Raw genomic sequence first — 104,486 nt, 5'->3', positions numbered from 1 at the left:
CGACGCTCCGCGTCGCCTCCCTCCTCCGCCTTGCGATCGCACGCACCAGGCCCCGCTCCCTGATCCGGCCTGATCCAAACGACAAGCCCTAAGCGGCTAAGAGTTGCGGCGGCGGATTTTGTTGCCGAGCCAGACCACCGGGTCGTATTTGCGGTCCGCTGCTCGTTCCTTCAGGGGGATCAGTGCGTTGTCCGTGATGTGGATGCCCTCGGGGCAGACCTCGGTGCAGCACTTGGTGATGTTGCAGTAGCCGAGGCCGTGGTCGTCCTGGGCGGTGCGTTTGCGGTCCAGGCCCTCGTCGGCGGCCGCGTCCAAGGGGTGCATGTCGAGTTCCGCCACGCGCATCAGGAAGCGGGGGCCCGCGAAGGCCGCCTTGTTGTCCTCGTGGTCGCGGACGACGTGGCAGGTGTCCTGGCACAGGAAGCACTCGATGCACTTGCGGAACTCCTGCGAGCGGTCGACGTCCTCCTGCATCATCCGGTACTCGCCGGGGCCGACCCCCTGGGGCGGGACGAAGGCCGGGACCTCGCGGGCCTTGCGGTAGTTGAAGCCGACGTCGGTGACGAGGTCGCGGACCACCGGGAAGGCGCGCAGCGGTGTCACCGTGATCGTGTCGGTGCGTTCGAAGACCGACATGCGGGTCATGCACATCAGGCGCGGGCGGCCGTTGATCTCCGCCGAGCACGAACCGCACTTGCCCGCCTTGCAGTTCCAGCGGACCGCGAGGTCGGGGGCCTGGGTGGCCTGAAGCCGGTGGATGATGTCGAGGACGACCTCGCCGTCGTTCACCTCGACCTTGAAGTCCTCCAGGCCGCCCCCGCCGACGTCGCCCCGCCACACCCGGAAGGCCGCCTCGTAGCTGCTCACTCGAAAAGCTCCTCTTCGGCCAGGTACTTCACCAGCTCCTCCTTCTCGAACAGGGCGAGCAGGTCGGGGCGGATGGGTTCGGTGGTCTCGCGGGTGAGGGTGATCTGGCCGCGCACCGGGTCGGTGGCCGCCAAGCCGCCCGAGGGATCGCGGAGTTGGCACAGGAGGTTCGCGCGGCGCCACTCCCGGTTCATCGCCGGATGGTCCTCGCGGGTGTGCCCGCCGCGCGACTCCGTGCGCTCCAGGGCGGCCCGCGCCACGCACTCGCTGACCAGCAGCATGTTCCGCAGGTCGAGCGCGAGGTGCCACCCCGGGTTGAACTGCCGGTGCCCCTCGACCCCGGCCCGCCGCGCCCGCACCCGCAGATCCGCGAGCTTGCGCAGCGCCTGCTCCATCTCGCCCTCCCGCCGGATGATTCCGACGAGATCGTTCATCGCCTGCTGGAGCTCCTGGTGCAGGGTGTACGGGTTCTCGGGCGTGACCCCCTCCTCCTGGCCCTCCGCCGAGAAGGGACGCAGCGCCTCCGCCGCCGCCGTGTCGATCTGCTCGTCCGCGACCCCCGCACGGACCGTGCGCGAATCCGCGTACGTCGCCGCGTGCAGGCCCGCCCGGCGACCGAACACCAGCAGGTCGGAGAGCGAATTGCCGCCGAGCCGGTTGGACCCGTGCATGCCGCCGGCCACCTCACCGGCCGCATAGAGCCCCGGCACACCGCGCGCCGCCGCCGTGTCCGAGTCGACCGCGATGCCGCCCATCACATAGTGGCAGGTCGGCCCGACCTCCATCGCCTCGGCCGTGATGTCGACATCCGCCAGCTCCTTGAACTGGTGGTACATGGACGGCAGTCGGCGCCGGATCGTATCGGCGGGCATACGGGTGGAGACGTCCAGGAAGACCCCGCCGTGCGGCGAGCCGCGGCCCGCCTTCACCTCGGCGTTGATGGCCCGCGCCACCTCGTCGCGCGGCAGCAGCTCGGGCGGCCTGCGGTTGTGGTCCGGGTCCTCGTACCAGCGGTCGCCCTCGTCCTCCGACTGCGCGTACTTCTCCTTGAACACGTCGGGGACGTAGTCGAACATGAACCGCTTGCCCTCGGAGTTGCGCAGCACACCGCCGTCGCCGCGCACCGACTCCGTGACCAGGATGCCCTTCACGGAGGGCGGCCAGACCATGCCCGTCGGGTGGAACTGCACGAACTCCATGTTGAGGAGGGGCGCTCCCGCGAGCAGCGCGAGTGCGTGCCCGTCGCCCGTGTACTCCCACGAGTTCGACGTCACCTTGAAGGACTTGCCGATGCCACCGGTCGCGAGGACCACGCTCGGCGCCTCGATGACGAAGAAGCGGCCGCTCTCGCGCTCGTAGCAGAAGGTGCCGGAGACCGATCCCGCCTCGTCCTTCAGCACCCGCGTGACCGTGCACTCCTGGAAGACCTTCAGCCGGGACTCGTAGTCCCCGGTCTCCTTGAAGTCCTCCTGCTGGAGCTGCACGATCTTCTGCTGGAGCGTGCGGATCAGCTCAAGACCCGTGCGGTCGCCGACGTGCGCGAGCCGCGGGTACTCGTGCCCGCCGAAGTTGCGCTGCGAGATCCGCCCGTCGCCGGTGCGGTCGAACAGGGCGCCCCAGGTCTCCAACTCCCATACACGGTCCGGGGCTTCCTGCGCGTGCAGCTCCGCCATCCGCCACTGGTTGAGGAACTTGCCGCCGCGCATCGTGTCGCGGAAGTGCACCTGCCAGCTGTCCCCGGAGTTCACATTGCCCATGGAGGCGGCGATGCCGCCCTCCGCCATCACCGTGTGCGCCTTGCCGAACAGCGACTTGCAGATCACCGCCGTACGGGCGCCCCGCTCACGCGCCTCGATCGCGGCCCGCAGCCCCGCGCCACCGGCGCCCACCACGACAACATCCCACTGCTGCCGCTGAACCACGCTCATCAGAAGAACCTCGGATCGTCGAAGGCGCCGGACGCGACCAGGTACACGTAGAAGTCGGCGAGCGCCACGCTCACCAAGGAGGCCCAGGCGAGCAGCATGTGACGGGCATTCAGTTTCCCGACCCAGCCCCAGAGCCGATACCGCACCGGGTGCTTCGAGAAGTGCTTGAGGCGGCCGCCGACGATGTGCCGGCAGGAGTGGCAGGAGATCGTGTACGCCCAGATCAGCCCGATGTTGGCGAGGAACACGAGCGTCCCGAGGCCCATGTGGCCCCACTCGTAGTTCTCGTCGCGGAACGACAGCACGGTGTCGTAGGTGAGGATGCAGGCGACGAGGACGGCCGCGTAGAAGAAGTAGCGGTGGATGTTCTGGAGGATCAGCGGGAACCGCGTCTCGCCGCTGTACTTCTTGTGCGGCTCCGCCACCGCGCAGGCCGGCGGCGACGCCCAGAACCCGCGGTAGTAGGCCTTGCGGTAGTAGTAGCAGGTCAGCCGGAAGCCGAGCGGGAAGATCAGGATGAGCAGGGCGGGAGACAGGCCCCACCAGCCGCCGAAGATCTCCCAGTTGGGGCCGTGCCGCATCGGTTCGCAGTTGTCCGCGAGGCAGGGCGAGTAGAACGGCGAGACGTACGGGGTCGCGTAGTAGTCGGCGTTCGCGAAGGCCCGCCACGTCGAGTAGACGATGAAGGCGAGCAGCCCGCCCGCGGTCGCGGCCGGGGCCAGCCACCAGCGGTCCGTACGCAGATGGGGCGCGGCGATCGCGGCCCGCGTCCGGCCGCGGACGCCGGTGGCGGCCGGGCCGCGGGCGGGATGGGGTTCTTCGGTACTGGTGGGTTCCGTGCCGGTGGCCAACGAAGCCTCCGCTCGCAGGGACGGGGGGGATGGGGGAGTGCGGACAGAGCGGCGTGGGCGGATCAGGGCGCGTGCCGGTCCCGCGCGCCGAGCCCCTCGTCGTCCGAGTCGGTCCACAGGGAGCTGTCGTACGGGGCGTCGGGGATCGTCACGAGGTCGGGGCGGTGCGGCGCGTCCGGGCTCGCGGCCGTCTCGCGCAGCAGGGCGACGCTCTCGCGCAGATGCGCGGTGTCGGCCCGCACCCGGCGCAGATCCGGGCCTCCCGCGACGCCCTCGAGCTGGGGCCCCAGGCGCCCGACGGCGCGCGCGAGGTCGTCGACGCAGCGCTGAACCGCCGTCAAGTCGTCGTGCAGGGACATGACTTGGCCTCACTTCCGCTGGTGCGGCGGAGTTGCTCATGCGCCTGCGAGTGTCGCGCGTCACATTGCCGTTTGTGAAGGGATCCGTGCGGATTGCCGGTGTACGCCGTGGTGCGCGCCCGCGAATTCACGCCGCGGGGGCGAGGGCGGAACGGGCCCCCTTTGGGCCGCACGGGTGGCTTCCGGGCGGCCTACGGGCGTGTCGGACGGCGCCCCTCCCCGGATCCACTTCAGTTGGCCGATAGATGTGATCAGCTCCATATACCGCCAAACGAGACAAAATCGGCCATCCCCGGAGGTACCAGTGATGCCCCACGTCCCAAGGCGCCCAGGAGCCGCCGCACGCTCGGCCGCGTTCCTCGTGAGCGGTGCGCTCGCCATGACCGCGCTCGCCGGCTGCGGCTCCGACGACGAGTCGGGGCGGCCCGCCGCCGGCCCCGACGTCGCCTCGGCCGCCCGCACGCAGGTCAAGGACGGCGGCACGCTGCGGTGGGCGATCGACGACGTGCCGCGGACCCTCAACTCCTTCCAGGCCGACGCGGACGCGGCCACGAGCCGGGTCACCGGGGCCGTGCTGCCCTCGATGTTCCGGCTCGACGCCGAGGGGCGCCCGCAGGTCGACTCCGACTACCTGGAGAAGGCCGAGGTCATCGAGACCGAGCCCAAGCAGATCGTGCTGTACAAGCTGAACCAGCAGGCGGTGTGGAGCGACGGCCGGGAGATCGGCGCCGCAGACTTCGCCGCGCAGTGGCGTGCCCTGTCGGGGAAGAACAGCGCGTACTGGACCGCCCACAACGCGGGCTACAACCGCATCGAGAACGTCGAGCGCGGCAAGAACGACCTGGAGGTCCGGGTCACGTTCGCCAAGCCGTACGCGGACTGGCGCTCGCTGTTCTCTCCGCTGTACCCCAAGGACGTCATGGGGACCCCGGACGGCTTCAACGAGGGCGCGCGCGACAAGCTCAAGGTGACCGCGGGCCCCTTCGCGCTCGGCAAGGTCGACCGGAGCGGCGAGCAGGTCACGCTGGAGCGCAACCCCCGCTGGTGGGGCCGCCCCGCCAAGCTGGAGAAGCTCGAACTCACCGCCGTGCCGCGCGACAAGCGGCCCGCCGCCCTCGCCGCGGGCAAGCTCGACCTCGCCGACGTCGACCCGGAGGCCGCCGAGCGCATCGCGTACGCGGCCCGCGACAAGGGCGCGTCGGGCCCGCTCGCGCACGGACCCGGCGCCGGCGTCACCTCGGGCGAGGCGCTGCGCTCCTGGGCGCGGGCGCACAACGAGGACTGGGAGGTCGCGGAGGCGGAGCTGGAGGCCCGCGCGAAGAGCCGCAAGGCCGTCAAGAAGTACGCGAAGGAACAGCAGGGCCTGAACGGCTTCGTCGTCCGCAAGTCCCTCGAACCGGCCTACACGCAGCTCGCCCTGAACGGTTCGACCGGCCCGCTCGCCGACGAGCGGGTGCGCCAGGCCGTGGCCCGCGCCCTCGACCGGGGCAAGCTCGCCCAGAGCGTGCTCAAGCCGCTCGGCCTGCCGGCCGCGACCGTCGGCAGCCACCTCGCCCTGTCCGGGCAGGCCGCGTACGCCGACAACAGCGACGCGCTCGGCAAGCAGGACGCCGACAAGGCGCAGGCGCTGCTCGCGGAGGCGGGCTGGGTGCGCGGCGGCGCGATCGAGGAGAAGCAGCAGAAGCCGAAGACGGCGGGCGGCAAGGCGCAGGACGCCGCGGCCGGGTCCGACGACGGCACGTACATCATGGGCGAGGACGACCAGAAGGCGGGCGACGACGCGAAGCCCGGCGACGCCGCGCCCCCGCTGCTCGGTCCGGGCGCCCTGGCGGCGGCGCAGCACTCCGCGCTGCTGCACCAGGCCGACGCCGCGAAGGTGCGCTCCGCCGAGCGGGAGGGCAAGCACGCGGGCGACGCCAAGCAGGGCGCGGCCCCCGGCGCGTACGCCCCGAAGGGGACCCCCGCCCCGCAGCAGGCCGCCGCGAAGGACGCGGGCGAGGCCGGTGGCAAGGACGGCGCCAAGGCCGGCGCCGCCACGGGGCAGCTCGCCAAGGACGGTAAGCCGCTGACCCTGAACTTCGTGCTGCCCGCCGGGCCCGACGCCGAGCAGCTGCAGTCCGTCGCCGACCGGATCTCGGCCATGCTGCAGAAGATCGGCGTGCGCACGGACATCACGAAGGTCGACGACGAGACGTACTTCAAGGACCACATCGCGGCGGGCGACTACGACCTGGCGCTGTACTCGTGGCCCGGCTCCGCCTACCCGGCCACCGACGCCCGCCCGATCTACGCCAAGCCGGTCCCGGCCGCCGACGGCGAGCTCACGGTCGAGCAGAACTACACGCGGGTCGGCACCGACCACATCGACCAGCTCTTCGACCAGGCCGTCGGGGAGCTCGACCAGGAGAAGGAGCGCTCGCTCGTCCGGCAGGCCGACGAGCGCATCTGGGCCGCCGCAGGATCGATTCCGCTCTATCAGCGGCCCGAACTGGTGGCGGCGAAGGCGAACCTGGTGAACGCCGGGGCGTTCGGCTTCCAGGAGCCCTCCTACGAGGACATCGGCTTCCTGAAGCCGGGCGGGAAGCTGGGCGGCGCTCCCGCGCAGGACGAGGGCTGACCTGCGCTTTCTTCGGACGGGCCGCTGCTTGGGGAGCGGCCCGTCCGGCCCGGCTGAGCCGTAGGGCGCCGAGGCACGTAGCATGGGGTGAGGCCGTGGCATGTCCAGCCCGGCAGGGCCCGCGCAAAGCAACGTATGCGCAGCCGACCACTCACTCCAGGAGTACGCCTCACTATGGCCACGCGCCACGACATCCGTAACGTCGCCATCGTCGCCCACGTCGACCACGGCAAGACCACCATCGTCGACGGCATGCTGAAGCAGGCCGGTGCCTTCGCCGCCCACCAGCTGGAGTCGGTCGACGACCGCGTGATGGACTCGAACGACCTGGAGCGTGAGAAGGGCATCACGATCCTCGCCAAGAACACGGCGGTGAAGTACCACCCGAAGGATGGCGGCGACGTCATCACGATCAACATCATCGACACCCCCGGCCACGCCGACTTCGGTGGTGAGGTCGAGCGCGGCCTGTCGATGGTCGACGCGGTGGTCCTGCTCGTGGACGCCTCCGAGGGCCCGCTCCCGCAGACCCGCTTCGTGCTCGGCAAGGCGCTCAAGCAGCGGCTGCCCGTCATCCTGTGCATCAACAAGACGGACCGGCCCGACTCGCGCATCGACGAGGTCGTCAACGAGACGTACGACCTCTTCCTCGACCTGGACGCCGACGAGGACCAGATCGAGTTCCCGATCGTCTACTCCTGCGGCCGCGACGGCATCGCCTCGCTGACCAAGCCGGAGGACGGCACCGTCCCGGCCGACTCCACCAACCTGGAGCCGTTCTTCTCCACGATCCTGGAGCACGTGCCGGCCCCGACGTACGAGGAGGACGCGCCGCTCCAGGCCCACGTCACCAACCTCGACGCCGACAACTTCCTCGGCCGTATCGCGCTGCTCCGCGTCGAGCAGGGCGAGCTGCGCAAGGGCCAGACGGTCGCGTGGATGAAGCGCGACGGCACGGTCCAGAACGTCCGCATCAGCGAGCTGATGATGACCGAGGCGCTCACCCGCAAGCCCGCCGAGGTCGCGGGCCCCGGTGACATCTGCGCCGTCGCCGGTATCCCCGACATCATGATCGGCGAGACCCTGGCCGATCCGGAGAACCCGGTCGCCCTGCCGCTGATCACGGTGGACCAGCCCGCGATCTCCATGACCATCGGTACGAACACCTCGCCGCTGGTCGGCCGTGGTGGCACGGGCAAGGGCGCGGACGCCAAGGCCGCCGTCAAGGACCGCAAGGTCACCGCCCGCCAGGTCAAGGACCGCCTGGAGCGCGAGCTGATCGGTAACGTCTCGCTGCGCGTCCTCGACACCGAGCGCCCCGACGCCTGGGAGGTGCAGGGCCGCGGTGAGCTGGCGCTGGCGATCCTGGTCGAGCAGATGCGCCGCGAGGGCTTCGAGCTGACCATCGGCAAGCCGCAGGTGGTCACCAAGGAGGTCGACGGCAAGACGCACGAGCCGGTCGAGCGCATGACCGTCGACGTCCCCGAGGAGCACATGGGCGCCGTCACGCAGCTCATGGGTGTCCGCAAGGGCCGGATGGACAACATGTCGAACCACGGCTCCGGCTGGGTCCGCATGGAGTTCGTCGTGCCGTCCCGTGGCCTCATCGGCTTCCGTACGGAGTTCCTGACGAACACCCGTGGCACGGGCATCGCCCACTCCATCCACGAGGGCCACGAGCCGTGGTTCGGCACGCTGACGACCCGTAACAACGGCTCGCTGGTCGCCGACCGCGCCGGTGCGGTCACCCCCTTCGCGATGATCAACCTCCAGGAGCGCGGTGTGCTGTTCACCGAGCCCGGCACCGAGGTGTACGAGGGCATGATCGTCGGCGAGAACTCGCGCGCCGACGACATGGACGTGAACATCACCAAGGAGAAGAAGCTCACCAACATGCGTGCGGCTTCCGCGGACTCGACGGAGAACGTCGTCCCCGCCCGCAAGCTCTCCCTGGAGCAGTCCCTGGAGTTCTGCCGCGACGACGAGTGCGTCGAGGTGACCCCGGAGGCCGTTCGCATCCGCAAGGTCGTCCTCGACCAGAAGGAGCGCGGCCGCAGCGCCTCGCGCGCCAAGCACAGCTGAGTCACCGCTGCCCGCGGGCAGTTGGCAGTCGGGCCCGGTACCCCGTTGGGGGTGCCGGGCCCCTTGCGTTGCCGCTAGTCTTCACGCGGTCTACGCGCAGTGACGCCCGCGGCCGTGCCGTCTCCCAACAGAGGGTCAAGAATCGGGCGAGCGCAAGTGATTAAGTCCATCGCGGAGTCCGGAATCCGGACGTGGATGGTCGATAGATATGTAACACGTCCGTTTCGTAACCCTCTATCTCGGATCCGTTTGTCCGGATTTTGGGAGAAGTACGCATCAGGTGTGATCGAACCGAGACCAAAAGGGTGTGGTCGCGACAGCGGCTGTGGCTAATAGTGGTCCGCGTAGAGCTCGGGTCAAAGGGTCACGCGCTAAGGGGGGCGGCGACTCGCGAGCGCACTGAGGCAGCGTCAACTTCGCCGTCAGGGGTGTCGGCTGGGTGACGATCTTCTGCCTCCACTTGCAGTGAACGAAGTGGACTCATGAGGAGGCGGTCGAGGTGGCGATCCGACGCTGCGAAGGTGTTTGACAGTTCCTCAGGGGTGGGCCTCACCCCAGTCGTTGGTCCCTCTCGCGCGCTTCGAGTGACGTACGCCGTGCGACGGCCGCCGGACCGCTTCCACTTCCGACGGCCTCCAATACCTGTGAAATGGACGAATCATGACAAGTCCAATCGAGATTGAGGGCGCCGAGACCTCTTCCGCCTTGGACAAGGAGAGCGCGCCGCAGGGCGACGCGAAGGAGCCCAAGAAGCTCGAGGGGCGCAGCCCCGGTCAGTTGATGTGGCGGCGCTTCAAGCGGGACAGGACGGGCGTCGTCTCCGCCTGGATCGTGCTGGCCTTCTTCGCGATAGCCGCGCTCGCCCCGGTCATCTGCAAGCTGTACGGCCAGGACCCGTACACCTTCTACGGCCAGGACGACCCCACGCTCCTCAACGAGTTCAACCTGCCGGCAGGACCCAACGGCGGCATGTCGCCCGAGCACTGGTTCGGCATCGACCCGAACTACGGACGCGACGTCTTCGCGTATCTGCTCTACGGCATGCGTACGTCGCTCTACACCGCCCTGTGCGCGACGATCGGCATGGTGCTCCTCGGTGTCGTGATCGGCCTGGTGTCCGGCTACTTCGGCGGCAAGATCGACTACTGGCTGGGCCGGCTCACCGACTTCATGATGGCGCTGCCCAACCAGCTGTTCATGGTCGCGGCCATGCCCGTCATCGTCACGGTGTTCGTGGCTCCGGACGAGGAGACGCCGGTCTACGTCCGGTTCCTCGCCATCACGGGCATCATGTGGCTGCTCACCTGGATGAGCCTGTCCCGCCTGGTGCGCGCGGTGACCATGTCGCTGCGCGAGCGGGAGTTCGTGGAGGCGGCGAAGGTCGCGGGTGCCTCGCCCTGGCGGATCATCCGCAAGGAGCTGCTGCCCAACCTGGTGACGCCGATCATCGTGCAGGGCACCTACCTGCTCCCCAGCACCATCCTCTCGGTCGCCTTCCTCTCCTTCGTCGGCGTCGGCTACCAAGACCCCACGCCCGACTGGGGATTGATGTTCGCCACCGCGGCGAAGATCTACGAGGTCGACCCGACCTACTTGTACTTCCCGGGTGTCGCCATGGTCGTCTTCTTCGTGGCGTTCAACCTCTTCGGTGACTCGGTCCGGGACGCCTTCGATCCCAAGACCGGACGCTGACCGGGCATCACCGAGGGTCGCTGCCACCCGGGCGCCGGACCGACACAGCCGGATGCGTCAGGCAGCACACAAGGATCACTACTCACAGGCAGGTGGATTCAACTCCATGAGCATCCTTCGTTCGCGCACGGCGCAGGCGACGATCGTCGCCGCCGCTGTCGGCGCCCTCACGCTGACCGGCTGCAGCAGCGGCAGCAACGACAACGACAAGACCGTGGGCAAGTCCAAGGACGACGCGAAGGCCCAGGCCAAGCCCGTCGTCATGGGCACCGCGCAGCAGTCGGTCGGCCCGGCCAAGGCGGTCCCGGGTGCCAGGAAGGGCGGCATCGCCCAGGTCTACCAGGAGACGGACTTCTCGCACCTGGACCCGGGGCAGATATACGTCTCCGACGCCGGTCTGCTCTCCAAGCTCCTCTACCGCGGCCTGACCACGTACACCGAGGACGACAAGGGCACCCAGACGGTCGTCGGTGACCTCGCCAAGGACGCGGGCAAGTCCTCGGACGGCGGCAAGACCTGGACCTTCGAGCTGAAGGACGGGATCAAGGACGAGAACGGCCACGTCATCACCTCGGCCGACATCCGGCACTCCATCGAGCGCCTGTACTCCTCGTTCCTGACGGACGGCCCGACGTACATCCAGCAGTGGCTGTCCGGCTCCGGTACCTCGTACCGCAAGGCGTACAAGGGCCCGTACGAGGGCAAGCACCTGCCGAAGTCGGTCCTGGACACGCCGGACGACAACACCATCGTCTTCCACTTCAAGGAAGCCCACACCGACGTCCCGCAGGCCCTGGCCATGGCGGCGTACTCGGTCGTGCCCGAGAAGACGGACACCAAGCAGAAGTACGACCAGAAGCCGGTCGCCACCGGCCCGTACAAGATCTCCGCCTACAAGCCGGGCAAGAGCCTCAAGCTCGTCCGCAACGACAAGTGGGACGAGAAGACGGACCCGATGCGCCACAACTACGTGGACGGGTTCAACATCGACTACAACGTCTCCAAGGCCGACCAGACCAAGACGATCCTGGCCGACCGCGGCGAGGCCAAGAACGCCGTCATGTTCTCGGGCCAGATCGACGCCACCCAGCTGCAGAAGATCACGACCGACAAGAAGGTCATGAAGCGCACGGTGCAGGGCTACGGCCCCTACGTGTGGCAGCTGAACATGAACATGGACCGCATCAAGGACAAGAAGATCCGCGATGCCATCGCCCTGGCGATCCCGGCCACCGCGGCCGGCCACGCCGACGGCGGCGCCTACGGCGGTGACGCCGCCAACTCGCTGACGTCGCCCTCCACCCCGGGCTACGACGAGAAGCTCGACCCGTTCAACCGGGCGAAGAAGCCGAACGGCGACATCGAGAAGGCCAAGAAGCTCATCGACGAGGCCGGCGCCAAGGGCAAGAAGCTCGTCTACGCCTACGCCAACGTCGACGTCCGCGTCACCCAGGCGAACCTGATCATCAACAACCTGGAGAAGATCGGGCTCGACATCCAGAAGAAGGAAGTTGACCAAGCCACCTGGTACGAGCAGATGGGCAAGGTCAAGAACGGCATGGACCTCTACATGACCGGCTGGGGCCAGGACTGGGCCGACGGCAACACCGTCTTCCCGCCGTCGTACGACGGTGCCAACATCCAGGACGGCGCCTCCAACTACTCCCACGTCAACGACAAGCACGTGAACGCCGAGAGCGCCCGCATCCAGAAGATCGCGGACGCGGCCGAGCGCGCCAAGGAGTACGGAAAGCTCTCCAAGTACATCTCGGAGAAGATCAACCCGGCCGCCCCGATCTACTACACCAAGGTGTTCCAGATCGCCGGCTCCAACGTGGGCGGCCTGCGTTACTCGTCGGTGACCAACTACACCGACCCGACGCGGATCTTCCTCAAGAAGTAGTTCGTACAAGGCAGTTCCCGGGGGTGAGAGCGCGGCGGAGCTCTCGCCCCCGGGCCGCCGCACAACGCCTCCTGGTCTCCCACCGCCGCCGTCCTGAGAGCAGCTTTCTGCCATGCTTCGATTTCTCATACGCCGGACGTCTGGCGCAGCACTCATCCTCCTGCTGATCAGCGCCTTCACGTTCTTCATGTACTTCGCCATCCCACAGGACCCGGCGACGCTCGCGTGCGGCAAGAACTGCACCCCGGACGCGCTGGCGATCATTCACAAGAACCTGGGCCTCGATCAGCCGGTTCCGGTGCAGTACTGGGAGTTCCTCAAGGGGATCTTCGTCGGCCGTGACTTCGCGGTGGGTCACTGCGACGCCCCGTGCTTCGGCGTCTCGTTCCGGAACAACCAGATGGTCTGGGACACGATGATGGACCGGCTCCCGCTGACCATCTCGCTGATGATCGGTGGCCTGGTCGTCTTCCTGATCGCGGGTCTGGGCGCCGGTCTGCTGGCCGCCCGCTTCCGCGGCACCTGGATCGACAAGCTCTTCTCGGGCGCCTCGCTGGTGACCAGCTCGTTCCAGATCTACCTGCTCGGCCCGATCGTGATGGGCATCTTCGTCTACAGCACCGGCTGGCTGAAGGCACCCAAGTACGTGTCGTTCTGGGAGAGCCCGTCGTCCTGGTTCATGGGTCTGCTGATCCCCTGGATCGTGATGGCGACGATCTTCACCGCCAACTACACCCGTATGTCGCGCTCCTCGATGATCGAGCAGCTCCAGGAGGAGCACGTCAGGGCCGCCAAGGCCAAGGGCATGAGCAGTCGCTTCGTGTTCTTCCGGTACGCCTGGCGCGGCTCGCTCATCCCGATCATCACCATCCTCGGCATGGACCTCGCCTCGCTGCTCAGTGGCGGCATGGTCACCGAACTGACCTTCAACCTCTCGGGGATGGGCCGACTGGCGATCTCGTCGGTCAACGGAAAGGACCTGCCGGTCCTCATGGGCGTGATGATCATCAGCGCCGCCTTCATCATCATCTGCAATGTCGTCGTGGACGCCCTGTACGCCGTGATCGACCCGCGCGTGCGGCTGTCCTAGGAGAACCCCCGTGACCACTCTCACCAAGCCCGAGGACGCCCCGGCCCCGACCGGATCCGACGCGTTCTTGTCGGTACGCGACCTGCGGGTGCAGTTCTCCACGGAGGACGGCGCCGTCAAGGCGGTGGACGGCCTCTCCTTCGACCTGGAGCGCGGCAAGACGCTCGGCATCGTCGGCGAGTCCGGCTCCGGCAAGTCGGTCACCAACCTGACCGTGCTCGGCCTGCACCCCAAGAAGAACACCACCATCGACGGCGAGATCCTCCTCGACGGCAAGGAGCTCCTCACCGCCACGGAGCCCGAGCTGGAGAAGCTCCGCGGCAACAAGATGGCGATGGTCTTCCAGGACTCGCTGACCGCGCTCTCGCCGTACTACACGGTGGGCCGGCAGATCGCCGAGCCGTTCCGCAAGCACACCGGAGCCTCCAAGAAGGAGGGCCGGGACCGGGCCATCGAGATGCTGGAGAAGGTCGGCATCCCGCAGCCCAAGCAGCGCGTCGACGACTACCCGCACCAGTTCTCCGGCGGTATGCGCCAGCGCGCCATGATCGCCATGTCGCTCGCCTGCAACCCCGAACTGCTGATCGCCGACGAGCCGACCACGGCCCTCGACGTGACGGTCCAGGCGCAGATCCTCGACCTGCTCAAGGACCTCCAGCAGGAGTTCGGCTCCGCGATCATCATGATCACGCACGACCTGGGCGTCGTCGCGAACATGGCCGACGACCTGCTCGTCATGTACGCGGGCCGGGCCGTCGAGCGGGGCAGCGTGCGCGAGGTGCTCAAGCAGCCCCAGCACCCCTACACCTGGGGCCTGTTGGGTTCGATGCCGAGACTGACCTCGGACATCGACGAGCCGCTGCTGCCGATCCCCGGCTCGCCGCCCTCGCTGCTCAACCCGCCCTCGGGCTGCCCGTTCCACCCGCGCTGCGCCTTCACCGACAAGGTGTCGGGCGACCGCTGCTCGGGCGAGCGTCCGGCCCTTCCGGCGGGGCGCGGATCCGCCTGCCACCTGACGGCGGACCAGAAGCAGCAGGTGTTCATCGAGACGATTCAGCCCCGGCTGGGCTGAGCTGAAACCGGCGACTGGGGTCAGGTCCTGTCTGGAGTTCCCCGTCTGCGCCCCGACGCCCGGCACGCACGCTCGGCGCACGGGGCCGCAGGACAGGTGGCTCCGCCACATGACCTACAGCCCCGCCCGCCGATCGCACGCACCGACCGCCGCGACGCCCGCGCTGCGCGCGGACGACGGGGAACTCCAGACAGGACCTGACCATGAGCGACAACAAGAGCAACACCACCACGGCGGTCGCCGACGCGATCCCGGGCCAGCGCGACCGCGACACCGAGCCGCTGCTCCAGGTCCAGGGGTTGCAGAAGCACTTCCCGATCAAGGGCGGCTTCCCGATCCGCCGCACCATCGGCGCGGTCAAGGCGGTCGACGGCGTGGACTTCGAGGTCCGCGCGGGCGAGAGCCTGGGCCTCGTCGGCGAGTCCGGCTGCGGCAAGTCGACCACGGGCCGCCTCCTGACCCGCCTGTACGAGCCCACGCAGGGCACGGTCACGTACAAGGGCCAGGACATCAGCCACGCGAGCCGCAAGCAGCTGGCGCCGATCAGGTCCGAGATCCAGATGATCTTCCAGGACCCGTACGCGTCCCTGAACCCGCGGCAGACGGTCGGCTCGATCATCTCGGGCCCGATGGAGATCAACGGGATCAACCCGCCCGGCGGCCGGGAGAACCGGGTGCGCGAGCTCCTGGAGATCGTGGGCCTGAACCCGGAGCACTACAACCGCTTCCCGCACGAGTTCTCAGGCGGTCAGCGTCAGCGCATCGGCGTCGCCCGCGCGGTGGCGCTCGAGCCGAAGCTGATCGTGGCGGACGAGCCGGTCTCGGCGCTCGACGTGTCGATCCAGGCGCAGGTGGTGAACCTTCTCCAGGAGGTTCAGCGGGAGATGGGCATCGCGTTCGTCTTCATCGCGCACGACCTGGCCATCGTGCGGCACTTCTCGCAGCGCGTCGCCGTGATGTACCTCGGCAAGATCATGGAGATCGCGGACCGCGACTCGCTCTACAACCGGCCGCGGCACCCGTACACGCACGCGCTGATGTCGGCCGTGCCGGACGCGGACCTCGACGCCGACAAGCGGGAGCGGATCCGGCTGGAGGGCGACGTGCCCTCCCCGATCATGCCGCCGTCCGGCTGCCGGTTCCGCACCCGGTGCTGGAAGGCGCAGGACAAGTGCGCCACGGAGGAGCCCCCGCTGGTCCAGCTCTCGGGCAACGAGGCGGGCCACCTCACGGCCTGCCACTTCCCGGAGGACCCGAGCGTCGAGGCGCGTGTGGAGGACATCGTGCTCGACCCGGCCCTCGCGGCCCTGGAGGACGACGACAAGTCCTGACGGCCGTTCTGCCGCGCTGCCCGGCCCCGGTGTTCGCACCGGCGCCGGGCAGCGGCATGTCCGGGGACCCCGGCCCCGGGGACGTCGTCCCCCTCGCCCTCAGATGGGTGACATAACAGGCGTATCCAGTCCTTCACGGGTCCAATAGGCGCAAGGCTCGTACCCGTACCGCCCCTGGAGGACCCTGATGCGCCTCGGCCTGCGTACCGGCGCCCTGGCCGCCGCCCTGGTACTGGGCGTGCCCTGGCTCGCGTCCTGCGGTGCCACGGCCACCGAGTCGGGCATCGTGCGCGCGAAGTGGGGCGACCCGCAGAACCCGCTGGAGCCGGCGAACACCAACGAGGTCAACGGCGGCAAGGTCCTCGACATGATCTTCCGGGGGCTCAAGATCTACGACCCCGAGACGGCCGAGCCCACGTACGCCGTCGCCAAGTCGATCAGCAGTGACGACGCGCAGAACTTCAAGGTCACCCTGAAGGACGGCTGGAAGTTCGCGGACGGCACGAAGGTCACCTCGCGGTCCTTCGTCGACGCCTGGAACTACGCCGCCTATCTGCCCAACGCGCAGATCGGCGCCGACTTCTTCGGCTACATCGACGGCTACGACAAGGTCCACCCCGTCAAGGGGAAGCCCACCGCGAAGAAGCTGTCGGGGCTCAAGATCGTCGACGACACGCACTTCACGGTCAGGCTCAACCAGAAGTTCTCGCTCTTCCCCGACATGCTCGGCTACGCCGCCTTCTCCCCACTGCCGAAGAAGTTCTTCACCGACCACGACGCGTGGCTGGAGAAGCCCTTCGGGAACGGCCCGTACGAGGTGACGAACTACGAGCGCGGCGGCCGCATGCAGCTGCGCCTCAACGACCAGTACAACGGCACCAAGCCCCGCAACAAGGGCGTCGACCTGCTCGTCTACACCGACGACAACACCGCGTACACCGACGTCGTGGCGGGCCAGCTCGACGTGACCGACGCCGTCCCCGCCGAGCAGCTCAGCAACCTCCACAAGGACATCGACAACCGGTACATCAACACCCCGGCCGGCATCATCCAGACGCTGATGTTCCCGATGTACGACAAGGAGTGGGCCACCGCCGACGCCCTCAAGGTCCGCCGGGGCATCTCGCTCGCCATCAACCGCGAGCAGATCACCGACAAGATCTTCCAGAAGACCCGGATCCCGGCGAAGGACTGGACGTCCCCGGTGCTGCGCGACGAGGGCGGCTACAACCCCGAGATCTGCGGCGACCGCTGCGAGTACAACCCGAAGGAAGCCAAGCGGCTGATCGACGAGGGCGGCGGCTTCCCCGGCGGCAAGCTCGTCCTCAGCTACAACGCCGACACCGGCAACCACAAACAGTGGGTCGACGCCATCTGCAACAGCATCAACCGGGTCATGGGCAACTCGAAGTCCTGCGTCGGCAACCCGGTGGGCACCTTCGCCGACTTCCGCACGCAGATCCAGAGCGGCAAGTTCCACGGCCCGTTCCGCAGCGGCTGGCAGATGGACTACCCGCTGATCCAGAACTTCCTGCAGCCCGTCTACACCACGGGCGCCCCCAGCAACGACGGCAAGTGGAGCGACAAGCGGTTCGACGCGCTGATCAACAAGGCCAACGCGGACCCGGACCCGAAGAGCGCGATCAAGGACTTCCAGGACTCCGAGCGGATCCTCGCCGAGCAGCTGCCGGCGATCCCGCTCTGGTACCAGAACGGCACCGCCGTCTACGGCACCCGCGTGCACGACGTGAAGCTCAACCCCTTCAGCGTGCCGGTCTTCGAGGAGATGACCGTCGATGACTGAGATCCGCGACCGCTCGGGTGACGTGAGGGAGGTGCCGTGGGGCGTTATGTGATCCGACGGCTGCTGCAGATGATCCCGGTGTTCATCGGCACCACGCTGCTGATCTTCCTCATGGTCAACGTCATGGGCGACCCGACCGCGGCGCTCTGCGGCGACAAGGCATGCGACCCGGCCACCCAGGCGGCGCTGCGCGAGCAGTTCCACCTCGACAAGCCGCTGGCGCAGCAGTACCTGATCTACCTCGGCAACATCTTCCAGGGCGACTTCGGCACCGCCTTCAACGGGGACTCCGTCGCCGACCTGATGCTGCGCGCCTACCCCGTCACCATCAAGCTGACGTTCGTGGCGATCGTCTTCGAGATCGTCATCGGCATCGGCCTCGGCGTCATCACCGGCCTGCGCCGCGGCAAGCCCATCGACACGGGCGTCCTCGTGCTGACGCTGGTCGTGATCTCCGTGCCGACGTTCGTGACCGGCCTCGTCGCCCAGCTCCTGTTCGGCATGCAGTGGGGGATCGTCAAGCCCTCGGTGGCGTACGAGGCGCCGCTGAGCGAGCTGATCCTGCCGGGCCTCGTCCTCGCCTCGGTCTCGCTGGCGTACGTGACCCGCCTGACCCGCACCTCCGTCGCCGAGAACGCCCGCTCCGACTACGTGCGCACCGCCGTCGCCAAGGGCCTGCCGCGGCGCCGCATCATCTGGCGGCACCTGCTGCGCAACTCGCTGATCCCGGTCGTCACGTTCATCGGCACCGACATCGGCGCCCTGATGGGCGGGGCCATCGTGACCGAGCGGATCTTCAACATCCGCGGCGTCGGCTACCAGCTCTACCAGGGCATCCTGCACCAGTCCTCGCCGACCGTGGTCGGCTTCGTGACCGTCCTGGTGATCGTCTTCCTGCTCGCCAACCTCATCGTCGACCTGCTCTACGCCGTCCTTGACCCGAGGATCCGCTATGCCTGAGCCCGTCACCCCGGTCACCGTCGAGGCCCAGCTCACGCCCGGCACGCCCGAGGGCGGCGGCGCGGAGGGCCCCGCGCGCTCGCTGTGGTCGGACGCCTGGCGCTCGCTGCGCCGCAACCCGGTCTTCATCGTCTCGGCGCTGATCATCCTGTTCCTGGTGATCGTCGCGATCTGGCCGCAGCTGCTCGCGAGCGGCGACCCCAACGACTGCGACCTCGCCCACGGCCAGGACACCTCCACCTCGGGACACCCCTTCGGCTACGACGCCCAGGGCTGCGACGTCTACACCCGCACCGTGTACGGGGCCCGGGCCTCGATCACCGTCGGCGTGTGCGCGACGGCCGGGGTGGCGCTCCTGGGCGGCATCCTGGGCGCGCTCGCCGGGTTCTTCGGGCGGTGGGCGGACGCCCTGCTGTCCCGCGTCGCCGACATCTTCTTCGGCATCCCGGTCATCCTCGGGGGCCTGGTCCTGCTGTCGGTGGTCACGTCGACTACGGTGTGGCCGGTGGTCGGGTTCATCGTGCTGCTCGGCTGGCCGCAGATCTCCCGGATCGCCCGCGGCTCCGTCATCACGGTCAAGGAGAACGACTACGTGCACGCGGCGCGCACCCTCGGCGCCTCCAACTCGCGCATCCTGCTGCGGCACATCCTGCCGAACGCCGTCGCGCCCGTGATCGTCGTCGCGACCATCGCGCTCGGTACGTACATCGCCCTGGAGGCGACGCTCTCGTTCCTCGGCGTCGGCCTCAAGCCGCCCGCGGTCTCCTGGGGCATCGACATCTCGAACGCCGCCCCGTACATCCGCAACGCCCCGCACATGCTGCTGTACCCGGCGGGCGCGCTGGCCCTCACGGTCCTGGCGTTCATCATGCTCGGCGACGCGGTGCGCGACGCCCTCGACCCCAAGCTGAGGTAGTCGCACATGGCACTGCTGGAAGTACGCGACCTGCACGTCGAGTTCCGCACCCGCGACGGCGTCGCCAAGGCGGTCAACGGCGTCAACTACACCGTCGACGAGGGCGAGACGCTCGCCGTGCTGGGCGAGTCCGGCTCCGGCAAGTCCGTCACCGCGCAGGCCGTGATGGGCATCCTCGACATGCCGCCGGGCCGGATCGCCGGCGGCGAGATCCTCTTCAAGGGCCAGGACCTGCTGAAGCTCAAGGAGGAGGAGCGGCGGAAGATCCGCGGCGCCGAGATGGCGATGATCTTCCAGGACGCGCTGTCCTCGCTGAACCCCGTGCTCACGGTGGGGGAGCAGCTCGGCGAGATGTTCGTCGTCCACAAGGGGATGTCGAAGAAGGACGCCAGGGCGAAGGCCGTCGAGCTGATGGACCGGGTCAGGATCCCCGCCGCGAAGGAGCGGGTGAGCCAGTACCCGCACCAGTTCTCCGGCGGCATGCGCCAGCGCATCATGATCGCCATGGCGCTCGCCCTCGAACCCTCGCTGATCATTGCGGACGAGCCGACGACCGCCCTCGACGTCACCGTGCAGGCCCAGGTGATGGACCTCCTCGCCGAGCTGCGGCGCGAGCTCGACATGGGGCTCATCCTCATCACCCACGACCTGGGCGTGGTCGCCGACGTCGCCGACAAGATCGCCGTGATGTACGCGGGCCGGATCGTCGAACAGGCGCCGGTGCACGAGATCTACAAGGCGCCCGCCCACCCGTACACCAAGGGCCTGCTCGAATCGATCCCGCGCCTCGACCAGAAGGGGCAGGAGCTGTTCGCCATCAAGGGGCTCCCGCCGAACCTCATGAACATCCCGCCCGGCTGCGCCTTCAACCCGCGCTGCCCGATGGCCCAGGACGTGTGCCGCACCGACGTCCCGCCGCTCGCCGAGGTCTCCGAAGGCCGCCGCAGCGCCTGCCACTTCTGGAAGGAGACCCTCGATGCCGCAACACGGTAAGCACGTGAGCAAGGACGACCTGAAGCGCGAGGGCAGGATCGCCGAGCACCTCCTCCACAAGGCACAGGCGGAGAACGACTACGCGCAGAACGGCTCGGCCTCGGGCCACGAACCGCTCCTCCAGGTCCGCGGACTGACCAAGCACTACCCGCTCACCCAGGGCGTCCTCGTCAAGAAGCAGATCGGCTCGGTGAAGGCCGTCGACGGGGTCGACTTCGACCTCGGGCAGGGCGAGACGCTCGGCATCGTGGGGGAGTCCGGCTGCGGCAAGTCGACGGTCGCGAAGATGCTCGTGAACCTGGAGCGCCCGACGGCAGGCGTCATCAAGTACAAGGGCGAGGACATCACCACGCTCTCGGGGCGCGCCCTGAAGGCCGTCCGCCGCAACATCCAGATGGTGTTCCAGGACCCGTACACGTCACTGAACCCCCGGATGACCGTCGGCGACATCATCGGGGAGCCGTACGAGATCCACCCCGAGGTGGCGCCGAAGGGGGACCGCAGGAAGAAGGTCCAGGACCTCCTCGACGTCGTCGGGCTCAACCCGGAGTACATCAACCGGTATCCGCACCAGTTCTCCGGCGGCCAGCGCCAGCGCATCGGCATCGCGCGCGGGCTCGCGCTGCGCCCCGAGATCATCGTCGCGGACGAGCCGGTGTCCGCGCTCGACGTGTCGGTGCAGGCGCAGGTGGTCAACCTCCTGGACCGGCTCCAGAAGGAGTTCGACCTCAGTTACGTCTTCATCGCCCACGACCTGTCGATCGTGCGGCACATCTCCGACCGGGTCGGCGTGATGTACCTGGGCCGGATCGCCGAGATCGGCTCGGACGCCGAGATCTACGACCACCCCACGCACCCCTACACGCAGGCGCTGCTGTCCGCGGTGCCGGTGCCCGACCCGGAGGCGCGCGAGGGCCGCGAGCGCATCCTGCTCGCAGGCGACGTGCCCTCGCCCGCCAATCCGCCCTCGGGCTGCCGCTTCCGTACGCGCTGCTGGAAGGCGCAGCAGAAGTGCGCGGACGAGGTGCCGCTGCTGGCCGTGCCGGAGGTCTTCAAGGGCGGCGACACCCCGGCGAGCCACCCGTCGGCCTGCCACTTCGCGGAGGAGAAGCAGGTCGTGCCGACCGACTGAGCGCTTTTACGTGGCGGCAACCCGGCCGACCCGACGCGGATATCTGGATCGGTCAGGGTGTTCCTCGTGCGGCCGTGCGGGTGCCGTGGAACCGGGCCGGGGCGCGCCATGTCGCTCCGGCCCGGACCCGTCTCAGGACAGGCCCAACGACCGCTTCAGGAAGTCCACCTGGAGCAGCAGCAGATTCTCGGCGACCTGCTCCTGCGGCGTCATGTGGGTCACGCCGGACAGCGGCAGCACCTCGTGCGGGCGGCCGTCCGCGAGCAGCGCGGAGGACAGCCTCAGGGCGTGCGCCACGACGACGTTGTCGTCCGCGAGGCCGTGCACGATGAGCATCGGCCGGTGCTGCTCGGCGGCCTCCGTGAGCCCGTCGTCGGTCACCACGGAACTCTTGGCGTACGTGTCGGGGGACGTGGCCGGGTCGCCCAGGTAGCGCTCCGTGTAGTGCGTGTCGTACAACCGCCAGTCCGTGACCGGGGCGCCCGCGATGCCCGCGTGGAAGACGTCGGGGCGGCGCAGCACGGCGAGCGCCGACAGGTAACCGCCGTAACTCCAGCCGCGCATCGCGACCTTGGACAGGTCGAGCGGGAACCGGTCGGCGAGCGCGTGCAACGCCGTGACCTGGTCGTCGAGGGTGAGCGTGAAGTCGCCGTGGATCGACTTCTCACGTCCTGGCGAGATGCCGGGCGTGCCGCGCCCGTCCGCGACGATTACCGCGAAGCCCTGGTCGGCGAACCACTGCGAGGTCAGATGCGGGTTGTGGGCCGCCACGACGCGCTGCCCGTGCGGGCCGCCGTACGGATCCATGAGGACCGGCAGCGGGCCGTCCCCCTCCTGGTAGGAGGAGGGCAGGAGAACGGCGCACGGGATGCCCGCCGCTTCCGTGAGCGTCACGCGCGGGGAGAGCAGGGGGCGGGCGGCGTGCGAGGCGATGTCGATCGACTTTTCGGGGGTCTTCCCCTCGCGCTCCACGCGCGCCCGTGCGCCGGGTGAGTCCGGTGTGGCCGACACGAGGACCGTCACGTCCCCGGAGCGGACCGCGGAGTGCACGCCGGGCTCCGTCGACACGCGCTGCAGGCCGAGCTCGTTGACCCGGTAGACGTGCACCTCGCCGGTCTCGGGGAACTCGGCGTCGGCCCCCGCCGAGGCGGCGACCAGCACGTCGCTCTCGCCCACGTCGAGCACCGCGCGCACGTGCAACTGGGGTCCGGTCAGCGGCCGTTCGCCCACCGCGAGGACCCGCGCGCCGCCCTCGTCGGCGATCCGTACGAGCTGCCCGCTCGGCGACCAGCACGGCACGCCCGGCAGCAGCTCCAGCCACTCGTCGTCCTCGTCGGCGTGCACCATGCGCGTCGAACCGTCGTCCGTGTTCACCGCGAGGTAGAGCGCGCTGCGCTGGTCGCGGGCCTGGACCAGGAGCAGCGGGGCGCCGTCCGCGGACCAGTGCACGCGGGCCAGGTACGGGTACGCCTTGCGGTCCCAGGTCACCTCGGTGCGGGAGCCGTCGAGGTCGTAGGCGAACAGGCGCACCTCGGCGTTGGGCGTGCCGGCGCGGGGGTAGGCGACGCGGGCCGGCTCCCGGTCCGGGTGCGCGGGGTCGGCGATCCACCAGCGCGCCACGTCCGCGTCGTCGGCGCGGGCCACGAGCAGTCGGTCCGAACCGGGTGACCACCAGTGGCCGCGGTACCGGGACATCTCCTCGGCCGCGGCGAACTCCGCGAGCCCGTACGTCACGGTCTCCGACTCCGGCTCGGCGAGCGCCCGGTCGTCCGCGCCCTCCGCGCCGACGACGCGCAGCGCGCCCCTGGCGACGTACGCGACGTGCCGCCCGTCGGGGGAGGGGCGCGGGTCCAACACGGGCCCCGGCACCCGCAGTTCCCGCGCGGTGCCCACCCGCAGCTCGGCCGTGAACAGGCGCCCCGACAGGGCGAACGCGGCCAACTCGACGGCGGCGTCCGTCGCATATCCCACGATGCCGGCGCCGCCCTCGCGGCTGCGCTCGCGCCGGGCCCGCTCCTCGGCCGACAGGTTCTCCGCGGCCCCGCCGAGCAGGGCCACCGGATCGGCGGCCACCCGTTCCTGACCACCCGCCACGTCAAGCACCCACAGCGCGTTCGCCCGATCGGTGCCCGAGGAGGAACGCAGAAAAACGACACGCTCGCCGTCCGGCGCCACCGTGAAGGCACGCGGCGCCCCCAACGTGAAGCGCTGGGTGCGCGCGTGCTGACGGGGGAAGGTCTCGATGGTCATTCAGGCAGCCTAGGAGAGATGAGGGCCGCGCGCCCCCGTGCGCTCCCGGTCGCATCGGGTGCTCCCTGATCGCGACTCGTGCGCGGGCACGGATAGTTATGATCGTTAGCAGTGCGTGGGTACGAGTCCGTCGGCGACCGGATCACTTTGGAGGAGGACCGCTGTGGCACTCTCGATCTCGGCCGTGGTGCTGTTCGCGATCATCGTCTTCATCCTGATCAAGAAGTCGGGACTGAAAGCGGGGCACGCGGTCGTGTGCGTGCTCCTTGGCTTCTACCTGGCGAGTTCGTCCATCGCTCCCACCATCAAGGAGCTGACGACGAACGTGGCGGACATGGTCGGCGGCATCAAGTTCTAGCCGCGCCCGGTGTCGGTGGGGCGTTCTAGGCTGGGGGCATGACGGAAAAGCCAGGTCGGCGCCTGCTCCTCGTGCACGCCCACCCCGACGACGAGTCGATCAACAATGGCGCCACCATGGCCAAGTACGCCGCAGAGGGCGCCCGGGTCACGCTGGTGACCTGCACGCTCGGCGAAGAGGGCGAGGTCATTCCGGACGAACTGGCCCATCTCGCCCCGGGCCGGGAGAACATCCTCGGCCCGCACCGGATCGGCGAGTTGGCCGCCGCCATGAAGGAGCTCGGCGTCACCGACCACCGCTTCCTGGGCGGCCCGGGACGCTTCCGCGACTCCGGGATGATGGGTGCCCCGCAGAACGAGCGGGAGGGCGCCTTCTGGGCCACGGACCTCGACGAGGCCGCGGCCCACCTCGTCGCCGTGATCCGCGAGACCCGCCCCCAGGTCCTGATCACGTACGACCCCGACGGGGGCTACGGACACCCCGACCACATCCAGGCCCACCGCGTCGCGATGCGCGCCGCCGAGCTCGCCGCCGAGACCGCCTTCCGGCGCGACCTCGGGGAGCCGCACACCATCGCCAAGGTCTACTGGAACCGCGTGCCGCGCTCGGTCGTCGAGGAGCGGTTCCGGTGGCTCGCGGGCGTGCTCGACACCACACCCTTCGACGTCGCCGCCGCGGTGGCCGACGTGCCGGGCGTCGTCGACGACGAGCGGATCACCGCCGAGATCGACGGACGGCCGTACGTGGAGCGGAAGGCGGCCGCGATGCGCGCGCACGCCACCCAGGTCGCCGTGCCGGACGACCGCGGCGTCTTCGCGCTGTCCAACAAGCTCGCGCAGCCGCTGTTCGACACCGAGTGCTACGAGTTGGTGCGGGGCGAGCCCGGATCGCCGTACGAGAAGGACCTGTTCGAGGGTCTTGAAGGAGTGACCGAGCGATGAGCGGCGACAAGAACCGGCGGGCCGCGGCGTCCAGCGGAAAGGCCTCCGGCGGAAGTGCCTCCGGCGGAAAGGCGGCACCCGGTGGGGCGGCGGCGCAGAACGTCGACCTGCCCTTCAGTTTCAGTGGATTCGGCGCCGGGCGGACGGCCGTCCTGCTTGTCCTTTTCGTCCTTGGCGCGGTCGTCGCGGTCGGCGGGGCGCTGGTCCAAGGGGGCTGGTTCCCGGGCGGGTTGCTGCTCGCGCTCGTCGGGGCGGCCGGCCTGTTCCACGCGGGTGCGCGGCTGGCAAGTGGTCGCGCGGGCGCGGTCGCGCCGGCGGCGGGCTGGGTGCTGGCGGTGATCCTGCTCACCGCGAGCCGCCCGGAGGGCGACTTCTTGTTCGGCGCAGGAGCCGGCTCGTACCTCTTCCTCCTCGGAGGGATGGCAGTCGCTGTGATGTGTGCCACCTTCTGGCTGCCGGGGCAACCACCCGCTTCCGCCGCCCGACTTGGGAAGTGACGGAGCACCTTGGGGCGTCGTGCGGCGCCCGCCGTTCCGGATTCGTCATCCGTCGCACCGTGACTTCCGGCGGCGGACAGTATGGTGGTGCGCGCCGCCGAGCAGCCCGCGCGAGGTCGAGACGGGCGGCGGAGCCAACCGGGAGAACCTGCCTTGAGTCGTGAAACTGACAGTTCGTCCTCCGGGCCCCAGGGGCGCGGCGCTGCCGCCTACCCGTCGGGGACGCCTCCGTACGGATCGCCTGCGCAGGGCGCGGCGTCCGACGACGCCGGTCCGACGCCGCCGGGCGACCAGGGCGCGGAGTCACCCAAGACCGAGACGACGCTGACGACCCGGATCCGGATCAACATCCCCGGTTCCCGGCCGATCCCGCCGGTCGTCATGCGGACGCCGATGAGCGATGTCGACGCCAACCCGGACAGCGGCGCCGGCCGCAGAGCCGACGCGGCCCCCGCGCCGGACGCGACGCAGGGCGGCCGTCCCGCGTCGCCTCCCGCGTACGGCGGACAGGCGGACCCGGGCCCGGCGCCCGCCGCCCCAGAGCCGCCCGCGCCCGCCGCTCCCGCGCCGCAGCGCGAGGAGAAGACGAGCGACTGGTTCGCGCCGCGCAAGCCGCGCGGCGGAGCGGGCGGCCCGGCGACCGGCGCGGTGCCGTCGGTCGGCACGGGTGGCCCGGCCACCGGTGCGGGCGCGCCCACGCCGTCCGCCCTGGGCCCCAACGGCGGCAACCCGTCCGGCACTTCGGGCGACCCGCTGGGCGGCCCCACCGGCGGCTCCGCCAACGGACCCATGGGCGGCCCCTCGGGCGGCCCGTCCGGCGGCTCCTCCGGCGGGTTCGACGTGTCCGGCGCCGTGGCGGCAGGCCCCCTCGGTACGGGCGGCGCCCCCGGCCCCCGCGACGATCTGCCGTTCTTCTCCGCCAACCAGGACCCGGGCGCGCCCGACCGCGGCGAAGGCCCCACCGGACCCGCGGGCCCCACCGCGGGCCCGGCTGCCGGCGACGGCCCGATGGTCCCGCCGAACGCCCCCAACCCGCCGGTCCCCGGCGCCGGTCAGTCGCCGCCGCGGATGAGCGACGACACCGCGATCCTCACGCCGCAGAAGCCCGCCCCGGAGCCGCCCGCGGGCGGCAACAGTGGCAACGTCTCGGGTGACACGCTCACCAGCGGCATGCGCGTCGTCCCCTCGGCCGGTGGCGGCCCCAAGAAGCCCGGCGCCGCCGACCCGTTCCAGCAGGGACCGGACGGCCCTGCCGTGCACACCCCGCCGAAGCTGCCCGACCCGGTGCCGTCCACCCCCGCGCCGAAGAAGAAGCAGGGCCGCAACAAGCTGGTGCTGCTCGGCGCCGGCGTCGTCGTACTGGCCGGAGTCGCGTACGGCGCGGGCCTGTTGATGAACCACGCCGACGTGCCCAAGGGCACCACCGTCGCGGGCGTCGACATCGGTGGCGGCACCCGTGACGAGGCGACCACCAAGCTGGAGAACGCCCTCGGCAAGCGCACGGAGCAGGCGCTGAAGCTACAGGTCGGCGGCAAGACAGTCGCGATGCGGCCGGCCCAGGCGGGCCTCTCGTTCGACACCGCGTCGACCGTGGCGGCCGCAGCGGGCAGCGACTACAACCCGGTCTCCGTGATCGGCTCGCTGTTCGGCAACGAGCGGGTCGTGGCCCCCGTCATGCCCGTCGACGAGGAGAAGCTGGCCGCGTCCCTGCAGCGGGCCGCGGGCGGCGCCGCGGCGTCCGGCGAAGGCACGATCAAGTTCGCGCCGGGCAAGGCCGTTCCCGTCTACGGCAAGACCGGCAAGGGGCTCGACCTCGCCCAGTCGGTGTCCGCCGTCAAGGACGCGTACCACGCGCAGATCGAGACCGGCGCGTCCGGAGCGGTCCCGCTGGCGACGTCGACGCAGAAGCCGACGATCTCGGACGCCGAGGTCGACCGGAAGATGCAGCAGTTCGCCGAGCCCGCGATGTCCGGACTGATCACGGTCAAGGCGGGTGGCGCCTCGATCCAGTTCGGCCCGGACAAGTCGCTGCCGAAGATCCTCAGCGTGCAGCCGGTCAACGGGAAGCTGGTCGAGAAGTACAACCTCCCGGAGCTCAAGAAGCTGTACGGCACGACCTTCGACGGCGTCCTCGTCACCCGCGGCACCGGCAAGAAGACGCCGGTCCAGCCCACGGACGTTGCCGCCGCCATCGGCAAGGCGCTGCTCGGCAAGACCACGGCCGAGCGCACCGCGGAGATCCAGACGAACGTCGGGTAGCCCCCCGCTCGCGCATCGGCGCACCCGCGTCACGAGTCCCGCATGACATCCGTCATGCGGGACTCACGCTTGTCGACACTGCCGCGCACCCCCGCCCACCGGCGACGCTGAATGCCATGACGACACACGCAGCGGTCACCTTCAGCGGGGTGACGAAGACGTACGGCACCGTGCGGGCGGTCGACGGCCTGAGCCTCGAACTGCACGCGGGGGAGACGGTCGCCCTGCTCGGCCCGAACGGCGCGGGCAAGTCCACCACCCTCGATCTGCTCCTCGGCCTGCGCCCCGCCGACACCGGCGAGGTCCGCGTCTTCGGCACGAGCCCGCGCGAGGCGATCACCGCGGGCCGGGTCGGCGCCATGCTGCAGAGCGGCGGCCTGATGGACGAGGTGACCGTGCGCGAGCTCGTCCGGCTCGGCTGCGCCCTGCACCCGAAGCCGTACCCGGCCGACGAGGTGCTGGCCCGCGCGGGACTCACCCAGATCGCCGACCGCAAGGTCAACAAGCTCTCCGGCGGCCAGGAACAGCGCGTCCGCTTCGCCCTCGCCACGGCCGGCGACAGCGACCTCATCGTCCTCGACGAGCCGACGACCGGCATGGACGTGAGCGCCCGCCAGGCGTTCTGGGCCACCATGCGCGAGCAGGCCGAGCAGGGCCGCACGGTGCTGTTCGCCACGCACTACCTGGAGGAGGCCGACGCGATCGCCGACCGCGTCCTCGTACTGCACCGAGGCCGCCTCCTCGCCGACGGCACGGCCGCCGAGATCAAGGCGAAGGCCGGCGCCCGCCGCGTCGCCTTCGATCTGGAGGGCGAGATCGAGGAGACCGCGATCAAGGCGCTGCCGTTCCTGACGGGCGTCTCCATCAGCGGCCAGACCGTGCGCATCCAGTCCACCGACGCCGACGCGACCGTGCACGCGCTCTACGGTCTCGGCGTCTACCCCCGCAACCTCGAAGTCGCCGGGCTCGGCCTTGAGCAGGCGTTCGTGGCCATCACCGAGGCCGAGGAGGCCAAGTCGCGATGAACAGCCTGATCAAGCTGGAACTCACCCGCGCGCTGCGCAACAAGAAGTTCCTGTTCTTCTCCGTGATCTACCCGTCGGTCCTGTTCCTGCTGATCGCGGGACAGTCCACGACCTCCGACGTCGTCACGGGCACCGGCGGCCTGAACCTGGCCGCGTTCATGATGGTCTCCATGGCCTCCTTCGGCGCGCTCACCGCCGTCCTCATGGGCAACAGCGAGCGCATCGCGAAGGAGCGGGAGAACGGCTGGGTACGGCAGTTGAGGCTGACGACGCTGCCCGGCCGCGGCTACGTCCTCGCGAAGACCGCGAGCGCCGCCGTCGTCTCGCTCCCGTCCATCGTGGTCGTCTTCGTCGTGGCCGCGGTCTTCAAGGACGTACGGCTCGACGCCTGGCAGTGGCTCGCGCTCACCGGCGCCATCTGGGCGGGCAGCCTCTGCTTCGCCGCGCTCGGGGTCGCCATCGGCTACGTCGCCTCCGGTGACGCCGTCCGGCCGATCACGATGATCACGTACTTCGGGCTCTCGATCCTGGGCGGCCTGTGGATGCCGACGACGAGTTTCCCGCAGTGGCTCCAGGACATCGCCGAATGGCTGCCCACCCACGCGTACGCTGCCCTCGGCCAGGCCATCGAGGTGGGTGGCGCCCCCGAGGCCAAGGACGTCGGGCTGCTCGTCGTGTACTTCCTGCTCTTCGCGGGCGGCGCGGCCTGGCTGTACCGGAAGGACACCTTGAAGGCGTGAGTACGGAACCGGACGGGCAGCGGGACGTCCCGAAGATCGGGCAGCCGCCGGAGAACCGCCGCGAGACGCTCCTGAAGCTGCTGTGGATCGGCATGTGGCTGGCCTTCCTCGGCAGCCCGGTCGTCGACCTGGCGCAGGGCGACTACGGCACGACGGGCACGATCCTCGGCTCGCTCGGTCTCGTCGCCTTCGTCGGCTGCTACGTCGTCCTGGTCATGCGCCGGATGGGCCGCCCGCTCGGGCGGCTCGCGGTGCACGCGTCGCTGGCCCTGTTGCCGGTGCTGGCCGTCGTCCTCTCCCTGACCCTCGGGGCCGACTGGCTCGTCCTGTTCGTGTACATCTCCGTGGCCTGCGGGGCGGTCCTGCCGCTGCGCTGGACCCGGCTCGCGATCCTCGCCACGACGGCCGTCATGGTCGGTGTGGGGCTGCTGCTCGACACGGAGCCGCAGTACTGGCTCCTCGTGCCCGCCCTGCTCGCCGGGTTCTCGATGATCGGCGTACGCGAACTGGTCCGTACGACCAGGGAACTGCAGGAGGCCCGGGCCCAGGTCGCCCTGCTCGCCGCCAACGAGGAGCGGCTGCGCCTCGCCCGCGACCTGCACGACCTGCTCGGCCACTCCCTCTCGCTCATCACGCTCAAGAGCGAACTGGCCGGCCGGATGCTGCCCGACCACCCCGGCAAGGCGGCCGACCAGGTCGCCGACATCGAGAAGGTCAGCCGACAGGCCCTCGTCGACGTGCGCGAGGCCGTCAGCGGCTACCGGCGCGCCCGCCTCGGCACCGAACTCGCGGGCGCCCAGGCCGCACTGACCGCGGCCGGCATCACCGCGGACGTGCCCGCCGAGGCCCCGGAGCTGCCCGAGACGCAGGAGTCGGCGCTCGCCTGGACGCTGCGCGAGGCCGTCACCAACGTCGTACGGCACAGTGGCGCGCGGCGCTGCGTCGTCGACGTCACCCGGCGCGAGACCCTCGAAGGGCCGCGCGTCGAACTGACCGTGGAGGACGACGGCTCGGGCCCCTCGGGAACACCCCCGGGCAACGGGCTCACCGGCCTCGCCGAACGCCTCACCGCGGCCGGCGGCACCCTGGAGACGGGCGCGGCAGGCAGCGGCGGCTTCCGCCTGGTGGCCCGGGTACCGGCCGCCTCCGTAGGATCCGCCGCATGAGCACGATCAAGGTGTTGCTGGCCGAGGACCAGTCGATGGTGCGCGAGGCGCTGGCCGCGCTGCTCGGCCTGGAGCCGGACATCGAGGTCGTCGCGCAGGTGGCGCGCGGCGACGAGGTGGTGGCGGCGGCCCGCGCGCACGCGGTGGACGTGGCGCTCCTCGACATCGAGATGCCGGGCTGCACGGGCATCGAGGCGGCGGCTCTGCTGCGCGAGGCGCTCCCGGAGCTGAAGGTCGTCGTGCTCACCACCTTCGGCAGGCCCGGCTATCTGCGCAGCGCCATGGAGGCGGGCGCGGCCGCGTTCCTCGTCAAGGACGCCCCGGCGGCGCAGCTTGCCGACGCCGTGCGCAAGGTGCTCGCGGGTGAGCGCGTCATCGACCCCTCGCTGGCGGCGGCGGCCCTCGCGGAGGGCGCGAACCCGCTCACCGACCGCGAGCGCGAGGTGCTGCGCGCGGCGGCGGACGGCCGCACCAACGCGGAACTGGCGGCCGCCCTGCACCTGTCGCAGGGCACGGTCCGCAACTACCTGTCGGTGGCGATCCAGAAGCTGGCGGTGCGCAACCGGGCGGAGGCGGTGGCCGCCGCGCGGGAGAAGGGCTGGCTGTAGTCGGCTTCCCCAGGCGTCAGTTCAGCATCGCGCGGGCCGCCCGTGCCTGCTCCCGCACCGACTCCGCCGCCGACTCGTCGACGGCCCCGACCACCTCCGCGTACGCCTCCAGCTCCACCGCGCCGGTCACGAAGTCCCCGCGGCGTACGAGGAGCTGGGCCCGCTCGTAGCGCAGCCGCGCCGGGTGCGCGGGCAGCAGCAGCGACAGCTCCACGGCCCACAGCGCCACGTCGGAGCGCTCGGGGCGCGTCGCCGCCCACGCCCGGATGTTGTTGAGGATCCGCAGCACCACGTCCAGCGGATCGGCGGGCACCAGCATCGAGGGGTCCAGCGGGCCGCCCGTCGCCCCCGCCACCAGCGTCCGCGCGTCGGCTCCCGTCAGCACCCGCCCGCCGTCGAACGGATCGGCCAGCACCTGCTCGTCGGCGGGGCCGAAGCCGACCACGAAGTGCCCCGGCAGGGCCACCCCGCACACCGGCGCCCCGGCCCGTCTGGCCACCTCGATCCACACCACCGACAACAGGATCGGCAGCCCTCTGCGGCGCCGCACGACCTCGTGCAGGAGGGAGGACTCAAGGCGCTGATAGTCGTTCGGCGTGCCGTGGAAACCGGTGCGCGCGCCGAGCAGCTCCGCGCACGCGGTGGCCCAGGCGTGCGGCGAACCGGGCCGGTACGGCAGCCGTCCCGCGAGCTCGTCCAGCGCGATCTGCACGGCGTCCATGCCGGCCTCGTCGAGCGAGGGGTCGCCCTGCGCGGCGAGCAGCAGACACAGCTGCGCCAGATCGGGCCGCTCGGCCCGCGCCTCCTCGGCGAACCGCCGCCGCAGCTCTGTGGAACGGGGGGAAAGGTGGGGGGACATACGTGCCTCGTGCCCTTTCGGGCCGATCGATTAGCGGGTCACCGCGGACTGTGTTCCGGAGCACGGTAGTGGTGATAGGCGTGATGCGTGGCGAAACCCAGGCGGTCGTACAGGGCGCGCGCCCCCTCATTCTCCGCCTCGACCTGGAGCCAGGCCGCCGACGCGCCCTCGTCGAGCGCCTGCCGGGCGAGCGCCGTCATCACGTCCGTGGCGAGTCCCCGGCGCCGCTGCGCGGGGTCGACCTCGACGGCGGCGAACCCGGCCCACCGCCCGTCGACCACGCACCGCCCGATCGCGGCGGGCACGGTGCCGTCGCCCGGCACGGTCGCGAACCACACCGAGGGCCCGGCGCGCAGCACCTTCAGGGCGACCTCGCTCGCTCCCTTGCGCTGGTACCGAGCGAGCCACGCCTCGTCCGGCTCCCGGCTCAGCAGCACGTGCGGCGCGTCCGGCGCGTCGCCGATCGGCGCGAGCGCGGCGATCCGCAGCTCGGCGCTCACCTCGCGCACCCAGCCGCGCTCCTCGAGGCCCGCGCACAGGACCTCCTGCGCCCCCTCGGCGCCGGTCGCCGTCTGCGCGTACGCCGGAAGGCCACGGGCCGCGTACCACTCCTGTACGTGGCGCAGCGCGTCATCGAGGGGACGTCCCGGGTCCCCCAGCGGGAGCACCGAGTTGGCCCGCCGGGTGAAGCCCTCGGAGGCGCGCAGCTCCCACTCGCCCAGCCGCTCGCTCTCGATCGGCCGCCACGCGCGCGAGGCGACGCGGGCGAGCTCCGGATACGTGGCGGACGGGCCGCGGCGACGGGCGGGGGCGGCGGGCACGACCTTCCCCGCGACCAGCGCGGACTCCTCGATCCGCACACCTTCACCGTTTCTCCGTGTGATGAGGAGCACACCATCGTTCCACGATGTGAGAACTCCGACGGTGTCGGTGAACTTTCGACCCGCGGAACCGTCCTCGCTCACCCGTCGCACAGAGACGCGTTTCCCCACGTCATCGCCTGAAATATGAACTTCCAGGCGTCCGCCCGCAGTGAATTCCACAGCTCGCCCCACCCCTCCTGTTCGGATCATGCCCGGGAACGGAGATACTAGAGGCGGGCATCGACGACGCCGCGCTCCCGCGCGCCAGGCGGCGGAGCCTGCGGAGGCCCGCCAGCGCCCTATCGAGGAGGAACGACAGCGTGACCTACGTCATCGCGCAGCCTTGTGTCGACGTCAAGGACAAGGCGTGCATCGAGGAGTGCCCGGTCGACTGCATCTACGAGGGCAAGCGGTCCTTGTACATCCACCCGGATGAATGCGTCGACTGTGGTGCCTGTGAGCCGGTCTGCCCGGTCGAGGCGATCTTCTACGAGGACGACACTCCTGAGGAGTGGAAGGACTACTACAAGGCGAACGTCGAGTTCTTCGACGATCTCGGCTCGCCCGGTGGTGCCTCGAAGATGGGCCTGATCGACAAGGACTACCCCTTCATCGCCGAGCTGCCGCCGCAGAACCAGTAGCCGAACCAGTGACTTCTGAGTTCAGTACCTTCTGAGTTCAGCGGCACGCACAGGCGCTGCCCCGGTCCCGTACGGCTCTGACTGCCGTACGGGACCGAGGCATTTGTTCCACCATCCCGTAAGAGAGCGAGCTGACCAGGTGTCCACCGTCCCGGCCCCCATCGACCGCATCCCCGCCTTCCCCTGGGACAAGCTGGAGCCGTACAAGAAGACGGCCGCGGCGCACCCGGACGGCATCGTCGACCTCTCCGTCGGTACGCCCGTCGACCCGGTGCCCGAGCTGATCCAGAAGGCGCTGGTCGACGCCGCGGACTCGCCGGGCTACCCGACGGTCTGGGGCACCCCGGAGCTGCGTGACGCGCTCGTCGGCTGGTGCGAACGCCGGCTCGGCGCCCGCGGCTTCGACCACACCAACGTCCTGCCGGTCGTCGGCTCCAAGGAGCTCGTCGCCTGGCTCCCCACCCAGCTGGGCCTCGGCCCGGGCGACAAGGTCGCCTACCCGCGCCTCGCGTACCCCACGTACGAGGTGGGTGCCCGGCTGGCCCGCGCGGACTACGTCGTCTACGACGATCCGACCGAGCTGGACCCCACCGGGATCAAGCTCCTGTGGCTCAACTCCCCGTCGAACCCCACGGGTCGGGTCCTTGCCAAGGACGAGCTGAAGCGCATCGTGGACTGGGCGCGCTCGCACGGCATCCTGGTCTTCTCCGACGAGTGCTACCTGGAGCTGGGCTGGGAGGCCGACCCGGTCTCGGTCCTGCACCCGGACGTCAACGGCGGCTCGCACGAGGGCCTGGTCGCGGTCCACTCGCTCTCCAAGCGCTCGAACCTGGCGGGCTACCGCGCGGCGTTCATCGCGGGCGACGCCTCCGTGCTCGGCCCGCTCCTCCAGATCCGCAAGCACGGCGGCATGATGACCTCCGCGCCGACGCAGGCGGCGGTCGTCGCGGCGCTCGGCGACGACGAGCACGTGCGGGTGCAGCGGGAGCGTTACGCGGCCCGCCGCGAGGCGCTGCGCTCGGCTCTGCTGGCCCACGGGTTCCGCATCGAACACAGCGAGGCGAGCCTGTACCTGTGGGCCACCCGCGACGAGTCCTGCTGGGACACGGTCGCCGCCCTGGCCGACCTCGGCATCCTGGTGGCCCCCGGCGACTTCTACGGCGAGGCGGGCGCCACCTTCGTCCGCGTGGCCCTGACGGCCTCCGACGAACGCGTGGCAGCAGCGGTGGCCCGTCTGACCTGAGGCACGGTACGGGGGCGCCGACGGGCCGGCTCCACCACCTGGCACCCCCGTTTCCCTCGCCCATCTCCCACCCGTCTCCCACCCACCCGCCCCCTCCGGGGGCGTCGGCCCGACGGGGTGCGATCGGCCGCACCGCGCCTTGGGGTCACAGCCGCGGGGTCGGCACCCCGCGGACTACCACGGTCGACGGGGACCGCGACGGTTGACAGGTGCCGCGACGGTCGACGTGAACCCCGACGGTCGACGTGAACCCCGACGGTCGACGTGAACCCCGACGGTCGACGTGAACCCCGACGGTCGACGGGGACCGCCACGGTCGACGGGGACCGCCACGGTCGATCCACCGCCATTCCCGTCTCCCCGCCCATCTCCCACCCACCCGCCCCCTCCAGGGGCGTCGGCCCGACGGGGTGCCGCACCCTGCCGCTGCCACGGGCCGCGGTCGAACGCCCCCCCCGCGAGGAAGGTTCCCCACCCTTTGCGGTCGGCCGTCGCCCGCCGTGGGCAATCTGGCGCGGGGGACGGTTCCCCACCCTTTGCGGTCGGCCGCCGCCCGCCGTGGGCAACCCGCCGCAGGGACGGTTCCCCACCCCTCGCGGTCGGCCGCCGCCCCGCCTAGGGCAACCCGCCGCGGGGACGGCTCCCCACCCGGGACGGCGGGCCGCCACTCGCCTTGGGCAATCTGCCGCCTTGGGCGGCAGGGTGGGCAAGGCGGCGCCCCGGTGCCGCGCACCGTCACGGTGGCTCCAGCCACGACGTGGGCAGGGTGCCGCGCACCGTCACGGTGGCCCCGCCACGACGTGGACACGGTGCCGCGTACTGACCACGACAGCCGCCCCCCCCGGTACAGCAGCAAAACGGGGTGCCAGGAGCAGAACGCTCCCGGCACCCCGTTCCGGTCAACCCGGCGGTCAGCCGATCGGCAGGCCACCCAGCGCATCGGTCGGCAGACCGCCACCACCCACCGGCAGCCCACCATCGGTCGCCGCCCCGGCCGTCTCGCCGAGCACGTCACCCGCACTGCCGGCCGCGCCACCCGCGGCCTCCTGCGCGGCCGGCGCCGCGGTCTTCGCACCCGAGCCCACGACCTTGCCCGCCGCCGGAACGGCCTTCTCGACGGCCTTGCCGCCGGTGGCACCGGCCATGCCGGTGGCGTTCTGCGCCGCGCCGTCCACGGTGCTGCCCACGTTCGCGCCGTCCAGCGCGGTCACGCCGCCCAGGTTCGACGTGGCCGGAAGGTCGACGGCGCTGGCGGAGCCGGCCGCACCGACCACGGGTGCCGCTCCTGCCGCTACGAGCAGCGCGGCACGGGCGATCCGGCGGGTCAGGGGGAGGGACATGATGCTCCTTCAACGGGAGAGAACGTTTGGTGCCCGGCTGCCGTGCGGCGACCGGACGCCGTGACAACCGCCCCAGGCCCCAGGAAGGTTGCGGGTCGGAAACGTAAAGGGTTCGCAATGCGTCGCATTATCGGTTGTGGGCAGAAACGGGCAAAGTGCACGCATCGCCGACCACTGCAGAACCCTTACAGCGCCCCGCTCGCAAGGGTCTTGGGGGCAGCGCCCCACCTCACTCGAAGGGGCCTCTCCGGCGTCCACCCCGCATGATCCGCATTACCCGTTCGGGTGAGCGCGGGCTACTGCCCGGTGACGATGCGGACCTCGCCGACGGACATCGAGGCCGCAGGACCGGACCGCCCGCCCCGCTGAGCGGACGACGCCTTGCGCCAGGAGTCGCCGGACTCGCCGGCGGTCCACTCGCGTCCCGCGTAGGAGACCCGCTCGATGCGCAGCGCCGAGGAGTTGGCCACGGCCCACTGCGCCAGCTCCCAGCCGCGCTGCCGCTCCCCGCCCTCGGCCGAGTCGACGGTGGCGGGCACGGGGACGCGGACGGAGTTCCCGCCGGGCCCCTTCGCGGGGGCCACGTCCCGCCCGAAGTCACGGGCGAGTGCGGCCCGCACGCGCGCGGGGTCGCCCGAGCGCGCGGCGTCGGTGCCGGCCACCCGGCCTTCGCAGGTGAGCGACGCGGCGGCGCGGCCGGTCAGCGAGGCGGCCAGCAGCGTCGCGTCCGGCTCGTGCTTCGCGTACGCCTGCGGGTAGCCGCTGCGCTGCACGCGCTGCGCGGCCGCGGTCAGCGGGAGCCGCGAGTAGCCGGGGATCTCCGCCAGGTGCGCGTAGAAGCGCTCGGAGGCGTACGCCGGGTCCATGATCTGCTCCGCCGTGCCCCAGCCCTTCGTGGGGCGCTGCTGGAACAGGCCCAGCGAGTCCCGGTCGCCGTGCTCGATGTTGCGCAGCCCCGACTCCTGGAGCGCCGTCGCGAGGGCGATCGTGATGGCGCGCTCCGGCATGCCGCGCGAGGTGCCGACCGCGGCGATCGTCGCCGCGTTCACCGCCTGCTCGGAGGTGAACTCGTACGACGCCCCGGCGCCCTTGCCGGTGTGCGCCGAGACGACCGTGCATCTCGGCTTGGGGCGGCCCCCGGTGGCGTACTGCACGGCCACATATGTGGCCACGGCGAGCAGCACTACGACGGCCGCGCCGATACGGAGGAGGCGGCCGCGCCGGACGAGAGTGGGGGGCTCAGGCACGCGTCCAAGGTACTGGAGTCCACTGACAGGACCCCCGTCCCATGGGTATTAGGCTCGGTGCCATGGACCGTACCTCCCTTGACCTCACGCAGGACGCCGCGCGCCTCACGGCGCAGTTGGTCGACTTCGCCTCGCCCAGTGGCAGCGAGAAGGAGCTGGCCGACGCGATCGAGGAGGTCCTGCGGGAGCTGCCGCACCTCACGGTCGACCGGCACGGCAACAACATCGTGGCGCGCACGAACCTGGGGCACGAGGAGCGGATCATCCTCGCGGGGCACATCGACACGGTCCCGATCGCCGACAACGTGCCCTCGCGGCTCGACGAGAACGGCGTGCTGTGGGGCTGCGGCACCAGCGACATGAAGGCGGGCGTCGCGGTCCAGCTACGCATCGCGCAGACGGTCCGCGAGCCCAACCGCGACCTCACGTTCGTCTTCTACGACAACGAAGAGGTCGCCGCACACCTGAACGGGCTCGGACATGTGGCCGACGCCCACCCCGACTGGCTGGAGGGCGACTTCGCGATCCTCCTGGAGGGGACGAACGGCGACGTCGAGGGCGGCTGCCAGGGCACCCTGCGCGTCATCCTGAAGACCAAGGGCGAGCGCGCCCACTCCGCGCGCGCGTGGATGGGCAGCAACGCGATCCACGCCGCCTCCCCGATCCTGGAGCGCCTCGCCGCATACGAGCCGCGCAAGCCGGTCGTCGACGGCCTGGAGTTCCACGAGGGCCTCAACGCGGTCCGCATCGAGGGCGGCGTCGCCACCAACGTCATCCCCGACGAGTGCGCCGTCACCGTCAACTTCCGCTACGCGCCCGACCGCTCGATGGCCGAGGCCGAGCAGTTCGTCCGCGACTTCTTCGCGGGCTGCCCCATCGAGGAGATCGTCGTCGACGACCACACCGGCGGCGCGCGCCCCGGCCTCAACCACCCGGCGGCGGCCGCCTTCGTGACCGCCGTGGGCGGCGAGGTGCGCCCCAAGTTCGGCTGGACCGACGTCTCCCGGTTCAGCGCGCTCGGCGTCCCGGCGGTGAACTACGGCCCCGGCAACCCGATCTTCGCGCACAAGATCGACGAGCGGGTCGACACCTCGCTCATCCTGGAGGGCGAGAAGCGCCTGGCCGCCTGGCTCACCGCTTCCTGATCCTCGGCTTCTCGATACGCCGAGGTCCCGCGCCTGTAACCCGCGTAGATCTACCCTTGCTCTACGCAAGTGCGTGATTCATGCGCGGGAAGGGAGCAGACGATGAGCAACCCGGAGGGCAAGCGACGTCCCAAGGAGCAGCGGACGGGGCCGGTGGTCCGGCGCCGTGACCAGATGCAGCCAGGGACGAGCGACCAGCGTCTGCTCGACACCGAAGGCCCTTCGGGGTGGGTGCACACCGACCCGTGGCGGGTCCTGCGCATCCAGTCGGAGTTCATCGAGGGCTTCGGCACGCTCGCCGAACTGCCGCCCGCGATCAGCGTGTTCGGCTCGGCCCGCACCCCGGAGGACTCACCGGAGTACGCGGCCGGTGTGGCCATCGGCAAGGCCCTGGTGGAGGCCGGCTTCGCGGTGGTCACCGGCGGCGGCCCCGGCGCCATGCAGGCGGCCAACCAGGGCGCCGTGGAGGCCAAGGGCACCTCGGTCGGCCTCGGCATCGAGCTCCCCTTCGAGCAGGGCCTCAACCCGTACGTCGACCTGGGCCTGAACTTCCGCTACTTCTTCGTACGGAAGACGATGTTCGTGAAGTACGCCCAGGGCTTCGTGGTGCTGCCCGGCGGCCTCGGCACCCTGGACGAGCTCTTCGAGGCGCTCACCCTCGTGCAGACCACGAAGGTGACGCGCTTCCCGATCGTCCTCTTCGGCTCGCAGTACTGGGGCGGCCTGGTCGACTGGCTGAAGAACACGGTGATCGCCCAGGGCAAGGCCTCGGAGGCCGACCTGCTGCTGTTCCATGTCACGGACGACGTGGAGGAGGCGATCACGCTGGTCACCAAGGAGACCGGCAAGTAGGCCCCCGGAAGAGGTCCGCTACGCGAGTCCCCGGCGGGCGACCGCCGGGGGCCTGTGGCCCGCGATGGACGCCACCATGTCCAGCACCTGCCGCGTCTCGGCGACTTCGTGCACCCGGTAGACCTGTGCCCCGAGCCACGCCGACACCGCCGTGGTCGCGAGCGTCCCGATGACCCGCTCCTTGACCGGCTTGTCGAGGGTCTCGCCGACGAAGTCCTTGTTGGACAGGGAGACGAGCACCGGCCAGCCCCTGTCGACCATCTCCGGAAGGCGCCGCGTCGCCTCCAGGGAGTGCCGCGTGTTCTTCCCGAAATCGTGTCCGGGATCGATCAGCACGGACTCGCGCGGCACCCCGAGGGCGACGGCCCGCTCCGCGTAGGACACCGTCACGTCCAGGATGTCCGCCATCACGTCCTCGTACGTCACCCGGTGCGGGCGCGTGCGGGGCTCGGCGCCGCCCGCGTGCGTGCAGACGATGCCCACCCGGTGGCGGGCGGCGACCTCCGCGAGCTTCGGGTCGGCGCCGCCCCACGCGTCGTTGAGGAGATCCGCGCCCGCCTCGCACACGGCGTCGCCGACCTCGTGCCGCCAGGTGTCGACGCTGATGATCACGTCGGGGAAGCGGCGCCGCACCTCGGCGACGAAGCCGACGGTCCGCCGCGCCTCCTCCTCGGCGGTGACCTCCTCGCCGGGACCGGCCTTCACCCCGCCGATGTCCACGATCATGGCGCCCTCGGAGACCGCCTGCTCGACACGGGCGAGCGCGGGCTCGTCCCGGAAGGTGGCGCCCTGGTCGTAGAAGGAGTCCGGGGTCCGGTTCACGATCGCCATGATCACCGGCTCGTGCGCACCGAATTCGTGCTGGCCCAGCCTGAGCATCCCCTGTGACTCTCCTTCTGGTTCTGTCTTGTTCCCGGTCGAACGTCGTCTGCGACCTTAACTGTCGGTGCGGCATGGCACGATCGAAGCCTGACGGTTGAGGGCCGCACGGCCCGTTCGAACCCAGGGGACGGCAGACATGGTCATGTTCTTGTTTCTGGTCGCCGCGCTGGTCGTGGTGATCGCGGCGGTGACGTTCGCGGTCATCGGCGGCGGCGACAGCGGCACGCTGCGCGACGAGCCGTCCCAGTTCTACGCGGACCCGCTGCCGCCCGACCGCCCCTTGGCCCCCGCCGACCTGGAGGCGCTCCGGTTGCCCACGGCGGTGCGGGGCTACCGCATGGCGGAGGTGGACGACGCGCTGAACCGCCTCGGGGCCGAACTGGCCGAGCGGGACGCGCGCATCACGGAACTGGAGGCCGCCCTCACGTCGGCCCACAGCCAGGCGGGCCCGCAGCCGGCCGAGCGCCGCCCGGACACGGGTTACGCGCCGCCCGACGAGTACGGATTCGGATTCGGAGCGGGGGAGGGATTCCGGTGAGCGAGCCGACAGGGGGCGCCGTCCCCGGTCCCGACGGAAAGCCGCGCTGCCCCTGGGGTCTGTCGACCGAGGACTACGTCGTGTACCACGACGAGGAGTGGGGCCGCCCGGTCCACGGCGACGATGCGCTGTTCGAGCGCCTCTGCCTGGAGGCGTTCCAGTCGGGCCTGTCCTGGATCACGATCCTCAGACGCCGCGAGGGCTTCCGCGCCGCGTTCTCCGGCTTCAAGATCGCGGACGTGGCGGCCTTCACGGACGTCGACCGCGAGCGCCTGCTCGCCGACGCGGGCATCATCCGCAACCGGGCCAAGATCGACGCGACGCTCGCGAACGCGCGCGTGCTCGTGGACTGGGCGCCCGGCGAGCTGGACAAGCTGATCTGGTCGTTCGCGCCGGACGCCGCCACCCGCCCGGCCCCGAAGGTGCTGGGCGACGTGGCGGCGATCACCGACGAGTCGACGGCCCTGTCCAAGGAGCTGAAGAAGCGCGGCCTGCGCTTCGTGGGACCGACGACGGCCTACGCGCTGATGCAGGCCTGCGGCCTGGTCAACGACCACCTGGTCGACTGCGTGTCCCGTGCGCGTACGAAGGTGTGAGTCCGGTGTGAACCGGGTCAGCGCCCGAGGTACTTCGGGCGCTCCTTCGCGATGAAGGCCTGCACCGCGATGGTGTGGTCCTCGGAGGCGCCGGCCCGCGTCTGCAACTCGTCCTCCTTGTCGAGCGCCTCGTCGAGGGAGTGGTCCCCGGCGAAGGCGAGGGACTCCTTCAGCGCGGCGTAGGCGACGGTCGGACCCTCGGCGAGCGTGCGCGCCAACTTCCGTGCCTCCTCGGCGAGTTCGGCGGCCGGCACCAGGCGGTTCGCGATCCCCAGCTCGTACGCCTCCTGGGCCTTCAGGGAGCGCGGGAAGAGCAGCAGGTCGGCCGCGCGGCCGGGGCCGATCAGGCGGGGCAGCGTCCAGGACACCCCGGAGTCGGCGGTCAGCGCCACGCCCGCGAACGAGGTGTTGAAGGACGCGCTGTCCGCCACGATCCGGTAGTCCGCGCAGAGCGCGAAACCGAACCCGGCGCCGGCCGCCACGCCGTTCACCGCGGCCACCACGGGCTTCGGCATCTGGGTCAGGGCCCGCACGATCGGGTTGTAGTGCTCACGCACCGTGTTCATGGTGCGGCCCTCGCCGGACTCCTTGTCCGCGAGCAGCGAGCCGACGTGTTCCTTGAGGTCCTGGCCCACGCAAAACGCCCGGTCGCCGGACGCGGTGAGGAGCACCGCCCGCACCGCCTCATCGGCGGCGGCCGCCTGTACCGCGTCGCGAAGGGCGACCTTGGACTCGGTGTTCATCGCGTTCATCGCCTCGGGGCGGTTCAGCGTGATCGTCGCGAGCCCGTCGCTCACCTCGTAGAGCACGGTGTCGGCCATGGGACTCCTCCTATGCGGTCGCTCAGTCGTCCGTGCTCAGCATGACGTAGATCACGACGCATGGAACGCTCTCGGCATGTGACCTGCGTCTAACAAATTCGCGTCGGCTGGGGTCCGAAGATGGCGCAGTATCGCAGTCGGATCCCCGAATTGAGTGGTTTTGGTCAAGTGCGTTGCGCAAGCGATGCAGACCGATGTTGGTCATCGGGTCCCGCGATGCGGGATAATGGCCTGGAAGCAATGTGTTCGATGCCGGTGACGTGTGCCCATCCATAGGGCCGTCGGCTGACGATGAGCTGGTTTCAGGAAGGGGAACGAGCATGGCGGCCATGAAGCCGCGGACGGGTGACGGCCCGCTCGAGGTGACCAAGGAGGGGCGGGGCATCGTCATGCGCGTTCCGCTCGAAGGCGGCGGTCGGCTCGTGGTCGAGCTGACGCCGGACGAGGCAAGCGCCCTCGGTGACGAACTGAAGAAGGTAGTGGGCTGACACCTTCTGCACCCGCGTCCCTTCCCCGCAGCGGTGGGGTGGGGCCGGTCGTCGGCTGACGCGCGAGCGACCATACCTTTTCGACTGCCCCGGCACACATTGGGTGCCGGGGCAGTCGTATGTGTGGGGGGGGCGGCCTCCGTGCAGGGACCGGTCTCCGTGCAGGGGCCGGCCTCAGCGCTTGACGGCGCAGAGCAGCCCGTCGCCGACCGGCAGCACCGACGCCACCAGCTCGGCGCTCTCCCGCACGGCCCGCAGCAGCTCGCGCTGGCGCACCACTTCCACCGGCTGCGGCCCCGAGTCGACGGTCCGCCCCTCGGCGAGGACCCCCTGGAAGACGACCAGGCCACCGGGCCGCAGCAGGCGCAACGATTCAGCGAGGTAGTCGAGGCACTCCATCGGGTCGCCGTCGCAGAAGACCAGGTCGTACCCGCTGTCGGCGAGACGCGGCAGCACCTCCAGGGCGCGCCCGGGGATGAACCGGGCCCGGTTGCTGGCGAAGCCGGCCGCGCGGAACGCCTGGCGCGCGAACTGCTGCCGCTCCGGTTCGGGGTCGACCGTCGTCAGCACCCCGTCGGGCCGCATCCCGTGCAGCAAATGGACCCCGGACACGCCCGTGCCCGTACCGATCTCGGCGACGGCCTTCGCCCCTACCGTGGCAGCGAGCATCCCGAGCGTCGCGCCCGCGCCGGGGGACACCGGGTACAGCCCTGCCTCGCGGGCCCGGTCCCGGGCCCAGCGAATCGCGTCGTCCTCGGCGACAAAGGCGTCGGCGAACGCCCAACTCGTCTGCCGGTTGCCGGTAATGGCCCTCTCCCGTCCCCGTGGATGCCTGCGCGTGACTTTATCCGTTGGTGGCGGGAACTCGCAGATGGGACCGCGCGTTTGAACAGGCAGGGGAAAAGAGCAGGCTGGACACGGGGAACTGCGGGGGAGAGCGCGATGGCGACAGTCGTGCGAGCGGCGGTCGGAAGCCGACCGGCAAATCTGAGTAAAAACGCTTATCCGGAGCTAACGGACGGAGTGGTTATGGTAGGTGCTCCACTGGACACCACCAGAGCCGACAGGGGAGGTGCGGCTGCGCCTGTGGATCGGGGAGGAGTGCTTCGGCGTCTTCTCAGGTCGGCGGGTGAGCCGAAATCCGTGACCAACACCGCTGACCGAATCCGCACCACTGACTCCGCGCAGACCGCGACCTTTGCCGCCGATGCGGAATCACAGGCGTGGACTCCCCCTTCCTGGGAGGAGATCGTCAGCACGCACAGTGGCCGCGTCTATCGCCTCGCGTACCGCCTGACCGGAAACCAGCACGACGCCGAGGACCTCACGCAGGAGGTCTTCGTCCGTGTCTTCCGTTCGCTCTCGACGTACACGCCCGGCACCTTCGAGGGCTGGCTGCACCGCATCACCACGAACCTGTTCCTCGACATGGTCCGTCGCAAGCAGCGCATCCGCTTCGACGCGCTGGGTGACGACGCCGCCGAGCGGCTGCCCAGCAGAGAACCGTCGCCGCAACAGGTCTTCAACGACGCGCACTTCGACGCCGACGTCCAGCAGGCCCTCGACACCCTCGCGCCCGAGTTCCGCGCCGCCGTCGTGCTGTGCGACATCGAGGGGCTCTCGTACGAGGAGATCGCCGCGACCCTCGGCGTAAAGCTGGGCACGGTCCGCAGCCGTATCCACCGGGGTCGCTCGCAGCTGCGCAAGGCGCTGCAGCACCGCTCGCCCGAGGCCCGCAAGGAGCGCCGCACGCTCGCGTCGACGGGGGCGTTCCCCATCCTCGGAGGAGGGGGCGCGACCGCGTGAGTGGATCACGTCTCAATCCTGCCGAACGCCAACAGACCGCGGCCGACGAACACCTGGGGGACAGGCTGGCCGCCCTGGTCGACGGCGAGTTGGACCACGACGCCCGTGAGCGCGTCCTCGCGCACCTGGCGACCTGTGCCAAATGCAAGGCCGAGGCCGACGCCCAGCGCCGCCTCAAGAGCGTCTTCGCGCAGACGGCCCCGCCGCCGCCCTCCGAGAGCTTTCTCGCCCGCCTCCAAGGGCTGCCCGCGGGAGGTGACTCCGACGGTGGCGCACCACCGTTCGGGGGAGGCGGCTTCGGCAGCGGCCGACCCCTCGGCGGCATCCGGGGCTTCGGCCAGGGAGTCTTCGACGTAGACCCGGAGCCCTTCGGTTACGCGCCGTCGGCGGCGCACGCCGCCGTCCTCCCCAGCGGCCAGCGCGGCTTCCGCATTCACGAAGTGGCCCGTCCCGACCGGCACGAGAGCGACCGGGGCTCGCGGTCCCGCCGCTTCGCGTTCGCCGCCGCCGGCGCGGTGTCGCTCGCCGCGATCGCGCTCGGCGGGGTCACGACCGCGGCCCCGGCCGACAGCAGCGACGCGCGCGGTGGCGGCTCCGGCAGCAATGTCACGCCGCTGCGCAGCCAGCAGGCCGGTGCCGCCGCGGCCTCGGACACCCAGCGCCGCAGGTCGAACGCCTCGCCGCTCGGCCGGCGCGGGGGCGCCCTCGCGGCACCCGTCTCGCCGACCGAGGCGGGCGCGCCGCTGCTGCCCGGTGGTGGCCACGCGGAGAGTGCGGGCTATCCGTTCTCGACGCCGTTGCTGGCGGGGGCGGCCCGTATGTCGCCTCTCATACGTCCCGCCGCGCCTGCCCCGGCTGTCGCGGTCTCGCTCGCGGCGCGGCCATCCGCCCCGCCCCCGCCCCCGGCCTCGGCCGACGACGCCTCCTTCGGGGCGACCGGGCCCGGCCTCTCCGCCGCCTCGGCCTCGTCACCGACCGCGTCGTCCCGTCCTTCGTCACTGCGCTGACACTCTCTGCGCCCGCGCCGCCGAACCTGGTTGAATCCAGGTGAGGCGGTGCGTCCGGTGCTGATCCGGTGTGTCCGTGCGGGAGCCGGCGGTGCGGTGCCGTGGGCCAGGCCTGGGGAGAGCGGCGGGACATGGACGAGGGGATTCCCACGGAGGGCTCCGCCAGGGATGTGGCGTCGGAGCGGTCGGCCGTTCCCACGCCTCGGGGCTCCGCCCCGGACCCCGCTGCTCAATCGCCGCAGGGGCTTGATTTCGCCCACCCGCCGCAGGGGCTCGATATTCGTCCGAAGCGGCGCAGGCTCGTGCTCGGGGTCGTCGTTCTCGCCCTCGTCGCCGGGGGGATCGGCGGGGCGATCGGGTCGTACATGGAGCGGACCGGGGTCGGGGCGCGCATTCGACTGCCGCAGGCCGCCGCCGAGTCCAAGCACCGGGACCCCGACAGCGTGGCCGGGATCGCGGCGCGCACCCTGCCCGGCGTCGTCACCATCCACACCGCGGGTGCGGCGGAGGAGGGCACCGGCACCGGCTTCGTGCTCGACGGCCAGGGGCACATCCTCACGAACAATCACGTCGTGTCGTCGGCCGGTTCCGACGGTGAGATATCGGTCACGTTCTCCAGCGGGGAGAGCGCCCGGGCCGATCCGGTCGGGCACGACAGCGGCTACGACCTCGCGGTGATCAAGGTGTCCGGGGTGCGCGGACTGAAGCCGCTGCCCCTCGGAAACTCCGAGAACGTACAGGTGGGCGACCCCGTCGTCGCCGTCGGTGCCCCCTTCGACCTGGCGAACACGGTCACCTCCGGCATCATCAGCGCCAAGGGGCGGCCCGTCACGGCGGGCGGCGAGAAGGGCGACGGGAGCGACGTCAGCTACGTGGACGCGCTGCAGACCGACGCGCCCATCAACCCCGGCAACTCCGGCGGGCCGCTGGTCGACGCGAAGGCCCGCGTCATCGGCATCAACAGCGCGATCCGCTCGGCCGACACCGGTGGTTCGGGGCTCCCCGAGGGGCAGTCGGGCTCCATCGGCCTCGGCTTCGCGATCCCCGTCAACCAGGCGAAACGCGTGGCGGAGGAGCTGATCAACGCCGGGCGGGCGACGCATCCGGTGATCGGGGTCACCCTCGACATGGACTTCTCGGGCGACGGCGCCCGCGTCGGCACGAAGGGCAACAGCGGCGGCTCGGCCGTCAGTCCGGGCGGCCCGGGCGCCAGGGCGGGGATCGCGCCGGGCGATGTGATCACCGCCGTCGACGGTGTCCCGGTGCACTCCGGCGAGGAGCTGATCGTCAAGATCCGTACCCACCGACCCAAGGACAAACTGGTCCTCACGGTCGAACGGGACGGAAAGGAACGGAAGGTGTCACTCGTCCTCGGTTCCGCCGACGACGGCTGACCGCGTTCCGGTCGATCCCTGACCGACCCCTGACCGGCGGCTGACCGGCTCTTGACCGGCCGTGGCGCGGGATGCGCGATCCTGGAGGTTCCCCGGTGGCTACCGAATGGACAGGTGGGCCGGGTACCGTGGACCGGGTCCGCTGCCGGACCCTGCCGAAGACCTGCTGCTGATGACCGATCGCGGGCCGAGGACACGCTAGGAGTGCAAGGTGTTCAACGATATTGGCCCGCTGGAGGTCGTGACGATCGTCGTGCTGGCCGTTCTCGTGTTCGGCCCCGACAAGCTCCCCAAGGTCATTCAGGACGTTTCGCGCACCATTCGTAAGATCCGGGAGTTCTCGGACAGCGCGAAGCAGGACATCAGGGACGAACTCGGCCCGGAGTTCAAGGACTTCGAATTCGAGGACCTGAACCCCAAGACGTTCATCCGCAAGCAGCTGGACAGCGACGAGTTGGGGCTCAAGGAGATTCGCAACGGCTTCGACCTGAAGAAGGAGATGGCCGACGTCTCCGACGCGGTGCACACCGTGGGTGAGCTGGAGGACTCCGGATCGTCGAGCCCGTCCGGCGGGGGGCGCGTGGACATGCAGAAGCGGCCCGAGGCGGTCGACATGCGCAAGCGCCCCGAGACGTCCGGGAAGCCTGCCGCCGTCGAGCCGCCGCCCTTCGACGCGGACGCGACCTGAACCACCCCGAACCCCCTCGAACACGGCTGAACCACGCCTGACGAAACCGGGCCCCGCGGGCCCGGTGTGGCATCCTGCCTTGTTGTTGCGCGGAGCGGACGTGAGGACGCCCGAGGGGGGCGGGCCGCGCCGGTCCGTAACTGAGCGAGGAGGCGGCCGGGTTCATGGAGACGACGAGTCGGGTAGGCGCGCAGGCGCCGGCCACCGAGGGGGCCGACGAGGCTCTCACGGCCCGGCGTACGGTCGACGGCTACCTGCTGGCGCCCTTCCCGTGGTACGGCCTCGACGAGGCCTTCACGGGACCGCGCTGGCTGATGCAGGTCGGCACCACGGCGGACGGTTCCGTCGAGCACGGTTCGATCGGGCACGGTGACGAGCCCTCCGTACGCAGTGAGCTCACGGAGGACAGCGAGCGGTTCGCGGTCGTGGTGACCATCGCCGCCAATCCGGTACGGCGCACCGCCGACGGCACCGGCGTCCTGGAGGCCACGTCCGTCTCCTCGGCGGCCTGGCTCGCCGGCGTCGGGCTGCTCTCGTACACCTGGCCCGTGCAGATGGACCACACGCTGCGCGACGACTGGCTGGAGCAGCAGACCGAGACGGCGTGGGTGCTCGCCGACGACCTCGCGTCGGACGACTGGGCGACGTTGACGCTGCCGGTGGACGGGGTGCCCACCCCGTTTCACTACCGGGAGTCCGAGTACGGCTGGGTCCTCGCCGGCTCCACGCAGGCCGGGGTGCACCTGGGCGCGTACGGGCGCGGTATGAGCGCGTACGGGCTCGGGTTCTCCGTCGTGAAGGACATCGCGGCGCTGGAGCCGGAACCGGACGCGTGACGAAGAACGGCGGGCCGCCCCGAAAAGGGCGGCCCGCCGTTCTTTCGAACGTCGCTGGGCGTCAGAACTTGTTGCGCGGCGTGATCCCCAGCGACATCCCCGAAAGGCCGCGCTGGCGCCCGCCGAGCTTGCCCGCGATGTCGCGCAGCGCGGAGCCCGCGGGGGAGTCCGGGTCGGTCAGCACGATCGGCTTGCCCTCGTCGCCGCCCTCGCGCAGGCGTACGTCGATGGGGATGGACCCGAGTACGGGGACGTCCGCTCCCGTGGTCCTGGTCAGGCCCTCGGCGACCAGCTTGCCGCCGCCCGTGCCGAACACGTCGACCATCTCGCCGCAGTGCGGGCAGGGCAGCCCGGACATGTTCTCGACGACGCCGACGATCTTCTGGTGGGTCTGCACGGCGATCGACCCGGCCCGCTCGGCGACCTCGGCGGCGGCCTGCTGAGGCGTCGTCACGACGAGGATCTCGGCGTTCGGGACGAGTTGGGCGATCGAGATGGCGATGTCGCCGGTGCCGGGCGGCAGGTCGAGCAGGAGCACGTCCAGGTCGCCCCAGAACACGTCCGCGAGGAACTGCTGGAGCGCTCGGTGCAGCATCGGGCCGCGCCACACGACCGGCGCGTTGCCCGGCGTGAACATGCCGATCGAGATGACCTTCACGCCGTTCGCCGACGGCGGCATGATCATGTCCTCGACCTGGGTGGGCTTGCCCTCGGCGCCCAGCATGCGCGGGACGCTGTGCCCGTAGATGTCCGCGTCGACGACGCCGACCTTCAGGCCGTCCGCGGCGAGCGCCGCCGCCAGGTTCACGGTCACCGAGGACTTGCCGACGCCGCCCTTGCCGGACGCCACCGCGTACACACGGGTCAGCGAGCCCGGCTTGGCGAACGGGACCTCGCGCTCGGCGGTGCCGCCGCGCAGCGCCGTCGCCAGCTCCTTGCGCTGCTCGTCGCTCATCACGTCGAGCGTGACCTGCACATCGGTCACGCCGTCGACGGCCGCGACGGCATCGCGCACGTTGTTCTCGATGGTCGAGCGCATCGGGCAGCCCGAAACGGTCAGATACACGGTGACCGCGACGACTCCGTCCGCACCGATGTCGACCGATTTGACCATCCCCAACTCGGTGATGGGCCGGTTGATCTCGGGGTCGTTCACTGTCGCGAGTGCCTCGCGCACCGCGTCTTCCGTAGCCATGCACCCGAGTCTACGGCGGGGTAACCCGGACCCGGAAAGCCCTGTCACCGGTCGTCTACGTCACGTCCCCGCTCGCGCTCCGCGGGGAATACGCCGGGCCCCGGAGCGGCCTGCCGCTGTTCCTCCAGCTCCTTGACGAGGTCCTGCAGCTCGGAGCGGATCCAGTCGCGCGTCGCGACCTCGCCGAGCCCGATCCGCAGGGCCGCCATCTCCCGGCTCAGATACTCGGTGTCGGCGATGGAGCGCTCGTTCTGCTTGCGGTCCTGTTCGAGATTGACCCGGTCGCGGTCGTCCTGCCGGTTCTGCGCGAGCAGGATCAGCGGGGCGGCGTATGAGGCCTGCAGCGACAGCATCAGCGTCAGGAAGATGAACGGGTACTCGTCGAAGCGCAGATCGGGGGGCGCGACGATGTTCCACACCACCCACACAATGATGAGCACCGTCATCCAGACGATGAACCGGCCCGTCCCCAGGAAGCGTGCGATCCGCTCCGAAAGCCTGCCGAAGGCCTCGGGGTCGTAATCGGGGATCAGCTTCCGCTTCGGCGCGCGCGGCTGGTCGAGCCGGATGCGCGGCCTGCGCGGCGTCTCCCGCTCGCGCTCGCGTTCCTCAGTCGGCATGCGTCACCTCCTCGATGAGGTGGAACTCCTGCTCGCGCCAGTCCTCCGGCAGCATGTGGTCCAGTACGTCGTCCACGGTCACCGCGCCGAGCAGCGAGCCGCTGTCGTCGACGACGGGCGCGGCCACCATGTCGTACGTCGCGAAGAACCCGGCGATCTCCGGCAGTCGGGCCTCCGGGGTCAGGGCCTGCAGATCCTCGTCGAGGATCGAGCTGACCATCGTGTACGGGGGATCGCGCAGCAGTCGCTGGAAGTGGATCGTGCCCAGGTACTTGCCGGTCGGCGTCTCGTCCGGTGGCCGGCAGACGTACACCTGCGCGGCGAGCGCGGGGGACAGGTCGGGGTTGCGGATACGGGCGAGGGCCTCCGCGACCGTCGAGTCGGGGCGCAGCACGATCGGCTCGGTCGTCATCAGGCCGCCCGCGGTGCGGTCCTCGTACGCCATCAGGCGCCGCACGTCCGCCGCCTCGCTGGGCTTCATCAGGTCGAGCAGGCGTTCCTTGTCGTCCTCGGGCAGCTCGCCGAGGAGGTCGGCGGCGTCGTCCGGGTCCATCTCCTCCAGGACGTCGGCGGCGCGCTCCTCCTTCAGCTTGCCGAGCACCTCGATCTGGTCGTCCTCGGGCAGCTCCTCCAGGACGTCGGCCAGACGTTCGTTGGTGAGCGCGGCGGCGACCTCCGCGCGGCGCTTGGGGGAGAGGTGGTGCAGCACGTTGGCGAGGTCGGCGGGGCGCAGCTGCTCGAACGTGGCGAGCAGGCTCTCCGCGCCCTGCCCGTGCTCCTCCAGGTTGAAGCCGTCGACGCCCGACCAGTCGACGGTGATCGCCTCGCCCTTGGCGCGCCGGAACGCGCCGCGCTTCGGGGTGTCCTTCCGTACGAAGACCCGGTCGATCTCCCAGTCGCGGCGCGCGGGCAGCTGCTGGATGGCGACGTCGAGGACGGTCACCTCCTCGCCGGTCTCCACGAGCCGTACGCGCCGGTCGAGCATCTCGCCGAGGACGAGCCGCTCGGTGGGCCGCTGCTCGAACCTGCGGACGTTCAGCACGCCCGTCGTGATCACCTGGCCCGACTCGATGCCGGTGACGCGGGTCATGGGCAGGAAGATGCGCCGCCGGGTCGACAGCTCGACGACGAGCCCGAGCAGCCGGGGCGGCCTGCGGCTCACGCGCAACATCGCCACCAGGTCGCGCACCCGGCCCACCTGATCACCGTTCGGGTCGAAGACGGCGATGCCGGAGAGGTGCGACACGAAGATCCGGGGAGCGCCTCCAGCCATACTTTCGCGCGCCTCCTTCCGGATTTCATCCGTATTCGTCCATATATCGAGCCAATTTCCCGCCCAGGCTAGCCGCTCCCCGTTCCCCGCGCCTTTGCGCGCCGGCCGCCTGCCCTGGGCGGGTAACCGCAGATCGCGGGGGTACGCTGCCGTACCTGCCCCCACCAAGCTGCCGTACGAGAGGTAGTCCGCCCGTGACCCTGCGCCCCCTCAACCGCCGTACCCGCAGGACACTCATGGTGGGCGTGATGTGCACGGGGCTCGCGGTGGGCCTCGCGGCGTGCAGCGAGGAGGACCCGGACGCGGGGACGAACGGGGTCGGGAAGCTGACCCCGGCCAAGATCCAGTCCCGTACGGTCCAGGCGGCGCGTGGCGCGGACGCGGTGCACGTCGCCGGCGCGGTGGTCGTCAACGAGAAGACGTACAAGCTCGACATGCGGCTGAAGGCCGACGGGGGCACGGGCTCGGTGAGCACGGGCGGCGGCACGTTCCGGCTGCTGCGGGTCGGCGACCACCTGTACCTCAAGGCGGGCGCCGGGTTCTGGACGCACTCCGAGGACGGCGAGGGCGGGCACGGGGCGGGCAATGCCGCGCAGAAGCTCGACGGCAAGTACGTGAAGGTACCGAAGGGCGACCCGGCCTACCAGCGGCTGAGCACGTTCACCGACAAGCAGGTGCTGCTCGACGGGCTGCTCGGGCTGCACGGCACGCTCGCGAAGGGCGACCGCGGCTCGTCGGGCGGCGTCCGCACGATCGAGCTGACCGGCGCCAAGGGGGCGGGCGGCACGCTCGACGTGTCCCTGGAGGGCGGCGCGTACCCGATGCGCCTGGAGCGGGCCGGGGGCGCGGGCACCATCCAACTCGGCGACTGGGGCAAGGACTTCACCCTCCGCGAACCGGGTTCCACGGAGACGGTCGACTACGGCCAGGCCCTGCCGGGCTCCTGATCGGCACCGTGGTCACGCCCTCGGGGCTTGATTTTTGCCGACCCTTGAATTCGCTCAGCCATCGGCGGGGATTGAGTAATTCAAGTCCCTGCGGCGATTGAGCAGCGGGGTCCGGGGCCGAGCCCCGAGGCGTCAACACCGGCGCCGCAGAAGTTTCGGCAGCCCCGCCGGCATCGGGTTCCGCGTCGTGGCCGGCGACCCCACGGGGGCGGCGGCCAACGACCCGTCCGACACCGGCTCCGGCGCGCCGCCCACGGGCTCAAGACGCACCACCCGGCACTCCCGCGCCCACCGCTCCGGCATCGCCTCGGAATCGGGCGCGTTGAGGCGCTTGCCCTTCAGCTCGCCCACGACGGAGTCGTACGCCTCCGTACCCGGCTTCAGCTCGACCACCTTCGCCCGCCAGCCGACGAGCCGCCCGCCCTTGTCCTTGCTGCGCACGGTGACGAGCGCCGCGCCGCCGTCGACGAGGTCGGGCAGCGGCTGCTCGCCGGGCCCGTCACCGACGAGGCACGCCGCGCCCTCGTGCCACACGTGCCACAGGGCGCGCTCCACGCCCCGCTCGCCGCGGACCCAGATCAGCCCGGACTTCTTCGTGGCCTCCTCGACGAGGGCGGCATCGAGCAGTTCAGCAGTCGTCATACGGAAAGCGTAGCCACCGCCACCGAAAGACCTACAGCCATCCGTTGCGCTTCAGCGTCCGGTGGATCGCGAAACACACGCCGCCGATGAGCACGAGCACCATCGGGTACCCGTACCGCCAGTGCAGCTCCGGCATGTGCTTGAAGTTCATCCCGTACACACCACAGACCATGGTCGGTACGGCGATGATCGCGGCCCACGAGGTGATCTTGCGCATGTCCTCGTTCTGGGCGACGGAGGCCTGCGCCAGATTGGCCTGGAGGATCGAGTTCAGCAGCTCGTCGAAGCCGATGACCTGCTCCTGCACGCGCTCCAGGTGGTCGGCGACGTCCCGGAAGTACTTCTGGATGTCCGGGTCGATCAGCCGCATCGGCCGCTCGCTGAGCAGCTGCAACGGGCGCCGCAGCGGGGCGACGGCCCGTTTGAACTCCAGTACCTCGCGCTTGAGTTGGTAGATCCGCCCCGCGTCCGAGCCGCGCGGGGAGCCCTTGCCGGGCTGCGAGAAGACCTCGGTCTCGACCTCGTCGATGTCGTCCTGCATCGCGTCGGCCACGGCCAGATACCCGTCGACGACATGGTCCGCGATGGCGTGCAGGACCGCGCTCGGGCCCTTGGCGAGCAGCTCCGGGTCGTCCTGGAGCCGGTGCCGCAGCGCGCGCAGCGAGCCCTGGCCGCCGTGCCGGACCGTGATGAAGAAGTCCCGGCCGGTGAAGCACATGACCTCGCCGGACTCCACGATCTCGCTGGTGGCGGTGAGTTCGGCGTGCTCGACGTAGTGGATGGTCTTGAAGACGGTGAACAGCGTGTCGTCGTAACGCTCCAGCTTGGGCCGCTGGTGGGCGTGGACGGCGTCCTCGACGGCGAGCGGGTGCAGCCCGAACTCGGCGGCGATACCGGCGAATTCCTCCTCGGTCGGCTCGTGCAGGCCGATCCAGGCGAAGCCCCCGTCGCGCCGCACCTGGTGCTTGGCGCCGCCGGGCGTGAGGCATTCGGAGGACGGGACGCGGACCCCGTCGCGGTACACGGCACAGTCCACGACGGCCGAGCAGGCGGCCGCGTCACGCGTGAAGTCGTACGAGGCGCGGGCCTCGTTGGCGTACGGGGCGACGCTCTTGCGCAGCGAGGGACGGACGGCGGCTCGCAGGTCGCGCATCATCGACATGGGCAGGCTCCTTCGCGGGCGGGAGTCGCCTGCGTCGGGTGGAACCACCCGGAATGAGGACGTCCTGGCCAACCGGAAACCGGGACATGCTGCACGTCCACAAAGCGGGAAGCACCGCACCGACGCGGGGCGGCTTCGCTGACTGATTCAGATCGCGACATCCGGGAGGGACGTCGATGAGATCAGGGGAACGAAGTGCTCTTCCGGCAGGCGCGGCCAGCACGGTGTGCGGCTGAACGCGGGTGAGATGAGGCCCTGGGCCCTACAGGCCGGAAGAACGGGTAGTACTGCACGGTCGACTTCGATCCATGACAGCCCCACCTCCTCCGGCCGGTCCCCCGTGGGGGACGTGAAAGGGGTCGGAATTCCGACGGGCTCGCGGGGGCCCTCGGCGGACACGCGCTGCGTGTTGTCCCGACCAGCGGCCAAGAGTATCAGCCGACCGGCGAAAGCGGGCCCCGTCCTTACCCGTTGATGGCGAGATCTATGCTCGCGGGATGGCAGAAGTTCTCGCGCTCGTGGAGGCGCGTCTCAGGACAACCCTGGGTGAACCGGACGCGCGAGCCGCGGTCACCTTCCTCGGCACCGACCGGATCGAGGTGTTGCGCTTCACAGATGGTGACATGGTGCGCTACGCCACCCTCGGCATGTCGGCGTCCCCGATGACCGACCCCACGGCGGCCCTTGCCGACCCGGTCGCGGGTCCTCGCGCCGAGTTGGTCCTGACCGTCCGCGCCGGCCTCGCCGACACCGACAAGGTGCTGCGCCCGCTCGCGGTCCTCGCCGCCTCCCCGCAGGTCGAGGGCCTCGTCGTGGCGCCGGGCGCCTCGCTCGACGTGGGCGAACCGCTGTGGCCCGCCGCCCCGTTCACCTCGACGCTCGTCGCGGAGCCGGGCGGTCTGATCGAGGACCTGGACCTCGACGCCCCGCTGGATCCCGTACGTTTCCTGCCGCTGCTGCCCATGACGCCGAACGAGGCGGCGTGGAAGCGGGTGCACGGCGCCGCCGCGCTCCAGGAGAAGTGGCTGAACAGCGGAACGGACCTGCGCGATCCACTGCGCAAGTCCGTACCGCTGGACTGAAGGGCTGAGGGTCGGTCAGGCCGCGTACACCGAGACGCTGTCCTCGGTGGCGTGCTTGGGCTCCAGCTCCTCGGCCTCGTGGGTGAGCGCGTTCCTGCGCACCCAGACCACGACCGCGCCGAGCACCGCCGTGACCGCGGCGACCACGAACGGGATGTGGATGTTGCTCCACTCCTCGATCTTCGGCGCGAAGAACGGGGCCGCGGCGGCGGCGAACCACCGGACGAAGTTGTAGCCGGCGCTCGCCACCGGCCGCGGCGCGTCCGAGACGCCGAGCGCGAGTTCGGTGTAGACGGTGTTGTTCACGCCGATGAACGCGCCGGACAGGATCGTGCAGACGATGGCCGCCGTGTGGCTGCCGTACCCGAGGACGAGCACGTCGAGGGCGAGCAGCACGAGCGAGCCGCCGAGCACCTTCAGCGAACCGAACCGGGCCTGCATGCGCGGCGCGACGATCACCGAGAACAGTGCGAGCAGCACACCCCAGGCGAAGAACACCGCGCCCGACTTGTACGGGGTCATGTTCAGCACGAACGGCGTGAAGGCCAGCACCGTGAAGAACGTGTAGTTGTAGAAGAAGGCCGAGACCGCCGCGGACGCGAGGCCGCCGTGGCCCAGCGCCTTGATGGGGTCGAGGATCGAGGTCTTCCGCGCGGGCTTCGGCTGCTCCTTCAGGAACACCGTGATGCAGACGAATCCGATCGCCATCAGCGCGGCGGTGCCGAAGAACGGGTAGCGCCAGCTGGCGTTGCCAAGCAGCGCGCCGACCAGGGGCCCGCAGGCCATGCCGAGCCCGAGCGCGGACTCGTAGAGGAGGATCGCGGCGGCGCTGCCACCGGCGGCGGCGCCGACGATGACGGCCAGCGCGGTCGACACGAAGAGCGCGTTGCCGAGACCCCAGCCCGCGCGGAAGCCGACGAGCTCGCCGACGGAGCCCGACGTGCCCGCGAGCGCCGCGAAGACCACCACGAGGGCGAGTCCGACGAGGAGGGTCTTCTTTCCGCCGATGCGGCTGGAGACGAACCCGGTCACCAGCATGGCGATGGCGGTGATCAGGAAGTACGAGGTGAAGAGCAGGGAGACCTGGCTCGGTGTCGCTTCGAGGCCCTTGGCGATCGACGGCAGGATCGGGTCGACCAGGCCGATGCCCATGAAGGCGACGACGGATGCCCCGGCGGTCGCCCAGACCGCCTTCGGTTGACGCAGAAGGCTGCCCGCCCCTGCGTCGAACGTGTCCCCTTCGGCGGGACCCCCTGTACTGCTGTGGCTCATGCCTGCTGCTCCTTCGAGTGCTTCGAGTCCATCGGGGCTCTCGGGCCCGCCTGGATCGTTGGCGTATACACATAATAAGTTAGAGCAGCTAATTAATGCAAGCTACACCTACCTCTCCTGGTCGGGGCGCCACGGAGCTGCCCTCCGGACGGGTGATCGTCCTTGACGCGGCGCGGGACGGGGAGGACCGTGGGGCTCTATGAGGGGCGAACCCAGTTGCCCGAAGTGTGGTGGCCGGGTCAGGGCTCCCGGACTCTTTGCCGACTCCTGGCAGTGCGATGTGCACGGGACCGTGCATCCGATGCAGCCCGTGATCCCGCCCAGCGTCGAGGCGCTCAGTGTCGTGGTGCGGCGTGCGCACGTGCCGGTCTGGATGCCCTGGCCGCTGCCCGTCGGCTGGCTGTTCACCGGCGTGGCCAACGCGGGGGACGAGCGCCACGGCGGCCGTGCCACCGCTGTCGCCTGCTCGGGCCCCGGTCCCCTCGGTGGCCCCGGTGAGCTGGTGCTCGTCGCCGAGGAGCTGGGAGTCGGACTCGGCGCGCGCTACGCGGGGATCGACGGGCCCGACCCCGGCCCGTACATGGAGGTCTCCGGACCCCCGCAGGCCAAGGTGCTCGCCGCGGGCCGGCCCACCCCGATGTGGCACGTCTCCGGCACGCCGGACGACCGGGCGGTCTTCGCCGGGGAGGCGCGCGGCCTGTGGCTGTGGGCGGTCGTGTGGCCGGAGCAGACGGGGATGCTGATGTACGACGAGCTGGTGCTCACGGACCTGCGGGACGCGGGGGCCGAGGTGGACCTGCTGCCGTGCGGGGCGCTGTCGCCGCGCATTCTGAAGTGAGCCCGAGGGTGCGGGTGCGGTAAGGGGCCTGTGCCCGGTTCGGTGGTGACGAGGGTGCGGGAATCCCCGTTATCCTTGAGCGGTCCCCGTCAGTCCGTCGAGCCTGGAGTTCGCAGCCGTGCGCATCGATCTGCACACCCACTCCACCGCTTCCGACGGCACGGACAGCCCGGCCGAGCTCGTACGGAACGCCGCCGCGTCCGGCCTGGACGTCGTCGCGCTCACCGATCACGACACGACGCGCGGGCACGCGGAGGCCGTCGCCGCCCTGCCCGAGGGGCTCACCCTCGTCACCGGCGCCGAGCTCTCCTGCCGCCTCGACGGCGTGAGCATGCACATGCTGGCGTACCTCTTCGACCCCGAGGAGCCGGCCCTGCTCGCCGAGCGCGAGCTGGTCCGGGACGACCGGGTGCCGCGCGCCAAGGGCATGATCGCCAAGCTCAACGAGCTGGGCGTGCCGGTCACCTGGGAGCAGGTCGCCCGGATCGCGGGCGACGGCTCGGTCGGCCGCCCGCACATCGCCACCGCGCTCGTCGAACTGGGCGTCGTGCCCACGGTCTCCGACGCGTTCACCGAGGACTGGCTGGCCAACGACGGCCGCGCGTACGTCGACAAGCACGAGACCGACCCCTTCGAGGCGATCCGGCTCGTCAAGTCCGCCGGCGGTGTCACCGTCTTCGCGCACCCCGCGGCCGCCAAGCGCGGCCAGACCGTCCCCGAGGCGGCCATCGCGAAGCTGGCCGAGGCCGGGCTCGACGGCATCGAGGTCGACCACATGGACCACGACCCCGCGACCCGCGAGCGGCTGCGCGGCCTCGCCGCCGACGTCGGCCTGCTGACCACCGGGTCCTCGGACTACCACGGCAGCCGCAAGACGTGCGTGCTCGGCGAGTACACCACCGACCCCGAGGTCTACGGGGAGATCACGCGGCGCGCGACGGGCGCCTTCCCGGTGCCGGGCGCCGGCGGGCACAGCGTCTGACGCGCCCCGCGCTCATCGCCACGTACGCGCCCCGTACGTGACCCGACCCACCCTTCCGCACCACTCTCGCAAGGCACCCCACCGTGTTCGACGCTGCCGTCTTCGGATCCCTTTTTCTCACGCTTTTTGTGATTATGGATCCCCCCGGAATCACCCCGATCTTCCTCGCCCTCACCGCGGGCCGCCCCGCCAAGGTCCAGAAGCGCATGGCCTTCCAGGCGGTGTGCGTCGCCTTCGGCGTCATCGCCGTGTTCGGCGTCCTGGGCAACCAGATCCTGGCCTATCTGCACGTCTCCGTCCCGGCCCTGATGATCGCCGGTGGCCTGCTGCTGCTCCTGATCGCGCTCGACCTGCTGACCGGCAAGACGGACGAGCCCAAGCAGACCAAGGACGTGAACGTCGCCCTCGTGCCGCTCGGCATGCCGCTGCTCGCCGGGCCCGGCGCGATCGTCTCCGTGATCCTCGCCGTGCAGGACGCGGACTCGATGGGGGACCAGCTCTCCGTCTGGTCCGCGATCGTCGCGATCCACGTCGTGCTGTGGCTGGTGATGCGCTACTCGCTGGTGATCATCCGCGTCATCAAGGACGGCGGCGTGGTCCTGGTGACCCGGCTCGCGGGCATGATGCTGTCCGCGATCGCGGTGCAGCAGATCATCAACGGCGTGACGCAGGTGATCCAGGGCTCCTGACCGCCCACGGCAACCCACGACAACCCACGACAACAGCGAAGCCCCCGTACGCATCGTGCGTACGGGGGCTTCGAAGTGTGCGAGTCGCTTACGCCGTTACGAGGCGGACGACTCTGCCGGGCGGATGTAGAGGCGCTGCCCGATGGCGGCGGCCTGCTGAACGATCCGGTTGACGGAGGCGGCGTCCACGACGGTGCTGTCCACGGCGGTGCCGTCGACATCGTCGAGTCGCATGATTTCGAAGCGCATGGGCTTCTCCCTTCGTCTGGTGATCCTCCTGAAGGAGAACTACTGGTGCGGGAGCCGATACAAGCCTGGTCCCGCCGTACGGCCGGGCGGTTGCCCGGCCGTTAAGAGTGAATTGCGCGGCCGCAGTGCCGCGCGTTCCAGTGGGTACAACGAGTTGCCCGCTGCAAACATTCCCTACGCTAAGGAAATTTTTCGAGCGGCTAATGACTCGCGCGTCAGTAGTGCCGGGAGGCGCCTGTGAGCTGCGGTTTTACGGTTCTACGCCGCCGGGTGGCGGTCCCAGAAGGTGGCGAGCGCGGCGGCCGTGGCCCCCGGCTGGTCGGTATTGGGGGAGTGCTCGGCCCCGGCGACGACGGTGCGCTCCGCGCCGAGGCGCGCCGCCATGGCGTCGAGCAGCGGCACCGGCCAGGTGTCGTCCCGCTCGCCCGACAGCACATGGCACGCGAGGCCGAGCGCGGCGAGCTCGTCGACCCGGTCCGGCTCCGTGCGCAGCTGCGCCGCCGTGGCGATGAGCTGGGCCGGGCTGTTCCGCATCCAGCGGCGGCGCAGGTCCTCGCCGTCGCCGCGGAGGTCGGCGGCGTCCTCGGGGGCGTCCAGACCTTGGATGGCCTCCCACACCTGGGCCATGTCGAGCGCGGCGAGAGCGTCCTGGAGCAGCTTGGCGCGCTCCTGCTGGGGCGGCGCCACGGCTGCGGGGCCCGAGGACATCAGCGTGAGCGAGGCGAAGGGCGCGGGGTCCTCGATGGCCGCCGCGCGCGCGACGAGTCCGCCGAGCGAGTGGCCCAGCAGATGCACCCGGCCGACTCCTCCGGTGGCCCGGAGCGCTGCCACCTGTGCGAGCACGTCGCGCGCCAACTCGCGCTGCCCGTAAGGCCGTTCGTCGCCCTTCGGGCCCTCCGACTCGTACTGCCCGCGGCCGTCCACGGCGACGGTCCGGTAACCGGCCGCGCTCAACGGGGCGTGCAGCTCGATGAAGTCCTCCTTGCTCCCCGTGAACCCGGGAAGCAGCAGGGCGGTGCCCAGGACCGGGTCCTCGGCCGGCTCGCCGGTGAGCGCGGCGAAGTCGCCACGGGCGGTGCGGAGGCGGTGCGCACGGGTGCCGGGCGGCGGGGTGAAGGTCGCGGGCCTGCTCATGTGCCGAGATTACGCGCAGCCACCGACAACGAAGGCCCGGACCCCGCAGCAGCGGGATCCGGGCCTTTCGCCGTGGACCGATCAGGCCTCGGCGGCCTCGACCTTCTTGCGCGTCCGACGCGGCTTCGCCTCGGTCGCCTCGGCCGTCTGGGCGGTCTCGGCGGCCGGTGCGGCCTTCTTCCGGGTCCGCGTGGTGGGCTTCGCCTCCGCGGCGTCGGCGGCGGGCTCGGCCTTCTTGCGGGTGCGCGTCCGGGTGGCCGGCTTGGCCTCGGCGGCCTCCGCGGTGTCGACCGCGGCCTCCGCCTTCTTGCGCGTCCGACGCGGCTTCGCCTCCGTCGCCTCGGCCGCCTCGACGGTCTCGGCGGCGGGCTCGGCCTTCTTCCGCGTGCGGGTCCGCGTGGCGGGCTTCGCTTCGGCGGCCTCCGCGGTGTCGACCGCGGCCTCCGCCTTCTTGCGCGTCCGCGTACGGGCCGGCTTCGCCTCGTTCGCGTCCGCCGCCTCGGCGACCGGCTCGGCCTTCTTGCGCGTACGCGTGGTGGGCTTCGCCTCCGCGGCGTCGGCGGCGGGCTCGGCCTTCTTGCGGGTGCGCGTCCGGGTGGCCGGCTTGGCCTCGGCGGCCTCCGCGGTGTCGACGGCCGCTTCGGCCTTCTTCCGCGTACGGGTCCGGGTGGCCGGCTTCGCCTCGGCGACCTCGACCGCGGCTTCCGCCTTCTTACGGGTGCGAGCGGGCTTTGCCTTCGGTGCGGCCTGCTCCGGCTCCGCGGCCGCCGGCACGGCCTCCACCGTCTCGACGACGGCCTCGGCCTTCTTGCGCGTACGACGACGCGGCTGGGCGGGAACCTCCGCCTCGACCGTCTCCACGACCGCCTCGGCGGCGGGGGCCACCGGTGCGACCGACGGGGCGCCGGCGCCATTGCGCGTACGACGGCGACGGCGCGGCGTCCGCGGCTCGGCGGACTCCTCGACGGGAGCGGGGGCAGAAGCAGTGGCGGGAGCAGCGGACGTGGGCGCGGCCGTGGCCTCGCCGGCGCCGACCGGCTCGCCACCGCGCATGCGGCGACGGCGGCGCGGCGCGCGCGCCGGGCGCTCACGCTCTTCGCGCTGCTCGCGGTCCCGGCTCCGGCCACGGTCACGATCGCGGTCGCCGTGGCCACCGCGGCCGCCACGCGAGGACGACGCCCCGCGGCCACCGGTCTCGCCCAGGTCCTCGATCTCCTCGGCGTCGAGCCCGGCGCGCGTGCGCGACGAGCGCGGCAGCACACCCTTGGTGCCTGCCGGGATGTTCATCTCCTCGTAGAGGTGCGGCGAGGAGGAGTAGGTCTCGACCGGGTCGTTGAAGTCCAGCTCGAGGGCCTTGTTGATCAGCTGCCAGCGCGGGATGTCGTCCCAGTCCACCAGCGTGATCGCGATGCCCTTCTTGCCCGCGCGGCCGGTGCGGCCGATGCGGTGCAGATAGGTCTTCTCGTCCTCGGGGGACTGGTAGTTGATGACGTGCGTCACGTCGTCGACGTCGATGCCGCGCGCGGCGACGTCGGTGCAGACGAGGACGTCCACCTTGCCGTTGCGGAAGGCGCGCAGGGCCTGCTCACGGGCGCCCTGGCCCAGGTCGCCGTGGACCGCGCCGGAGGCGAAGCCGCGGCGCTTGAGCTGGTCCGCGATGTCGGCCGCCGTGCGCTTCGTACGGCAGAAGATCATTGACAGTCCGCGGCCCTCGGCCTGGAGGATGCGCGCGACCATCTCGGGCTTGTCCATGTTGTGCGCGCGGTACACGTGCTGCGCGATGTTGCGCACCGTCGCGCCCTCGTCGTCCGGCGACGTGGCACGGATGTGCGTCGGCTGCGACATGTAGCGGCGGGCCAGGCCGATGACGGCGCCCGGCATGGTCGCCGAGAACAGCATCGTCTGACGCTTCGCCGGAAGCATGTTGATGATCTTCTCGACGTCGGGCAGGAAGCCCAGGTCGAGCATCTCGTCGGCCTCGTCGAGGACGAGCGCCTTGACGTGCGAGAGGTTCAGCTTCTTCTGGCCTGCCAGGTCGAGCAGTCGCCCGGGCGTACCGACGACGACGTCGATGCCCTTCTTCAGGGCCTCGACCTGGGGCTCGTACGCCCGCCCGCCATATATGGCGAGGACGCGCACATTGCGCACCTTGCCGGCGGTCAGGAGGTCGTTGGTCACCTGCTGGCACAGCTCGCGCGTCGGGACGACGACGAGGGCCTGCGGGGCGTCGGTCAGCTGCTCGGGCGTGGCCCGGCCGGCCTCGACGTCCGCGGGGACGGTGACGCGCTCGAGGAGCGGAAGGCCGAAACCGAGGGTCTTGCCCGTGCCGGTCTTGGCCTGTCCGATGACGTCCGTGCCGGAAAGGGCGACGGGGAGGGTCATCTCCTGGATGGGAAAGGGATTGATGATGCCGACGGCCTCAAGGGCCTCCGCCGTCTCGGGAAGAATGCCGAGCTGGCGGAATGTCGAAGTCTGCGTAGTCAGGGTGTTGCCTCTTCTGTGAGGTGCGGCGCGAGGCGAACGCGGGGGTCTTCTCGACCGTGCCGGTCTGGTACACCGGACTCGAGCCGCGGTCTGCGGGGATCGGGTGGACCGGATGGCGCGGGACCACTGCCGACGCTCGAGCGCTCGTGCCGCTGAGGGCCCCTCCTCGATCCGTACGCCTTGTGACGTACGACCCAGAGGGCTGTCGGGTCGGAGCCGATCGGGCCTCCGACCGGGCATCCTCATTCATGAGGCCCGTCCGAAAGTGCGCAGAAACGCCTTTGCAGCGCCTTGCACTCGGCGGGCTCATTACCACCATACCCCGGAATCGCGCATGTGCGATGGCCGAATGGGTCACGTAGCCGTCGTCACACTCCTTGACCAGGGCCTTCCGCGACACGGCGAGCGGGCTATTGTGCGCTTCATGGAGACGCCTGACAACGCCACGCCCGCCACCGAAGCTCCGACCGGGATCGCCGCCCAGGACTGGGCCACCGCGGCCGCGGACGACAACTACCGGGCCGCCGTCGTCGACCTGCTGGGCGCGCTCGCGTACGGAGAGCTGGCGGCGTTCGAGCGGCTCGCCGAGGACGCGAAGCTGGCGCCCACGCTGGCCGACAAGGCGGAGCTGGCCAAGATGGCGTCCGCCGAGTTCCACCACTTCGAGCAGCTGCGCGACCGGCTCTCGGCGATCGGCGTGGAGCCGACCGACGCGATGGACCCGTTCGTCGGCGCGCTCGACGGCTTCCACCGCCAGACCGCCCCGTCGGACTGGCTGGAGGGCCTGGTCAAGGCGTACGTCGGCGACTCGATCGCGTCAGACTTCTACCGGGAGGTCGCGGCCCGCCTCGACTCGGACACCCGCTCGCTCGTCCTCGCCGTGCTCGACGACACCGGCCACGCGTCGTTCGCCGTGGAGAAGGTGCGTGCCGCGATCGAGGCCGACCCGCGCGTGGGCGGCCGGCTCGCGCTGTGGGCGCGGCGGCTCATGGGTGAGGCGCTGTCGCAGTCGCAGCGGGTCGTCGCGGACCGCGACGCGCTGTCCACGATGCTGGTCGGGGGCGTGGCCGACGGCTTCGACCTGGCCGAGGTCGGCAAGATGTTCTCGCGGATCACCGAGGCGCACACCAAGCGGATGGCGGCGCTGGGACTGGCCGCCTAGGGCCTGGTCCGAACGGCAGGCCGGCGGGCCCTGGGACCCGCCGCCCGCGCTCTTCGGCTACGCGTACGGAGTCAGCTGCTGCCGCGCTCTGCCCCGGGTGGGACGCAGCAGCAGCGAGAGCAGGGCCACGGACATCGCGACCGCGCCCACGAGTGTGGCGATCGAATGGCCGGGACCGAGCGCGCTGTGGGTGACGAACGCCCCGAAGAGGGCGCCCGCCACGCCGGTCGGCAGCACGAGCGTGCGTGACGGCAGCCGGTGCGGCAGTCGGCGGCCCGCCCCGAGGGCGAGTGCCATGCCGAGCAGTACGGAGCCGAGAACTTCGAGAAGCATGGTGCGGATACCTCCCGCGCGGCCGTTGGGTGCGTGTCGGACGTAGCCGGTCTACCCCTGGCCCCCGGGGTGCAACCCTCCGCGCGGGGGTTGTCCATGCGTTCGCTGTGACCACGCAAAAGGCCTGATGGCAGCCGTGCCATCAGGCCTTTCACGTTCTGTCCGCGCGTCCCTTCCGGGACGTTTCCACGACGTTCTACAGCGGGCCGAAGCCCACCTTCCGCGCCGACGGCTCGCCGAGCTCGACATAGGCGAGGCGCTCGGCGGGGACCAGGACCTTGCGGCCCTTCTCGTCCTTCAGGGAGAGGAGCTGGGACTTGCCGGACAGCGCCGCGGACACCGCGCTCTCGACCTCCTCGGCGGACTGGTCGCTCTCCAGAACGATCTCGCGAGGCGTGTGCAGCACGCCGATCTTGACCTCCACGGCCTTGTCCCTCCGACGATCCGTGATGTGCGCGGAACACCGCGCCGTACCCAGCAAACATTAGCCCGGCCAGGCGAGACTCCTGGCGCCACGGCTGCACGCCAAGAGCGAACAGCGGGACGGGAACAACTGAATGGGTACCCGGACGCGCACGGGGCGCGCTCAGTGGGGCGCGCTCAGTGGTGCTCTGCGCCGTGCAGCGGGAAGCCCGCGATGCCGCGCCAGGCGAGCGACGTCAGCAGCTGCACCGCGGTGTCGCGCTCGACCGGGCTGGCGCTGGACAGCCAGTAGCGCGCGACGACCTGCGAGACGCCGCCGAGGCCCGTCGCCAGCAGCATCGACTCGTCCTTGGACAGGCCCGTGTCCTCCGCGATCACGTCCGAGATCGCCTCGGCGCACTGCAGGCTGACCCGGTCGACGCGCTCGCGCACCGCCGGCTCGTTCGTCAGGTCCGACTCGAAGACGAGCCGGAACGCGCCGCCCTCGTCCTCCACGTACGCGAAGTAGGCGTCCATGGTCGCCGCGACGCGCTGCTTGTTGTCCGTCGTGGAGGCGAGCGCCGTGCGCACCGACTGCAACAGGGACTCGCAGTGCTGGTCGAGCAGCGCCAGGTAGAGCTCGAGCTTGCCGGGAAAGTGCTGGTAGAGCACCGGCTTGCTGACGCCGGCCCGCTCGGCGATGTCGTCCATCGCGGCCGCGTGGTACCCCTGCGCGACGAAAACCTCCTGGGCCGCGCCCAGAAGTTGGTTGCGTCGGGCACGGCGCGGCAGGCGTGTGCCCTTGGGGCGCGCTGCCTCCGTCTGCTCGATGGCTGTCACGCCGCCTCCCAAGATTGTCCGTGTGCGGTGTGCGCCGCGACGCCATCGTACTTTTGGGTAACCCTGATGTGCGCGGTGCGAGCGCAGAATTTCACGGACCGGACTCCCGTGAAAACCGCATGTAGTGAGCCCGATGTCACATCTGTGGTCACAAATGGGTGGATCATGACGCACCGTTCACCGGTATCGGTGCAGCGGTCACCGATAGTCGTCCTCGTCGATCGCCACGACGCGGGCCTGCTCCGCCCGGTCCGCCTCGTTCGCGGTGCCCGGGTCGGCCTCCGCGTCGGGCTCGTCGTCCTGCTCGGGCGTGAGCTCCGTGTACTGCTCCGCGCTGTCGGCCTCGGGGGTCTCCACCCCCGGCTCGGCGGGGCGGCGCTCCGTGAAGGTCTCGGGGTCGCTCGGGTCGACCGTCATCGGTGGCTCCCTTCGTCACCTGTCCGTGCGTGGACGGGTGCCCTGATATCGAGCGTAGGAGACACCCGATCGGGGCGCGATGCGACCTTTCGGCAATCCCTTGAGTGACAAGGGATCTCCTGAGGGGACTCCTGAACGAACCCGCCCGGTCGTGCCGCGTTCGGATCTGTGACGGCGAACACGCGATCCACAGTGTGATCGTCTCGTAACATATGTCGCATGTCTTCGACCGAGTCGCCGCGCGTGCCCGCCGCCATCGCCGCCGCGACGCCCAAGCCGGGCGCCGTCGACGTCGCCGAGGGGGAGCACGTGCGCTCGGTCGGACTTCCCGGTCTGACGCTGTCGGTCCGGTCCCGTCCCGGAGCGCACGAGGGGCTGCCGCCGGCGCTGTACGTGCACGGGCTCGGCGGCTCCTCGCAGAACTGGTCGGCGCTGATGCCGCTGCTCGCGGACGTCGTCGACGGGGAGGCGGTCGACCTGCCGGGGTTCGGCGACTCGCCCCCACCGGACAACGGCGACTACTCGGTGACCGGGCACGCGCGCGGGATCGTCCGCTATCTCGACGCACAGGGCAGCGGCCCCGTGCACCTCTTCGGGAACTCGCTGGGCGGAGCCATCGCCACGCGCGTGGCCGCGGCGCGCCCCGATCTCGTCCGCACGCTGACCCTGGTGTCGCCGGCGCTGCCGGAGATCCGGGTGCAGCGCACCGCCCTGCCGACCGGGCTGCTCGCGGTGCCCGGTGTCGCCCCGCTCTTCACGCGCCTGACGAAGGAGTGGACGCCCGAGCAGCGCGTGCGCGGCGTGATGGCCCTTTGTTACGGAGACCCGAACCGGGTCACGCCCGAGGGCTTCAGGGTGGCCGTCGACGAGATGGAGCGGCGGCTCCGGTTGCCGTACTTCTGGGATGCCATGGCCCGCTCCGCGCGCGGTGTCGTGAACGCGTACACGCTCGGCGGGCAGCACGGCCTCTGGCGCCAGGCCGAGCGCGTGCTCGCGCCGACGCAGCTCATATACGGCGGGCGTGACCTGCTGGTCTCGTACCGGATGGCGGCCCGCGCGGCGCGTGCCTTCCGGGATTCGAGGCTGCTCACGCTCCCGGACGCGGGGCATGTCGCGATGATGGAGTATCCGCGTACCGTCGCTACGGCGTTCCGGGAACTCCTCGCGGACACCGAAGCGTTGAACAAGAGGCGCGGGAGCGCCAGTAGTGCCGGTGACGCCGCGAGTGACGCGTCCGGCACCGACGACCACACGACATTGGGGAGCTGAGGCGGCCTGTGGGACGGCATCGCCGCCGAGGATCGGCAGACGGCGCGCAGGACGCTGTCGACGTACAGATGGAGGCCGAGGCGCACGCCCCGTCGCGGTCGGGCGTGGGCACCGGGCGCAGACGACGGGGGCCCACCGAGGCGCCGCAGCCCGCGCCCGCCCCGCCGCCGGCGTCCGGACGTCCGCCCTTCCTTGGGCACACGTCCGCGCGCCCAGGGGCCGATCCGGTGCGTGGCGGTCACCCCGAGGCGCGGGAGCCGGGTGGCGGCTGGGGCACGGCCGTGCCGCCGGTCGCGGGCCCGGTCGCCTCGGCGCGCGGTCCCGAGCACGGGGTGACGGTTCCCGCCGATGCGCCGCTGTCGGGGCCGCGACCGCGGCAGGAACGACCGGCTCAAGGCGCTCCGGTGCAAGGTGCTGCGGCTCAAGGTGCTGCGGCTCAAGGCGCTCAGGCTCAGGACGCTTCCGTTCGGAGCACGCCGCCGCAGGGCACTCCGGTCCAGGAGGCGCCGGCTCAGGCGCACCCGCGTCAGGAGTACATCGACGCGTTCGACGCCCCGAAGGGCTTCCATGCCCCGGCGAGTTCCAACGCTTCCACGGGTGTCGACGCCCCTGCGGCCACGGACCCGTACGCGCGCGTGACCGAGTGGGACGCGGAACCGCCCGTGCTACCGGAGGACGGAACGCCGGCCGGGGCCGACGGTGGGCGCGAGCGGCGTGGCCGGGGCATGACCTTCACGGGCATCGCCGCCGCGGCCGTCACCACGGTGCTCGCCGTGGTCGTCGCTGGGCAGGTCGCCGACAAGGACGGCGGCTCCGCGGGTGACGCGCGGGCGCAGGCCGCCGAGGGCAGCCGACCGCACGGTGGCTCCGCCTCGCGCACGGACCAGCGGGCCGCCCCGAAGGAGACGGCGCCGGCCGCCCCGGTGACGTACGGGCAGAAGATGGCCAAGAAGTACTCGCTCGCGGCGGACCTGAAGGCGTCCGGTGCGTTCGCGGCGGTCCCCGGGCAGGCCAAGGCGCCGGGCAGCGGGCAGAAGTTCAGCTACCGGGTCGACGTGGAGAAGGGGCTCGGGCTCGATGGGGCGCTGTTCGCGCAGGCGGTGCAGAAGACCCTGAACGACAAGCGGAGTTGGGCCCACGACAACGCCCGCACCTTCGAGCGCGTCTCCTCCGGGAAGCCGGACTTCGTGATCACGCTCGCGAGCCCGGGCACGACGGCCGACTGGTGCGCGAAGTCGGGCCTCGACACGACCCAGGACAACGTGTCGTGCGACTCCGCGGCGACCGACCGCGTGATGATCAACGCGTATCGGTGGGCCCAGGGCTCGGAGACGTACGACAAGGTGCTCGGCGACAACGCCATCCACCCGTACCGACAGATGCTCATCAACCACGAGGTCGGGCACCGGCTCGGCTTCAATCACGTGACCTGCTCGCAGAACGGCGCGCTCGCGCCGGTCATGCAACAGCAGACCAAGTTCCTGTCGGCCGACGGAATCACGTGCAAGCCCAACCCCTGGGCCTTTCCCAAGGGTTGACGCTCGGTAGCTATCCGTAGCCGTTCGCTCTCTTAGCGCGACCAAACGTCGCGCGCACGGGAAAGTTACGCCCGTTCACCCCTTTTGGTGGCGTGATGGACAACCGTCCATCACGCCACCGGCATGTCCGCATACGTTCGTCCCGCTGCGAGCCGCCAAACCAACGGCGGCTCCCTGTACGGGAGATCGGGGGTGTGCGCGTGCGCATCGGAATGCTTACCGAGGGTGGTTATCCGTATGTGAACGGTGAGGCCAGACTCTGGTGCGACCGGCTTGTGCGCGGGCTCGAGCAGCACGAGTTCGACATCTACGCGCTCTCCACCAGTCAGGAGCAGGAAGACGCGGGGTGGCTCGAACTGCCGCCTCAGGTCATGCGCGTGCGGACTGCACCGATGTGGGCTGCGGCCTCCGGGAACGAGAGCGGCGCGCGCGACGGCGTGTACGGGCGGCGGGCGCGGCGCCGGTTCGCCGCGTTGTACCGGGAGCTGGTCGAGGCCGTGGTGTCGGCCGACGCGACGTCCCATGCCATGGAAACGAGCGAGGCGGACCGTTTCGCCAGCGCGCTGTACGGGCTCGCCGAACTCGCCCGCGACGAGGGCGGCCTGGGCGTCTCCCTGCGCTCCGAGGCCGCCGTACGCATCCTGGAGCGCGCCTGCCGCGCGCCCGGCGCGCTCCGTGCGGTGCGCGCGGCGCGCGTGCCCGATCTGCTCTCCTTCGCGGCGCGCGTGGAGCGTGAGCTGCGGCCGCTGTCGCTGGACTGGTACGAGGACGGGTCCGGGTATGACGCCTCGGGCCGCGCGACGGGGGCGGGTTCGGGGTCGGTGTCGGCTTCGGGGGCGGTGTCCGGTTCGGCGGCGGGGGCGGCGCGGGTTTCGGGTGTGGAGGAGGCGGCTGCGGGTTCGCCGTCGGGCGCTTCGTCAGGCGCTGTGGCGGGCGACTCGGGTTCTTCTTCAGCGGCTCCTTCTGCTTCTTCTTCAGGTTTTCCCACGGGGCTGTCCGGCGGGGGCGGGCTCGCGTCCGTCGACCTCTGCCACGCGGCCTCCGGCGGCGCGGCCGCTCTGCCCGGCCTGATCGCCAAGCACTTCTACGGGGTACCGCTGCTCGTCACGGAGTACGGGGTGCAGCTCAGGGCCCGGTACCTCGCCGCGGGCGACGCCGAGTTGAGCGCGCCGGTGCGCGCGCTCCTCGCCGCCTTCCACGGCCGACTCGCCGCCGAGGTCTACCGGCAGGCCACCGTGATCACGCCCGGCAACGCGCACGCGCGGCGCTGGCAGGAGCGGTGCGGCGCCGACCGCGCCAAGCTGCGCACCATTCACCCCGGCATGGAGGCCGGCCACTTCACCGCGGTGGGCGAGCGGGAGGGGCCGGGCGATCCGGACACCGTCGTCTGGGTCGGGCGCATCGACCCCTCCAAGGACCTGATCTCGCTGCTGCACGCGTTCTCCGAGGTCCGCAAGGAGGAGCCGAGGGCGCGGCTGCGCATCGTCGGCGTGCCGGAGGCCGGGGCGGCCCCCGGCGCCGGAGCGGGCGCTGCCGCGGGCGCGGGCCTTGTGGGCGGCGGCGGATGGCCGGCCGACGGTTTCGTCTCCGGGAGGCCGTCCGGTGGGTCCGGCGGCGGGGCGGAGGCATCGGACCCCGTGGCGGACCGCGAGGCGGCGCTGTATCTCGGGCACTGCAAGGCCCTCGCCGCGCAGCTCTTCCCGGACGAGGCGGAGGGGATCCACGCCGTGGGCGAGAACCCCGTCTCCTTCGAGGAGTTGGGCTCTCCCGAGGCCCCCGACCTCGCCGATGTCTACGGCTCCTGCGGTGTCGTCGTCCTGTCCAGCGTCGTCGAAGGATTCCCGGTCAGCCTGGTGGAGGCCATGTTCTGCGGGCGCGCGACGGTGTCCACGGACGCGGGCGCCGTCGTCGAGGTGATCGGTGGCACGGGGCTCGTGGTGCCGCCGCGCAATCCGCGCGCGCTCGCGGAGGCGTGCGTGGCGCTGCTGCGCGACCCCGCACGGCGTGAACGGCTCGGCGCGGCCGCGCGAGCGCGCGCCCTGGAGCTGTTCACCGTCGAACAGAACGTCACGGCATTTCACAGCATTTACCTGGAGATCGTCTCGCGCTTCCCGGTGCGCCGGGAGGTCGTCGACGACGCGGGCGACCCCCTGCCGTTCGCCTACCCGCCGGAGGCCCATGTGCCGGGCCGCTGGACCACGCAGAGCACGGGTGACCGGAGCGGCGGCCGACCGCCGGGGCGCTCGGGCGGGGCGGCAGGCACCAGTTGGGGAGCCGACGGCGGTGCGCGGGAGCAGTTGGCCGGGATGACGCAGGGCAGCGGAGAGGCGGACGGATGACCGGGCGGATCAGCGAACGCACGAGTGAGCGTGCCGCGTTCGGCGACACCGGTACCGGGGGCGACGCCGATGCGCCCCGGGTACCGGTGAGCGCCGGGGCGTGGGGCGCCGGGTCGGCGGAGGCGCTGGGGGCGCGCGGCGATGCGGGTGCCGGTGCTGGTTCCAGTGCCGGTGCCGACGGTGGTGCTGCGGATGGCGGAGGCCTGGCCTCCACGGAACAGGCCGACCTGGGTGACCTTGGCGACCTGGACAGCCTGGACCGCCTGGACATGGGGCTGCTGGGCGATCCCGCGGCGTGGCGGTCGCCCGCCCTCGAAGACGGGGGTCGTGATGCGGGGGCCCGTGACGAGGGGTCCCGTGATGTCGAGTCCCGTGACGTGGGGCCCCGTGTCGTGGACTCCGGTGACGTGGGGCCCCGTGTCGCGGACTTTCGCGATGTGGAGTCCCGTGGCGTGGGCCCCTCTGACGTGGTGCCGAGCGGTGCCGGGCCGGATGACGGCGCGGCCAGTGACGTTGAGCCGGGTGGCACGGGGGTCAGTGGTGCCGACACCGGTGATCCGGATGCTCATGACGCCGACGCCGACGCCGACGCCCGTACGGAGGCGGACCACCGTGCCGATGTCGCACGGATCGTCGGCCCGCGCGACGCGGAGTCTCAGGGGCGGCCCGAGCCCGAAGCCCGGGGCACCAACTCCCGCCCCGCACAACGACGTTCCGGCGCCGACCCGGTCAAGGGCCTCATGCACCGGCACCGTGACCTGTGCGAGCGGGCCGTCGACCCGCTGGAGATCGCCGCGGGTCTCGAGGCCCACGGCGTCACCGACAGGACCGCCGCCCGCTTCCGCCACAGGGACGTGTTCTCGCTCGCCGAGGAGATGTACGCCCGCGCGTCGAGGGACGGCGGCCCGTACGAACCCGTCGTCGAGCACACCGCTCCCCCCACCGGAGTGCGCGGCCTGTGGGCCGTGCTCGCGCTGCTGCCGGGAGCCGTCTGCGCGCTCACACTGTTCGGCCTCCACGCCACGGCGGGCACCGCACGCCTGGTCGTCGGCCTCGTCGGTGCGCTCGCCACCCTCGTCGCCCTGCGCACGACGCTCCGCCACGGCCCGCTGCGCGCGGTTGACGGCCCCTCCGCCCCCTCGGCACGGCTGTGGTCCTGCTGGCTGCTCGCCTACGCCCTCCTCGGCGACGGACTCCTCGACGCCGCGCTCGCCGGCGGGCCCGACGAACCCTGGGCCCCCGCGCTCGCGCCACTGGTCGCGCTCGCCGTCGCGGTGGCTCCGGCCGCTTGGTGCGCCCAGCTCTTCTCGGGCGGAGCACGGCGCCGCCTCGCCACGAGTCACGGTCTCGCCGAATTCGCCTCCTCCGTCCGCCCGTTGCTCCTCGGAGCGGTGGCCCTGTTCGCGCTCGCCCTCATCGCACTCCTCGCGCTGGCCGGGGCCGTACTCGACGAGAAGGTGGACCACGCCGGAGCGGGCGCCCTGGGCGTTCTGCTGCTGCTCTCCCGGCTCCTCGCCGCGCACCGCCGCACGCACGCGCCCGCGCTCGCGCTGGGCGCCGCCGTCGCCGTCGAAGTCCTGGCCGTTTCCACGGTCTTCGCCGCCCGCCTGCCCGGCTGCGACGTCCTGGGCCTGCCCGTCGAGACCGCCGTCGAGGCGGTCGGCGCGGGTGTCGTCCCGACGGTCTCCTGCACCGTCGCCGCCCTCGTCCTCCTCGTGCACGCCACCCGCACCCTGACCCGGGCCTCCGCCCACGCGAACGTCGACGCCCCGACCGGCTGGGCGCCGTGACCACCACCTCCGACACCACCGCCCCCGTCGAGCGCACCGCGCCGCCACGGTCGGCACTCGCCACATGACCAGATCCACCCATCTCCCGCTGGGCCGACACCGCGGGCCCATCCGAAGACCCAGGGCAACCCCCATAAGGAGAACGCCAGATGACCACCCCTCCTCCCGGAGGCGCCGGATACGCCGGATACTCCGGACCGCACGGGCAGCGCGGAATCCACGACCGGCGCGCCCCGCGCGCAGCGCGCGGCGCCCTCGGGGCGCTCCGAGGGACCGCAGCGCGAGCCCTGGGAGGCACCCGATGAGGGTTCTGCTGATCGGAGCCAACGGGTATCTGGGCCGCTTCGTCGCCGACCGCCTGCTGGCCGACCCCGCCGTGCAGCTCACCACGCTCGGCCGGGGCGACGACGCCGACGTCCGCTTCGACCTCGCCACCGGCAGCCCGGGAGCACTCACCCGCTTCCTGGACGCCGTCCACCCCGGAGTGGTCATCAACTGCGCCGGCGCCACCCGCGGCGGCGCCCGCGACCTCACCCGGCACAACACCGTGGCCGTCGCCACCGTCTGCGAGGCCCTGCGGCGCAGCGGGTGCGGCGCCCGCCTCGTGCAGATCGGCTGCGGCGCCGAGTACGGGCCCTCGCAGCCCGGCTCGTCCACCGCGGAGGACGCGGTGCCCAGGCCCGGCGGTCCGTACGGCGTCAGCAAGCTCGCCGCCACCGAACTCGTCCTCGGCTCCGGCCTCGACGCCGTCGTCCTGCGCGTCTTCTCGCCCGCGGGGCCCGGCACCCCGGCCGGATCCCCGCTCGGCCGGCTTGCGGAGGCGATGCGCCGCGCGATGCAGGCCGGCGACGGGGAGCTGAAGCTGGGCGGCCTCGGCGCACAGCGCGACTTCATCGACGTACGGGATGTGGCGCGCGCCGTGCACGCCGCGTCGCTCTCCGCCGCGCAGGGCGTCATCAACATCGGCTCGGGCCGCGCCGTGCGGCTGCGGGACGCCGCCGCCGTGCTCGCCCGCGTCGCCGGTTTCGGCGGATCCCTCCACGAACTCGACGGCCCAGCCGTCGGGATGCGGCCATCCGTCGGCCACCCCCGCACCGAATCAGACCACGGGATGCCGCCCGTGCCGACCGCGTATCCGTACCCCGACGGCTGCGGCAGCTGGCAGCAGGCCGACGTGCGCACGGCCCGCGACCGGCTCGGTTGGCGTCCCCGCATCAACCTCGAAGAGTCCCTCGCCGACATCTGGATGGAGGCGGCATGCCGTATCTGACCCCGACCGCGACCGGCCTGTCGAGCACCGACGTACGACTCGGCTTCGGTGTCCCCGGTTTCGCACACCCCCTCGTCGCACCCGCGGAGTGGGCCGAACTCACCCGCCCCGAAACGCCTTTGCACTGGGTTGTTCTGAATATTGCGAATGGTCCGGGCTCCCGCCCCGACCAGCACTGCCTGGAGGCGGCGGGGCGGCTGCGGCGGGCCGGGGTGCGTGTCCTTGGTCACTTGGACCTGACCTATGGCGCCCGCGCCTTCGGTGAACTCGTCTCCGACGCCCACCGCTTCCTCGACTGGTACCAGGTGGACGGTTTCTACTTCGACCGCTGCCCCACCGAGCGGGCCGCGCTCCCCGAGGTCCGGCGCGCCACCACGACCCTGCGCGCCCTCGTCGACGACGCGCACATCGTGTTCAATCACGGCACCCACCCGTACCCCGGATACGCCGAGAACGCCGACCAGTTGGTGACCTTCTCCGGCCCCTGGAGCGACTATCGCTGGTCCCAGGTCGCCGAGTGGACCGCCGACTACCCGCACGAGCGCTTCTGCCACTTCGTCCACGGGATGCCACTCGGTCATCTCGAGGAGGCGCTGCGCATCGCGCGCTGGCAGGGCGCGGGCACGATCTACTTCACCGATCGCACGGACCGGGACGGCTCGACCGACCCGTGGGAGGCGATGCCCGGCTACTGGGACGAAATCGTCTCGCGCATCGGACGCGGTGTCTCGGAATGAAGGGGGGCGTGGCAGTGTTACAGACGGAACAACCGTACGTAGATACCGACCAACGGAGTCCCCGTGTCGCTGCCACCCCTGGTCGAGCCAGCTGCTGAGCTCACCGTAGACGAGGTCCGCAGGTACTCCCGCCACCTGATCATCCCGGATGTCGGGATGGACGGGCAGAAGCGGCTGAAGAACGCCAAGGTGCTCTGTGTGGGCGCCGGTGGCCTTGGCTCGCCGGCCCTCATGTACCTGGCCGCCGCCGGCGTGGGCACGCTCGGCATCGTGGAGTTCGACGAGGTCGACGAGTCGAACCTGCAGCGCCAGATCATCCACAGCCAGGCCGACATCGGCCGGTCCAAGGCGGAGTCCGCGAAGGACTCGGTCCTCGGCATCAACCCGTACGTGAACGTGATCCTTCACGAGGAGCGGCTCGAGGCCGACAACGTGATGGACATGTTCAGCCAGTACGACCTGATCGTCGACGGCACGGACAACTTCGCGACGCGCTACCTCGTCAACGACGCGTGCGTGCTGCTCAACAAGCCCTACGTGTGGGGTTCCATCTACCGCTTCGACGGCCAGGCCTCGGTCTTCTGGTCCGAGCACGGTCCGTGCTACCGCTGCCTGTACCCGGAGCCCCCGCCCCCCGGCATGGTTCCGTCCTGCGCCGAGGGCGGCGTCCTGGGCGTGCTCTGCGCGTCCATCGGCTCCATCCAGGTCACCGAGGCGATCAAGGTCCTGGCCGGCGTGGGCGACCCGCTGGTCGGCCGCCTGATGATCTACGACGCCCTGGAGATGCAATACCGCCAGGTCAAGGTCCGCAAGGACCCCGACTGCGCGGTCTGCGGGCCGAACGCGACCGTCACCGAGCTCATCGACTACGAGGCCTTCTGCGGCGTCGTGTCCGACGAGGCGCAGGAGGCGGCCGCCGGCTCCACGATCACTCCCAAGCAGCTCAAGGAGTGGATCGACGGCGACGAGAAGATCGAGATCATCGATGTTCGCGAGCCGAACGAGTACGAGATCGTCTCCATCCCGGGCGCCAAGCTGATCCCGAAGGGCGAGTTCCTGATGGGCACCGCCCTCCAGGACATGCCGCAGGACAAGAAGATCGTCTTGCATTGCAAGACGGGTGTCCGCAGTGCGGAAGTCCTCGCCGTGCTGAAGTCCGCGGGCTTCGCGGACGCCGTGCACGTCGGCGGCGGCGTCATCGGCTGGGTCAACCAGATCGAGCCGGACAAGCCGGTCTACTGAGCCTCGGCTCAGCTGCTGTGAGCTGATCGGACGGGCCTCGCGCACGCTGCGCGAGGCCCGTCCGCCGTTTCGGGGCGGACGCCCGCCGTCAGGAGCACACCTTCCCGTCGTGCGGTATTCGCCCCTCCAGGAGATACGCGTCGACCGCCGAGTCCACGCAGGCGCTGCCGGAGCCGTACGCCCCGTGCCCCTCGCCCTTCCACGTCAGCTCGACGCCGACGCCTTTGCCCAGCTCATCGGCCATGCGGCGGGCCCCTTCGTAGGGAGTCGCCGGGTCGCCGGTGTTGCCCACGACAAGAACGGGCGCCGCTCCCCGCGCGCTCACATCCGGGTCGCTCCACTGGCCGGGCACCGGCCAGTCGTGGCACCAGCCCGCCGTGTCCCAGCCCATGTACGACCCGAACACGGGCGAGATCTCCCGGAATTTCGCGAGCCGCTCCTTCGTCTCCCGCACCGTGGGACGCACCTTGTCGTCGAGGCAGGAGATCGCCCGCTGGGAGTGGCTCGCCGTGCCGTAACGCCCGCTCGCGTCACGGTCGTTGTACGAGTCGGCGAGCGCGAGCAGGGTGCTGCCGTCGCCCCGCTCCGCGTCCCGCAGGCTGCGTGTCAGGGCGGGCCAGCTGTTCTTGCTGTACAGGGTGACCGCGATACCCGTCGTCGCGAGTGATTCGTTCAACTCCCGGCCGCCTGGAACGGACAGAGGTTTCCCGTCGAGCTTCTTGAGGAGCGCGGCGATCTCACGCACGCCCTCCCCGGGGTCCTTGCCGCGTGACCTGAAGTAGTTCTCAAGGGCCCGCTGGAACCCGCGCGCCTGGTTCTCGGCCTGCCCAATACGCCCCGCGGTCGGATCGACCACGCCGTCCATGGTGAGCCGCCCGACCTTGTCGGGGAACAAGTGGGCGTAGATTCCGCCCAGTTCGGTGCCGTAGGAGACACCCATGTAGTGCAGCTTCTTGTCCCCGAGGGTCCGGCGCATCAGGTCCATGTCGCGCGCGGCCTCGGTGGTCGACACATGGGCGAGCAGTGCTCCGGCCTGCTTGCCGCAGCCCTTGCCGAACGCGACGGCGTCCTGGAGATACGCCTCCTCCTCCGCCTTGGTGTCCGGGGTGAGGTCGACGGCCTCCGCCGCCTGTGTCTCCTTGTCGCTGCGGCAGCGCAGCCCACGGCTTGCCGAGACGCCGCGTGGATCGAAGCTCACCAGATCGTAGCGTTCACGCAGCTTCGAGTACTGCGGGGCGAAGGCCGGCAGCAGATCCACTCCGGAGCCGCCGGGGCCGCCGAAGTTGAACAGCAGGGACCCGATCCGCTCGCTCTTCTCGCCCCGGGTCTTGGTGCGGATCAGAGCGAGGTCGATCGTGGGCCCGGCCGGCTTGGCGTAGTCGAGTGGGGCCTTGAGCGTCGCGCACTGCCAGTCGGATCCGGGTGCGGGCGAGCCCGCGTGCGCCCGGCAGCGGCCCCAGTCGAGGCGCTGGTCGGTGAGCGACGAGGGCAGAGCGGGGGAGTCGTCGTCGCCCGGCGCCGCGTCGCCGGGGCGTGCGGCGGATGCCGACGGTGACGTCGGATCGCCGCCGTCGGCGCGCTCGCCCGAGCCGCTGCAACCCGCGACCAGCCCGGCCGTCAGCATGACGGCCGCGGCCAGAGCCAGTGCGCGGGCCCCTTTTCCCCGGCGTGTGCGTGCGCTCGTGGGCGCACGCGAATCCTGTGCCGCCATGGCACCTCCCCCCTCAACTGCCCCCGTTCGAGAGACAGTCAGGCCATCGTAGGAGGGGCCGCGGACATCCGACTCGGCCTGTGGACAACTCCGGGATCACTTGCAGACCGTTCCCTCGTTCGGGGGCTTCCCGCTGAGGAGGTAGGTGTTCACGGCGCCGTGCACGCACTTGTTTCCGCTGTCGTAGGCCCCGTGTCCCTCGCCGTCGTACGTCAACTCGATGCCCACGCCCTTTCCGAGCGCGGCGACCATCTTCTTCGCCCCCTCGTACGGGGTGGCAGGGTCGCCGGTGTTGCCGACGACGAGGATCGGGGCGGAGCCGGGGGCACTGACGTCCGGGTGCTCGGCAGCCCCGTCGACGGCCCAGCCGGAGCAGTTGAGCATCCCCCAGGCCAGATAGTCACCGAACATCGAGGATGCCTCGCGGAACTCCGGCAGCTTCGCCTCGACGTCCTTCGCCGAGTAGCGGGGCTTGTCGTCGGCGCAGTTGATGGCGATGTTCGCGGCCTGGATATTGCTGTACTTGCCGTCCTCGTTGCGCCCGTTCATCGAGTCGGACAACGCCATGAGGACCTTGCCGTCGCCGTCGTAGGCCTGCTGGAGGCCCTCGGTGAGGTACTCCCAGAAATCCTGCGAGTACAGGGCCTGGGCGACCCCGTTGGTCGCCGCGGTCTGCGTGAGGTCGCGCGGGAAGATGCCCGGGATCGGCTTCTCCTCGAGTTCGTCCAACAGCTTGGCGATCTTGGTCTTGACGTCCTGCGGGGTGTCCCCGACGGGGCAGTCCTCTGCCTGGGACGTGCAGTGCTTCGCGTAGTTGTCGAGGGCGAGCTGGAAGCCCTTCGCCTGGCCGAGCGCGCCCTCCTCCGGATCCTGTGTGGGGTCGACGACGCCGTCGAACACGGCGCGGCCCACCTTCTTGGGGAACAAGTGGGCGTAGACGCCCCCCAGTTCGGTGCCGTAGGAGATGCCGAAGTAGTGCAGCTTGTCGTCGCCGAGGACCTGGCGCATGAGATCCATGTCGCGGGCCGCGTCCGTGGTGCGCACGTGGGGGAGGATCTTGTCGGAGTTCTTCTCGCACGTGCCGTTGAACGTCTTGATGTTGCCGACGAGCTTCTTCTGCTCCGCCGCGTCGTCCGGCGTCGAGTCCTGCTGGAAGTACTCGTCGAGCTGTTTGTCGTCCTCGCATGTGACGCCGGCGCTGCGGCCCACCCCGCGCGGGTCGAAGCTGACGAGGTCGTACCGGGTGCGCAGCTTCGCGTACTCGGAGCCGAAGGCGGGGAGGGTGGTGACTCCGGAGCCGCCGGGGCCGCCGAAGTTGAAGATCAGCGAGCCGATGCGCCTGTCCTTGTCCCCGCTCGCCTTGGCGCGGATCAGCGCCAGGTCGATTGTGTCGCCCTTGGGGTCGTTCCAGTCGAGTGGCGCCTTCATGGTGGCGCACTGCCACGCGGCTCCGCCGGGAAGCGGAGAGGGCGCGTCGCCGCCGCCCTGCGACTCGGCCGGCGCGGGGCAGTCCTTCCAGCTCAGCTCCTGGGAGGAGAGATCCACCTTGTCGTCCGTGTCGCTGCTGCACGCCGCGAGCGATACGGACAGCAGGGTGGCGGCGGTCAGGGCAGCGGTACGGGACCAGGACGGATTGGGCATGCGTCCATCCTGCGGCGGCGGGGTGCAGGGCGCTCGGGCTGCGGGCTGTGCGAGTGAGGACGTCGCCGCAGCGGGATGCCCAAGTCGCCTAGAGGGCGCCCTTCCTTGTGAGGTGGTTGAAGAACAGCCACCCAGGGAGGACGGGGAGCCACAGGGTGAGCAGCCGGTACAGCAGCACCGCGGGCGCCGCGACCTCCTTGGGCAGGCCGACCGCGATCAGGCCCACCGTCAGGGTCGCCTCGACGGCGCCCACGCCGCCCGGTGTCGGGGCGGCGGAGCCGAGCGCGTTACCGGCAAGGAAGACCACCGCGACGCTGGCCAGGCTGATCGTGGTCGTGGTCTCGTCCCCGAAGGCGCGGATCGAGGCGTCCAGGCACATCACGAAGCAGGCGGTCAGCAGCAGCATGCCGCCGATGCCGGTGAGCAGTTTCCGCGGCCGTTGCAGCACATCGAGCATGCGCGGCACGACACCGGCGAAAAGTGAGCGCACGCGCGTGACGACGAATTTCCGCAGGAACGGAATCGACGTCACTACAAGGACGAGCACGGCGACGGTCAACAGGCCCGCGATGACCGTGCGGGACGGCGACAAGGAGGGCGTCTTCTCCGTCCCCGTCAGGTAACCGAAGGTCAAAAGCAGCAGGATGTGGCTGCCCATGCCGAACAGCTGCGAGGCGCCCACACTCGCCACGGCGAGCCCCGGACGTACCCCAGCACGCTGCAGGAACCGCGTGTTGAGCGCCACTCCGCCGACCGCCGCCGGCGCCACGATCTTCACGAAGGACCCGGCGACCTGGGCTGCGACGGCCCGCATGAAGGGAACGCGTTCCGGCACGAAGCCGAGCAGGCTCATCGCGGCGGCCACGTAGCTGAGCGCGGAGAACAGCACCGCGAGGCCGACCCAGCCCCACTCGGCCTCGCCCACGATCGCCCCGAAGTCGATGTGGGTGAGCTGCGACAGCAGGAAGTACGCGCCGATCGCACCGGCGATGAAACTGATCAGCGTGCGCGGCCTGATGCGCTCCAGGCGGGCCGGTTCGACGGGCGCCTGCGGGCGGATGCGCAGCACCTGATGGCGGATCTGGGTCAGCAGATCCTCCTCGCGGGCCTCTTCCAGTGCCTCGTCGAGTGCTCGCTTCTCGGCCTGCCGCTCCGCCTTCTCGGACTTCTTCTCGGCGCGTACGGACACCTTGCCGGTGTCGCTGGCGGCTGCCTCCTCGATGCGGGTCTGCTTCGCCTTGCTGGATGCCTCCAGGACGGCCTCGCGCTCGCGCTGGGCACGCTCACGTCCGAGCTTGCGCAGCGTTGCTCTGGTGGAGCGGGTGAGCGCGATCGGCTGCAGCAGCGGCAGGCAGTCGGCGATGGTGTCCGGGCCGAGGACCTCCACGGCGGACGCGACGGTGCGCTCGGCGCCCGCCCGCAGGCCGAGCGTCGTGAGCAGCTGGGCAATGTCCATGCGGAGCACCAGGTCGCTCGCGGCGATCTCGCCGCCGCGCAGATCCGTGAGGATCACCGTGCCGGAACGATCCACCAGAATCGCGTCGCCGGCCAGCCTGCGGTGCGCGATCCGCCGCGACTGGAGCGCCTGCACCTGGTGCCAGGTGTCGCGCAGCAGCTCGTCGGTGATCTCCTCGTCCGGGAGCGAGTCCAGGGACCGGCCGCCGACGTGCTCGTAGACGAGCATGACGGCATCGGGGCCGAGCTCGGACGTCGCGATCAGCTTCGGCGCGTTCGCCCCGGCGGCGATCGCCGCATAGGCGAGCAGCGCCTCCTGCTCCAGGGCCTGGCGCAGCGACTGGAGGCTGCGGCGCTGCGTGATGCCGCGCAGCGTCAGGCGTCGCCACACGCGGTAGAAGAAGCCCTGGGCCTGCTGCTCCCGGTCGACCACTGTGACGTCGAGCGGCGGGCCGTCCTCCAGGGTGACGAAGTAGCGCCGCCCCCGGTCGCCGTTCTCCGTGGTGCCCTCCTGGGCTTCCTCACGGGAGGCGTTCACGGGGTGGAAGCCGACGTGGCGCAGGCCGGCGAGGAGGGTCTGCCCTGTGGGACGCACGTTCGGGGAGCCGACGGCGTACAGCGTTCCGTAGGCGACGGTCCAGCCGATGAGGACCGTCAGGATGATCGAGAACGGTGTCGTGTAGCCGGTGACGAGCATCGCGAAGGCGTCGAGCAGCAGCACCACCCACAGCACGACGCGCCACCGTGGTCGCCGGGACATACCGACGGCCGTCATATAGGCGATGACGGGCGCCAGGTAGCCGTGCACCGGGTCGGTCAGCGCGTGGATGTCGCCGGGCGACACCGTGGTGAGCGCTTCCTGGATGGACTGCGGGGCGGCCTTGGCGACCCACAGATCCGTCGCGAGGGTCACCCCGTGCGCGAGGACGGCGGCGAGCACTCCGTCCGCGATCCGCAGGCCGTCGCGCTTGATGAGCCGCTCGATGGCGAACGCGACCGGCACCAGCAGGATGGCGATGCTCGACGCGAGGCCCGCGAACTTGGTCAGCAGGTCGGGTGCCTGGCCGGTGCCCTTGTCGATGTCCTGGGCGAAGCCCGAGGTCGTGCCGTGCGCGAACGCCGCGATGGCCAGCAGTACGACGACGGCGAGCAGGCCGACGAGGAGCCGCATGAGGTCGGAGGGGCGGTGCACGCGCGCGGGGAGCAGCGGTTCGTCGCCGTCGACCTGCTCAGTGTGCGCGTCCCCCTCCGCACAGTCGGGGTCGTGCAACGGTTGCTCGTGGTTCGCTTCGGCGGCCTGATCGGCCGCTTCGTCAGGGCGCGCCGGTGCCACAGAGGTGCCCTCCGCCTTGTCGGGGTGCACGCTCTGCTGCTCCGTGGTCTCTTCTTGATCTCGTATCACCAGTCACCGCCCGCACGATGGTGGCATGCCGCACCGTCATAGGGGGGCATCAGGGTGCATTCGAGGAGGCGGAAGTCCCCGGTAGGCGCCGCGCTCCGCGTCCGCGGGGGCCGCCTCCCGTACGTCCCCCCGCACTGTCGGTGCCGTGCGGCAGGATGGGCCGGATGAGCAAGGAGAGCGAACCTGCGGGAGAGCTTCCCGCGTACGCGGAGCGGGTCCTGGACGTCGCGGAGCTGATCCCGCGCGGCCGGGTCATGACGTACGGGGACGTGGCCGAATGGCTCGAGGAGGGTGGCCCCCGCCAGGTGGGGCGGGTGATGGCCCTCTACGGAGGCGCGGTTCCGTGGTGGCGTGTGGTGCGGGCGGACGGGCAGTTCCTGCCGGGGAGCGAGCTGCGCGCGCTCGACCACTACAGGGAGGAGAGCACGCCCTTGCGCGAGGCATCCCGGGCCGCCGAGGGGCACCTGCCACGCCTCGACATGAAGCGCGCGCGGTGGGACGGCCGGGCGGGTACGGAAGCTCACAATTGACAGCTTCGGCCATCCCGCGCGCGGGTGGGGGGCCGGTGGCCCGTATGGGGGAAACGGGGCATGCGGGGCACTTCGGCGCTCCCGTGTCCGTTGGTGAGACCGGGCACATCCGCGCCCGGAGGAGCGCGGGAGAGGCGCCGGAAGCCCGGCTTCCGCCACACTCGACGGCGTAGCGTCGACGGCACCGTCGATGGCAGACACCTCCTTCAACCCATGGCCACCGCTTCGCGCGGACGACTCTTCGACCACCAGCACACCCACCAGGACCAGCGATCCACGTGAGCTCCTCCTCGTCCACCCGGCACCTGTCGCAGCACCAGGTTCGACAGGGGTTCCCCGGTGCGTACCGACTGGTGCGTACCCGGCCGGCTCCGGTGGACCCCCCTCGTCTGGACGCACATCAGCGTGCGGTGGTTGACCATGCCCACGGGCCGCTCCTCGTCCTGGCCGGTCCCGGAACGGGCAAGTCCACGACTCTCGTGGAGGCCGTCTCGGCGCGCATCGCCAAGGGCACCGATCCCGCACGCATCCTGGTGCTCACGTTCAGCCGCAAGGCTGCGGTCGAACTGCGCGACCGCATGGCACAGCGCATCGGGGCGGCGCGCGCTCCCCAGGCGACGACGTTCCATTCGTTCTGTTACGCGCTGGTCCGCGCCCACCAGGACGCGGATCTCTTCGTGGAGCCCCTGCGGCTCCTTTCGGGTCCCGAGCAGGACGTCGCCGTACGGGAACTGCTCGCGGGGCAGATCGACCTGGAGCAGGCGGGGCTCGCGCATGTGCGCTGGCCCGACGAGCTGCGCGCGTGCCTCACCACACGGGGCTTCGCCGACGAAGTGCGCGCGGTCCTCGCCCGGAGCCGTGAGCTGGGTCTGGGTCCTGCCGCCCTGGACGCCTTCGCGCGCCGCATCGGCCGCCCGGACTGGCGGGCCGCCGCCACGTTCCTCGCCGAGTACCTGGACGTCCTTGACGCGCAGGGGGTGCTCGACTACGCGGAACTGGTGCATCGCGCCGTGCTCCTCGCACACCGCACGGAGGTCGCGGATCGGCTCGCCACGCAGTACGACGCCGTGTTCGTCGACGAGTACCAGGACACCGACCCCGCCCAGGTGCGGCTGCTGCACGCACTGGCGGGCGGGGGGCGCACGCTCGTCGCCTTCGGCGACCCGGACCAGTCGATCTACGCGTTCCGGGGCGCGGACGTGAACGGCATCCTGGACTTCCGTGACGACTTTCCGCGCGTGGACGGCACCCCCGCCCCGGTCGAGGTGCTCACCACGTCCCGGCGGTCCGGCGCCCGTCTCCTGGAGGCGACGCGCCGCGTCACTCAGCGGATGCCCCTGACCCGGCTGCCCGCGCACAAGGTGCGGGCCCACCGTGAGCTGTCGCCCGTGCGCGACGGAGGCCGGGCCGAGGTCTACACGTATCCGACGTCCGGTACGGAGCTCGACAACATCGCGGACATCCTGCGGCGTGCCCACCTGGAGGACGGCATCCCGTGGAGCGACATGGCCGTCCTGGTGCGCGCCGGCGCGCGCAGCATTCCGGGGGTGCGGCGCGCGCTCACGGCGGCCGGCGTCCCCCTCGACATCGACGGCGACGACCTGCCACTGCGCCACGAACCGGCGGTCATGCCGCTGCTGACAGCCCTCAAGGTGGTGGCCCGGGCCGAGACCTCTGATACTCCGGACGCCTCGGACGCCTCGGACGCCTCGGATTCCCAGGGCTCCCCGGGCCCCCCGGAAGGCGAGTCCCGGCTCGACACCGAGACCGCACTCGAACTCCTGGCCTCGCCGCTCGCCGGGATGGACGCGGCCGATCTGCGCCGCCTGGGGCGCGCCCTGCGCGAGGAGGAGCGCGCGTCCGGGAACGCGCTGCCGCCGCCCTCGGACGAGCTGCTCGCGCGTGCCCTCGTCGAGCCCGAACGGCTGGCCCTGCACGACCCCGCGTACGCCCGCGGCGCGCAGCGTCTCGGCGCGCTCCTCGCCACCGCCCGCCAGAAGCTCGCCGACGGCGGCACCGCGGAGGAAGCCCTCTGGGAGCTGTGGAACGGCACTCCTTGGCCTGCCCGGCTCGAGCGCGCCGCTCGCCGAGGCGGCGCGGCCGGGCGCAACGCGGACCGCGACCTGGACGCCGTCTGCGCCCTGTTCGCCGTCGCCTCGCGCGCGGAGGAGCGCACCGGAGGCCGCGGCGCCCGCAACTTCCTGGAGGAGCTGGAGGCCCAGGACATCGCGGCCGACACCCTCGCCGGACGGGCCGTGCGGCCCGACGCCGTGCGTCTGATGACCGCGCACCGCTCCAAGGGCCTGGAGTGGCGGCTCGTCGTCGTCGCGGGCGTCCAGGAAGGACTCTGGCCCGACCTGCGACGCCGCGGCTCGCTCCTGGAGGCCGACCGCATAGGACGCGACGGCCTCGCCGAACCGCTCACCCCCGGAGCGCTGCTCGCGGAGGAACGACGCCTCTTCTACGTCGCCGCCACGCGCGCGAAGGAGCGGCTCGTCGTCACCGCCGTGAAGGCTCCCGCGGAAGACGGCGACCAGCCGTCCCGGTTCCTCACCGAGCTGGGTGTGGAACCCAAGGACGTCACCGGGCGCCCGCGCCGCCCCCTGGCGATCGCCGCGCTCGTCGCCGAGTTGCGTGCCACGACGGTCGACCCGCGCGTCTCCGAAGGGCTGCGCGAGGCCGCCGCGCGCCGCCTCGCCCAGCTCGCCGCGCTCAGCGACGACGACGGACGACCGCTCGTGCCGTCCGCCCACCCGTACCGCTGGTGGGGCATGTACGAGCCGACCGAGAGCAAGGTCCCGCTGCGCGACCGGGACCACCCCGTCGTGCTCTCCGGAAGCGCCCTCGACCAGCTCGCCAACACCTGTGCCCTGCAGTGGTTCCTCGGCCGCGAGGTGAAGGCCGACGCACCCGCCACCGCGGCCCAGGGCTTCGGCAACGTCGTGCACGTCCTGGCCGACGAGGTCGCCTCCGGGCGCACACCCGCCGACCTCGACGTCCTCATGGAGCGCCTGGACTCCGTGTGGGACTCCCTCGCCTTCGACGCGCCCTGGAAGTCGGCACAGGAGAAGGCGAACGCCCGCGCCGCGCTCGAACGCTTCCTGCGGTGGCACGTCATGGACCGGACGAGCCGCACCGCCGTCGCCAGCGAGCACGACTTCGACGTGACGCTCGAAGCGGGCTCCTACGAAGTGCGCATCCGCGGCTCCATGGACCGTGTGGAGCGAGACGACGAGGGCCGTGCCTATGTAGTCGACTTCAAGACCGGTAAGCAGGCGCCGAGCGCCGCGGACGTCGCCCGCCATCCGCAGCTCGCCGTTTACCAGCTCGCCGTGCACGAGGGCGCCGTCGACGAGGTCTTCGACGGAGTCCGCCCGCACCCCGGAGGAGCCGAACTGGTGCAGCTTCGGCAGGGAGCCGCCAAGAAGGACGGCGGCGAGGCCCTGCCGAAGGTGCAGGCGCAGGAGCCCCTCGAAGGGGAGTGGGTCGGCGACCTCCTCGCCACCGCGGCCGGCAAGGTCCTCGACGAGCGCTTCGTGCCGACCACCGGTCAGCACTGCACGCACTGCGCCTTCCGCGCCTCGTGCAGCGCGCGCCCGGAGGGCAAACACGTGGTCGAGTGACGTGCGCCTCCACTGAGCCGGAACAGGACGGCGCTGTCAGTGGTGCCGGTTAGCCTCGATGAGGTGACCACGCGCCTCACCGACCCCGAGCAGCTCAAAGAGCTGCTGGGCATCCCGTTCACCCCGGAGCAGACGGCCTGCATCACCGCGCCGCCCGCCCCGCAGGTGATCGTGGCCGGAGCGGGCTCCGGCAAGACGACGGTGATGGCCGCGCGCGTGGTCTGGCTGGTCGGCACCGGTCAGGTCGCCCCCGAGCAGGTCCTGGGCCTGACGTTCACCAACAAGGCGGCAGGGGAACTGGCCGAGCGCGTCCGCAAGGCCCTGATCAAGGCAGGCGTCACCGACCCCGACGTCATCGACCCGGACAACCCCCCGGGCGAGCCCGTGATCTCCACGTACCACGCCTTCGCGGGCCGGCTCCTGACCGACCACGGCCTGCGCATAGGGCTCGAACCCACGACGCGCCTGCTCGCCGACGCGACCCGCTTCCAGCTCGCCGCGCGCGTGCTGCGCGAGGCGCCAGGACCGTACCCCGCTCTCACCCGCTCCTTCGCCGACCTGGTCAGCGATCTGCTCACGCTGGACGGCGAGCTGGCGGAACACCTCGTACAACCGGGCAAGCTGCGCGCGTACGACCACGAGCTGCTGCGCGCCCTCGAAGGCGTCAAGCTCAGTAACGCGGACCTGCGGAAGGTGCCCGAGGCGGCCGCCGCGCGCCTGGAGCTGGCCGAGCTCGTGGGGCGCTACAGGGAGGCCAAGCGCACACGGGATCTCCTCGACTTCGGCGACCAGATCGCCCTGTCGGCGACCTTGGCGGACACGCGGCCCGAGGTCGGTGAGATCCTGCGCGACGAGTTCCGCGTGGTCCTGCTCGACGAGTACCAGGACACCTCCGTGGCCCAGCGGATCCTGCTCGCCGGTCTCTTCGGCGGGGGGACGGGCCACGCGGTGACCGCGGTCGGCGACCCCTGCCAGGCGATCTACGGCTGGCGCGGCGCTTCCGTCGCCAACCTCGACGACTTCCCGCGCCACTTCGCGTACGCGGACGGGCGCCCGGCCACCCGCTTCGCGCTCAGCGAGAACCGGCGCAGCGGCGGCCGCCTGCTCGACCTCGCCAACGGGCTGGCCGAGCCCCTCAGGGCGATGCACGCGGGCGTGGAGGCCCTGCGCCCCGCCCCCGGGGCCGAGCGGGACGGCGTCGTGCGCTGCGCCCTCCTGCGTACGCACAGCGAGGAGATCGACTGGCTCGCCGACTCCATCGGCCACCTCGTCGCCACGGGAAGGCCGCCCGGCGAGATCGCCGTGCTGTGCCGCACCGCGACCGACTTCGCCGAGATCCAGGGCGCCCTGGTCGCCCGCGACATCCCGGTCGAAGTGGTCGGCCTCTCCGGCCTGTTGCATCTGCCGGAGATCGCCGACCTGGTCGCCATGTGCGAGGTCCTTCAGGACCCCGGCGCCAATGCCTCGCTCGTGCGGCTGCTGACCGGTCCGCGCTGGCGCATCGGCCCGCGCGACCTCGCCCTCCTCGGGCGCCGGGCACGCTATTTGGTCTCCCACGCGCGCGGGGGAGAGGACGACGACCCGGACCGGCGGCTGGCCGCTGCCGTCGAGGGGGTCGACCCCTCCGAGGTGATATCGCTGGCGGACGCGCTCGACACGTTCCTGGAGTCCTCGGCCGAGGACGCGGAGGACGACGACGGGCTGCCGTTCTCCCCGGATGCGCGCGTGCGCTTCGCACGGCTCGCCACCGAACTGCGCGAGCTGCGCCGCTCGTTGTCCGACCCCCTCATGGATGTGCTGCACCGGGTCCTCGCGGTCACCGGCCTGGAGGTCGAACTCTCCGCCTCCCCGCACGCGTTGGCGGCCCGGCGGCGCGAGACGCTGTCCAACTTCCTCGACATCGCCGCGTCCTTCGCGGCCAACGACGGCTCCGCGACGCTGCTCGCCTTCCTCGGGTTCCTGCGCACCGCGGCGCAGTACGAGAAGGGCCTCGACAACGCGCTGCCTGGTGGTGAGGACACCGTGAAGGTGCTCACCGCTCACAAGTCCAAGGGCCTCGAATGGGATGTCGTCGCGGTCCCCGGCCTCGTCAACGGCACGTTCCCGAGCGCACAGGGCCGCGAGAAGTGGACGGCACAGGCCAAGGTCCTGCCCCACGAACTGCGCGGTGACGGCGCCACGTTGCCCGACATCGAGACGTGGGACTCCAAGGGCATGAAGACCTTCCACGCCGACATGAAGGACCACCAGCACACCGAGGAACTGCGCCTGGGATACGTCACGTTCACGCGCCCGCGGTCCCTGCTGCTCGGCTCCGGGCACTGGTGGGGGCCGTCCCAGAAGCGCACGCGTGGCCCGTCGGACTTCCTCCAGGCGCTGTACGAGCACTGCGCCGCCGGGTACGGCGAGATCGAGGCATGGGCGGACGAACCAGCGGAGGACGAGGAGAACCCCGCCCTTCAGGAGAGCTCGGTCGAGCACGCCTGGCCGCTGCCACTGGACGAGGGGGCCCGGGCGCGCCGCCGGGCCGCCGCCCACACGGTCCTCGCCCATCTTGAGCGCGCCGCGGGACACGAGGCCGCGTACGCCCACACGGAGACCCACCCCGCCGTCCTCGACGAGCCGCCCTTCGAGGACCCCGACTGGCCCCCGCCGCCCGAAGACGACGAACCCCCGTACGACCCGTACGAGGACGGCTACGTACCGGACGAGGGCGAGCACGACCCCTACGAGGACGGCGCCCTTGAAGAGGGCGCCCCACAAGAGGGCGCGCCTCAAGAGGACGCCGCCTCCCCGGCCGGTGCCTTCGCGCGCGTGCCCGAGCCCGAGCGGACGGCCCCGGTCGTGCCGCACCCCGCTCCCACCCCGGAGTCGGAGCTCACCCCGGAGGAGGCGCGCACCATCGCCTCCTGGGACCGCGACCTCGAGGCGCTGAGCAGCGAGCTGGTGCGTGCCCGCGCGGCCGTGCGCGAGGTCCCCGTCCCGCACACGCTCACCGCGTCCCAGCTCCTGCGGATGGCCGCCGACCCGGACGCCTTCGCCCAGGAACTCGCCCGCCCCATGCCCCAGCCGCCGCAGCCGGCGGCCCGCAGGGGCACGCGGTTCCACGCCTGGATCGAGTCGCGCTTCGAAGAGCTCCGGCTGCCCATGCTCGACCCCGAGGAACTGCCCGGCAGCGATGCCGAGATCGCGGACGAGCGCGACCTGGAGGAGCTCAAGGAAGCCTTCGAGCGCACCCCGTACGCCCACCGCACCCCCTACCGGGTGGAGACGTCCTTCCAGCTGGCCATCGCGGGCCGCGTCGTCCGCGGCCGTATCGACGCCGTCTACAAGGAAGGCGACGGGGAGGACGCGACGTACGAGATCGTGGACTGGAAGACGGCCCACCGGAAGTCCGCCGACCCGCTCCAGCTGGCCGTCTACCGGCTCGCCTGGGCCGAGCAGCAGGGCATGCCCCTGGAGGCGGTGAGCGCCGCCTTCCTGTACGTACGCACCGGGGAGACGGTCCGACCGCGTCGGCTGCCCGGCCGGGAGGAGCTGGAGCGGCTCCTGCTGGAGGACCCGCAGGAGCCCGCGGAGCCCGTGGAGGAACCGCCGGACGAACACGTTCGGGCGGGCGGATAGGCTCGTGACCATGAGCAAGCCCGTTGACACCGCCGTCAGCACAGTCCGTGCGTACATCGAGAACCATCGCGAGGCGTTCCTCGACGACCTCGCCGCGTGGCTGCGGATCCCCTCCGTGTCCGCCCAGCCCGACCACGCACCGGACGTGCGGCGCAGTGCCGACTGGCTCGCCGCGAAACTCGCCGGGACCGGCTTCCCGACCACGGAGGTGTGGGAGACGCCCGGCGCCCCCGCCGTGTTCGCCGAGTGGCCCTCGGGCGACCCCGAGGCCCCCACTGTCCTTGTCTACGGGCACCACGACGTGCAGCCCGCCGCCCGTGAGGACGGCTGGGACACCGACCCGTTCGAGCCGGTCGTCGTCGGAAAGCGCCTCCACGCGCGCGGGGCGGCCGACGACAAGGGGCAGGTGTTCTTCCACACCTTGGGCGTGCGCGCCCACCTCGCCGCGACCGGACGCACCGCGCCCGCCGTCAACCTCAAGCTCCTCGTCGAGGGCGAGGAGGAATCGGGTTCCCCGCACTTCCGCGCCCTCGTCGAGGAGCGCAAGGAGCGCCTGGCCGCGGACGCCGTGATCGTCTCGGACACCGGCATGTGGTCCGAGGACACCCCCACCGTGTGCACCGGCATGCGCGGCCTCGCCGACTGCGAGATCGAGCTGTACGGGCCCGACCAGGACATCCACTCCGGCTCGTTCGGCGGTGCCGTCCCCAACCCGGCGACCGCCGCGGCCCGCCTCGTGGCCTCCCTGCACGACGAGCACGCGCGCGTGGCCGTCCCCGGCTTCTACGACGGCATCGTGGAGCTCACCGACCGGGAGCGCGAGCTGTTCGCGGAGCTTCCGTTCGACGAGGAGCAGTGGCTGCGCACAGCGAAGTCCCACGCCACCCACGGAGAGGCCGGGCTCACCACCCTGGAGCGCATCTGGGCCCGCCCCACCGCCGAGGTCAACGGCATCGGCGGCGGCTACCAGGGCCCCGGCGGCAAGACGATCGTGCCGTCCTCCGCGATGCTCAAGCTCTCCTTCCGGCTGGTCGCAGGGCAGGACCCGGACCACATCGAGAAGGCAGTCACCGCCTGGGTCGCCGAGCAGCTGCCCGCGGGCATCCGCCACACGGTCACCTTCGGGGCCGCCACCCGCCCGTGCCTCACGCCGCTCGATCACCCGGCACTGAAGTCCGTCGTACGCGTCATGGGGCAGGCCTTCGAGCGGAAGATCCGCTTCACGCGCGAGGGCGGTTCGGGTCCTGCGGCCGACCTCCAGGACGTGCTGAACGCCCCGGTGCTCTTCCTGGGCATCTCCGTGCCGTCCGACGGCTGGCACGCGCCCAACGAGAAGGTCGAGCTCGACCTCCTCATGAAGGGTGTCGAAACAACCGCCTACTTGTGGGGCGATCTCGCGGAGAGCTGGGCAGATGCACACTGACTGAGGCACCCCGCACCCGCCTCGCCGAACCGCCCGCCGAACCACCCTTTCCACCGGGGGAGTTGGAAGCACTCGTGACCACCTGGACCGACCGAACCGCCGACCTCGCCGCAGGGCGACCGCTGTCGCTCTCGGCGCCGAGCGGCATCGACCGCGCCGCGCACCACCGTCTCGACGAGGCCTGGCTCGCCGCCGCCTGGAGCCACCCCACGACCCGCGTCTTCGTGGTCTCCGGTGGCCAGGCGCTGATCGACGAGACACCGGACGGCACGACGGAACTGGTCATGACCCCGGCCTTCGAGGCGCCCCTCACCGAGGCCCATCGCTATTTCCTGGGGACCGACGAGGACGGCGTGAGCTACTTCGCGCTCCAGAAGGACACGCTTCCCGGGCGCATGGACCAGTCCGCGCGCCCGGCCGGCCTTCGCGAGGCGGGGATGCTCCTCTCGCAGCGGGACGCCGGCCTCATGGTGCACGCCGTCGCCCTGGAGAACTGGCAGCGCCTGCACCGTTTCTGCTCCCGCTGCGGCGAACGCACCGTCATCGCCGCCGCGGGCCACATCCGCCGCTGCCCGGCCTGCGGGGCCGAGCACTACCCGCGCACCGACCCGGCCGTGATCATGGCCGTGACGGACGAGCAGGACCGCATCCTGCTCGGCCGCCAGGTGCACTGGCCCGAAGGGCGCTTCTCGACGCTCGCCGGCTTTGTCGAGCCCGGCGAGTCCATCGAGCAGTCGGTGCGGCGCGAGGTCTTCGAGGAGGCGGGCGTCGTCGTCGGTGACGTCGAGTACGTCGCCAGTCAGCCCTGGCCGTTCCCGTCCAGCCTGATGCTCGGATTCATGGCGCACGCCACGTCCTTCGAGATCAACGTGGACGGTGACGAGATCCATGAGGCGCGCTGGTTCTCCCGCGAGGACCTGACCGCCGCTTTCGACGCCGGCGAGGTCATGCCTCCCTACGGGATCTCGATCGCGGCCCGGCTGATCGAGCTCTGGTACGGCAAGCCGCTGCCGAAGCCCAGCGACGCGCTCTGAGTGATCTGCGGGCCCGCCGCCCTCGTGGGAGGCTGGTCCCAGCAGCCCTGAAGGGGGCGAGGTCATGACCGGCTCTGCACAGCAGCGCAGGCGCGAAGAGGAAGCGGCGGCCCGGCGGCGCGAGTGGGCGCTCAAGCGTCGGGGCAACCAGGACATCACCGGCAATCGTGCGGCGAACCTGCTGACGATGATCGTTTTGCTGGTCCTCCTTGCCGTGCTGGTCGTGCTGCTGGTCGTTTGACCGGGCCCCCTGCCGCGCCGGGAGGGGCGGCACAACGGCCGCGGACAGCGGAAAGCCCCCGTACCCGTGGGCGGGCGGGGGCCAATCGCTCGGGGCTGCGCCGCTCAGGCGGCCATGGCCTGCTTGACCTGGGCCAGTGAGGGGTTCGTCATGACCGACTCGGCGCCGCTGTCGGACACCACGAGGAGCGTGGGGACCGTCTGGTTCCCGCCGTTCGCCTTCTCGACGAAGGCCGCGGACCGCGGGTCGTGCTCGATGTTGACCTCGGTGTACCCGATGCCCTCACGGTCCATCTGCTTCTTCAGCCGCTGGCAGTAGCCGCACCACGTGGTGCTGTACATCGTCACAGTGCCCGGCATTTCCTCGCGCTCCTTCGGTGGCTGGGGGTGCGTGTTCGCAAGTAGTCGAACGTACGTGACCCGGCGACCATTCCCACACGTCGAACGCATTGGTACGACTAACGGTCGGCACCTGTGGACAACGCGACGCATCCGTCACCGCGGACCTGGCAGCATGGCGGGGTGACATCAGCAACGCACTCCACCCTGTTCCCGCAGGATCCCGGCCGTGGCCAATATTCGGCTCCGCCGAGTGACGCCGACGCGGTGCTCGAAGGCCTCGACCCCGAGCAGCGCGCCGTGGCGACGGCCCTGCACGGTCCGGTGTGTGTGCTCGCGGGTGCGGGCACGGGGAAGACGCGGGCGATCACCCATCGCATCGCGTACGGCGTGCGCGCGGGGATCCTCCAGCCCAACACCGTCCTCGCCGTCACGTTCACCAACCGCGCCGCCGGTGAGATGCGCGGCCGGCTCCGACAGCTCGGCGCCGTGGGGGTGCAGGCCCGTACCTTCCACTCCGCCGCCCTGCGCCAGCTCCAGTTCTTCTGGCCCAAGGCCGTCGGCGGGGAGCTGCCCCGGCTCGTCGACCGCAAGATCCAGCTCGTCGCGGACGCCGCCGCCGCGTCGCGGCTGCGCCTGGACCGCGGCGAGCTGCGCGACGTGGCCTCGGAGATCGAGTGGTCCAAGGTCACGCAGACCGTCCCCGGCGACTACGCCGCGGCGGTGCACAAGGCGGGCCGTGAGGCACCCCGGCATCCCGCGGAGATCGCCCAGATCTACTCCGCGTACGAGACCCTCAAGCGGGACCGCTCCGTCATCGACTTCGAGGACGTCCTGCTGCTCACCGTCGGCATCCTCCAGGACCGGCAGGACATCGCCGAGCAGGTCCGCGCCCAGTACCAGCACTTCGTCGTCGACGAGTACCAGGACGTCAGCCCGCTCCAGCAGCGCCTGCTCGACCTGTGGCTCGGCGAGCGCGACAGCCTCTGCGTCGTGGGCGACGCCAGCCAGACGATCTACTCCTTCACCGGGGCCACCCCGGACCACCTGCTCAACTTCCGCACACGTCACCCCGGTGCCACCGTCGTCAAGCTGGTCCGCGACTACCGCTCCTCGCCCCAGGTCGTGCACCTGGCCAACGGGGTCCTGACGAGAGCGAGCGGGCGCGCCGCCGAGCACCGTCTGGAACTGATCTCGCAGCGCGAGGCAGGCCCCGAGCCGACGTACGTCGAGTACGCCGACGAGCCCGCCGAGGCCGAAGGCGCCGCCGGGCGCATCCGCGAGCTGATCGACGCCGGAGTGTCCGCCGGCGAGATCGCGATCCTGTTCCGGACGAACGGGCAGTCGGAGATCTACGAGCAGGCCCTCGCCGACGCGGGTGTGCCCTACCAGCTGCGCGGTGCCGAGCGCTTCTTCGAGCGGGCCGAGGTGCGCAAGGCACACCACGAGCTGCGCGCGGCCGCCCGCTTCGGTGACAACGACGCGGGACTCGACGAGGCCGTCGATCTGACCTCCCAGGTCAGAGCCGTCCTGTCGGGAGCGGGCTGGACCAGCGAGCCGCCCGCGGGTTCCGGCGCCGTCCGGGACCGCTGGGAGTCGCTCGCGGCCATCGCCCGGCTCGCGGAGGACCTCGCGAGAGCCGAGCCCACCGCGCCCCTGAGCGCGTTCGTGGAGGAGCTCGACGCGCGGGCGAGCGCGCAGCACGCCCCGACCGTGGAAGGCGTCACCCTCGCCTCGCTGCACGCGGCGAAGGGCCTCGAGTGGGACGCGGTGTTCCTGGTCGGCCTCGCCGAGGGCATGATGCCGATCACCTACGCCAAGACCGACGAGCAGATCGAGGAGGAGCGGCGGCTGCTGTATGTCGGGGTGACCCGCGCGCGGCGCCACCTCGGTCTCTCCTGGGCGCTGTCCCGTTCGCCGGGCGGCCGCCCGAGCCGCAGGCCGAGCCGTTTCTTCGACGGGCTGCGGCCGGGGTCGAAGGGCGCGTCGGGGCGCGCGGCCAGTGCGGGACGTGGCGGCATCGAGTTCGGAACCCGTACGGGCACCCGCGAGTCGCCCGGCGCCACCACGCGTCCCAGGGGCGACCGGAAGGTGGCCCGCTGCCGCGTGTGCGGGCGCACCCTCGAGGCCGCGGAGATGAAGCTGATGCGCTGTGAGGACTGCCCGTCGGACATGGACGAGGGGCTGTACGAGCGGCTGATCGAGTGGCGCGGTCGCACCGCGGCGGGTCTCGGCCAGCCCGCGTTCTGCGTCTTCACGGACAAGACCTTGATCGCCATCGCCGAGTCCGCCCCCGAGGACGCGGCCGAACTGTCCCGCATCCCGGGCGTCGGACGGCGGAAGTTTCGGACGTACGGATCCGACGTTCTGGCTATCTGTGCAGGTCAGACGGTTGACGATCAGATCGACGAGGAGCCGGGGGACGACTGATGGGAACTCGTCGAAAAAATAGTTTGCGCATGCCCCAACAATCCCCATAGGTTCTTAATCACGAAAGCAGCGGCCTTCTCGGAGGCCCTGGTTCCGTGTTGTACTTGAAAGCCGTCGGATCGGTTCGCACCGGTCCCCGAGACGCCGAGAGGAGGCGATTCCAGTGATCAGCATCAACGCCAGCTCCATCAGCACCGTCAAAATGACCGATCGCTCGGTCGTCGCTTCCTGCCTGCTCGGCTCCTCGAACCTGGGCACCGGTCTGTCTGGCGTCTCCGCCATGCGTCCGGAGTCCGGCCTGGCCCTCGCGGGTCTTCCCATCCGCGAGCGCAATGAGCGACCGACCAAGGCACCGGAAGCAGTAGCGACGGCACAGGCTCAGGCCTATGCCTTTGCCGCGGCCGGTGCCGGATTCCGGAAGCAGACGACGCAGCACCACACGATGTGGGCCTTCCGTGGGCTCAAACCCTGGAGTGATCCAGCCTGACGACGATCAGGCCGGCGCCTTCAGGGCCGCGGAACCCCATCCGGGATCCGCGGCCCTTCTGTTTTCCCGGAAGATCCAGCGATCTTCCGAGGAACCAGGACGAAGGGGCCTCGGGACAAGAAAAGAACCCGGTACCGCTACCAACCGGCCCACCGGCCGGACGACCAGACGAGGAAGAAGACACCGTGCAACTCGAAGCGCACGCCCCGTCCGTACCGCCTTCAGGCCCTCTTTCCCCGCCCGTGTCCACGGAGGACTCCACCTTGAACCCGCTGACCGCGCTCACCGCGCTCGACGACGCCATCGAGAACCTCGACGTACCCGTCCCCTGCCGTGCCTATGACCCCGAGGTCTTCTTCGCGGAGTCGCCGGCGGATGTCGAGTACGCCAAGTCCCTCTGCCGTACCTGCCCGCTGATGGAGGCCTGCCTCGCCGGCGCCAAGGAGCGGCGTGAGCCCTGGGGCGTCTGGGGCGGCGAGCTGTTCGTCCAGGGCGTTGTCGTCGCCCGGAAGCGGCCGCGTGGCCGCCCGCGCAAGAACCCGGTCGTGGCATGAACACCCCCGGAACGATCGACCGCCCCCTCACGCACGACCCCAAGAAGCAGGCCCCGATGAAGCCCTTCACGAGCGAGCCCGAAGGCTCCGCGATCCCAGACTTCACCACCCCCGGCGCGAACGAGTCGCGCCAGAACAGGACCCGTCAGATGCAACTCATCCCAGAAGCCCTGGCTCGTGCGCATATGCATGAGCAACTGCGCGCGTCCGAGAGCGAACGCCGGGCCGTGCGCCTGGCCACCGCCCGCCGGATGCAGCGCCGTGCCGAGCGCGCTTCGCTGCGCGCCCGGCGTGCGCTCGCCCAGGCCGTCATGCAGTAACCGAACCGTCGATTCGGTTCGTCGACAGCCGCCACGACAGCGCGGCGCTTCCTCGGGGGCCGGTCCGAAGCGGACCGGCCCCCGAGGCGTGTGGCGCCCGGCGCTCATCGGCTCATCGCGTTATCGTCGCCGGGTGACGTCTCTTCCTGGCGGGGACTCCGCGCAGCAGCCCGACCACCAGGCCCTCGCGTGCGCGCGGTGCGGCACGACCGTCCGGGAGCTGCCGCTGACCTGGACATGTTCCGTCGAGGGCGGCACCCGGCGGTACTTCTGCGACGCCTGCGCCCGGGAGAACATCAGGGCCATCGAGGGACGGCTCGACTCCGACTGGTGGTGATCAGGCCTCCGCCGCCGGCCAGTCCTCGACCTCCGCCGCGTCTTCGGTGGCAAAGCCCGGCAGCCACGCCTCCAGTTCGTCCCGCAGGCGCACGGTGGCCCCGAGCTGGCACAGCACCCCGATCGTGCTGAGCGTCACCCGATGGATCAGCAGGTACGAAGGCGGGAGGTTGAGCTGCTTGCCCAGTTGGTGGGCGGGGGAGCGGGGATCGGCTATCCGGGCGGCCTGATTGCGCATCCAGGAGCGGGTGAACGTGAAGGCGTCGACGCGGGCCGGCTCGATGATCGGCAGCAAGTAGTCGAGCACGGCGTCCGGTTCGAGCTCGATCGACTCCTTGACGAAACCCTCCTCGCAGAGCAGCTCGTAGACCGCCTCCGCCTCGCCGTCCAGCGTTCTGCGCAGGGAGACGCCGATCGGCTCGGGCAGACCGCCGGGCAGCCGGTCGACCGTCCCGAAGTCGAGGACGCCGAGGCGCCAGCCGCCCTTCTCGTCCGGCAGCAGCCGGAAGTTGCCCGGATGCGGGTCCGCGTGCAGCAGGCCCGTACGCGCGGGCCCCGAGAACAGGAAACGGGCGAGCAGCTGACCCGCGCGATCGCGCTCGTCCTCGCTGCCGTTGTCGATGACCTCGGCGAGCGGTGTCCCGTCGATCCACTCCGTCACCAGGACCTGCTCGCTCTGGTGCACCACGTGCGGCACCACGACATCGGGGTCCTCGTCGAACTTTTCCGCGTGCGCCTGCTGGGCCTGAGCCTCCAGCGCGTAGTCCAGCTCCTCCGAAACCCGGTCGCGCAACTCGGTGATCAGCGGCTTGATGTCCATGCCGGGGACCAGCGGGCCCAACAGGCGCGCGAAACGGCTCAGTTGACCGAGGTCCGACAGCAGGGCCTCACCCGCACCCGGGTACTGCACCTTCACGGCGACCTCACGGCCGTCGTGCCACACGGCACGATGCACCTGACCGATCGACGCGGCGGCCGAGGGCCTGTCGTCGAACTCGAGGAACAGCTCGCGCCATTGCTCGCCGAGCCGCTCGTCGAGCACCGCGTGCACGGTGCGGGTCGGCATCGGAGGCGCGGCTTCCTGAAGCTTCGTCAGGGCAGCGCGGTACGGGCCCGCGACGTCCTCTGGGAGGGCGGACTCGAAGACGGACAGCGCCTGTCCGAACTTCATGGCCCCGCCCTTGAGTTCACCGAGCACCTTGAACAGCTGGTCCGCGGTGCGCTGCTGCAGTTCCCGCCCGACGATCTCGGCGGACTTGCCGCCGATGCGTCTGCCGATGCCCCAGGTCGCGCGACCCGCGAAGCCGATCGGCAGCGCTGCCAGCTTGGCGGTACGGGTAACCGCCTTCCGGGGAAGATCAGACATACACCCCTCCAAATGCCGAACAGCCATGCCGCGCATGCCCGGTGCCGTGGTACCGACAACCATTGCCTACCCGGCCATTGTGTCGTGCGGCTCCTCTTCCACGGAGACCTCCTGCCCGTTACCTCCCTCACCCGCACCGCACGGGCACCGCGGATGGGGCCACACCGGCCGGGCGTGCCAGTCGAGGCCCGGGGCGGCCGCCTCCCAGCGGGCCCCCGTGCTCGACGGCAACTCCCCGTCGAGGAAGGCCAGCCCATGTGCCGCGGCGAGGCCCGCGACAGCGGTGGCAAGGCCCAGATCGCAGGCCTGCACCTGACGTCCGGCCTGCCCCGAACTCCACTGGGCGAGCAGCCGGGGCCAGGTGGGATCGCGGTCCGTGCGCCCGAGGAGCAGGCAGTGCGCGCAGCCGGTACCACCGGGCAGTACCAACGGTCCGACCACGCCGGTGGCCTCGACGACGCCCGCGTACAGGTGGGGAATGCCGGCCCCCAGCAGATCCTCGGCCGCGCCCGGGTCGGGGGAGTGGACCGCCAGTCCGTCACGCGGGGCGATGATCACGAGGGAGAGCGGAGGCTGCTCCGGGCCCGGCTCCGCGAGGCGCTCGGGGGCCGCCTTGCGGCGGTCGGGTCGCGGCGGCCTGGCAGGCGCCATCGAGCGGACCTGCCGCCGCGCGGACACGTCCCGGCGCTCGCCCGTCGACTCCACCGGATGCCCGCCCGGCGCCACGTCCCATGGCTCGACGCATCCGCCGTCCCGCACATCGACATGGCCGACACCCGCGGACGCGAGCACCGAGGCGATGACCGCGCCCACCCGTCCGGCGCCTCGCACCTGGACCCGCATCGCGCGCCGGGCTGTCAACTTCAGTATCGCTTCGGCCGGTTCCGATGTCGTGACCGTCAAGGCGGCGTGGTCGGGGCGGAGCCGATCCATCGCGCGCGACTGTTTGCGCAGTTCCGCAGCGGGTGCGCCGCCACCGGTCGCGTCGTCGAGGAGCCCCGCTCCGCCCAGTCGCTCCAGGAGTGCGTCCACATGGCCGTCAGGAAGGCCCATCCGCTGGGCCTCCGTGCGCAGGAGCGGGACCCCGCGGGTGCCGTCGAGCAGTGTCAGGAAGCTGCCGGTGGCCGTGTCGACCGGGCCGAGTACCACCGCGTGCGCCGGCGTCAGCCCGAACTGCACCGTGTTCAGGTCGTGCCAGCCGCGCCGCAGGGCCGGTTTCAGGATCGGATGCATGACTGTCCCCCGTGCTGTGCCGACGGCGTCGTTCCCGTCGATCGACCGCCAGCATGCCCGGGCGGCCGGATCCGTGCGGAAAGTTGTCCACAGGCTGTGGGTGATAGTCGTACTAATCGAGGGGTGGGTTGCGGGGCCGCACCGAAGACTTCCGGAGGCGGGACTTCCGCACGGTCCAGCGGGTAACGTCGGGGCGTGTCCGCCGACCCACTGCACCGTGCCACGAAGACGCAGCGCAGCACGACCAGCCCGCCCTCAGGCGGCCTGGGGGCGAGCGCGGTCGAGGTGCGCAGAAGCTCCCGGCGGCGCAGGACCGTCTCCGCGTACCGCGAGGGGGATCGCACCGTGGTGCTCATCCCGGCGCGGATGTCGGAGGCCGAGGAAAAGCGCTGGGTGGGCGTCATGCTCGACAAGCTCGCCGCCCAGGAGAGCAAGCGGGTGCTCGGCGACACCGAGCTGGCGGACCGTGCGGAGCGCCTGTCGGACCAGTACCTCGACGGGAAGGCCCGCCCCGCTTCGGTGCGCTGGGTCACGAACCAGAACACCCGATGGGGCTCGTGCACTCCGGCGGAGGGCAGCATCCGGCTCTCCCACCGGCTGCAGGGCATGCCCGAGTACGTCGTCGACTACGTGCTCATCCATGAACTCGCACACCTGCTGGTCCCCGGACACGGGCCGCGGTTCTGGAGGCTCCTGGAGGCGTATCCGCGCACGGAGCGGGCGCGCGGATATCTCGAAGGAGTGGTCGCGGCCGATCGGCTCCCGCATCTGCCCGCCGCGCGCGGCGACTGATCGCCTTTCAACACTGCTTCTGTACCAGGGGTGTACCGACTTCTCCCGCTGTCGGTGATTGCGGATAGCCTGGCGCGACGCAATCACCATCGGGATGGGGGACGGTCGTTACGCATGGCCAGGGAATTCCAACGCGGCCACAAGGCCAAGATCAGTGACCTCACCGCAGGCACGGATCTGTACGTGGGTGTACAGATCACCGGCCCCGGACTGAGCTTCGACATCAGCTGTTTCGGCCTCGACGCCGAGGAGCGGTTGTCCGACGACCGGTACTTCGTCTTCTTCAACCAGCCCAAAACGCCCGAGGAATCCGTCCAACTGCTCGGCGCGCAGGCCGGTGAAACGGAATCCTTCCGCGTCACGCTCGAGAAGATCCCCGCGCACATCCAAAAGCTTTCGTTCACCGCGACCATCGACGGTGCGGGGCAGATGTCGCAGGTCGCTCCCGGATACATCCGTATCGTCGCCGGTGGTGAGGAAGTCGCGCGATATTCCTTCCAGGGTGGTGAGTTCTCCACCGAGCGTGCGGTGATGCTGGGCGATTTCTATCTGAAGGACGTGTGGCGGTTCGCCGCCGTCGGACAGGGCTTCGACGGGGGCCTGGACGCGCTGCTGAAGAACTTCGGTGGCGAGGTCGCGGAGGAAGAGCCCGCCGCCGCGCCGCAGCAGGAAGCGGCTCCCGGCTTCGCGGCTCCCGGTTTCGCGCCCCCCGCTCAGGCCGACGCACCGCCGTCCTTCGCGGCCCCGGCGGCGCCTGCCCCGGCTCCCGCTCCGGCACCCGCGCCCGCGCCGCCCGCCCCGGCCCCCGAGCCGATGCCGCAGACCCCCACGCCCCCGCCGGCCCCCGCGCCTTCGGTGCACGCGGCGCCCACCATCGCCGCCCCGCTGGCCACGCCGCCCGGTACGGTCCCGCCGCCGTCCCCGGCGCCGAGCGCCCCGAACCCGTACGGACAGCAGCCGCAGTTCGGCCAGGTCCCCGGCCAGGGCGGCGCGTCCCTGCCGCCCGGATACGGCCAGCAGCCCCAGACGCCGCCCGCTCCGCAGGGCTTCGGGCAGCAGCCTCCGGCGCCTCCTGGCCAGCCGGTCTTCGGTCAGACCCCGGCCCCGCAGGGCATCCCGCAGCAGGCCGCCGCACCGGGCGTGGCCGCCGCTCTGGAGAAGTACCGCGAGGCCCCCACGGGCCAGCGCTGGACGCTCCAGAACAAGAAGCTGATCCGTGTCGACCTCGGGGCGAGCGGAGACCAGCCCGTCCTCGCCCGCCAGGGCAGCATGGTGCTCTACCAGGGCAAGGTCGAGTTCAGCTACAAGGGCGCCGGGTTCGCCGGCCGCATCGTGGGCAACGCCACCGGCCAGGAGATGCAGCTGATGCGCTGCTCCGGCCGCGGCCAGGTCTTCTTCGCGGAAGAGGCCACGCATGTGCACCCCATCGAGCTCCAGGGCGACGCGATCTGCGTCTCCGCGGAGAACGTCCTCGCGTTCGACGAGAGCCTGCAGCACGAAGTGCGCAGGATCGAAGGGCACGGGATCCCCGGAGGAGCCCTGTTCGTGCTCCAGTTCCAGGGCACCGGGACGGTCGTCGTGAAGACTCACGGCACGCCCGTCGTGCTGCCGGTCACGCCCACGACGTTCGCCGACTCCAACGCCGTCGTGGCCTGGTCCGCGGCCGCGCAGGCGATCGTCTCCAACCAGGTCCGCATGCGCCGCAACGCCTATCCGGGCGACAGCGGCGAAGGCGTGAACCTGCAGTTCCGGGGCGCACCCGGCAACTTCATCGTCGTCCAGCCGTACGAGGTCTGAGGGAGCCCGTCATGAACCAGCCGCTCGCGGGCTTCGCCCCGACCCCGGTAGCCGCCCGCATGGAGAACCACGGCAGCAACATGCTGAAGGTCGCCATGCAGACCGGAAACGACCTCTTCGCGCGCGTGGGCTCGATGGTCGCCTACGAAGGCTTCGTCCAGTACGAGCCCAACCCGCCCGCCGTCCGCCAGATCGCCCGTGACTGGATGACCGGCGAGGGCGCGCCCCTCATGAAGTGCTCCGGGGACGGTCTGCTCTACCTCGCCGACTACGGCGCGGACGTCGTCGTCATCAACCTCGGTGGCGAGTCGATCTCCGTCAACGGCACGAACCTCCTCGCCTTCGACGCGCACCTCCAGTGGGGTGTCGAGCGTGTGAAGGGCCTCGCCAAGTTCACCGGGCAGGGCCTGTGGAACATCACGGTCGGCGGCCAGGGGCACGTCGCGCTGACCTCCCGCGGCACCCCCATCGTGGTCGACTGCGGCCGCGGCGAGGACGAGACGTACGTGGACCCCGACGCGCTCATCGCCTGGTCGCCGAGCCTGAAGGTGAAGGGCAAGCGCAGCTTCCGGGCCGGCTCGCTCATCGGGCGCGGCAGCGGTGAGGCCTACCAGATGGGCTTCTCCGGGGAAGGCATCGTCGTCGTACAGCCCAGTGAGGACAGCACCGACCGCCTCCGAGTCCGGGGCTGAGGGGGAGCGAACACACCATGCAGAGTCCGCTTTTCGCGCACACCGAGCAGCAGTCCCAGGAGCGCTACACGGTGCAGAATCCGCAGATGCTGCGGGTCGCCCTGGAAGGCCACGACGACATCCTCGCCCGCAAGGGCGCGATGGTCGCCTACCAGGGCCTTATGGAGTTCGACGGTGAGTACCAGACGTACGGACAGCAGCGCGCCCGCGCGCACACCGGCGAGGGACTCAGCCTGATGCGCTGCCACGGGCAGGGCACCGTCTACCTGGCGAACCTCGCCCAGTACATCCACGTAGTGGATGTCGAACAGGACGGTCTGACCGTCGACAGCAGCTACGTGCTGGCGATGGACTCCTCGCTGCACCATGAAGTCGTCGCCGTGGACAGCCAGTTCGGCATCTCTGGCTCCGGCAAGTACCAGCTCAACATCACCGGGCACGGCAAGGTCGCGCTGATGACGTCGGGCCAGCCGCTGATGCTCCAGGTCACGCCCGACCAGTACGTCAACGCCGACGCGGACGCCATCGTCGCCTGGTCCACCGGGCTGCGGGTGCAGATGCAGGCGCAGACGCATTCCTCGGGCGTCTGGCGGCGCCGCGGCAACACCGGTGAGGGCTGGGAGCTCAGCTTCATGGGCAGCGGTTACGCGCTGGTCCAGCCCAGCGAGCTGCTGCCGCCGCAGCACGCGGCGGTCGGCGGAGGCCTCGCCGCGCAGTACGGGATGGGGCAGCAGGGCGCCCGCGGCCAGAACCAGGGCAACGTCTGGAGCTAGGGCCTGTCGTTTGGATCAGGCCGGGCTCGCGGGGCCTGGCACGCACGCTCGCGGCGTTGTCGTCGGTCGACGACGCTCCGCGTCGCCTC

At 71.0% G+C, this 104,486-nt stretch carries 91 protein-coding genes; 60 read left to right on the top strand and 31 right to left on the bottom strand.

Annotation, left to right across the window (positions count from 1 at the left end; translation table 11 throughout):
• Positions 1-96 precede the first annotated feature (96 nt).
• The 4 genes from ACIA8D_RS30720 to ACIA8D_RS30705 form a co-directional block, all read right to left on the bottom strand.
• Entirely contained in the window at positions 97-867 is a 771-nt protein-coding gene (locus ACIA8D_RS30720; protein ID WP_399237381.1) for a succinate dehydrogenase/fumarate reductase iron-sulfur subunit, read from the bottom strand.
• A complete protein-coding gene (locus ACIA8D_RS30715) occupies positions 864-2,795 on the bottom strand; it encodes a fumarate reductase/succinate dehydrogenase flavoprotein subunit (RefSeq protein ID WP_399237379.1) in 1,932 nt (643 codons plus the stop codon). Before ACIA8D_RS30715 ends, ACIA8D_RS30720 begins: the two co-directional genes overlap by 4 nt.
• Positions 2,795-3,646, bottom strand: coding sequence for a hypothetical protein (locus ACIA8D_RS30710; protein ID WP_399237378.1), 852 nt, complete (start codon positions 3,644-3,646; stop codon positions 2,795-2,797). Before ACIA8D_RS30710 ends, ACIA8D_RS30715 begins: the two co-directional genes overlap by 1 nt.
• Positions 3,647-3,708: 62 nt before the next feature.
• A complete protein-coding gene (locus ACIA8D_RS30705) occupies positions 3,709-4,005 on the bottom strand; it encodes a hypothetical protein (RefSeq protein WP_399237377.1) in 297 nt (98 codons plus the stop codon).
• A 307-nt stretch (positions 4,006-4,312) separates the two neighbouring features.
• On the opposite strand from ACIA8D_RS30705, the gene ACIA8D_RS30700 reads away from it, so the two are divergent.
• From ACIA8D_RS30700 to ACIA8D_RS30645, 12 genes are all read left to right on the top strand, one after another.
• On the top strand, positions 4,313-6,622 hold the full coding sequence (locus ACIA8D_RS30700; protein WP_399237376.1) for an ABC transporter substrate-binding protein: 2,310 nt from the start codon (positions 4,313-4,315) through the stop codon (positions 6,620-6,622).
• Between the two features lie 174 nt (positions 6,623-6,796).
• Positions 6,797-8,704 (top strand): translational GTPase TypA, encoded by a 1,908-nt coding sequence (typA, locus tag ACIA8D_RS30695; protein WP_399237374.1) that lies wholly within the window; start codon positions 6,797-6,799, stop codon positions 8,702-8,704.
• A 660-nt stretch (positions 8,705-9,364) separates the two neighbouring features.
• Complete coding sequence (locus ACIA8D_RS30690) at positions 9,365-10,396, top strand: ABC transporter permease (RefSeq protein ID WP_399237372.1); 1,032 nt, start codon at positions 9,365-9,367, stop codon at positions 10,394-10,396.
• A 106-nt stretch (positions 10,397-10,502) separates the two neighbouring features.
• Positions 10,503-12,299, top strand: coding sequence for an ABC transporter substrate-binding protein (locus ACIA8D_RS30685; RefSeq protein WP_399237370.1), 1,797 nt, complete (start codon positions 10,503-10,505; stop codon positions 12,297-12,299).
• A 112-nt stretch (positions 12,300-12,411) separates the two neighbouring features.
• A complete protein-coding gene (locus ACIA8D_RS30680) occupies positions 12,412-13,389 on the top strand; it encodes an ABC transporter permease (RefSeq protein WP_399237369.1) in 978 nt (325 codons plus the stop codon).
• A 10-nt stretch (positions 13,390-13,399) separates the two neighbouring features.
• On the top strand, positions 13,400-14,461 hold the full coding sequence (locus tag ACIA8D_RS30675) for an ABC transporter ATP-binding protein (protein WP_399237368.1): 1,062 nt from the start codon (positions 13,400-13,402) through the stop codon (positions 14,459-14,461).
• A 203-nt stretch (positions 14,462-14,664) separates the two neighbouring features.
• A complete protein-coding gene (locus tag ACIA8D_RS30670) occupies positions 14,665-15,792 on the top strand; it encodes an ABC transporter ATP-binding protein (RefSeq protein ID WP_399237367.1) in 1,128 nt (375 codons plus the stop codon).
• A gap of 187 nt (positions 15,793-15,979) precedes the next feature.
• Positions 15,980-17,596, top strand: a complete 1,617-nt coding sequence (locus ACIA8D_RS30665) for an ABC transporter substrate-binding protein (RefSeq protein WP_399237366.1) — start codon at positions 15,980-15,982, stop codon at positions 17,594-17,596.
• Positions 17,597-17,632: 36 nt separating this feature from the next.
• Positions 17,633-18,556: an ABC transporter permease gene (locus tag ACIA8D_RS30660; RefSeq protein ID WP_399237364.1), complete on the top strand. Its 924-nt coding sequence runs from the start codon at positions 17,633-17,635 to the stop codon at positions 18,554-18,556.
• Complete coding sequence (locus ACIA8D_RS30655) at positions 18,549-19,472, top strand: ABC transporter permease (protein WP_399237363.1); 924 nt, start codon at positions 18,549-18,551, stop codon at positions 19,470-19,472. The genes ACIA8D_RS30660 and ACIA8D_RS30655 overlap by 8 nt, the downstream gene beginning before the upstream one ends.
• A 6-nt stretch (positions 19,473-19,478) precedes the next feature.
• Entirely contained in the window at positions 19,479-20,465 is a 987-nt protein-coding gene (locus ACIA8D_RS30650; RefSeq protein WP_399237362.1) for an ABC transporter ATP-binding protein, read from the top strand.
• A complete protein-coding gene (locus tag ACIA8D_RS30645; RefSeq protein ID WP_399237361.1) occupies positions 20,449-21,597 on the top strand; it encodes an ABC transporter ATP-binding protein in 1,149 nt (382 codons plus the stop codon). The genes ACIA8D_RS30650 and ACIA8D_RS30645 overlap by 17 nt, the downstream gene beginning before the upstream one ends.
• A gap of 132 nt (positions 21,598-21,729) precedes the next feature.
• On the opposite strand, the gene ACIA8D_RS30640 is transcribed toward ACIA8D_RS30645, so the two are convergent.
• A complete protein-coding gene (locus tag ACIA8D_RS30640; RefSeq protein WP_399237360.1) occupies positions 21,730-23,847 on the bottom strand; it encodes a prolyl oligopeptidase family serine peptidase in 2,118 nt (705 codons plus the stop codon).
• Positions 23,848-24,010: 163 nt separating this feature from the next.
• Here ACIA8D_RS30640 and ACIA8D_RS30635 point away from each other — a divergent pair, with 163 nt between their 5' ends.
• The 8 genes from ACIA8D_RS30635 (at position 24,011) to ACIA8D_RS30600 (ending at position 31,441) form a co-directional block, all read left to right on the top strand.
• The gene (locus ACIA8D_RS30635) at positions 24,011-24,205 is read left to right on the top strand and encodes a hypothetical protein (RefSeq protein ID WP_399237359.1); all 195 of its coding nucleotides are present in this window, start codon (positions 24,011-24,013) and stop codon (positions 24,203-24,205) included.
• A 38-nt stretch (positions 24,206-24,243) separates the two neighbouring features.
• Positions 24,244-25,146: an N-acetyl-1-D-myo-inositol-2-amino-2-deoxy-alpha-D-glucopyranoside deacetylase gene (gene mshB / locus ACIA8D_RS30630; RefSeq protein ID WP_399237358.1), complete on the top strand. Its 903-nt coding sequence runs from the start codon at positions 24,244-24,246 to the stop codon at positions 25,144-25,146.
• Positions 25,143-25,643, top strand: coding sequence for a DUF6113 family protein (locus ACIA8D_RS30625; RefSeq protein ID WP_399237357.1), 501 nt, complete (start codon positions 25,143-25,145; stop codon positions 25,641-25,643). The genes mshB and ACIA8D_RS30625 overlap by 4 nt, the downstream gene beginning before the upstream one ends.
• A gap of 153 nt (positions 25,644-25,796) precedes the next feature.
• Positions 25,797-27,902, top strand: coding sequence for a hypothetical protein (locus tag ACIA8D_RS30620; RefSeq protein ID WP_399237356.1), 2,106 nt, complete (start codon positions 25,797-25,799; stop codon positions 27,900-27,902).
• Between the two features lie 116 nt (positions 27,903-28,018).
• Positions 28,019-28,927 carry an ABC transporter ATP-binding protein gene (locus ACIA8D_RS30615; RefSeq protein ID WP_399237355.1) on the top strand — a complete coding sequence of 303 codons (909 nt, stop codon included), beginning with the start codon at positions 28,019-28,021 and terminating at the stop codon, positions 28,925-28,927.
• Entirely contained in the window at positions 28,924-29,667 is a 744-nt protein-coding gene (locus ACIA8D_RS30610) for an ABC transporter permease (RefSeq protein ID WP_399237354.1), read from the top strand. The genes ACIA8D_RS30615 and ACIA8D_RS30610 overlap by 4 nt, the downstream gene beginning before the upstream one ends.
• A complete protein-coding gene (locus ACIA8D_RS30605; protein WP_399237353.1) occupies positions 29,664-30,833 on the top strand; it encodes a sensor histidine kinase in 1,170 nt (389 codons plus the stop codon). Before ACIA8D_RS30610 ends, ACIA8D_RS30605 begins: the two co-directional genes overlap by 4 nt.
• Entirely contained in the window at positions 30,830-31,441 is a 612-nt protein-coding gene (locus ACIA8D_RS30600; RefSeq protein ID WP_399237352.1) for a DNA-binding response regulator, read from the top strand. Before ACIA8D_RS30605 ends, ACIA8D_RS30600 begins: the two co-directional genes overlap by 4 nt.
• Positions 31,442-31,457: 16 nt before the next feature.
• Here ACIA8D_RS30600 and ACIA8D_RS30595 read toward each other — a convergent pair whose 3' ends face one another.
• Complete coding sequence (locus ACIA8D_RS30595) at positions 31,458-32,300, bottom strand: tetratricopeptide repeat protein (protein WP_399237351.1); 843 nt, start codon at positions 32,298-32,300, stop codon at positions 31,458-31,460.
• A gap of 38 nt (positions 32,301-32,338) precedes the next feature.
• Positions 32,339-33,343 carry a GNAT family N-acetyltransferase gene (locus ACIA8D_RS30590; protein WP_399237350.1) on the bottom strand — a complete coding sequence of 335 codons (1,005 nt, stop codon included), beginning with the start codon at positions 33,341-33,343 and terminating at the stop codon, positions 32,339-32,341.
• A 140-nt stretch (positions 33,344-33,483) separates the two neighbouring features.
• On the opposite strand from ACIA8D_RS30590, the gene fdxA reads away from it, so the two are divergent.
• The gene (gene fdxA / locus ACIA8D_RS30585; protein ID WP_385763672.1) at positions 33,484-33,804 is read left to right on the top strand and encodes a ferredoxin; all 321 of its coding nucleotides are present in this window, start codon (positions 33,484-33,486) and stop codon (positions 33,802-33,804) included.
• 139 nt (positions 33,805-33,943) lie between these two features.
• Positions 33,944-35,047, top strand: a complete 1,104-nt coding sequence (locus ACIA8D_RS30580; RefSeq protein WP_399237348.1) for a bifunctional succinyldiaminopimelate transaminase/glutamate-prephenate aminotransferase — start codon at positions 33,944-33,946, stop codon at positions 35,045-35,047.
• A gap of 911 nt (positions 35,048-35,958) precedes the next feature.
• On the opposite strand, the gene ACIA8D_RS30575 is transcribed toward ACIA8D_RS30580, so the two are convergent.
• Complete coding sequence (locus tag ACIA8D_RS30575) at positions 35,959-36,387, bottom strand: ATP-binding protein (protein ID WP_399237347.1); 429 nt, start codon at positions 36,385-36,387, stop codon at positions 35,959-35,961.
• 296 nt (positions 36,388-36,683) lie between these two features.
• The gene (locus ACIA8D_RS30570; protein ID WP_399237346.1) at positions 36,684-37,634 is read right to left on the bottom strand and encodes a heavy metal transporter; all 951 of its coding nucleotides are present in this window, start codon (positions 37,632-37,634) and stop codon (positions 36,684-36,686) included.
• Positions 37,635-37,696: 62 nt separating this feature from the next.
• On the opposite strand from ACIA8D_RS30570, the gene dapE reads away from it, so the two are divergent.
• Entirely contained in the window at positions 37,697-38,779 is a 1,083-nt protein-coding gene (gene dapE / locus ACIA8D_RS30565) for a succinyl-diaminopimelate desuccinylase (RefSeq protein ID WP_399237345.1), read from the top strand.
• Positions 38,780-38,881: 102 nt separating this feature from the next.
• Positions 38,882-39,631, top strand: coding sequence for a TIGR00730 family Rossman fold protein (locus ACIA8D_RS30560; RefSeq protein ID WP_399237344.1), 750 nt, complete (start codon positions 38,882-38,884; stop codon positions 39,629-39,631).
• Between the two features lie 18 nt (positions 39,632-39,649).
• On the opposite strand, the gene folP is transcribed toward ACIA8D_RS30560, so the two are convergent.
• Positions 39,650-40,510, bottom strand: coding sequence for a dihydropteroate synthase (gene folP / locus ACIA8D_RS30555; protein WP_399237343.1), 861 nt, complete (start codon positions 40,508-40,510; stop codon positions 39,650-39,652).
• A 139-nt stretch (positions 40,511-40,649) separates the two neighbouring features.
• Between folP and ACIA8D_RS30550 the strand changes: the two genes are divergently transcribed.
• A complete protein-coding gene (locus tag ACIA8D_RS30550; RefSeq protein WP_399237342.1) occupies positions 40,650-41,051 on the top strand; it encodes a DivIVA domain-containing protein in 402 nt (133 codons plus the stop codon).
• Positions 41,048-41,647, top strand: coding sequence for a DNA-3-methyladenine glycosylase I (locus ACIA8D_RS30545; protein ID WP_399237341.1), 600 nt, complete (start codon positions 41,048-41,050; stop codon positions 41,645-41,647). The genes ACIA8D_RS30550 and ACIA8D_RS30545 overlap by 4 nt, the downstream gene beginning before the upstream one ends.
• A gap of 17 nt (positions 41,648-41,664) precedes the next feature.
• Here the strand turns inward: ACIA8D_RS30545 and ACIA8D_RS30540 are convergent, their stop codons facing one another.
• Positions 41,665-42,468 (bottom strand): enoyl-CoA hydratase/isomerase family protein, encoded by an 804-nt coding sequence (locus tag ACIA8D_RS30540; protein WP_399237340.1) that lies wholly within the window; start codon positions 42,466-42,468, stop codon positions 41,665-41,667.
• 320 nt (positions 42,469-42,788) lie between these two features.
• Here ACIA8D_RS30540 and ACIA8D_RS30535 point away from each other — a divergent pair, with 320 nt between their 5' ends.
• On the top strand, positions 42,789-42,956 hold the full coding sequence (locus tag ACIA8D_RS30535) for a DUF3117 domain-containing protein (protein ID WP_266713770.1): 168 nt from the start codon (positions 42,789-42,791) through the stop codon (positions 42,954-42,956).
• A 174-nt stretch (positions 42,957-43,130) separates the two neighbouring features.
• Here the strand turns inward: ACIA8D_RS30535 and ACIA8D_RS30530 are convergent, their stop codons facing one another.
• Positions 43,131-43,829, bottom strand: coding sequence for an O-methyltransferase (locus ACIA8D_RS30530; RefSeq protein ID WP_399237384.1), 699 nt, complete (start codon positions 43,827-43,829; stop codon positions 43,131-43,133).
• Positions 43,830-43,985: 156 nt separating this feature from the next.
• Between ACIA8D_RS30530 and sigE the strand changes: the two genes are divergently transcribed.
• From sigE to ACIA8D_RS30505, 5 genes are all read left to right on the top strand, one after another.
• Positions 43,986-44,762: an RNA polymerase sigma factor SigE gene (sigE, locus tag ACIA8D_RS30525; protein ID WP_399237339.1), complete on the top strand. Its 777-nt coding sequence runs from the start codon at positions 43,986-43,988 to the stop codon at positions 44,760-44,762.
• On the top strand, positions 44,759-45,769 hold the full coding sequence (locus ACIA8D_RS30520; protein WP_399237337.1) for an anti-sigma factor family protein: 1,011 nt from the start codon (positions 44,759-44,761) through the stop codon (positions 45,767-45,769). Before sigE ends, ACIA8D_RS30520 begins: the two co-directional genes overlap by 4 nt.
• Before the next feature lie 131 nt (positions 45,770-45,900).
• Complete coding sequence (locus tag ACIA8D_RS30515; protein ID WP_399237336.1) at positions 45,901-47,163, top strand: S1C family serine protease; 1,263 nt, start codon at positions 45,901-45,903, stop codon at positions 47,161-47,163.
• 211 nt (positions 47,164-47,374) lie between these two features.
• On the top strand, positions 47,375-47,851 hold the full coding sequence (locus ACIA8D_RS30510) for a sec-independent translocase (RefSeq protein WP_399237335.1): 477 nt from the start codon (positions 47,375-47,377) through the stop codon (positions 47,849-47,851).
• A gap of 164 nt (positions 47,852-48,015) precedes the next feature.
• Positions 48,016-48,687: a hypothetical protein gene (locus ACIA8D_RS30505; RefSeq protein ID WP_399237333.1), complete on the top strand. Its 672-nt coding sequence runs from the start codon at positions 48,016-48,018 to the stop codon at positions 48,685-48,687.
• 61 nt (positions 48,688-48,748) lie between these two features.
• On the opposite strand, the gene ACIA8D_RS30500 is transcribed toward ACIA8D_RS30505, so the two are convergent.
• Genes ACIA8D_RS30500 through ACIA8D_RS30490 form a run of 3 tightly spaced genes read right to left on the bottom strand, consistent with a single transcriptional unit; the run spans position 48,749 to position 51,775 of the window.
• Positions 48,749-49,882, bottom strand: a complete 1,134-nt coding sequence (locus ACIA8D_RS30500; RefSeq protein WP_399237332.1) for an Mrp/NBP35 family ATP-binding protein — start codon at positions 49,880-49,882, stop codon at positions 48,749-48,751.
• A 44-nt stretch (positions 49,883-49,926) separates the two neighbouring features.
• Positions 49,927-50,502 carry a DUF1003 domain-containing protein gene (locus ACIA8D_RS30495; protein WP_399237331.1) on the bottom strand — a complete coding sequence of 192 codons (576 nt, stop codon included), beginning with the start codon at positions 50,500-50,502 and terminating at the stop codon, positions 49,927-49,929.
• Positions 50,492-51,775: a magnesium transporter MgtE N-terminal domain-containing protein gene (locus tag ACIA8D_RS30490; protein WP_399237330.1), complete on the bottom strand. Its 1,284-nt coding sequence runs from the start codon at positions 51,773-51,775 to the stop codon at positions 50,492-50,494. The genes ACIA8D_RS30495 and ACIA8D_RS30490 overlap by 11 nt, the downstream gene beginning before the upstream one ends.
• A 236-nt stretch (positions 51,776-52,011) precedes the next feature.
• Here ACIA8D_RS30490 and ACIA8D_RS30485 point away from each other — a divergent pair, with 236 nt between their 5' ends.
• Complete coding sequence (locus ACIA8D_RS30485) at positions 52,012-52,722, top strand: hypothetical protein (protein ID WP_399237383.1); 711 nt, start codon at positions 52,012-52,014, stop codon at positions 52,720-52,722.
• Positions 52,723-52,854: 132 nt separating this feature from the next.
• Here ACIA8D_RS30485 and ACIA8D_RS30480 read toward each other — a convergent pair whose 3' ends face one another.
• Both ACIA8D_RS30480 and ACIA8D_RS30475 read right to left on the bottom strand, forming a co-directional pair.
• Complete coding sequence (locus ACIA8D_RS30480; RefSeq protein WP_399237329.1) at positions 52,855-53,364, bottom strand: hypothetical protein; 510 nt, start codon at positions 53,362-53,364, stop codon at positions 52,855-52,857.
• 31 nt (positions 53,365-53,395) lie between these two features.
• Positions 53,396-54,526 carry a magnesium and cobalt transport protein CorA gene (locus ACIA8D_RS30475; protein WP_399237328.1) on the bottom strand — a complete coding sequence of 377 codons (1,131 nt, stop codon included), beginning with the start codon at positions 54,524-54,526 and terminating at the stop codon, positions 53,396-53,398.
• 497 nt (positions 54,527-55,023) lie between these two features.
• On the opposite strand from ACIA8D_RS30475, the gene ACIA8D_RS30470 reads away from it, so the two are divergent.
• Complete coding sequence (locus ACIA8D_RS30470) at positions 55,024-55,608, top strand: suppressor of fused domain protein (protein ID WP_399237327.1); 585 nt, start codon at positions 55,024-55,026, stop codon at positions 55,606-55,608.
• 15 nt (positions 55,609-55,623) lie between these two features.
• On the opposite strand, the gene ACIA8D_RS30465 is transcribed toward ACIA8D_RS30470, so the two are convergent.
• The gene (locus ACIA8D_RS30465) at positions 55,624-56,880 is read right to left on the bottom strand and encodes an MFS transporter (RefSeq protein ID WP_399237326.1); all 1,257 of its coding nucleotides are present in this window, start codon (positions 56,878-56,880) and stop codon (positions 55,624-55,626) included.
• A gap of 199 nt (positions 56,881-57,079) precedes the next feature.
• Here ACIA8D_RS30465 and ACIA8D_RS30460 point away from each other — a divergent pair, with 199 nt between their 5' ends.
• The 3 genes from ACIA8D_RS30460 (at position 57,080) to ACIA8D_RS30450 (ending at position 59,389) form a co-directional block, all read left to right on the top strand.
• Complete coding sequence (locus ACIA8D_RS30460; RefSeq protein ID WP_399237325.1) at positions 57,080-57,718, top strand: DUF6758 family protein; 639 nt, start codon at positions 57,080-57,082, stop codon at positions 57,716-57,718.
• Positions 57,719-57,836: 118 nt separating this feature from the next.
• A complete protein-coding gene (locus ACIA8D_RS30455) occupies positions 57,837-58,700 on the top strand; it encodes a PHP domain-containing protein (RefSeq protein WP_399237324.1) in 864 nt (287 codons plus the stop codon).
• An 83-nt stretch (positions 58,701-58,783) separates the two neighbouring features.
• Entirely contained in the window at positions 58,784-59,389 is a 606-nt protein-coding gene (locus tag ACIA8D_RS30450) for a MarC family protein (protein ID WP_399237323.1), read from the top strand.
• 96 nt (positions 59,390-59,485) lie between these two features.
• Here the strand turns inward: ACIA8D_RS30450 and ACIA8D_RS30445 are convergent, their stop codons facing one another.
• The 3 genes from ACIA8D_RS30445 to ACIA8D_RS30435 all read right to left on the bottom strand — a co-directional run bounded on the left by ACIA8D_RS30445 (position 59,486) and on the right by ACIA8D_RS30435 (position 63,154).
• Positions 59,486-59,638 carry a hypothetical protein gene (locus ACIA8D_RS30445; protein WP_306317966.1) on the bottom strand — a complete coding sequence of 51 codons (153 nt, stop codon included), beginning with the start codon at positions 59,636-59,638 and terminating at the stop codon, positions 59,486-59,488.
• A gap of 258 nt (positions 59,639-59,896) precedes the next feature.
• Complete coding sequence (locus ACIA8D_RS30440) at positions 59,897-60,772, bottom strand: alpha/beta fold hydrolase (RefSeq protein ID WP_399237322.1); 876 nt, start codon at positions 60,770-60,772, stop codon at positions 59,897-59,899.
• Positions 60,773-60,853: 81 nt separating this feature from the next.
• Positions 60,854-63,154, bottom strand: a complete 2,301-nt coding sequence (locus ACIA8D_RS30435; RefSeq protein WP_399237321.1) for a DEAD/DEAH box helicase — start codon at positions 63,152-63,154, stop codon at positions 60,854-60,856.
• Between the two features lie 526 nt (positions 63,155-63,680).
• Here ACIA8D_RS30435 and ACIA8D_RS30430 point away from each other — a divergent pair.
• Positions 63,681-64,418, top strand: a complete 738-nt coding sequence (locus ACIA8D_RS30430) for a ferritin-like fold-containing protein (RefSeq protein WP_399237320.1) — start codon at positions 63,681-63,683, stop codon at positions 64,416-64,418.
• 57 nt (positions 64,419-64,475) lie between these two features.
• On the opposite strand, the gene ACIA8D_RS30425 is transcribed toward ACIA8D_RS30430, so the two are convergent.
• The 4 genes from ACIA8D_RS30425 to ACIA8D_RS30410 form a co-directional block, all read right to left on the bottom strand.
• Entirely contained in the window at positions 64,476-64,751 is a 276-nt protein-coding gene (locus ACIA8D_RS30425) for a hypothetical protein (protein ID WP_399237319.1), read from the bottom strand.
• Positions 64,752-64,947: 196 nt separating this feature from the next.
• Positions 64,948-65,175 (bottom strand): DUF3107 domain-containing protein, encoded by a 228-nt coding sequence (locus ACIA8D_RS30420; RefSeq protein WP_326013968.1) that lies wholly within the window; start codon positions 65,173-65,175, stop codon positions 64,948-64,950.
• A gap of 176 nt (positions 65,176-65,351) precedes the next feature.
• Positions 65,352-65,993, bottom strand: coding sequence for a TetR/AcrR family transcriptional regulator (locus ACIA8D_RS30415; RefSeq protein ID WP_306317972.1), 642 nt, complete (start codon positions 65,991-65,993; stop codon positions 65,352-65,354).
• A 198-nt stretch (positions 65,994-66,191) separates the two neighbouring features.
• On the bottom strand, positions 66,192-66,410 hold the full coding sequence (locus ACIA8D_RS30410) for a hypothetical protein (protein WP_399237318.1): 219 nt from the start codon (positions 66,408-66,410) through the stop codon (positions 66,192-66,194).
• Between the two features lie 219 nt (positions 66,411-66,629).
• On the opposite strand from ACIA8D_RS30410, the gene ACIA8D_RS30405 reads away from it, so the two are divergent.
• From ACIA8D_RS30405 to moeZ, 7 genes are all read left to right on the top strand, one after another.
• Complete coding sequence (locus ACIA8D_RS30405; RefSeq protein WP_399237317.1) at positions 66,630-67,679, top strand: alpha/beta fold hydrolase; 1,050 nt, start codon at positions 66,630-66,632, stop codon at positions 67,677-67,679.
• A gap of 8 nt (positions 67,680-67,687) precedes the next feature.
• Entirely contained in the window at positions 67,688-69,217 is a 1,530-nt protein-coding gene (locus tag ACIA8D_RS30400; protein WP_399237316.1) for a DUF3152 domain-containing protein, read from the top strand.
• Positions 69,218-69,417: 200 nt separating this feature from the next.
• Complete coding sequence (locus ACIA8D_RS30395; protein ID WP_399237315.1) at positions 69,418-71,556, top strand: DUF3492 domain-containing protein; 2,139 nt, start codon at positions 69,418-69,420, stop codon at positions 71,554-71,556.
• The gene (locus tag ACIA8D_RS30390; protein WP_399237313.1) at positions 71,553-73,346 is read left to right on the top strand and encodes a hypothetical protein; all 1,794 of its coding nucleotides are present in this window, start codon (positions 71,553-71,555) and stop codon (positions 73,344-73,346) included. The genes ACIA8D_RS30395 and ACIA8D_RS30390 overlap by 4 nt, the downstream gene beginning before the upstream one ends.
• 301 nt (positions 73,347-73,647) lie before the next feature.
• On the top strand, positions 73,648-74,616 hold the full coding sequence (locus ACIA8D_RS30385; RefSeq protein WP_385768595.1) for an NAD-dependent epimerase/dehydratase family protein: 969 nt from the start codon (positions 73,648-73,650) through the stop codon (positions 74,614-74,616).
• Positions 74,604-75,353 carry a spherulation-specific family 4 protein gene (locus ACIA8D_RS30380; RefSeq protein WP_399237311.1) on the top strand — a complete coding sequence of 250 codons (750 nt, stop codon included), beginning with the start codon at positions 74,604-74,606 and terminating at the stop codon, positions 75,351-75,353. The genes ACIA8D_RS30385 and ACIA8D_RS30380 overlap by 13 nt, the downstream gene beginning before the upstream one ends.
• A 63-nt stretch (positions 75,354-75,416) precedes the next feature.
• Positions 75,417-76,595: an adenylyltransferase/sulfurtransferase MoeZ gene (gene moeZ, locus ACIA8D_RS30375; RefSeq protein ID WP_399237310.1), complete on the top strand. Its 1,179-nt coding sequence runs from the start codon at positions 75,417-75,419 to the stop codon at positions 76,593-76,595.
• Positions 76,596-76,683: 88 nt separating this feature from the next.
• On the opposite strand, the gene ACIA8D_RS30370 is transcribed toward moeZ, so the two are convergent.
• From ACIA8D_RS30370 to ACIA8D_RS30360, 3 genes are all read right to left on the bottom strand, one after another.
• Positions 76,684-78,219, bottom strand: coding sequence for an alpha/beta hydrolase (locus ACIA8D_RS30370; RefSeq protein WP_399237382.1), 1,536 nt, complete (start codon positions 78,217-78,219; stop codon positions 76,684-76,686).
• A 183-nt stretch (positions 78,220-78,402) separates the two neighbouring features.
• Complete coding sequence (locus ACIA8D_RS30365) at positions 78,403-79,947, bottom strand: alpha/beta hydrolase (RefSeq protein ID WP_399237309.1); 1,545 nt, start codon at positions 79,945-79,947, stop codon at positions 78,403-78,405.
• A gap of 88 nt (positions 79,948-80,035) precedes the next feature.
• A complete protein-coding gene (locus ACIA8D_RS30360) occupies positions 80,036-82,804 on the bottom strand; it encodes a lysylphosphatidylglycerol synthase domain-containing protein (RefSeq protein ID WP_399237308.1) in 2,769 nt (922 codons plus the stop codon).
• 164 nt (positions 82,805-82,968) lie between these two features.
• Between ACIA8D_RS30360 and ACIA8D_RS30355 the strand changes: the two genes are divergently transcribed.
• From ACIA8D_RS30355 to ACIA8D_RS30330, 6 genes are all read left to right on the top strand, one after another.
• A complete protein-coding gene (locus ACIA8D_RS30355; protein ID WP_399237307.1) occupies positions 82,969-83,334 on the top strand; it encodes an MGMT family protein in 366 nt (121 codons plus the stop codon).
• Positions 83,335-83,612: 278 nt separating this feature from the next.
• Positions 83,613-86,957 carry an ATP-dependent helicase gene (locus ACIA8D_RS30350; protein WP_399237305.1) on the top strand — a complete coding sequence of 1,115 codons (3,345 nt, stop codon included), beginning with the start codon at positions 83,613-83,615 and terminating at the stop codon, positions 86,955-86,957.
• Between the two features lie 63 nt (positions 86,958-87,020).
• Positions 87,021-90,581 (top strand): ATP-dependent DNA helicase, encoded by a 3,561-nt coding sequence (locus ACIA8D_RS30345; protein WP_399237303.1) that lies wholly within the window; start codon positions 87,021-87,023, stop codon positions 90,579-90,581.
• A gap of 10 nt (positions 90,582-90,591) precedes the next feature.
• A complete protein-coding gene (locus ACIA8D_RS30340; RefSeq protein WP_399237301.1) occupies positions 90,592-92,004 on the top strand; it encodes a dipeptidase in 1,413 nt (470 codons plus the stop codon).
• 74 nt (positions 92,005-92,078) lie between these two features.
• Positions 92,079-93,038 (top strand): NAD(+) diphosphatase, encoded by a 960-nt coding sequence (gene nudC / locus ACIA8D_RS30335; protein WP_399237299.1) that lies wholly within the window; start codon positions 92,079-92,081, stop codon positions 93,036-93,038.
• A gap of 64 nt (positions 93,039-93,102) precedes the next feature.
• Positions 93,103-93,279, top strand: a complete 177-nt coding sequence (locus tag ACIA8D_RS30330; protein WP_399237297.1) for a hypothetical protein — start codon at positions 93,103-93,105, stop codon at positions 93,277-93,279.
• Between the two features lie 104 nt (positions 93,280-93,383).
• Here the strand turns inward: ACIA8D_RS30330 and ACIA8D_RS30325 are convergent, their stop codons facing one another.
• Complete coding sequence (locus ACIA8D_RS30325; protein WP_399237295.1) at positions 93,384-93,638, bottom strand: glutaredoxin domain-containing protein; 255 nt, start codon at positions 93,636-93,638, stop codon at positions 93,384-93,386.
• A gap of 162 nt (positions 93,639-93,800) precedes the next feature.
• Between ACIA8D_RS30325 and ACIA8D_RS30320 the strand changes: the two genes are divergently transcribed.
• From ACIA8D_RS30320 to ACIA8D_RS30300, 5 genes are all read left to right on the top strand, one after another.
• Positions 93,801-96,047 (top strand): ATP-dependent DNA helicase UvrD2, encoded by a 2,247-nt coding sequence (locus ACIA8D_RS30320; protein WP_399237293.1) that lies wholly within the window; start codon positions 93,801-93,803, stop codon positions 96,045-96,047.
• Between the two features lie 163 nt (positions 96,048-96,210).
• Positions 96,211-96,534 (top strand): hypothetical protein, encoded by a 324-nt coding sequence (locus ACIA8D_RS30315; RefSeq protein ID WP_399237291.1) that lies wholly within the window; start codon positions 96,211-96,213, stop codon positions 96,532-96,534.
• Between the two features lie 185 nt (positions 96,535-96,719).
• On the top strand, positions 96,720-97,088 hold the full coding sequence (locus ACIA8D_RS30310) for a WhiB family transcriptional regulator (RefSeq protein ID WP_399237289.1): 369 nt from the start codon (positions 96,720-96,722) through the stop codon (positions 97,086-97,088).
• Positions 97,085-97,408, top strand: coding sequence for a hypothetical protein (locus ACIA8D_RS30305; protein WP_399237287.1), 324 nt, complete (start codon positions 97,085-97,087; stop codon positions 97,406-97,408). The genes ACIA8D_RS30310 and ACIA8D_RS30305 overlap by 4 nt, the downstream gene beginning before the upstream one ends.
• 133 nt (positions 97,409-97,541) lie before the next feature.
• On the top strand, positions 97,542-97,745 hold the full coding sequence (locus ACIA8D_RS30300) for a hypothetical protein (RefSeq protein ID WP_389269674.1): 204 nt from the start codon (positions 97,542-97,544) through the stop codon (positions 97,743-97,745).
• On the opposite strand, the gene ACIA8D_RS30295 is transcribed toward ACIA8D_RS30300, so the two are convergent.
• Complete coding sequence (locus ACIA8D_RS30295; protein WP_399237285.1) at positions 97,746-99,110, bottom strand: ABC1 kinase family protein; 1,365 nt, start codon at positions 99,108-99,110, stop codon at positions 97,746-97,748. It lies immediately after the preceding gene.
• 66 nt (positions 99,111-99,176) lie between these two features.
• Positions 99,177-100,343, bottom strand: a complete 1,167-nt coding sequence (locus ACIA8D_RS30290) for a ThiF family adenylyltransferase (RefSeq protein WP_399237282.1) — start codon at positions 100,341-100,343, stop codon at positions 99,177-99,179.
• Positions 100,344-100,538: 195 nt separating this feature from the next.
• On the opposite strand from ACIA8D_RS30290, the gene ACIA8D_RS30285 reads away from it, so the two are divergent.
• From ACIA8D_RS30285 to ACIA8D_RS30270, 4 genes are all read left to right on the top strand, one after another.
• On the top strand, positions 100,539-101,135 hold the full coding sequence (locus ACIA8D_RS30285) for a M48 family metallopeptidase (protein ID WP_399237279.1): 597 nt from the start codon (positions 100,539-100,541) through the stop codon (positions 101,133-101,135).
• Between the two features lie 114 nt (positions 101,136-101,249).
• The gene (locus ACIA8D_RS30280) at positions 101,250-102,932 is read left to right on the top strand and encodes a TerD family protein (RefSeq protein WP_399237277.1); all 1,683 of its coding nucleotides are present in this window, start codon (positions 101,250-101,252) and stop codon (positions 102,930-102,932) included.
• Positions 102,933-102,943: 11 nt separating this feature from the next.
• A complete protein-coding gene (locus tag ACIA8D_RS30275; RefSeq protein ID WP_399237275.1) occupies positions 102,944-103,624 on the top strand; it encodes an AIM24 family protein in 681 nt (226 codons plus the stop codon).
• 17 nt (positions 103,625-103,641) lie between these two features.
• Positions 103,642-104,397: an AIM24 family protein gene (locus tag ACIA8D_RS30270; RefSeq protein ID WP_399237273.1), complete on the top strand. Its 756-nt coding sequence runs from the start codon at positions 103,642-103,644 to the stop codon at positions 104,395-104,397.
• Positions 104,398-104,486: the final 89 nt, after the last annotated feature.

The sequence above is a fragment of the Streptomyces sp. NPDC051684 genome, assembly GCF_044453445.1.
Taxonomy (GTDB): domain Bacteria; phylum Actinomycetota; class Actinomycetes; order Streptomycetales; family Streptomycetaceae; genus Streptomyces.
Note: the sequence above shows the minus strand (reverse complement) of the source record. Positions and strands in the feature narration are given on the sequence as shown.

Bases quoted from the DNA above. Each gene is read 5' to 3' on its own strand.
- ACIA8D_RS30340 (WP_399237301.1), top strand. From the start codon at position 90,592: ATGAGCAAGCCCGTTGACACCGCCGTCAGCACAGTCCGTGCGTACATC.
- ACIA8D_RS30670 (WP_399237367.1), top strand. From the start codon at position 14,665: ATGAGCGACAACAAGAGCAACACCACCACGGCGGTCGCCGACGCGATC.
- ACIA8D_RS30385 (WP_385768595.1), top strand. From the start codon at position 73,648: ATGAGGGTTCTGCTGATCGGAGCCAACGGGTATCTGGGCCGCTTCGTC.
- ACIA8D_RS30645 (WP_399237361.1), top strand. From the start codon at position 20,449: ATGCCGCAACACGGTAAGCACGTGAGCAAGGACGACCTGAAGCGCGAG.
- dapE (WP_399237345.1), top strand. From the start codon at position 37,697: ATGGACCGTACCTCCCTTGACCTCACGCAGGACGCCGCGCGCCTCACG.
- ACIA8D_RS30665 (WP_399237366.1), top strand. From the start codon at position 15,980: ATGCGCCTCGGCCTGCGTACCGGCGCCCTGGCCGCCGCCCTGGTACTG.
- ACIA8D_RS30625 (WP_399237357.1), top strand. From the start codon at position 25,143: ATGAGCGGCGACAAGAACCGGCGGGCCGCGGCGTCCAGCGGAAAGGCC.
- ACIA8D_RS30465 (WP_399237326.1), bottom strand. From the start codon at position 56,880: ATGAGCCACAGCAGTACAGGGGGTCCCGCCGAAGGGGACACGTTCGAC.
- ACIA8D_RS30435 (WP_399237321.1), bottom strand. From the start codon at position 63,154: ATGACCCTCCCCGTCGCCCTTTCCGGCACGGACGTCATCGGACAGGCC.
- ACIA8D_RS30425 (WP_399237319.1), bottom strand. From the start codon at position 64,751: ATGCTTCTCGAAGTTCTCGGCTCCGTACTGCTCGGCATGGCACTCGCC.
- ACIA8D_RS30380 (WP_399237311.1), top strand. From the start codon at position 74,604: ATGCCGTATCTGACCCCGACCGCGACCGGCCTGTCGAGCACCGACGTA.
- typA (WP_399237374.1), top strand. From the start codon at position 6,797: ATGGCCACGCGCCACGACATCCGTAACGTCGCCATCGTCGCCCACGTC.
- ACIA8D_RS30610 (WP_399237354.1), top strand. From the start codon at position 28,924: ATGAACAGCCTGATCAAGCTGGAACTCACCCGCGCGCTGCGCAACAAG.
- ACIA8D_RS30475 (WP_399237328.1), bottom strand. From the start codon at position 54,526: ATGTCGATGATGCGCGACCTGCGAGCCGCCGTCCGTCCCTCGCTGCGC.
- ACIA8D_RS30490 (WP_399237330.1), bottom strand. From the start codon at position 51,775: ATGGCTGGAGGCGCTCCCCGGATCTTCGTGTCGCACCTCTCCGGCATC.
- ACIA8D_RS30640 (WP_399237360.1), bottom strand. From the start codon at position 23,847: ATGACCATCGAGACCTTCCCCCGTCAGCACGCGCGCACCCAGCGCTTC.
- ACIA8D_RS30480 (WP_399237329.1), bottom strand. From the start codon at position 53,364: ATGACGACTGCTGAACTGCTCGATGCCGCCCTCGTCGAGGAGGCCACG.
- ACIA8D_RS30485 (WP_399237383.1), top strand. From the start codon at position 52,012: ATGGTGGGCGTGATGTGCACGGGGCTCGCGGTGGGCCTCGCGGCGTGC.
- ACIA8D_RS30355 (WP_399237307.1), top strand. From the start codon at position 82,969: ATGAGCAAGGAGAGCGAACCTGCGGGAGAGCTTCCCGCGTACGCGGAG.
- ACIA8D_RS30430 (WP_399237320.1), top strand. From the start codon at position 63,681: ATGGAGACGCCTGACAACGCCACGCCCGCCACCGAAGCTCCGACCGGG.
- ACIA8D_RS30715 (WP_399237379.1), bottom strand. From the start codon at position 2,795: ATGAGCGTGGTTCAGCGGCAGCAGTGGGATGTTGTCGTGGTGGGCGCC.
- ACIA8D_RS30445 (WP_306317966.1), bottom strand. From the start codon at position 59,638: ATGCGCTTCGAAATCATGCGACTCGACGATGTCGACGGCACCGCCGTG.
- ACIA8D_RS30680 (WP_399237369.1), top strand. From the start codon at position 12,412: ATGCTTCGATTTCTCATACGCCGGACGTCTGGCGCAGCACTCATCCTC.
- ACIA8D_RS30330 (WP_399237297.1), top strand. From the start codon at position 93,103: ATGACCGGCTCTGCACAGCAGCGCAGGCGCGAAGAGGAAGCGGCGGCC.
- ACIA8D_RS30615 (WP_399237355.1), top strand. From the start codon at position 28,019: ATGACGACACACGCAGCGGTCACCTTCAGCGGGGTGACGAAGACGTAC.
- ACIA8D_RS30690 (WP_399237372.1), top strand. From the start codon at position 9,365: ATGACAAGTCCAATCGAGATTGAGGGCGCCGAGACCTCTTCCGCCTTG.
- ACIA8D_RS30540 (WP_399237340.1), bottom strand. From the start codon at position 42,468: ATGGCCGACACCGTGCTCTACGAGGTGAGCGACGGGCTCGCGACGATC.
- ACIA8D_RS30275 (WP_399237275.1), top strand. From the start codon at position 102,944: ATGAACCAGCCGCTCGCGGGCTTCGCCCCGACCCCGGTAGCCGCCCGC.
- ACIA8D_RS30290 (WP_399237282.1), bottom strand. From the start codon at position 100,343: ATGCATCCGATCCTGAAACCGGCCCTGCGGCGCGGCTGGCACGACCTG.
- ACIA8D_RS30600 (WP_399237352.1), top strand. From the start codon at position 30,830: ATGAGCACGATCAAGGTGTTGCTGGCCGAGGACCAGTCGATGGTGCGC.
- ACIA8D_RS30655 (WP_399237363.1), top strand. From the start codon at position 18,549: ATGCCTGAGCCCGTCACCCCGGTCACCGTCGAGGCCCAGCTCACGCCC.
- ACIA8D_RS30515 (WP_399237336.1), top strand. From the start codon at position 45,901: ATGGACGAGGGGATTCCCACGGAGGGCTCCGCCAGGGATGTGGCGTCG.
- ACIA8D_RS30575 (WP_399237347.1), bottom strand. From the start codon at position 36,387: ATGTCCCTCCCCCTGACCCGCCGGATCGCCCGTGCCGCGCTGCTCGTA.
- ACIA8D_RS30535 (WP_266713770.1), top strand. From the start codon at position 42,789: ATGGCGGCCATGAAGCCGCGGACGGGTGACGGCCCGCTCGAGGTGACC.
- ACIA8D_RS30295 (WP_399237285.1), bottom strand. From the start codon at position 99,110: ATGTCTGATCTTCCCCGGAAGGCGGTTACCCGTACCGCCAAGCTGGCA.
- ACIA8D_RS30410 (WP_399237318.1), bottom strand. From the start codon at position 66,410: ATGACGGTCGACCCGAGCGACCCCGAGACCTTCACGGAGCGCCGCCCC.
- ACIA8D_RS30325 (WP_399237295.1), bottom strand. From the start codon at position 93,638: ATGCCGGGCACTGTGACGATGTACAGCACCACGTGGTGCGGCTACTGC.
- ACIA8D_RS30685 (WP_399237370.1), top strand. From the start codon at position 10,503: ATGAGCATCCTTCGTTCGCGCACGGCGCAGGCGACGATCGTCGCCGCC.
- ACIA8D_RS30305 (WP_399237287.1), top strand. From the start codon at position 97,085: ATGAACACCCCCGGAACGATCGACCGCCCCCTCACGCACGACCCCAAG.
- ACIA8D_RS30500 (WP_399237332.1), bottom strand. From the start codon at position 49,882: ATGGCTACGGAAGACGCGGTGCGCGAGGCACTCGCGACAGTGAACGAC.
- ACIA8D_RS30505 (WP_399237333.1), top strand. From the start codon at position 48,016: ATGGAGACGACGAGTCGGGTAGGCGCGCAGGCGCCGGCCACCGAGGGG.
- ACIA8D_RS30390 (WP_399237313.1), top strand. From the start codon at position 71,553: ATGACCGGGCGGATCAGCGAACGCACGAGTGAGCGTGCCGCGTTCGGC.
- ACIA8D_RS30460 (WP_399237325.1), top strand. From the start codon at position 57,080: ATGAGGGGCGAACCCAGTTGCCCGAAGTGTGGTGGCCGGGTCAGGGCT.
- ACIA8D_RS30700 (WP_399237376.1), top strand. From the start codon at position 4,313: ATGCCCCACGTCCCAAGGCGCCCAGGAGCCGCCGCACGCTCGGCCGCG.
- ACIA8D_RS30495 (WP_399237331.1), bottom strand. From the start codon at position 50,502: ATGCCGACTGAGGAACGCGAGCGCGAGCGGGAGACGCCGCGCAGGCCG.
- ACIA8D_RS30595 (WP_399237351.1), bottom strand. From the start codon at position 32,300: ATGTCCCCCCACCTTTCCCCCCGTTCCACAGAGCTGCGGCGGCGGTTC.
- ACIA8D_RS30370 (WP_399237382.1), bottom strand. From the start codon at position 78,219: ATGCTGACGGCCGGGCTGGTCGCGGGTTGCAGCGGCTCGGGCGAGCGC.
- ACIA8D_RS30270 (WP_399237273.1), top strand. From the start codon at position 103,642: ATGCAGAGTCCGCTTTTCGCGCACACCGAGCAGCAGTCCCAGGAGCGC.
- mshB (WP_399237358.1), top strand. From the start codon at position 24,244: ATGACGGAAAAGCCAGGTCGGCGCCTGCTCCTCGTGCACGCCCACCCC.
- ACIA8D_RS30650 (WP_399237362.1), top strand. From the start codon at position 19,479: ATGGCACTGCTGGAAGTACGCGACCTGCACGTCGAGTTCCGCACCCGC.
- folP (WP_399237343.1), bottom strand. From the start codon at position 40,510: ATGCTCAGGCTGGGCCAGCACGAATTCGGTGCGCACGAGCCGGTGATC.
- sigE (WP_399237339.1), top strand. From the start codon at position 43,986: ATGGTAGGTGCTCCACTGGACACCACCAGAGCCGACAGGGGAGGTGCG.
- ACIA8D_RS30560 (WP_399237344.1), top strand. From the start codon at position 38,882: ATGAGCAACCCGGAGGGCAAGCGACGTCCCAAGGAGCAGCGGACGGGG.
- ACIA8D_RS30405 (WP_399237317.1), top strand. From the start codon at position 66,630: ATGTCTTCGACCGAGTCGCCGCGCGTGCCCGCCGCCATCGCCGCCGCG.
- ACIA8D_RS30550 (WP_399237342.1), top strand. From the start codon at position 40,650: ATGGTCATGTTCTTGTTTCTGGTCGCCGCGCTGGTCGTGGTGATCGCG.
- ACIA8D_RS30470 (WP_399237327.1), top strand. From the start codon at position 55,024: ATGGCAGAAGTTCTCGCGCTCGTGGAGGCGCGTCTCAGGACAACCCTG.
- ACIA8D_RS30440 (WP_399237322.1), bottom strand. From the start codon at position 60,772: ATGAGCAGGCCCGCGACCTTCACCCCGCCGCCCGGCACCCGTGCGCAC.
- ACIA8D_RS30705 (WP_399237377.1), bottom strand. From the start codon at position 4,005: ATGTCCCTGCACGACGACTTGACGGCGGTTCAGCGCTGCGTCGACGAC.
- ACIA8D_RS30280 (WP_399237277.1), top strand. From the start codon at position 101,250: ATGGCCAGGGAATTCCAACGCGGCCACAAGGCCAAGATCAGTGACCTC.
- ACIA8D_RS30365 (WP_399237309.1), bottom strand. From the start codon at position 79,947: ATGCCCAATCCGTCCTGGTCCCGTACCGCTGCCCTGACCGCCGCCACC.